Consider the following 113648-nt stretch of genomic DNA (forward strand, 5'->3'; position numbering starts at 1 on the left):
CGCCAGACCAGCCGCCTGGGCCTGCACGGCCTGGGCGCGGCCAATCTCGCCACCGTCAGCGGTCACGGCGCTATTGAGCGCCATGTTTTGCGGTTTGAACGGCACCACGCTAACGCCCTGGCGCTTGAGCCAGCGGCATAGCGCGGTCACCAGGGTGCTTTTGCCGGCATCGGAGGTGGTGCCCTGCACCATCAAAGTACTCATGCTCGCTCTCCGGCAAAGGCGACAAGCGCCTGCTGCAAACGCTGCCAACCCGCTTCATCAGGTGGCAGGCCAAAACGCAGACTCTGTGGTGTTTCGAACAACCGAGTCAGAATGCCCCGAGCGGCAAGAAACTCATGCAACTCGGCCGCCCGCTCCATGCAGCAGAACTGAAACAGCGCACAGCCGCCAGTCGGCGTCAGCCCCTGAGTACTGAGTAATATGGCCAGGCGTTCGCCATCGGCCAACAGACGCTCACACTGCTGACGCTGGCCGGCTTGATCCTGCAACAACGCGCTGGCCACTACCCGGCTCGGCCCACTGATCGCCCAAGGGCCAAGCAGCTCGGCCATCTGCTCCAGCAAAGCAGGCTGCGCCAGGACAAAGCCCAGACGAATCCCGGCCATGCCAAAGAACTTGCCGAACGAGCGCAAGACGATCAGCCCAGGCCTGTCGCTAAAGGCCGCCAGGCTGTGCTCAGGGGTGCAATCAATAAAGGCTTCATCCACCACCAGCCAGCCACCGCGCTCGGCCAAGCGCGTGTGCCAAGCCAACAGCCGTTGGGGTTCAATGCGCCGCCCAGTCGGGTTGTTTGGATTGACCAACAACAGCACATCCAGGCGCTCCAGCGCTCGCTCAATAGCGCCTTCGCTGATCGCTAACAGACGATGGCCCTCACGCTGCCAGGCAGCAGCATGCTCGGCGTAAGCGGGCGAAACGATGCCGACAGTGGCATTGCGGCGTAAACGCGGCAGCGCCTGAATGGCCGCCTGCGAACCCGCCACCGGCAGCAGGTTGGCCACGCCGTAATAATCACGGGCGGCAATCTCCAGGCCATCCTGTTGCTCGGGCAAACGCGCCCAAGCGCTCGCGGGAATTACCGGTAGTGGCCAACCGTAAGGCGCGATGCCGGTGGACAGGTCCAACCAGTCCGCCACGGCAATGCCATAGCGCAGCGCCGCAGCGCGCAGACGACCACCATGTTCAAGCCCACCTTGCTTAAGCATAGAAAACGCCCCACAACAGCAGCAACACCAGCCATAGCAGCACGCCGCCGTTGACCAGGTTGAGCGCCCGTTCGATATCGCGGGCCTTAGGTTGCGGCCCCGCGCCTAAATCAGGTCGCACATGCAATTCACCGTGATACTCCGCCGCACCGCCCAGGCTGACGCCCAATGCACCTGCCCCGGCCGCCATCACCGGGCCGGCATTGGGGCTGTCCCACAGCGGCGCTTGGGTTCGCCAGCAGCGCAGCGCCAGCGTCGTGCGGCCAAGTAACGCGTAGGTCAGCGCCACTAGCCGGGCCGGTAGGTAATTGAGCACATCGTCGATCTTCGCGGCGGCCCAACCGAAGCGTTCAAAACGCGCGTTACGGTAACCCCACATGGCGTCCAGGGTGTTGCTCAGGCGGTACAGCACCACCCCCGGCGCACCGGCAATAACAAACCAGAACAACGCGGCGAAGACTGCATCACTGCCGTTTTCCAGCACCGACTCCGTCCCCGCACGCGCCACGCCTGCAGCATCCAACTCAGCCGTATTACGGCTGACCATATAACCGACACGCTCACGGGCCAGACGTAGATCGCCCAGACGCAGTGCCTGCGCCACTGGCAGCGCATGCTCACCCAGGCTTTTCAGGCCCAGGGCGGCATACAGCGCGATAATCTCCACCATCCAGCCCAGCCCGCTGATCAGGCTCAGCAGCCAAACCAGTAGAGTCAGCGGCAACACCGCCAGGCACCAGGCCGTTACGCCATGACTGCGCCAGCCAGCGCCCGCCGGGTTGAAGCGTTGCTCGATGCGCTCGGCCATGCGGCCAAAGGCTACAAGCGGATGCCAGCCTTTGGATTCGCCAAAGACTGCGTCCAGGGCAACCCCGGCGCAGGTACTAAGCATCACACTCACGGCGTGCCCCACTGGTTCTCGAACAGCAACTCGCTCAGCGGTCGCGGCGTGGCCCAGCCCTGCTGCATCAGCATTGGCGCATCATAAAACTGAGTTACCGGCCCCAGGCACAACACCGCCAGCGGCTTACTGCCAGCCGGCATGCCAAGCAGATCGGCCAAAGCTTGGGGTTCAAATAACGACACCCAGCCCATGCCTAACCCTTCGGCGCGCGCAGCCAGCCAAAGATTCTGGATGGCGCAGGCCAAGGATGCCTGGTCCATTTCCGGCAAGGTGCGGCGGCCAAACACATGGGCCTCACGTCCCTCCATCAGCGCCACGACCAGTAATTCTGCGCAGTCGCGAATGCCCTCGACTTTTAGCTGCATAAATTCATCACTGCGCTCGCCCAGCGCCTCTGCAGTGCGCTCGCGCTCCTCTGCCACCAGCCCGTGAATCGACTCACGCAAGGCCGGGCGGGTGATGCGAATAAACCGCCAAGGCTGCATCAAACCAACGCTGGGAGCCTGGTGCGCGGCCTCCAGCAAACGCGCCAGCAGCTCGGGGGCCACCTCGCCGCCGCTGAAATGGCGCATATCGCGACGCTCGGCGATGGCGCGGTACACCGCAGCCCGCTCTGCTGGGCTGAAGGCATGCTCACTCATGCCGGCGCTCCGGGGAGAAACAGCGCGGCGGCGGCAGCCGGGTCGGACGGCAGATAGAAGTGGATATAGGAGGCCGTCAGTCGACTCTGGCGATAGACCGCCTCACTGGTGCGCTTGTAGTTCGGGCATTCGCCACGGGTCAGCGGTTGCAACTCGCTGGTCAGCGCCGAGTAATGGAAGCTGTGGCCACGTAGCAGCCCTTCCGGCAGCTCGGCCTGCTGCAAGGCCATGGCAGTCATGCGCGGTTGCAGAGTCGCCTCGCCACTTAACAAGCCAAGCATCTGCCCGCTCGCCCCCTGCTTGTCAGTCAGCTTATCGAGCAGATAGAGCATGCCGCCGCACTCGGCGTGGATCGGCTTACCGGCCGCATGGTGTGCACGAATCGACTCAGCCATGGGCTGATTGGCCTCAAGCGTGGCCAGATGCAGTTCCGGATAACCACCAGGCAAATACAGGCTGTCGATAGCAGGCAGTTGCTTATCGTTGAGCGGCGAAAAAAACGTCAACTCAGCGCCCAGTTCGCACAGCAGATCGAGATTGGCCTGGTAGAGAAAAGCAAAGGCGCTGTCGCGCGCCACACCGATGCGCACGCCCTTGAGCAGCTCAGCGGGTCTGGCCTGTTCGGGCGCCGCAAAGCTGACCGGCGGCGGCAAGCAAGTATCGGCGCTGGCGGCCAAGGCATCGGCGGCGGCGTCCAGGCGTGCATCCAAATCGAGTAATTCGCCCGCCTGCACCAAGCCCAGATGCCGGCTCGGCAAACCGACTTCGGCGCTGCGCGGCAATGCACCGTACCAACGAATCGAGGCCGGCAGCGCATCGCGTAGAATTTCGCCGTGCCGCGTACTGCCGACACGATTGCCGAGCACGCCGGAGAACGGCAGATCCGGCTGGAACGTTGCCAGGCCATGGGCCATGGCGCCAAAGGTCTGCGCCATGGCCGAGCCATCGATCACCGCCAGCACCGGTACGCCGAAGTGCCGCGCCAAGTCGGCCGCCGACGGCGTGCCATCGAACAAGCCCATCACCCCCTCGATCAGAATCAGATCGGCCTCACCCGCCGCTTCCCAGAGCAACCGACGGCTCTCCGCTGCACCGACCATCCACAGGTCGAGCTGATACACCGGCGCGCCACTGGCGCGGGCCAGGATCATCGGGTCGAGAAAATCCGGGCCGCACTTGAACACCCGCACGCGTTTGCCTTGACGTGTATGCAGGCGCGCCAAGGCTGCAGTCACCGTGGTCTTGCCCTGACCGGAGGCCGGCGCGGCAATCAACAGTGCCGGGCACTGACGGGCGCTGGAGTCGCTCATTAAAACTCCACTCCCTTCTGAGCCTTCACGCCAGCCTTGAACGCATGCTTGACCAGGCTCATCTCGGTGACGGTATCCGCCGCCTCAATCATCCCCGGCAATGCGCCACGCCCAGTCACCACCACATGCTGTAGCAGCGGCCGCGCTTCGATATCGGCGAGCACCGCGTCGAGTTCCAGATAGCCGTATTTCAGCGCGATATTCAGTTCATCCAGCACCACCAGGCCAACGGCGGGGTCATTTAGCAGCTGCGCCGCCACCGCCCAGGCCTCGCGAGCCTTGTCGATATCACGCTGGCGATCCTGGGTCTCCCAGGTAAAGCCCTCGCCCATTACGTGATAGCTGACCTCATCGGGGAAACGGCGAAAGAAGGTTTCTTCGCCAGTGCTGGCCGCACCTTTGATAAATTGCACCACGCCAACTTTGAGGCCGTGGCCCAAGGCGCGCGCGACCATGCCAAAGGCGCTGCTGCTCTTACCCTTGCCGTTGCCGCTGTGCACCAGCAGCAGGCCGTATTCGTCCTGAGCCTGGGCGATCTTTTCGTCGATAAGGGTTTTCTTGCGGGCCATGCGCGCCTTGTGTCGGGCGTCACGCTCAATCGATTCAGTCATCGCATGCTCCACCGCCCCAAGGCGATCTGGCTGAAATAAGCAGGCGAAGAAACAGCAAGCGCGGGCTCACGCATAGCGCCAAGCACGCGCCAGCCATCGCCCTCCGCGATGCCGTGGACTGCAACAGGCCGGTCTCCGGGCTTGTGAGCGAGCCTTATAGCTCTCAGAAACTACTTATGATCTAGCGAGCCAGATCATAAAAAGGCTCTAAGCCGCGCCTTCCCATGCGTTCAGCACAGTGGCAATAGCGGCGTTTAACTCACTTACCGTTGCGGGGGCAGCGTCGGAATGACTGACGTAAACACGTTCAGCGCACCGACTTCCCAGTTTCACCCCGCACACGCATAGCGTCGGAGGCACCTGCTACAAGGCGCGAAGGGTAGAGAGTTCGCGATTAAGCGTCAAACGAATGCGCGGCTTACAGTCGAGAACCAGCCATTGATGCGACAGGTCAATGCCTCGGCATAAAGCCTACTGGCTTGCTGGCCAGCCACTCAACAAAGGTGCGCAGGCGCTCATCACTGAGCAGGCTGTCGCGATTGTTGTAAGTCAGCGCCAACTCTTTTTCACTGAACAACCGGTGGATTTGGTTATGGCAAGCACGGCAGACCCAGAGCGTGGCGCTGATGCGTTCGCTTTTGCCAAAGCGCTTCTGCACATAAACCTTGTTGTGCAGCGCCTTGGGGATCAGATGGTGGCGCGTCAGGACTGCTGCACGGCTACAGAGCTCGCAGGCATCGGGTTGTTCGGGCAGACGAATCGGTTCGGGCATACAGGTGGTAAAGACTTAGCGTTTACGACACAGGCTCAGGCCATCGCCTAGCGGCAACAGGGACAGGTCAATGCGCGGGTCGTCACACAGCGCCAGATTGAGCGCCTGAATCGCTCGGGTGTCCGCGCTCTCAGGGTTTTCCTCAAGCACGCGGCCACTCCACAGGGTATTATCGAATAGGATCAGCCCACCTTGACGCACCAGGCGCAGGGCATGTTCCAGATAGGCTGGGTAATTGGCTTTGTCGGCGTCGATAAACAGCAGATCGATACTGCCAGCGAGACCTTCAGCCTCCAGCGCCCCCAGGGTTTGTAGCGCAGGGGCTAGGCGTTGCTCAATACGCGCACTGAGCCCTGCTTCACGCCAGTAACGTTCAGCCGTGGCGTTGTACTCGCCGGGAATGTCACAGCAGATCAAGTGACCATCTTCAGGCATGGCTTGAGCCATGCAAATAGCGCTGTAACCGGTAAAGGTGCCAACTTCAACAATCCGCCGCGCGCCTGTCAGCTGCACTAACAAGGCCATAAATTGACCCTGTTCGGGGGCAATCTGCCAACGCGCAGTACTCAGCTGAGCAGTTTCTTCACGCAGGCGTTTGAGCAGCGGTGTTTCACGCAGGGAGACATCCAGCAGGTATTGGTACAGGGCGGTATCGAGATTGAGCGTTCGGTTGGTCATGCTAACTCCCTCTGCAAAAAACCGCTGCTAGAACCCGTTTATGATCTCGCAAGCTAGAGCAAGGCAAGGCAAGGCAAGGCAAGGCAAGGCAAGGCAAGGCAAGGCAAGGCAAGGCAAGGCAAGGCAAGGCAAGGCAAGGCAAGGCAAAAATAGCCGAGGAGGCGGAGTTTACGAGCTGTAAATGAGCATTACTCGTTTCACTCGCCCTTCGGGTCGCGCAGAAGCGCGTTAGCCCCAAGCGGCTTACCGAGGCTGTTTTTAACGCCGGATGGCCGACGCGCAGCAGATCGTAGACAGGTTCTCAGGGGTTGCGCGCCAGTTCCGGGGTGAATACACGTTTAGCATTCAGGTAGGTGCGTTGCCAGTAACTGTTGCTCAGGCTGTCCAGGCGCACGGTACCGCCGCTCGAGGGGGCGTGAACAAAGCGGCCATTGCCGACATAGATGCCGGCGTGGCTGACCTGACTGCCGCCATTGGTGGCGAAGAACAGCAGATCACCACTTTGCAGGCGGTCACGGCCGACAGTCGGGGCGCGCATACTGATCAGTTCGCGAGTCGAGCGCGGCAGGCGAATACCGGCTGCATCGCGATAAACAAAACCAATCAAACCGCTGCAGTCGAAGCCGCCGTCCGGGGTATTACCGCCGTAGCGATAGGGTGTGCCAACCAGACCCAGGGCGCGAAACAGCACATCATCAGCATTGCCGTTAAAGCTGCTGATCGGTGCATATGCGACCGGTTGTGGGGGTGGTGCAGGCGGATTACTGGAGCAGGCGCTGAGCAGCGCGGCAAGGGCAATCAAGCTGAAACGAGCGATAGCGGTCATGGACGAGCGATCCTGAGCCGGGATGCGCCCTACTCTGCCGGCTTGCACATCGTAGTGCAAGCTTTAGCTTTGCTTGGCAGGTTATTGAAAACTATCGAGATGGACTTGGCGTATCGCTTAATCGTGGCAACCGAAAAGATTCAGCTGCCACTTACAGGGTTCAAGGATGGCGTACAACCGAGTCGCTTGGCGCCAGCGCCAGAGCACGCTTGGCTTCGATAAAGGTACGCGACCAGTAGCGATCATCCAGGTTATCGACCCGTACGCCGCCGCTGCGACTGCTGCTGGAATGGATAAACTGGTTATCACCCATGTAGATACCGGCATGGCTGACACGATTACGGCCATTGGTGCTGAAGAACAGCAAATCGCCCGGTTCCAACTCGTCACGCTCGACCAACGGCGCATCGATATTGATCATGTCGCGGGACGAGCGTGGCAGTTTCATGCCCAGCTCTTCTTTGAACAGGTAACCGATAAAACCACTGCAATCAAAACCCGACTTCACCGAGCTGCCGCCGTAACGGTAACGGGTGCCTACCAACGACAAGCCGTGAGACAGAATGCCGTCTGCTAGTTGTGGGAGCTTGTAGGATTTTTCTTCGGTGAAGTCGCCGAGGGCGGCTTCTTTGGCTTGTTCATCAAACTCGGCTAAATCAGTCGAGGAGAACACCGTAGATTGAGTGGCCAATTCAGGCTGCGAACCGTGGTTGGCGCAAGCGGCCAGAACCAGGGAGAGTGCAATAGGCACGAGGGGTGCGAGGCGTTTTAGCATGGGCACGACCGTGTCGGTGAATTTCACAAGAGCGCGACTATGCCCTCTATGGGATGCATTTGCAAATTCTATGGCTCTAAATGTGACTCACTAGTTCCGGCAAAACATCTAACGCCCGCCCTTGCAGGTGCACATCCACCCGGCCACTGAGATCGGTGCGCTGCGGGTTGATTTCCACGGTAAAGCCGCCGTTCTGGCGCGTACGCAGCAGTGGTTCAACGATGTACGGGAAGCTGGCGCTGGTACCAATACTGATCACCACTTCGAAGCCTTTACGCACTTCGGCATAGAGGGTGTCGATAGCCTGCTCGGGAAGCATCTCCTCGAACAACACCACGGGCGGACGCAGCACTCCAGCGCATTGCGCGCACCTAGGTGGCAACGGTCGGCTCAAGTGTTCTGCCAGTTCAGTGTCGACAGCACCGCAGGACTGGCAATACAACGGCGCCAGCTCACCATGAATCTCGATCACCCGCTCCATCGGGCTGCCTGCCGCACGGTGATAGCCATCAATGTTCTGAGTCAGCAGCCAGCATTGCGGCTTTCTACGCTGCAACTCGGCAATCGCGTAATGCCCTGCATTGGCCTGTGCACTCAGGCAGGCCTTGCCCAGCTCGGCCAGGTATTTCCAGCACAGCGCCGGGTCACGTTGCAACATCGGGCCAGACAAGGCTTCTTCAATTGGCAAACCTTCGACGGTGTGGCCGTTGTACAGCCCGCCAAGGCCTCGATAGGTGGGCAAACCGGAATCGGCGGATAGCCCGGCACCGGTAATCAGCAGGATGCGCTCAGCCGCTACGATTGCCTGGGCAACACGGGCAATGACCTCGTCCATCTCGAATCCTCGTGCGTAGGGTGGACGACGCTCTTATCGTCCTCCGCAACAGCGCCATGGTGGATGGAAAAGCGTCATCCACCCTCCCCTCAACTACCTGCTCAGTGGTTGACGGTATGCGCCAGCATCACTGACAGCTGACACAGTGGCCGACCGCTCTGCTCATGCCACTCATTAAACGCTGCCTGCACGGCGGCGCGTTCTTTAAGGCTGGTAGGCACCTTATCGATAATCTTTTGCGCCTTTAATGCCGCGACCATGTCATCGCTGGGGACGAACGTATCCTTGCCAATCATGCGTAAAAAGCGCGGCGCGGACAGGCCGCCAAGCTGGCTGCCGTGTTTGGCCAGGTACTTCCACAAACCGACAATATCACTCACGGGCCAATCGGCGATCAGCGCGCCGAAGCTGCCCTTTTCCTGGCGTACATCGAGGATGAATTGGGCATTGCGCGGCACGCTTTTGAGCTTACCTAGGTGACGAATGATGCGAGCATCCTGCATCAGATTCTCCAAACGCTCAGCCCCCATTAGCACGACTTTCTCAGGGTCAAAACCGAAGAAAACCTGCTCAAACGCCGGCCATTTTGAGTCAACCAGACTGTGTTTAAGCCCTGCGCGGAAAACCCGCAGGCTGAGGGTCGACAGGTAGCGATCGTCACTGATTGCGCGCAATTGGGCGGGACTGCGTGGCGAAGGCAGACGCGCCTCCAACGCAGCCACCGAACCGAAGCGACTCAGGCAATATTCGTGCAGCCATTTGTAATCACGCATGGGGCAATCCTTGAATGGCCAGGCTGCGGGCTCAGAGGTTCATCACATCAAGGAAGCGCGAAGTGGCGCTGTCATCGATTTTCAGGCCCTTGAAGTCGAATAGATTGCGATCAGCCAACTGCGATGGCACCACATTCTGTAAAGCGCGGAACATGATCTCAGTACGACCGGGAGTTTTGCGCTCCCATTCCTGAAGCATGTCCTTGACCACCTGGCGCTGCAGGTTCTCCTGGGAACCGCACAGGTTGCAGGGAATGATTGGAAATTCCATTAGCTGACTATAGGCCTCGATATCCGCTTCGTTGCAGTAGGCCAGCGGGCGGATTACCACGTTACGCCCGTCATCGGCGCGCAGCTTAGGCGGCATGGCCTTGAGCGTGCCGCCGTAGAACATATTGAGGAAGAAGGTTTCCAGGATGTCGTCGCGGTGATGCCCCAGGGCCATCTTGGTCGCGCCGATCTCGTCAGCGAAGGTGTACAGCGTGCCGCGACGCAGGCGCGAGCACAACGAGCAGGTGGTCTTACCTTCCGGGATCTTCTCTTTAACGATCGAATAGGTGTCTTTTTCAACGATGTGATACGGCACACCGATGGACTCTAGATACGCGGGCAATACGTGCTCAGGAAAACCCGGCTGTTTCTGGTCCATGTTTACCGCGACGATCTCGAACTTAATCGGCGCCACTTTCTGCAGGTGCAGCAACACATCCAGCATGGTGTAACTGTCCTTGCCACCGGACAGACAGACCATCACCTTATCGCCGTCTTCGATCATGTTGAAGTCGGCAACAGCTTCGCCAGCCTGGCGACGCAGGCGTTTTTGCAGTTTGTTTTGATTGACCGAGAAGGTGCCCATGGCGCGCTGGAATCCAGAAGCTTACGAAAGTGCGGCATTTTACGCAGAAAGCGGCGCGCGCCCTACCCCACAGTTACTGAAATGCTAGGCTCGGCCGATGAACGACGATTTAGACCCACAACTCGACCTTTGCGAACATGTGCATCAGCTGCTGCGTGCCGCACCTAGCGGCCTTGCTGAATATGACCTGATCCAGCAGCTTAAAGCCCGACACTGCACGCACATCCCCAACTTGCCACTGACTGACAAGCTGGTGCTATTTCGCACCCATTTTCTGCTGTTCAATGCGCTTTATCGCCTGCGTGAACAACTCTGGGCAGCTCAACGCGGCTATGTGCAGATCAGCGCACTGGACATTCAACTGCTGCCCTATCAGGCTGGTAGCGCTGAGCTGAGCGAGCACGATCCGCTGCGCGACTACTACCTCGACCTAAACCAACTCAGCGACACCGATGAGCAGGACGTGGCCAAGCTGCTGCAGAGCTTCTGGTCACGCATGCAAGGCGGTGAGGAGCAGCAAGCGGCACTTGAGTTGTTTGAACTGACTAACAGCGCAGAAACCCTGACATTTTCGACAATAAAACACCGCTATCGGCAACTGGTCAGTCAGCACCACCCGGACCGAGGCGGCAGCACGGAACGTTTACAGTCGATCAATAAAGCCATGGAGATCCTAGAACGCTATTACGGCTGACGCTTAAAGTCCGATTTGCTCTAAGCCGTGCCCGTTGCCCCCTGAAATGGCTGCCTATACTGCGACATACGGTCGCATAGGTTTGGCTTCGCACCCGCTGCTGCTGTGTATGCACATCGGGCGCTACGCTGGGGGGCGACCGCTATAAAAATAGGAGGTCGGCATGATCCATCACGTTTGGGGGCTATTCACCCACCCTGACCAGGAATGGCAGGAAATCCGTGGCGAAGAAGAATCCATCAGCCACATGTATCTCACCCACGTACTGATTCTCGCAGCTATCCCGGCAATTTCCGCCTACATCGGCACAACCCAGGTGGGTTGGTCCATCGGTAGCCGAGCACCCGTGATGCTGACAGAAGCCAGCGCCCTGCAAATGACCGTGATGACGTACCTGGCAATGCTGGCCGGGATTGCGGTAATGGGCGCCTTTATCCACTGGATGGCGCGCACCTACGATGCCAGCCCTAGCCTCACGCAATGCGTGGTGTTCTCTGCCTACACGGCTACCCCGTTGTTTATCGGCGGGCTGGCTGCACTTTATCCGCACCTGTGGTTGGCCATGGTGGTGGGCACGGCGGCCATCTGTTACACCGTCTACCTGCTTTACGTGGGCATACCGGCCTTTATGGGTATTCCCGAGGACGAAGGCTTTATGTTCTCCAGCTCGGTGCTCGCCGTTGGCTTGGTGGTGTTGGTGGCGATGATTGCCAGCTCGGTGATTCTCTGGGGCATGGGCGTTGGCCCGGTATACACCAGCTAACACAGCCTTACAGGACACACCACGAAACCACCTGCGGGTGGTTTCGTCGTTTCAGGGCTGTGATCAGCCGCGGCCTTGGGCATAATCATCTGCCACGTATTGATAGCCGCATTCATGCCTGAACACCTTCTGAGCCGCGTAGAGCAGTGCTACCAAGCGGCTGAAACCTTCTTTAAACAACCTTTTGCCCGCGCCGAGGTGTGTTTCAAGCTGCGCGGACAAAAGGCCGGCGTGGCACACCTGACGGAAAACAAGCTGCGCTTCAACCCGCAGTTGTATCGGGAAAACCGCGAAGATTTCCTCAAACAGACCGTACCCCACGAAGTGGCGCACCTGATCGCGCACCAACTGTTCGGTCTAAAGATCCAACCCCACGGCGCGGAATGGCAGCTGATCATGCGTGGTGTCTATGAACTGCCACCCAACCGTTGCCACAGCTATACGGTGCAACGGCGCACGGTGAGCCGCTATATCTACCGTTGCAGCTGCCCACAGGGCGAATTCCCATTTTCTGCCCAACGCCACTCCCTGGTCAGCAAAGGCCGGCGTTACTACTGCCGGCGTTGCAAGGTGACCTTGAGTTTCACCGGGGAACAGCGCCTGGAGTAAACCGGTTACCGCCGAACCACCAGCTGGTACTCGGTTTTTTCCTTATCGTGGATCACCACATACCCTTGATTGGAAGGAGTGAGGCCTTGGGCAGCGGCAGCATCAAACAATGCCCTCCAGGTGCCTTCAACATCGTTGCGCTGCTGATCGAAGTAGGTGCTCAGCACCAGGCTCTGCTCAGTACGTATCACCTTATGGTTGTTCACCACCGCCGCCCCGGCTGACACCGGAAAACCCAGGTCGAAGCTCAAACGCTGCGCACTGTTACCCGCCAGATCATAAAAAAACAGGGTCAGGGGGCCGACAATACTGACCTTGCCGCGACGCACCGCAGCCATACCTAGATTGACCGCCATCTGGCGGTTCTCAACCGCCAAAACTTTGGGCTCCAGCTCGAAGCGCCGGGCAAACAAGCTCACTGCCGGTCGCTCCTGAAGCTGAACAGCCCGGTGCATCGCGACTATCGGCGCTGGGCTATAGGCTGTAGCGCATAGCTGCGCTTTGAGCTGTTCGCGCGTGCTACTGGTCAGCTGCGGGTTGCTGTCGAGAGCGCTGCATACCTGCTGCGCATAATCCGGCCACTCCTGGCGCAGGGCGCCAGCGGTGCGCAGGGCGTCAATCACGGCTTCATCCGCCTGCCTGGCCGCAATCAGCAAGGCAGTTTGCCGTGACTGAGTCGCCTCGGCGCGCTCCACACCGCCAACACCGGCGTCGGCAACAGTGCGCGTCTGGCTGTGCACATCGGCACCGCCGCGCAATAACAGACGCACGCTTTGCGCCTGATTAAACTGCGCCGCCGCCATCAAGGCAGTCTTACCCCAAGCATTGCTCTGATTAACATCGAAATCACTGCGCAGCAGCAGCTCTAGATTGTGCGGCGCCAGCACAGCCGCCATCACCGCTGGACTGCCAGCAATGCTGAGCCCACGGCGCTCACCGACGTTCTCGGTTTCGTAGGCAATAAAATCCGCGACCACCTGCTCTGGCGCGTTATTCAGCAACACACTGTGCAAGGTGGCAAAGTTGCGCCCTCTTTCCAGGTCGCCTGGGGTGGGAGCAACGGCATAACGTGGACGATAGTCAACGTGAGGCGCCAGCGGCATCTGCGCAGGCGGCGCCGGTAAAGCCCAATACTCGCTGGCACGAGCCAAGCTTTCATACAGCAATAAATCGGCCGCCATAGCGGCCTGCGCCGAATCGAGCCCCTGCTCACCGAACAGTTGCTGCAATTCATGATGCGCCGGCTGCAGCATCGGCAATACGCGCCGGTAAGACTGTTTGTTCCCCAGGTTGCGCTCAGACCAGTCGAAGAGCCGGTCAAGGTTATCGTCATGCCGTTGGCGGATAGCGCCTTCACGCCCATAGGCTTGCAGATCCAACACCCCCACAAGCGGCATGTTAAGTAACGTCCACTGCCGCTCCTTTAGGCTCTGCGCATTGTCTCGGCGCTCGTGCTGGGCGACCTCGGACGGAGGGTCGCCGGCGAGCGTGGTTAACTCGGCGAGCAGCGCAGCAAACGCCGGCAGACTGGCCACTGTATTGCTGCGCGGCGGTGTCAGGTAGCTCTGATAGAGGCACAAAGGAGTCAAGCCTTGGCTGTCCAGCGCATAGAGCCCGGCATAGGCCGACTCACCGCGAGCCGCTGGCGAGTAAAACCCCCAGGTTTCATTGACCAGTACCAACTCCCTGCCGCCCAAGCGGAAGACATCAATGGAGCCATAGTCGCGGGTTTGCGACGAGGAGAGATGGGCGCGCCCACCATAGTTAGGCAACTCCGCCACCCAGCGCGGCAACGTGCTGTCATCCAAAAGGCGTTGACCATTACGACTGAGCCCACGAGCGCGCAGCTGATAGCTGGCGTACAGCCCAGCATCATAGAGATCCACACTGACTCGCTGCCCGGCAAGCTCCACATGATCGGCAGGACCATGGCTGCCGGCCAACGCTGTAGCGCCTGGCAGACGCGCCGGGGCGGGCCAACCATTGCGCTGCAAATCCTGATTCAAGGCCGCGCGCATCGGCTCGCACAGGCTAGCATCGCGACTGTCCGCCAGCCTGAACTCGACATAGGCCGACACGCCATGGGCACGTTGCCCAGAGACGGGATGCGCTTCGGGCCAATTGGCCATGTCGTCAGCACGTTGCCGGTATAACTCAACCAAACAAGCAGCTGCCTCAGCGCTAGGCCCGCCGCTAAGGGAGCATTGCCCTGCCCGGCTCAACAGCCATTGCCGTTGGTTCGCTTCAAGCAGCAAGGCTCCTGGCAGATCCAGGCCACGCAGGCGATTTCGATACTGCTCGACCAGTTGCTTGTCGAGACGGGCCAAGCTGTCGCTGGCGCATATCTGCTGATGCAATGCGGGCAGCGCCCCCGTGCAATCGAAACTGGCCAGACTCGGGGCTTGAAGCTGCGGCGGTGGAACTAACGGGGTAGAAGCAGGCTCAGGGGTGGTACAGGCCACAAGCCCAGCAGTCAGAACGGCCAGCGTTACCGAGCGTAGATAAACAGAAACCGACATGAGCCACTGACTCCGATTCATTTAATGAAAATAGCTGTGCCGTACACGGTGTAACGCGTGGCACCTAGATTAGGCGGTGGTGGAAATGGTCCCGCCTTGAGTACGGCCTGTTCAGCAGCAGCATCCAGCAGCGGGTCGCCACAACGATCAATCTCATAGGAGAGCATTTTGCCGGCGCTATCCAGGGTGATTTCATAAGAGATAAAGCACTTACGCTTTAGGTCATTGGGGTCGACCTTAGAGCCTGCCGGCATTGTATAAACCGCACCCTCTGGCCGCTTGAGGTTGGCGATTACCCGATTCTTCACTGAGTCTGCATAGCCTGACGGGACAGGACGCGCACGGTTGCTGCTTGGCGCCGATGCAGGGGCAGGCGGCGCGGCCCAATCATTATTGGCGCCAAAGGCATGCACTGGGGGGCCGGCAGCTTTTGCCGGTTTGGTCGGCGCGCGTGGTGGTGGCGCGGTTTTTTTCACCGCCGGTGGCGGCTCAGGCGGCAGCTCGGCAATGGGCTCTGGCTCGGGTAGCTCCGGTTCTGGTTGTGGTTCTGGTTCCGGAACCACAACCGGCTCTTCAACCCACTGCACAGCAATCGGCTGCGGCTGCTCAGGCAAGGGTTGGCTCAGCGTCGCGCTCAACAGCCAGACCAGCAGGGCCCCGTGCAGTGCCAGGGAAACCAGAATGACCAGCAGGCGGATCGGCCAATGAACTTCGATCCTAGGGCGATTCATCAGGGCGTCAGCTCTTGCGCTGCCACAAGGCTGATCTGGTTGTATCCCGCTTTTTGCAGGTTGTTCATTACCCGCATTAGGGTGCCGTAGTCCACTGCTTGATCACCGCGCAGAAACAACCGGGTATCCAGACGGCCACCGGTTGCGCCCTGCACCACCCCAGCCAGTTCAGCGAGCACCACACTTTGCTCCTGAACGAATAACAGCCCGTCTGCTTGCACGCTGATGTACAAAGGATCGGTCGGTGGTGGGGTTGCCGCCGCAGAATTGCTAGGCAGATCCACCGGCACATCGACAGTGGCGAGCGGCGCGGCGACCATAAAAATAATCAACAACACCAGCATCACATCGACGAAAGGCGTGATGTTCATTTCAGCGTTTTGTTGGTAGTTGTGGCGCTTGACCATGGGCCCGGAATTGAACTGGATACTCATGCTCAGCGCACCTCATCCATCTTGCGCGACATGGCCGCGATCATCTCTGCCGAGAAGTTATCCAGCGCGCCAACAAAGCCATTAATGTCACGGGCGAACTTGTTGAAAATCATCACCGCAGGGATCGCCGCAAACAGCCCAAGCGCAGTCGCCAGCAACGCCTCGGCGATACCCGGGGCTACCACGGCCAGACTGGACGATTTCATCGTGGCGATACTGGCGAAACTGTTGAGAATGCCCCAGACGGTACCGAACAAGCCGATAAAAGGTGCCGTTGCGCCAATGGTGGCCAGCACGCCCATCATACTGCCGAGTCGTGCCAGATCGCGTTCCTGGACGATGCTGGAGGTCAGGGACATACGCTGCAACAGCCGATTGATCTGATCGGCGCTGGCTTCTTGCGTGCGATTGCGGCTGAACTGTTTGAGCTCAGCCTGGCTGACCTGCCACATCCGGGCCATGGCGCTGTTGCTCGCTACAGTGTCCAGCTGTTCCAGTTCACCCTTGCGAAAGGCACCCAGGAACCGATTATTGGCCTGCCGAGCCCGCGCAAAGACAATCAGCTTCTCGAACAATACGGCCCACGTCAGCAATGAGCAGAACAACAGAACAATCATCACTGACTTCACCACCCAGTCGGCCTGGGCAAACATCTCGCGCACACCGAAACGCTGCGTGCTTGGCAGCGCAGGGGCTAAATCTGGTGCCACTGTGGTTGCAGCCGAGTTGGCTGACGCTGGGGCGGCGGCCTCGGACAACGGTGCTGGGGATGATGCATCTACCTTGGCCAACACCGCAGAAGCGGTCACGCCGCTCAAACCGATTAATACCAACAAGGCGGCCAAGCGCATCCGCGCTTGCCAGCGAGCCATTGATGGACCAAAAGAACCGAACTGCATAAAACCTCCTTGTTTTTATTTTTGGCGGCCAGTGTGACGTAACCGATGGGTGACTCATAGTGCCCAGATTGGCAAGTCCGCTAAAGGATGCAGTCAATCCGGGCGTTAAGGTTTCACTTCACGCCCGGTTACCTAAAAGGGACAAGATAGCGCAGGAGCATACGGGCACTGGCTACAGAACGTAGAACAGCACTGCAACAAAATGCATCAGGCTGCCGCCCATGACGAACAGGTGCCAGATGCCATGCCAGTGGCGAAAACGGCTGTCATAAGCGAAAAAGATGATACCCACGGTGTACAGCACGCCACCGCCGGCCAACCAGATAAAGCCTTGCATACCCAGTGCAGCAATCAGTGGTTTGACTGCAATCAGCACAATCCAGCCCATCACTGCGTAGATCACAATCGACAACACGCGTGCTTCAGAGCGCGGTTTTATCTCTTGCAACATGCCGATGGCCGCCAGCGTCCAAACGATGCCAAACAAGGTCCAGCCCCACGCACCTTCGAGCGTTACCAAGCAAAACGGCGTATAGCTGCCGGCGATAAGCAGGTAGATCGACAGGTGATCGAGCTTGCGCATCACCACCTTCGCCCGCCCCTGCAGGCTGTGGTAAAGGGTGGAGATGCTGTAGAGCAACACCAGCGTCACACCATAAATCGCCACACTGACGATCTTGCTCACGTCGCCCTGCAGACCCGCCAACACCAGCAGCCAGACCGCGCCAATACAGGCTAAGACAGCACCGAGCAGGTGCGTCCAGGCGTTGAATCTTTCCCCGTGATACATAATTTCGATTCCCCAACCGAGCCAAAGCGCAATGCCACAGGCTTATGCCGGAAAAATCAGCGTTTGACGAGTGCCCCTTTTCCAATACTCTGCCACAACCCACCCCAAATACCGGTCGTTTCGCCAGCTCAGTAATTCGTAGGGTGGGTTAGGCGCATGACGCGTACTACCTGTCGACGCCTACTCTGTTGCGCCGTAACCCACCAACAGAGCCAACCGATTACCGCATGGTGGATTACGTGGCGCACGGGTCACGGCATTACTTCGTCAAACCACTTGCGCGCCACCCACCCTACAAAAGCTGCCTGCAACACGCTCTCGGGACAAAGCCTTTCAATACCGGCACAAGCTGCTTGCCGTGCAGCCTCAGTCACATTTGGGGCTGTAGAGCTACAGCCCCGGCAGGTTCACGCGACAACCTTGTTGGCCTTGAACTGGGCAACCTGCTCAGCCGTGTAGCCCAATTCCGCCAACACCTCCTCGGTGTGCGCACCCAGCGCCGCGCCGATATGCCGAGGCGTGGGCAAGCCGCTGGAAAACTTGATCGGGCAGGCGATCTGCGCTTGTGGTGCATGACCCACACGGGGCACCTCCGTCACCAGCCCACGGGCCTTGAGCTGCGGATGGACCGTAGCTTCGGCGAGGCTGAGCATCGGTTCTACGCAAGCATCCAGCCCACCAAACACCTGGCTCCACTCGACGAAATCACGCTTTTCAAACTCGATTTCAATCTCGCGCTTGAGCGCCTGCTGATCCTCAGGTTTCTGCGATAAGCCGCGCGCCGCCAGTTCCGGCCGGCCGATAGCCGCACAGAACTGCTGCATAAACTGCGGTTCCAGGCTACCTACCGAGAACCAGCGTCCGTCGCGGGTGCGGTAGTAGTCGTAAAAACTGCCGCCGTTGAGCGCTTGATTTTCCATCTCCGGCTCAACCCCTGCGGCCAGGTAACCCGCGCCGGCCATGCCATGCAGGCTGAAGGCGCAGTCGGTCATGCTGATGTCCACGTGTTGGCCCTGCCCCGTTGCCTGGCGCTGAATCACCGCCGCCAACAAGCCAATCACCCCGTGCAAGGAACCACCGGCGATATCCGCCGCCTGAATGCCCAGCGGCAGCGGCCCAGTGTCACGCCGACCGGTGTAGCTGGCGATACCGGCCAAGGCCAGATAGTTGATGTCATGCCCGGCGCGGTCCTTATACGGCCCGGTCTGGCCATAGCCGGTGATCGACACGTAGATCAGCTTGGGATTGATCGCCTTGAGCGCCGCATAACCCACACCGAGCTTGTCCATTACGCCGGGGCGAAATTGCTCCAGCACGATGTCGTACTCAGCCACCAGTTGCTTGACCATTTCCACGGCCTCGGGCTTTTTCAGGTCCAGGGCGATGCAGCGTTTATTGCGATTGAGGTAAGCATGGCTGGCAGAAACACCACCGTCATGGGGCGGCAGTACGCGCACCAGGTCCATGCGGCTGGGCGACTCGACGCGCAATACCTCTGCGCCCATATCGCCCAACAACAGCGAGGCAAATGGTCCCGGTAACAGGGTGGAGAAATCCAGCACTTTCAGGGATGACAGCGGGCCAGACATAACAGCTCCTATAAATAACCTTCAACGCCGATGGGTATCGCTGTGCTCAACCCATCCTACGTTCTTCGTCGTAGTCCGGATGCAATCCGGGAGGGGCCTGTACGGCGAAACCTTTCCCGGATCACATCCGGCTACGCAAGCACAGCTGTTATTGCCAATGCAGGGGCTGCTGGGTATTGAGCACAGCGACTTCATCGGCAAAGCGCGCTTCGAGCACATTGCGGCGGATTTTCATGGTTGGGGTCATGCAACCGTTGTCCACCGTCCAGGCCTCACGCACCAAGACAAAGTGGCTGACCCGCTCATGGTTCTGCAGCGTGGCATTGAGCTGGTCCAAGGTCTGATGCAGATCGGCCGCCACTTTTTCCTGGGCTTGCTCGCGGGCCGCGGGCGAGAGTTCGATCAGCGCCACTGGCTGGTCCAGATTGCTACCCATTAGGCACACCTGTTCAATCCAGTGATTCTTGGCAATTTCACCTTCAATCGGCGCTGGGGCAATGTACTTGCCCTTACTGGTTTTGAAGATGTCCTTCACCCGCCCGGTAATGCGCAAATAGCCATCGCCGTCCAACTCACCCTTGTCGCCAGTGTGCAACCAGCCATCAACCAAGGCCTCGGCGGTTTTTTCTGGGTCCAGGTAGTAACCAAGCATCAGTGTCGGGCTGCGGAACAAAATCTCGCCAGAGTCAGCAATACGCACTTCCAAGCCTTTCATCGGCCGCCCCACGGTGCCAAAACGCACCTGACCGGGCCGATTGAAGCAGCCGTAAGCGACGTTTTCGCTCATGCCATAGCCTTCGCAGAGGGTCAGGCCGATCGCTTGATACCAGTCGAGCAGCCCTCGCGAAATTGCCGCAGCACCGGAGATCATCACGCGCGCCTGATCGAGACCCAGGCCTCGCCGAATCTTGCGTGCCACCAGTGCACCAATCAGCGGAATGCGCAGTAGCCGGGTCAGCTTGGCCTGCGGCAGTTTCTCCAGCACCCCCAGCTGAAAGCGCGTCCACAGGCGTGGCACGGCGAAAAAAACCGTGGGCCGCACATGACACAAATCACGGGAAAAGGTCTCCATCGACTCAACAAACGCCACGGGCGCGCCGCAATACAGGCTGTTGAATTCGACCATAAAGCGCTCGGCCACATGCGACAGCGGCAAAAAGGAAAAGAAACGGTCCTCCGTGCTCATGTCCATTTCCCGGCAGGCATTGGCCGAGGTAAAGGCCATCGCGTGCACCGAGAGCATCACGCCTTTTGGATTACCTGTGGTGCCGGAGGTGTACACCAGCGTCAGCACTTGATCGGGCTGTTGCACTGCAGCGGTTTGCAGCGGCTCATGGGCGGCCAGCAACGTATGCCAGTCATGGGTGCAGGCGAGGGTCGGGTACGGCAGCGCAATGCGCGTCAGCTGCGGGCCAATTCCCGCTTCCAGCTTCTCGGCGTCATCCAATTTGCCGAGCAGGATGACCTTGCACTGCGCATGCTCCAGCACGTAGGCAATGCTCTCGGCCGATTGCAGTGGGTACAGCGGCACGCTGATCAACCCGGCCAGCATGATCGCCAGATCACAGATAAACCACTCGGCGCAGTTCTTCGACAGCAGCGCCACCCGGTCTCCCGGCACGCAGCCCTGAGCCAGCAGTGCGCTGGCCAAACGCCGGGCCTGGTCATCGACCTGACGCCAGGTGAAGTCATGCCACTGACCGTCCACCGGCTGGCGCAGCCAGACTGCATCCGGGCGTTTTTCAACCCAGAGCGCGAAACGCTCCAGGGGCAGTTGCTCATCCATGTACAGACCTCTTGTTGTTATTGTCTGTCGAGCGTCGCTCAACTATTGGCTCTGTATTAAAGCTTCATGCCGCGGCTGATGATCTCTTTCATGATTTCCGAGGTACCGGCAAAAATCCGCTGAATACGCGCGTTCGCGTACATTTTGCAGATCGGGTACTCCCACATATAACCCCATCCGCCATGCAGTTGTACCCCTTCGTCCACAACCTTGCCCAGCAACTCGGTGGTAAACAGCTTGGCCTCGGCGGCCACTTCCGGGGTGAGTTTCTTCTCGTTGTGATCGAGTACGCAGCGATCGACAAACACCTGGGCCACGTCGATTTGCGTGCGCATTTCCGCCAGCTTGAAACGGGTGTTTTGGAAGTGCGAGATCGGCCGATCGAACGCCTTGCGCTCGCGCACATAATCGATGGTCACTTGCAGCGCCGCCTCGGCACCGGCTACCGCGCCGCAGGCATTGGTCAGACGCTCTTGGGCAAGCATATTCATCAAATAGAAGAAGCCGCCTTTAGCATCACCAAGCAGGTTAGCCTTGGGTACTTTGACGTTATTGAAGAACAGCTCAGCGGTGTCCTGGCTCTTCATCCCAAGCTTTTTCAGCGGCGTACCGCGCTCGAAACCCTGCATGCCGCGCTCGACCAAAAACAGGCCCATAGCGTGTTTGTTGGCCGGGTCCGTCTTGGCTGCGACGATCACCACGTCCGCAAGGATGCCGTTGGAGATAAACACCTTGGAGCCGTTCAGTTCGTAGTGATCGCCCTTATCCACTGCCGTGGTGCGCATGCCGGCCAAGTCGGAACCGGCGCTGGGTTCGGTCATCGCCACGGCCAAAATCAGCTCGCCGCTGATGATGCCCGGCATAAGCCGCGCCTTCTGCTCGGCATTGCCGTACTCGGCAATATAGGGCCCACACAACGCCGAGTGCAGCGGCAACATAAAGCCGGCCTCGTTTATCTTGGCCAGCTCCTCGCACATGATCTGCTCATAGCGAAAATCCTTAAGGCCCGAGCCACCGTACTCCTCATCCGCCCATGGCAGCAGAAAACCCATGTCACCGGCCTTCTTCCACACCTCACGGCTGACCATGCCGTCGGCCTCCCACTGATCCTGATGCGGCACTACTTCTTTCTTGAGGAAGGCGGCAAAGGCGTCGCGGAACATTGTGTGTTCAGTGTCGAAAATATTGCGCTGCATGCGAGTGTGCTCCCTGAGTTGAAGTCGTGTTGCAGGTTAGGCCGCCCCGCCCGCCCGCCTCAATGACCCATACGCTCAGCCTGGATTGACCCATTCGCTCGGCACTTGTCCTTAGCGCATTGAGCTGCCTACCATCGACGCACTTTCAAGGAGTTGTCATGCGCGAACGCACCATCGCCAGCCACTTTGTCCGCGCTGCATTGAGCGGAGCCGAGCGCCAGGGCCACGACTGCGCCGCACTGCTGCGCCAAGTGGGCATTCAGGCCGCCTTGCTCGATGAGCCGCGCGCCCGCGTCGCGCCCGAACAGTTCGCCCGTCTGATGCAATTACTCTGGGAAAGCCTTGACGACGAATACCTGGGCTTTGGCCGCCTGCGCAGCAAGCCCGGCACCTTCGCCATGATGTGTTACGCCATCATCCATTGCCGCTCACTGGAAAAAGCCCTGGGCCGAGGTGCTCTGTTCTACAGCCTATTCCCCGAAGCGCCGACCATCAGCATTCAACGCGAAGGCGACTGGGCGCGACTGAGTGTGGACGGCACCAACCTGTGCGACCCGGACCACTTTCTAGTGGAAAGCCTGCTGGTGATCTGGCACCGCCTTGGCAGCTGGTTGATCGGCCAACGTATCCGTCTGGAAGAAGCCACCTTCACCTACGGCCAGCCCGTCCATGCCAGCGAGTACGAGCTGTTATTCCCCTGCAACCGGCGCTTCGCGGCCGGGCAAACCAGCCTACTGTTCCATGCCCGCTACCTGACCATGCCGCTATTGCAGGACGAACGCACCCTCAAGCAATTCCTCCAACACTCCCCCGCCGACCTGCTGGCCCGCCCAGACGGTGGTGACAGCCTGATCAGCCAAATCCGCCGCCTGCTCGGCCGCGACTGCAGCAACTGGCCGGATCTGGATGCCGTCGCGCAACAACTGCACATGAGCCCACAAACCCTGCGCCGGCATTTGCGCGAGGAGGGTTCGAGTTTTCAGGAATTAAAAGACCACCTGCGCCGCGACTTGGCCATCTACCACCTGGGCCGCGCCGATTTGGCGATTCAGGACATCGCCGAACAACTCGGTTTCTCCGAGCCCTCGGCGTTTCATCGGGCGTTTAAGAAATGGACGGGGCTAACGCCGGGGGCGTATAGGGCGCAAGAGGCATAAGAATGCCGCACTGCTTAAACGTTGTTTGAGTTGAAAACCTGCAACCACTGTTTGAGCTCAGCGATCGGCTTGGGCTTGCACAGCCAGTAGCCCTGTAGCATGTCGCAGCCTTCTGACTGCAACCGGCTGGCCGTCTCGGCATCTTCAATGCCCTCACCCACCACCCGATAACCGAGGCTGCGCGCCATCTGAATAGCGGTAGAGACAATCACATCGGCGCTTTCACTGACGCAGACATCATGAATCAGCGAACGGTCCAGCTTCAGCTCTGAGGCTGGCAGTTGCTTGAGATAAGACAGCGAGGAATAGCCGCTGCCAAAGTCATCAATGGAAATAGGGTGACCTAGCTCAGCCAACACATTCAGTGCCTGCAGGCTGCGGGCGGGGTCGAGCATGGCTGCAGTTTCGGTGATTTCCAGGGTGACGGAGCAGGCCTGCAGCCCATTGTGCTGCAGGGCCAACGCCAGCGTGCTGTGCAGCTCGGCGGATTCCAGATCGCGCGCGGAGATATTAATCGCCACACTCAACTGCGGGTAATCCTGCTGCAAGTGCGCCAAATCTGCCGTGGCCTGCCCGATAACCCATCGGGTCAGTTGAATAATGACGCCCGTCTCCTCCGCCAAGGGAATGAAATCTGCCGGGTTTACCCAGCCCCGCTCATGGTGGTGCCAACGAATTAACGCCTCCACACCAATAATATGGCCGGTTTTGAGGTCCTGTTTGGGCTGGTAAAAAAGCAGGGTTTGGTTGTGTTGCAAGGCTTCGCGCAGATCCGCCATTAAGGTCAGACGACTCTCGTTGTAAATGTCGTGCCGTTTGGAATAAAGACCGGTTTCGTTGAGCCCCCGCGGCGTAACCTCCATGCCGACATGAGCATTGCGAATCAACTCAGCAGCAGTTCGACCATGCTCCGGGTAGCTGGCCGCGCCGAAGCGCGGGTTCAACTCAATCGCCAGGTGGTCCAACCATATCGGTTCGGCCAAACGCCTTAACGCGGCGTTGAGGGCAGAGAAATCATTTACCGCTTTGCCCACATCAATCAGCAAGCAGAAGCAGTCGCTGGACAGGTGATAAACCCGCTCTTCTCGGCCTTGGTTATCCCGAATAGCCTTTACCAGCGGCAAGCCGGCCGCCAGCTCGACCATTTGCTCGGCTACGCGCTTCACTATCCATTCACTTCTGGTCAGGCCAAGCGTGCGGTTGATTTCGTCCAGTCGCGTGATCCGGGCCACGCCCACCATATAACGACGCTGGGGCGCCTCCTGCAGTTGCTGATCGACCATCAACTCAAAACGATTGCGGTTGGGCAGCCCGGTTACAGAGTCGTGCGTCAAGGCTTCGGTGAGCCGGTTTTGAGCCTCGTTGCGAGACTGGGCCTCGCGCAAGCTGGCAGCTTGCGCAGCGATCTTGTCTTCACGCTCACGGTATAGCCGATCCGCCAGGGCCACCGTGAGGATAAAGGCTTCCAGTCCTGAGCCGATCTGCATGGCGTACTCAGTAAAGAAGTTCTCAGGAAATACCCCGAGCGCCCTGCCAGACGTTGCCAGCACCCCGATAGTCAACGGCGTCCAGGCAACGGTGAAAAAGGCCCCTGCGCGAACGCCTTCCATCCACACAACAGGACCGGCGACCAACAGCAGCGAAAAAAACACCAGCGCGGAAAACGATGCCAGCTGGATGCCTGTGTGATAGTCCAGAAAAGGGGCAGAGATGAGAAATAGCACCTCGAACACCATCATTGCGATCAACACTTTATCCAACCGCGGGCTATGGATTTTGGTGCTTAGGAACTCGCGACAGAACAGCAGTGAGAACAGCGCCAGAGCAGGTATCGACACGAGCAGCGCCTTGGCATGCAACTCCGGCAGCAGGGGGTAGAGGTGTTGAAAACTGAAACCTTTGATGGAGGCGAAAAACAACAGGTAACCGGACAGTGCAAGGGCATAGTAGAGATACAGATTCTCGCGCAGACTCAGGTACACGGCGAGATTGATCAAGACGATGACAAAGATGCAGCCGTAGTAGAAAAAATGCAGCTTCAGCTCATAGGCGGCGGTTTCAAAAAACGTTTGCTCACGCCAGATCCGTAGCGGCACGATCATGGAACCGGCCGTCGCGACCCGCACATACACCGTCTTGATTTCTTCGGGTGCCAGGGTGATGCGCAACAACATGCTTGGATGGTCGACGTCACGTGGGTAGAAGGGCCGACCATCACCGGTTTTCAGCTGTTTTTCTTGGACGTTTCCCGCATACACATAGAAAGCCACATCATCCAACTGGGAATAACCGAGTTCAGTAATCAGGTTGAGGTTGAGCGGTGTTTGGTTCTTGATTGAAAAGCGCAACCAATAGGCTGATTGCGTAAGGCCGAAGGTGGCGCTGCCATTGGCTATCAGCGCCCAACGCTCGTTGGCTAAGCTCGCCACCTGATCAATTGAGGCCTCGCCTGTAGCGTCCTCCCAGAACTGAAAATGGGTCTGGATGGCTGATTCTGAAGTGATCTCAATCGGTTCTGGTTGCGCCCAAGCACTTAGGCTCAAGCACAGACTTAGAACGGCGACCAGGATGTTTAACGCCCTGTTAAGGTGCACGGAATAATGTCTCCGTTAGCGGCCAGTCGGCGGCATTTTATTTTTTGTTATACCTACGCAGTCTAGTCACTCGATGCGCTCAGGAAAGCGGCACAGAAGGTATCTGCGTAGATATTTGTATTAACTTTTGATTCGGCTCGTTGAACAGCTGAACAGGAAAAATCACCACCTCCTGCAGTGCTCATTGATGTGTCATCAAACAACCAAAACCGAGTGGCCTCGACGTGTAGGCTGATCGAGGCCGTAGGATGGGTTGAGCGAAATGGATGCCACGAGAACCGCGCAACGACGGCATCCAGCACATTCCCCGCATGGGTATCGCTGCACTCAACCCATCCTAACGGCTGAACGTTTCGCCCCTTACAGCTTGCGGGCGCTGACTCCTGCGGCGACAAACAGAGCAGCCAATACCGCGAGCATCGGCAGCCAGCCGGCGTGTTCCCAGATATACCCGGCGCCGTAACCAATCACGCTAGAGCCCAGGTAATACGCACACAGATAAAGCGCCGAAGCCTGCGCCTTGGCGCCACTAGCCCGTTGCCCCACCTGCCCGCTGGCCACCGCATGGGCGGCGAAAAAACCCAGGGTGAATAACGCCAAACCCGCCACAGCCGCGCTCAGCCAGGGCGTGGCACAAAGCGCAACGCCGAACAGCATGATGCCGATGCCACCCTGCATCACCTGCCGCGCACCCAAACGTGGCACCAGGCGCCCCGCCCATCCGGCACTGAAAATCCCCAGCAGATACACCGTAAACAGCAACCCGATCAGGCTGGATGACAGGTTGAACGGTGCGGCCGCCAAGCGAAAGCCGACATAGTTGAACAAGGCAACAAAGCCGCCCATCAATAAAAAAGCCATCAGAAACAGCCGGCGCAATTCTCCGTTGCTCAGATGCGCGGCAAAGTTACGCAGCAAGCCGCGCAGCGACAACGATTGCGCGGTGAAATGCCGCGACGGCGGCAGCAGCCAGATAAACAGCCCCAGCGCCAGCAAGCCCATGCCCGCAATACCGGCCAAGGCCAGCGGCCAGCCACCGAGGTCGCTGAGCAAGCCGGCGAGCAAGCGCCCCAGCAAACCACCCAATGCCGTGCCGCCGATATACAGGCCCATTGCCGCAGGCAATGCTTGCGGGTCAAATTCCTCCCCCACATAGGCCATGGCCAGCGCCGGCAAGCCGCTGAGCGCGAGCCCAAGCAACGCACGCAGCCATAACAGGTGATCCCAGCTATCAACAAAAGCGCAAGCGATCCCCAATAATGACGCCAACCCTAGAGCTATCACCATGACCGGCTTACGCCCCCAACTCTCGGCCAGCGCACCGGACACCAACAAGCACAGCGCCAGGCTCAGAGTGGTCAGTGATAACGCGAGACTGCTACCCGCAGCCGACACGGCGAAATGCGCAGCCAGCAACGGCAACAGCGGCTGTACGCAATAGAGCAAAGCAAAGGTGGCAAACCCGGCGCAGAACAGCGCAACGGTGGCACGCCGGTAGGCAGCAGTGCCGCGCATCAGGTGCGCAGGTGAATTGGCAGCAGGCATCAGCAAGCTCACAAAATGGCTCTAGATCGGCCGTTACGGCAGACTAACACGCAGCTGCCGAGCTGGCTTTGCGTGCGCTGCACAGCCATTTTGCTGAACCTGAACAAAACAACGCCTGGCCCAACGACAGTCAAAAAGTAGCGACCCGCAATGACAGATTAAAAACGTGAGTACGGCACCATAAATGCTGACGCACGCATCAAGCGATTTACTCTGCAAGTAAGAAGGCTTGGGGTTGCCTGAAAAATAATTTCGCCTAGCGACACGTCTTTAAGCGCCACCATAAAAAAACGGGAGCCCAAACGGGCTCCCGTACTCATTCTCAGAGAAATGCCGGTACAGGCCTCACGCCCGTACCTGCTACAACCTCACCTGCGCCCCAAAGAGGCGCATAAACAAGTGTGGCAAATAAACCAGCAAGACTCCGTTTTGCTTTGTTGTCGCTCTGCAACGAATTGTAACCACGGAATGCGACTGGTCGATGCCACAAGCACGCGGCAGAATGTGCTCATGAATAAAGATTTCCTACCCGCCTGCTGCGCCCCACTGAGTGACCACTGGCCATTGCCCCACCCACACTCAACACTGCGCTTGATCAGTACCCGCTTTGACCCCGGGCACTTACACAGCGAAGATTTCAGCCGCTGTGCCATTGCCCCGATAAAAGGCGTTGCCAAACGCCAGGCGGAATACCTGGCAGGCCGCCTGTGCGCGCGGGCGGCATTGGCGCAGCTGACTGGAACAGCGGCAACACCTGCCTGCGGCGCTGATCGGGCACCGCAATGGCCGAATGGCACGGTCGGCTCCATTACCCACGGCAGTGGGTGGGCGGCTGCGGTGGTGGGCCAACACTCAGAATGGCGCGGCCTGGGTCTGGATGTTGAGCAGATCATGCCCGCCAGTCGTGCCGAGCGCCTGGCCGGGGAAATACTCACCCCTGCCGAGTTGCTACGCCTGCAAAATCTGCCTACTGAGCAGCGCGCCCAACGCATCAGCTTGACCTTTTCACTCAAAGAAAGCCTGTTTAAAGCGCTCTACCCGCAAGTGTTACGGCACTTCTATTTTCAGGATGCAGAGCTGATCAGCGTCGATACATCACAGCAAGTGCGCATGCGTTTGTTGATCGACCTGCATGAGCAATGGCCCGCCGGAGCGGAGGTAAGCGGGCAATTTGCTGAATTCGACGGCTACCTGCTTAGCCTGGTCAGCATTGCACGCTAATCTGCCTGGCACTGCCGCCCAAAGCCTGGGGCAAATCCGCTAAACTCGGCCAACTGTTGCCCGGAGTCTCTATGCGCGAAGATTTGAACCAAGGCCTGATCGATTTCCTCAAGGCCTCGCCCACCCCCTTCCATGCCACCGCCAGTTTGGCTCAGCGCCTAGAGGCTGCCGGTTTTCAGCAACTGGATGAACGTATCAGCTGGCACACCGAGCCCGGTGGCCGCTATTACGTGACCCGCAACGACTCCTCGATCATCGCCTTCAAGCTGGGCAAACGCTCACCGCTCGAAGGTGGCATCCGTTTAGTCGGCGCACACACCGACAGCCCTTGCTTGCGGGTTAAGCCCCAGCCGGAATTGCAGCGCCAGGGCTTTTTCCAGCTCGGCGTTGAGGTTTACGGCGGCGCCCTGCTGGCACCCTGGTTTGACCGCGACCTGTCACTCGCCGGACGCGTCACCTACCGTCGCGACGGTAAGGTTGAAAGCCAACTGATCGATTTTCAGAGTCCGATTGCGGTGATCCCCAACCTGGCCATTCACCTCAACCGTGAGGCCAATCAGGGCTGGGCCATCAATCCTCAAAACGAACTACCGCCGATTCTTGCGCAACTGGCCGACCCTGAAGCGGCTGACTTCCGCGCCCTGATTACCGAGCAACTGGCGCGCCAGCATGACTTCAGCGCCGATGCCGTGCTCGATTACGAGCTGAGTTTTTACGACACTCAAAACGCTGCGGTGATTGGTTTGAATGGCGACTTTATTGCCGGTGCGCGGCTCGACAACCTGCTGTCTTGCTACGCCGGCCTGCAAGCGCTCTTGGCCGCCGCCGATGATGAAAGCTGCATGCTGGTGTGCACCGACCACGAAGAAGTCGGCTCCTCGTCGGCCTGCGGCGCCGATGGCCCGATGCTGGAACAAGTGCTGCGCCGTGTATTGCCCGACGGGGATGGCTTTGTCCGTACCATCCAGCGCTCCTTGCTGGTCTCGGCAGACAACGCCCACGCCGTACACCCCAACTACGCCGATCGACATGACGAAAATCACGGCCCCAAGCTCAATGCCGGCCCGGTGATCAAGATCAACAGCAATCAGCGTTACGCCACCACCAGCGAGACGGCCGGCTTCTTCCGCCATCTGTGCCTGGAAAACGAAGTGCCGGTGCAAAGCTTTGTCACCCGTAGCGACATGGGTTGCGGCTCGACTATCGGCCCAATCACCGCCAGCCAGCTGGGCGTACGCACCGTGGATATCGGCCTGCCGACCTTCGCCATGCACTCGATCCGCGAGCTGGCCGGCAGCCAAGACCTGGCCCATCTGGTTAAAGTACTGAGCGCCTTCTATAACAGCGCCGAGTTGCCTTGATCGTTACCCCGGCAGCAAACAATCGCTAAAGTTTGTACTGCTGTCGGTAGGCCGCCGGGGTAAGACCGGTCACATGCTTGAAGGTGCGTCGAAAGCTCGACTCATCGCCGTAACCCAGAGCGACGCTGATCCGGCTGATCGAGTCTGCAGTGAGGAGCAGCCGTTCTCCTGCCTGGTTGAGCTTGATCAGGCGCACCTGATCCGCCACCGCCAACCCTGTCAACGATTTGACCTTACGCGCCAGAGTGCGTGCGGAAACGGCCAGTTCATCGGCAAGCCGCTGCACGCTGAGCTGCTGTGCCGGCAGGCGCTCCACCACCAGGTGCAACCTGCGCAACAGTGGCTCCGTTTGCTGCATCAGGCCAACAGCGCGGAACACTGGCGTCGCCGGTTCCGGGCGGGGCAACACCATCAGCGTGGCGATCTCGCGATAAGCCACCGACCCAAGCTGCTGTTCAAGCAGCATCCGGGCAATCGCCAGGTAACCACTTACACCCGAGGCCGTGGCATTCAGCCGATTGCTCACCTGAGTCTGCTCAAACTGCCAGTGCACCTGAGGAAAGCGCGCTTGCATACTGGACGCCAACCACCAGGTTGCCGTCGCTCGCTCACCCTGCAAACGCCCGCTCTGCGCCAGCAGGCACACGCCGGTGCAGTAGCTCCACAGCTGTGTCGTGCGCGGTAGCTGATTTAACGCCCGAATCAGACCTCGGTTGGCCTCCAGTGCCGCAGTGATCATCGCGTCCGAATCCGCCCAGAGCCCGGGAATCAGCACTGCACTGCATTCGGCCTGAGCCAGACTGCTCTGTGGTTGCAAGCGCATGCCCTGTGCGCAATCGACCGGCTCGCTGCCCAAGCCAATCCAACACAGCTCAAAGTGCTGCTCGCCAACACGTCGATTGGCCGCCGTCAGCAGGTCGGCGAAGGCGAACAGGCCTGCAGGCATGCAACCGGGATACAGCAGCAGACCGATCTTCTGCATAGGCATGAAATGTCCTATTTGTGGTAATTCCTGCCATCTTTATCCGGCAGACGAATTTTTACAATGAGTCCTCCTATCCCGGAGAACTCCATGAAAATCACTCAACTGCGCAATGCCACCCTGATCGTCGAATTCGGCGAAGTATGCCTGCTTGTCGACCCCATGCTCGCCGCACAGGGCCAGCTACCAGCCCTCAAATACTTCGCCCGGCGTCGGCGTAATCCACTGGTTGAGATGCCCAACAATGCCGCTGAACACCTGCAACGGGTGACCCATTGCTTGATCACCCATTGCCAAAAAGGCCACTTCGACCACCTCGACCGTACCGCCATCCGCTGGCTGCGCGAACGCAACACGCCTGTGCTGTGCATGGCAGAGGATGCGGATTACCTACGCAAGCGCCGGCTCAACGTGCAGGAACTGCCCGGCATGAGCGGCGGTACATTCTTTAATGGTTCGATCCAGGCAATTGCCTGCCTACATGGGGAGGGTTTTATCGGCAATTTGATGGCCCATGGCTACGGCTACTTCATCCAGATACCAGGTGAACCCAGCCTCTACCTCGCCGGTGACACTCTGCTGACTGCAGATGTCCGTCACTGCCTGACAGAACTGGCACCGACCGTGAGTGTATTGCCGGCAGGTGGCGCGCGCTTCGACCTAGGCGGCGAGATCATCATGGACCAAGCCGATATTCTCGCGGCGCTTCAACTCAGCAGCGGCATCATCGTAGCCAACCACCTGGAGGCACTCGATCACTGCCCGGTGACACGCGCCGACCTGCTGCAGGAGGCTACTCGCCGGGGGTTCAATAAGCGTCTGCGGGTACCGCTGGATGGCGAGACCCTGGAATTCTCACTGTCACGGCAAAATCAGCTAGCCGTTTAGATAAGCCTCACTCCGGTACTTCGACGCTCACATGCAGGGCGTCGTGGCGCCAGAACTCCAGATCGCAATCAATCAGCCGGCCGTGCTGGTCACGGTTGATCCGCACGATGCGCAGCGCTGGGCTGCCCACCGCCACTTTCAATGCGCCAGCGGCCTCGCTGTGCAAAGCAGTCGGCACCATGTCGAAACGCACCCGCCCGTAATGAATGCCGTACTCACTGGCGTACAACTCGGTTAGCGAGCGGGTTAGGTCGAAATCCAGAATGCCGGCGAAGTAATTCGGATTGAGGTAGTGCTCGACATACAGCACCAAGCGCCCGTCGATACGCCGTGCACGGCGTATTTGATACACGCTGGACAGCGCCGGCAACGCCAACAGCTGACAGATTTCCGCGCTGGCCGGTATCAACCGCGCACTCAACACCTCGGTGGCCGGCACCCGGCCTTGCTCACCAACCATGGCGTGAAAGTGGCTGCGCACCAGCGGGTTGTAGGCCACGCGCGGTGGCGATACAAACCAGCCACGCCGCTCCTCACGATAAATCAGCCCCTGGGCTTCAAGCTGGCCTAGTGCTTCACGCAAGGTGATGCGCGTGGTGTCGAATACTTCACTGAGCTTGCGCTCCGCTGGTAACTGGCTGCCTGAAGGCAACAACCCGTGCTCAATCTGCTCTTCCAATGCCCGGCATATAGCAGTGACTGCCCGTGGCGCTTCATCGCGCATCAAGACCTCCCTATTTGGACTAGTCCAACCCCAATAAGGGGCAGAATCCTGTTAATGCCGCAGTAAAAATCATGTTTCAAGTTTAAGCACTCCAGATGACCGAAGCATGACACTCTGCCGACACACATCGTCAATCCGCGCAAAGTCTAGTCTGCAAGCCACGTAATGGCGGTTTTAATCATGGTCTACGCTAGTGAAGCGCCCGTTTCGGCAACGCGGTTATAACCGCTAAATGAGCAACGTACATAAAACTGTCATTTAACCCGCCTAAATTGGCTTAGGTCTTGCTGATCTAGACCAGAACAGTTCACCGCACATACCCCAATCGCAAAGGAGTTTCCAATGAAACAACTGCTGATGGCTTCACTGATGGGCTCGGCCATTGCCCTGGCAACCTCTGCCATGGCTGCTGACATGGACATGCAAGCACTGGAGAAGGCTGCGCGCGCAGAAGGCGCGGTAAACAGTGTCGGCATGCCGGATAGCTGGGCCAACTGGAAGGACACTTGGGTTGACCTGGAGAAAAAATACGGCTTGAAGCACATGGACACCGACATGAGCTCGGCCCAGGAAATTGCCAAATTTGCCGCTGAAAAAGACAACGCCACTGCCGATATTGGCGACGTCGGTGCGGCCTTCGGCCCCATCGCGGTGCAGCAAGGTGTTACCCAAGCCTACAAACCCAGCACCTGGGAACAAATTCCAGCCTGGGCCAAGGACACAGATGGCCATTGGATGCTCGCCTACACCGGCTCCATCGCCTTTATCGTCAACAAGCAGCTGGTCAAGGACATCCCGCACTCCTGGGCTGATCTGAAAAAAGGCACCTACAAAGTGTCGGCTGGCGATGTCAGCACCGCCGCACAAGCGGTAAACGGTGTACTGGCTGCCGCCATCGCCATGGGCGGTAATGAAAGCAACGTTAAACCCGCACTGGAGTTCTACGGCGAACTGGCCAAGCAAGGCCGTCTGTCGCTGGCCAACCCAACCATCCAGACCCTGGAAAAAGGCGAAGTCGAAGTCGGCGTAGTGTGGGACTTCAACGGCCTGAGCTACCGCGATCAGATCGACCCAGAGCGCTTTGAAGTGATGATTCCGTCTGACGGTTCGGTGATTTCCGGTTACAGCACCATCATCAACAAATGGGCAAAAAACCCTAACGCCGCCAAACTGGCGCGTGAGTACATCTTGAGCGACGCTGGCCAAATCAACCTGGCCAAAGGTAATGCCCGGCCGATCCGCGCCGAACACCTGACCCTGCCAGCCGAGGTTCAAGCCAAGCTGCTGCCGCAAGAGCAGTACGCCAAGGTTCAGCCGATCAAAGATGCTGCTGCCTGGGAAGCCACCTCTAAAGCCCTGCCGCGCCTGTGGCAAGAGCACGTCATCATCAACATGAACTAATGCATCTGGCCCCAGGGATTCCTCTGGGGCCGATTCAATTGCTAAGGCTTTTAACCATGTCGCACAACGTCATCCTCGTGGTTCTGGATGGCCTGAGCTATCAGGTGGCTCAGCATGCGCTGGGGCATCTGCAGGCTTATTGCCAAGCCGGACGCGCCGCGCTGTACAAGCTCGACTGTGAACTCCCGGCCCTCTCACGCCCGCTCTATGAAGCCATTTTGACTGGTGTTGCGCCGATCGACAGCGGCATCGTCAATAACGATGTATCGCGCTTGTCGACTCAGCGCAGCATGTTCCACTACGCCCGCGACGCCGGCCTGATTACCGCTGCGGCGGCTTATCACTGGGTCAGCGAGCTGTATAACCGCTCGCCGTTTCAGGCTGCCCGTGATCGCCATACCAGCGATGTGGCGCTGCCGATTCAGCATGGCCACTTTTACTACGCCGACCATTACCCGGATTCGCACCTGTTCGCCGATGCCGACAGCCTGCGCCAGCGCCATGCGCCCAATCTGCTACTGGTGCACCCGATGAATATCGACGATGCCGGCCACAAACACGGCCTCGACAGCGCGCAATACCGCAACAGCGCGCGCATGGCCGATGTGCACTTGGCCGAATACATTCAGCCCTGGCTGGATGCGGGCTACCAGATTCTGGTGACTGCCGACCACGGCATGAACAACGACCGCTCGCACAACGGCCTGCTGCCAGAAGAACGTGAAGTACCCCTGCTGGTGCTCGGCAGCGCGTTCAGCCTCGACCCCAACGCCGAGCCCAAACAGCTTGAAATCTGTGGCACGGTCTGCGAGCTACTCGGCGTGGCCCACGACAAACCCGTGTGCCGGGAGCTTCTATCGTGATCTCTGCCCTGCGTGGCAAATGGTTGGCCCTACTCTGCCTGCTGCCTTTTGCCTTGTTCTTTATCGCCTTTCAGATCGCCCCACTGCTCTGGGTCGCCAGCAACAGCCTGCACACCAGTGAGGGTTGGAGCCTCGGTAACTTCACCGAGGCCTTTTCCTCACCGTTCTATCGTCAGGCCATGCGCCACAGTTTGGAGGTGGCGTTCTGGTCGAGTTTGATCGGCATCAGCATTGCCATCCTTGGCAGCTACTCGCTGCGTCAAGTGGACAGCAAGCTGCGCGATTTCGTCATGGCCTTCACCAACATGACCAGCAACTTTTCCGGCGTGCCGCTGGCGTTTGCCTTTGTCATTCTGCTGGGCTTCAACGGCGCACTGACCATTGTGCTCAAGCAGGCGGGGATCATTGAGGACTTTAACCTCTACTCCAAGACTGGCCTGATCGTGCTCTACACCTACTTCCAGATCCCACTCGGTGTACTGCTGCTCTACCCGGCCTTCGATGCACTGCGTGAAGACTGGCGCGAGTCTGCGGAGTTACTCGGTGCGAGCAACTGGCAGTTCTGGCGGCACATTGGTTTGCCGGTGTTGACCCCGGCCCTGCTCGGCACCTTTGTAATCCTGCTGGCCAACGCCCTGGGCGCTTACGCCACGGTGTATGCACTGACCACCGGCAACTTCAACATCCTGCCGATTCGTATTGCCGCCATGGTCTCTGGCGACATCTTCCTCGACCCGAATATGGCCAGTGCGCTGGCGATGATTCTGGTGGGCCTGATGACCCTGATTACCCTGGTTCACCAATGGCTGTTGCGTCGGAGCTACCATGTCTCACGCTGAAAACCGCTCACCGTTGTTCCATCAGCTGGTGGTCTACGCCTTGATGCTGATTTTGCTTATGCCACTGCTGGGCACCTTGGTCTACTCGTTGTCTACCAGCTGGTCGGCGACCATTCTGCCGAGTGGACTGACCTTCAAGTGGTACCTGGCGCTGTGGAGCGACACACGCTTCCTGTCCGCCTTCGGCCGCTCGTTGCTGATCTGCTTTGCCGCATTGGCCTTGTCGCTGGTCTTGATTCTGCCGCTGCTGTTTGTGGTCAGTTATCACTTCCCCAAGCTCGACGCGGTGATGAACGTGCTGATCCTGCTGCCATTCGCCATTCCGCCGGTGGTCTCATCCGTGGGCTTGATGCAGTTGTTTGCCGGGGGCCCGCTACCGATCCTGGGTACGCCGTGGATTCTGATTGGCTGCTACTTCACCATCGCCCTGCCTTTTATGTACCGGGCGATCAGCAACAATCTGCAAGCGATCAACCTGCGTGACCTGATGGACGCCGCTCACTTGCTCGGCGCCAGCACCTCACGCGCAGCCTTTATGGTGGTGCTGCCCAACCTGCGTAAAGGTTTGATGGTGTCGGTGTTCCTCTCGTTCAGCTTCCTGTTTGGCGAGTTCGTGTTTGCCAACCTGCTGGTCGGCAGCCGCTATGAAACCCTGCAGGTGTACCTCTACAACATGCGCAACGACAGTGGTCACTTCACCAGCGCCCTGGTGATTTCCTACTTTATGTTCGTGCTGCTGATGACCTGGGCGGCCAACCGCCTGAATAAGGACAAGTCATGAGTTTTCTGAGTATTCAAGGCCTGCATAAAAGCTACGGCAGCACCTCGATTTTTACCGACATCAACTGCGAAATCGCCAAAGGCGAGTTCATCACCCTGCTCGGCCCATCTGGCTGCGGCAAGTCCACCCTACTGCGCTGCATCGCCGGATTAACCGGGGTCAATGGCGGGCAGGTGCTCCTCGACGGCGAAGACCTGGTACCGGTTGCCCCGCAAAAACGCGGCATCGGCATGGTGTTCCAAAGCTACGCGCTGTTCCCCAACATGACCGTGCAGCAGAACGTGGCTTTTGGCCTGCGCATGCAGAAGGTCAAAAGCAGTGAAGCCGAGCAGCGGGTCAAAGAAGTGCTGGCGTTGGTTGAACTGAATGACTTCGCCAATCGCTACCCGCCGCAATTGTCCGGTGGCCAGTGCCAGCGCGTCGCCTTGGCACGTTCGCTGGTTACCCGCCCGCGCCTGCTGCTACTGGATGAGCCGTTGTCGGCGCTGGATGCGCGGATTCGCAAGCACCTGCGCGAGCAGATCCGCAACATCCAGCAGGAGATGGGCCTGACCACTATCTTCGTCACCCACGATCAGGAAGAAGCGCTGGTCATGAGTGACCGCATCTTCTTGATGAACGCCGGCAAGATCGTGCAGAGCGGCGACGCCGAAACCCTCTACACCGCCCCGGCCGATGTGTTTGCCGCCGGCTTTATCGGCAACTACAACCTGCTCGACGCCGATGCCGCCAGCCGTCTGTTGCTGCGGCCAATCCATAGCCGCGTGGCGATTCGCCCGGAGGCGATCCAGATCGGCGCGCAAGGCAGCATCGAAGGGCACATTCGCAGCCACCGCCTGCTCGGCAACGTGATTCGTTACAGCGTCGAAGCCCGTGGCGTCGAACTGCTGGTGGACGTGCTCAATCGCTCCCCGGCGGACCTGCACGCCCGTGGCCAGCGCATCAACCTGAACATTGAAGACAACGCAATCTGTGAGGTGGCCTGATGGCCCTGGCAATTTTCGACCTGGACGAAACCCTGATTGGCGGCGACTGCGCCAGCCTCTGGACCCAGGAAATGGTCAAGTTCGGCTGGGCAGATGGCGAGAGCTTTATCGCCCGCGAACAAGAGCTGATGCGCCAGTACGCCGCCGGCAGCCTGGCCATGGAAGACTATATGGCCTTCACCCTCTCCCCGCTGGTAGGCCGCACGCCAGAAGAAGTCGCCCATGTGGTCGAGCCCTTTGTTGAAGACGTGATCGAGCCGATTTTCTACAGCGACGCCACCCGCTGCCTGGCCACCCATCGCGCCGCCGGTGACCGTATCTTAGTGATTTCCGCCTCGGCGCATTTTCTGGTCAGCGCTATCGCTGCACGCCTGAAAATCGAAGAAGTGTTGGCCATCGACCTGGAAGAGCAACATGGCCACTACAGCGGCCGCACCCAGGGCGTACTGACCTACCGCGACGGCAAAGTCACCCGCCTCCAGAATTGGCTGCAAGAACAGGGCGAAAGCCTCGACGGCGCTTACTTCTACTCCGACTCGCGCAACGACCTGCCGCTGCTGCAAGTGGTCGAAAAACCCCATGTGGTCAACCCTGACCCAACCCTGTTGCAACATGCCCAACAGGCCGGCTGGCCAATCCTTAGCTGGCGTTGATAACGACCTGCTGAAAACAAAAGACCCACGCCTGTGGGTCTTTTGCTGAGCGCTCGGTTAAAGTGCCCGCGCGATGCTGACCCGATTATCTCGCCCACGTGGACGCCCATGAACTTTTACCGTCACCCGCCAACTGCTGCAGCCAAAGCACTACTGGCAGCGGCCGGGTTGCCAACCGCTGACCTTGAGGCTGAGCACTTCAGTCACTTTATCGGCGGCGGTCCTGTGCACGCCCCCGAAGCGCTGATCGGCCTGCAGCCCTACGGCGAGGCAGCACTGCTGCGCTCACTGGTGGTCAGCCCTGCCGCTCGTAGCAGGGGTTATGGCAGCGCACTGGTTACCGAAATCGAAGCCTATGGACAGCAAATCGGCGTACGTGAGCTGTACCTGTTGACCAACAGCGCCGAAGCCTTTTTCAGCAACCGTGGTTACCGCATCCTCGACAGAGCTGACGTGCCTGAGGCAATTCGCCAGACCGCCGAATTTTCCAGCCTCTGCCCTGCCAGTGCGATCTGCATGCACAAGCGGATCGAGACACGCTGATGGATTGCAGCTCACCGCTCGCCGCCTATCAACAGGCCATCGACCTCGATGGTTTTAAATCTGACCCCGCTCAGTGGCTGGCCGCCCAAGCCTTACACGACTGCCATCACGCCTTGCATCACGCTGCGCCTGCGAATCCCACTCGCGGGGTATACCTGTGGGGCCCCGTTGGGCGTGGCAAAACCTGGCTGATGGACAGTTTTTACAAGGGTTTGAAGGTCCCGGCGCGGCGCCAGCACTTTCACCACTTTATGCGCTGGGTGCATAGGCGCCTGTTTCAACTCACCGGCACACCGGACCCGCTGCAGGCGCTAGCCGTGGAGCTGGCCCGCGAGGTGCGCGTGCTGTGCTTTGACGAACTGTTTGTCAGCGATATTGGCGATGCGATTATTCTCGGCCGGCTATTTCAGGTGATGCTCGAACAGGGCGTGGTGCTGGTGGCCACCTCTAACCAGCCGCCCGAACTGCTGTATGCCGAAGGCTTTAACCGCGAACGTTTTCTGCCGGCGGTTGCCGCTCTGCAGCGGCATATGCAGGTGGTAAGCATCGACGGCCAGGAAGATCACCGTCTGCATCCCGGTGTTACCCATAGCCGTTATTGGCTTGCCACAGCGGGTTTACCCGGCGTGTTGAGCCGGCACTTCAGCGAGCTGGCCGCCGGTAAACCCAGCAGTGGACAGCCACTTGTCCTCGGCGCGCGCAGCGTACAAACCGTGCGCCACTGCGAAAACGTGCTCTGGTGCCGTTTTAGCGACCTTTGCGAGCAGCCCCTGGCCACGCAGGACTTTATCGCCTTGTGCGACCGTTTCCGCGCCATCCTCCTTAGCGAAGTGCCGAACCTAAGCAGCCCACAACGCGCAGCGAAAATCGCCCGAGGCACCGAGGATGGCGTTGAGCGGGTACAAGCAGGTGATCGGCAACTGCCTGCCCTGTCGGTCAAGGATGACAGCGTGAGGCGCTTTATCGCTCTGGTGGATGAGTGCTACGACCGCAAGGTGCCGTTGTACCTCGAAGCCCAGGTGCCGCTCGCCGAACTCTATACCGAGGGATACCTGAGCTTCGCCTTTCGCCGCACACTCAGCCGCTTGCAAGAAATGCAGCTAGAGCGCTTCGGCGCCAATGCGTAACTGGCGCGTATAAAAAAGGGCAACCGCTTGGTTGCCCTGTTTGTTAGCGCCGAATAAGGCTTAGGTGGTGCGAATCAGGTGGTCGAACGCACTCAACGACGCCTTGGCTCCCTCGCCTACCGCGATCACAATCTGCTTGTACGGCACGGTGGTTACATCGCCGGCGGCGAAGATGCCCGGCAGCGATGTTTCGCCCCGTGCATCGACAATGATCTCGCCACGATTGGACAGCTCCACGGTGCCTTTCAACCACTCGGTGTTTGGCAGCAGGCCGATCTGCACGAAGATGCCTTCCAGCTCTACCGAGGCAAACTCATCGGAGTTACGGTCCTTGTAAACCAAGCCCGTGACCTTTTGGCCATCGCCTTTCACTTCACTGGTCAACGCGCTGGTGATCACCTTGACGTTGGGCAGGCTGAAGAGCTTTTTCTGCAACACGGCGTCGGCACGCAGTGCGCTGTCGAATTCCAATAGCGTGACATGCGCCACGATGCCGGCCAGATCGATGGCCGCTTCAACGCCGGAGTTACCGCCACCAATCACCGCCACGCGCTTGCCCTTGAACAGCGGGCCATCGCAATGCGGGCAGTAGGCCACGCCCTTGTTGCGGTATTGCTGCTCGCCGGGCACGTTCATTTCTCTCCAGCGGGCGCCGGTGGACAGAATCACCGTCTTGGCTTTGAGGCTGGCACCGCTGTCGAACTTCACTTCATGCAAACCGCCTTCAGCACCGGCCGGCACCAGGGCAGTGGCGCGCTGCAAGTTCATGATGTCGACTTCGTACTGCTTAACGTGCTCTTCCAGGGCACGAGCCAGCTTCGGCCCTTCGGTTTCCTGCACCGAGATAAAGTTCTCGATAGCCATGGTGTCGAGCACCTGACCGCCGAAACGCTCAGCGGCAACACCGGTACGAATGCCCTTACGTGCGGCATAAATTGCAGCCGCAGCGCCAGCCGGGCCGCCACCGATGATCAGAACATCGAAGGCCTCTTTACCGTTTAGCTTCTCGGCGTCACGGGCGCTGGCGCCGGTGTCGATCTTGGCGAGAATCTGCTCGACGTCCATACGGCCTTGACCGAATAACTCGCCGTTCAGGTAGATGCTTGGCACCGACATAACCTGCCGCGCTTCAACTTCATCCTGGAACAACGCACCGTCAATCGCGACGTGGCGGATATTGGGGTTGAGCACCGCCATCAGGTTCAGCGCCTGCACCAAGTCTGGGCAGTTCTGGCAAGACAGGGAGAAATAGGTTTCGAAGTTGAACTCGCCTTCGAGACTCTGAATCTGGCTAATTACATCCTGCGCCAGCTTGGACGGATGGCCGCCCACTTGCAGCAGCGCCAACACCAAGGAAGTGAATTCATGCCCCATGGGTATGCCGGCAAAACGCAGGCTGATATTGCCATTCGGGCGGTTAAGCGCAAACGAGGGCTTACGTGCATCGCTGCCATCGGTATTCAGGCTGATCTTGTCGGTCAAGCTAACGATGTCTTGCAGCAGCGCCAGCATTTCCTGGGATTTGTCGCTGTCATCGAGGGACGCGACGATCTCAAACGGCTGGGTGACTTTTTCCAGATAAGTCTTCAACTGGGTTTTCAGATTGGCGTCCAACATGAGCGTGTCCTCGGTGACAAAATTTGGGCAATAAAACGCCCGGACGGGTTACGCCCGGGCGTCGGGTACCGTCTAAGAGCCAAGTAGGCTCCAGATGGTGAAAAATGGAATGGAGAGCGTCGCAAGCGACGGCAGTGCAAGGCGAAATCAGGCGAGAGCGCGGAGTTTACGAGCTGTAAATGAGCAGCCCGAGCCTGATTTCAACGCGGCAATGCCTAGCGCAGCAGCTCTACAACCATTTTTAGATCTTGCCGACCAGGTCCAGCGATGGAGCCAGGGTCTTCTCGCCTTCTTTCCACTTAGCTGGGCACACTTCGCCTGGATGGGCAGCGGTGTACTGAGCAGCCTTCAGCTTGCGCAGGGTTTCCGATACGTCACGAGCGATTTCGTTAGAGTGGATTTCTACGGTCTTGATCACGCCTTCCGGGTTGATCAGGAAGGTGCCACGCAGAGCCAGACCTTCTTCAGCAATGTGCACACCAAACGCGTTGGTCAGCTGGTGAGTCGGGTCACCGATCAGCGGGAACTGAGCCTTGCCAACGGCTGGCGACGTTTCGTGCCATACCTTGTGCGAGAAGTGGGTATCGGTGGTAACGATGTACACCTCAGTACCCGAATCACGGAACGCAGCGTAGTTGTTGGCCGCATCTTCGATTTCAGTCGGGCAGTTGAAGGTGAATGCAGCCGGCATGAAGATCAGTACCGACCACTTGCCTTTAAGGGACTGCTCGGTGACTTCGATGAACTTGCCGTTGTGAAACGCGTTGACCTTGAACGGTTGAACTTGAGTGTTGATGAGGTTCATCTCTGATTCCTTCTGAGGGTTGAGAAATTGACAGCGCCCATTTTAGCGCCTTAAACGAAAAAAGCTTATTAATTGCCGCCATGGCATCGATTGACTAAGACAATCGAAACAGCCCATCAAATCAAGGCCGGATCTATTACCAGCACCAGTTTGCCGTTGACCTGGTTAGTCGCCAACACCGCAAAAGCCGCCTCGGCATCTTTGAGTGCATAGGCTTGCTGAAGTTGCGGTTTGAGCCGCCCTTCGGCAAACAGCGGCCATACAAACTGTTGCAGATCGCGCAACAAGTCGGCTTTGAACTGCTCATCACGATTACGCAAAGTCGAGCCGATCAAGCTAATGCGCTTACCAAGCAACAGCGCCAGGTCCAGCTCAGCATTGCGCCCACCGAGCAACCCGATGTTCACCCAACGACCATCCAGGGCCAGTAAATCCAGATTGAGTGCGGCGTAATTGCCGCCCACCGGATCAAGAATCACATCAAACGGGGCAAAATCACGCAGCGCTTGCATCTGCCCTTCGCCCCGCAATACGCCGCCCTGAGCGCCCAGGCTCTCGCAATAGGCCAGACGCTCCGGCGAACCGACGCTGACCCAACACGGGCTGCCAAAAGCTTTGCACAATTGAATGGCAGCCGAACCGACACCGCTGGCGCCGGCATGCAGCAGCACCTTTTGCCCAGGCCTCAAGGCAGCTAACTGAAACAGATTGAGCCAAGCCGTGGCATAGACCTCCGGCAACGCCGCCGCCTCATGCAGACTAACTCCCTCAGGAACCGGGAGGGCATGCCGCGCATCGACCACCACTTCCTCGGCCATGCCGCCACCGCTCAACAGCGCGCAGACGCGGTCACCGATTTTCCAGTCGCAACCGGCGCCTACTTCGCTGACCACGCCAGCGCACTCCAACCCCAGCACCTCGCTGGCGCCTGGCGGCGGCGGATATAATCCGGCGCGCTGTAACAAGTCGGCACGATTCAGCCCAGCGGCGGCTACCCGAATGCGAATCTCCCCTACATCACAGACCGGAACGGGGTGCTGCGCCCATTCCACACGACCTTCAACGCCTTGCAATGCCTTCACGCTGCCTCCATAGTGCATTTGAACCGAGCCCGGCGCTGATCGCCGGGCTTTTGCATTGCGCCGATGGAACCTGGCGCCCTTAAAGACGGCCTAATATGCGTTATCAACTGCCCACACGTCGAATCAGCATGAAGCGATCCCTACTCAGCGTCACCCTCGCCTTTTCGTTCGCCCTGAGCGCATTGCCGCTCGCGGCGAAAACCACCAGTGACTCTTGGGAGTACCTGCAACCTGACCGCGAGCAGGTGATTGCCAGCCTCAACGTTGTGGAATTGTTGAAGCGTCATCACTACAACAAGCCGCCGCTGAATGACGAGCGCTCCGAGAAAATCTATCAGGGCTACCTGAAGATGCTCGACCCCTCACGCAGCTACTTTATAGCCTCCGATATTGCCGAGTTCGATCAATGGCGCACGCGCTTTGATGACCTGCTGAAAAACGGCGACCTGCAACCCGGCTTTACCATTTACACGCGCCACCTCGAACGCCTGCAAGGCCGTTTGCAGTTCGCCCTGAGCATGCTCGATAAAGGCGTCGACACGATTGACCTCGACACCGATGAAAGCCTGCTGATCGACCGTGAGAACGCTCCCTGGGTCAAAGATCTGGCTGAGCTGGACGACTTGTGGCGCAAGCGCGTGAAAGATGAAGTGCTGCGTCTGAAAATCGCCGGCAAAGAGCCTAAAGCGATTCAGGAGCTGCTGACTAAGCGTTACAACAATCAGCTCGCACGGCTCAAGCAGACTCGCGGAGAAGACGTATTCCAGGCTTACATCAACGCCTTTGCTATGTCTTATGACCCACACACCACCTACCTATCGCCGGACAACGCAGAAAACTTCGACATCAATATGAGCCTGTCGCTCGAAGGTATTGGTGCCGTGCTGCAAAGCGACAACGAGCACGTCAAAGTGGTACGCCTGGTACCCGCGGGCCCTGCAGAAAAAAGTAAGCAGATCGCCCCTGCTGACAAAATCATCGGCGTAGCCCAAGGCAGCAAGGAAATGGTCGATGTCATCGGCTGGCGTTTGGATGAAGTGGTCAAACTGATTCGCGGCCCAAAAGGCTCGCAAGTGCGCCTGGAAGTGATTCCAGCCAGTAATGCACCGAACGACCAAACCAGCAAAGTGGTGTCCATCACCCGTGAAGCGGTCAAGTTGGAAGAGCAGGCAGCGAAGAAATCCATCCTTAACCTCAAGCATGAGAACCGTGACTATAAGCTTGGGGTCATCGAGATACCTGCGTTCTACTTGGACTTCAAAGCCTTCCGCGCTGGCGACCCAAACTACAAGAGCACCACCCGCGACGTTAAACGCCTGCTCACCGAACTGGAGAAGGAAAAAGTCGACGGCGTGGTCATCGACCTGCGCAACAACGGCGGCGGCTCCCTGCAAGAAGCTACCGAGCTGACCGGGTTGTTTATCGACCAAGGCCCTACGGTGCTGGTGCGTAACAGCGATGGTCGGGTTGATGTACTGGCTGACGATGACGCGGGGATTTTCTACAAAGGCCCAATGGCAGTCTTGGTTAATCGCCTGTCCGCTTCGGCGTCGGAGATTTTTGCCGGTGCCATGCAGGACTACCACCGTGCGCTGATTCTCGGCGGCCAGACCTTCGGCAAAGGCACCGTGCAAACTATTCAGCCGCTCAATCATGGCGAGTTGAAGCTGACCCTGGCTAAGTTCTACCGCGTCTCTGGGCAAAGCACTCAGCATCAGGGCGTGATTCCGGATATTCAGTACCCGGACATCATGGACACCAAGGAAATCGGTGAGAGTGCCCTGCCCGAGGCCCTGCCATGGGACAGCATCAAGCCGGCGATCAAACCTGAGCTGGACCCGATCAAGCCGTTCTTGGCCGAACTGCAGAGCCGTTTTGAGCGCCGCACCGCCCAAAATGCCGACTTCACCTTCGCCCGTGAGCGTCTACAACTGGCACAGAAACTGATGGAAGAAACCACCGTCAGCCTCAATGAGGCCAAGCGCCGCACCCAACAGACGGATATCGAAGGCCAGCAGCTGACCATCGAGAACAGCCGGCGCAAAGCCAAAGGTGAAACCCTGCTGAACAAGCTCAAGGAAGAGGACGAAGACGCATTGCCGGCGGTTGATGAAAAAACCAAACCGGAAGACGATGCCTACCTCGCCGAAAGTGGGCGCATTTTGCTCGATTACCTGGGGTTGAATACTCACCTGGCCAAACAGTAACTATCGGGCGTCATCAAAGGGTCATCAAACTGTCGTGAAATGCGGGGACTGGTAGTCATATCAGTCCCCGTTTTTTTATGCCACAGAGAGCCGCCATGATCGTTACCGAGCAGTTCCACGCACTGGACAACATCCTCGCCAAAGGCGAACTGCACAGCTTATTTCAACCGATCATCTCGCTCTCTGAACGGCGCATTCTAGGTTACGAAGCCCTTAGCCGCGGCCCGTCCAACAGCGCTCTGCACTCGCCCATTAACCTGTTTGCCGTAGCGCGTAGCGCCGGCCGCCTAGGTGAGTTAGAACTGCTCTGCCGCAAGAATGCCTGTCAGCGCTTCAGCCAGCTCAAGCTTCAAGGCAAGCTGTTCCTCAATGTCTCACCGGATTCACTGATGGCGCCCAAACACCAACCTGGGCGCACACTGCAGTTACTGCAATCGCTGGGCATCCCGCCCAGCCAGGTGGTCATCGAGCTGACCGAACAATCACCCACTGATGATTTCGCCCTACTCGATAGAGCCCTGCATCACTACCGCGCCATGGGATTTTCCATCGCCCTGGATGATCTCGGTGCCGGCTACTCAAGCTTGCGCTTGTGGTCTGAATTACGTCCGGACTACGTGAAGATAGACCGCCACTTTATCGACGGTATTCATCTGGACTCGGTGAAGCGCGAATTCGTCGGTTCAATCCTGAAAATGGCCAAAGCCTCACGCGCACAGGTTATCGCCGAAGGTATCGAGCTGCCTGAAGAGCTTGCCGTGCTATCTGAAATGGGCGTCGACCTGCTGCAAGGCTACCTGCTCTGCCGCCCTCAAGAACAACCACCGCGTGACACCACGAACCTGCTGCCCAGTGTCACGACCAGCAGCCCACTCAATGAGGATGTCAGCGACCTGCGCGGCCTGCTCAACCCTCAACAAGCAGTGGCCCTGAGTACGCCCACCAGCGAGGTGCTGGAAATGTTCCGCGCTCAGGCCAACCTGAACTCACTGGCCGTTCTTAATGAAGCTCAGCAACCCACCGGTATCGTGCACCGTCACTCGCTCTCTGAAGCTTTGCTCAAGCCTTTTGCCAACGAATTGTTCGCACGCAAACCGATCACTCGCTTGATGAGTGATGATTACTTGGCGGTGGAATCCAGCCAGTCATTGCAACAGGTCAGCCGCTTACTCACCAGCCGTGCCCGGCAGCGCATCGAAGAAGATTTCATCATCATGGAAGACGGCCGCTATATCGGGCTCGGTCGGGTAATCGATGTGCTCAAACTGATCACCGAGCTGAAGATCCAGCAGGCCCGTTACGCCAACCCGCTAACCCTGCTACCGGGCAATGTACCGATCCAGCAGTGCCTGACCCGCTTGTTGCAGCAGGGCCGCGAAGCCGTGGTGTGTTATGTGGATATCGACAATTTCAAGCCGTTCAACGACATCTACGGCTACGCCAAAGGCGATGAAGTGCTGCTCAGCCTGGCGCAGTGTTTGAGCGACCGGGTGGACCCAACGCAAGACTTTGTTGGCCATATCGGCGGCGATGACTTTCTGCTGGTACTCGGCTCGCAGGACTGGCGCGCGCGGCTCAATCGCCTGCTGGAGGATTTCCAGAGCCAGTGCCGACGTTTCTATCGTGAAGAAGACCTGCAAGCAGGCTGTTTTGTCGCCCATAACCGCAGCGGTAAACGCCAGGAGTACGCATTGCTGTCCTTGTCTCTAGGGGTGGTGCATGTGCACCCCGAGCAATGCGCGCAACTGGATGCCAGCCAACTGGCGGCGATGGCATCAGAAGCCAAGCGCCACGCCAAGGCGGTACCGGGTTACAGCCTGCATATCATTGATACCCAGGCGGATACGGCGGCTTGATGGCGGGAACTGGTGCTGGATCAGAGGCCGCTGAGGCGATTGGACAGCGCGGAAAAATGTTCAGCTTGCGCCTCATCGACGGCAACACCCGCAGCGCCACTGCGGTACAACTCAGCCAAGCGATAAGCAGCTGCTGGGTGTCCTGCCTGTGCGGCCAGCGTCCACCACTCAATGGCCTTCGGCGCATCCGCCGCATGCTGGGTATCACCGGAAAGACTCAGAACACCGAGTTGGTAAGCGGCCTTGCTATCTCCGGCCTTGGCCGCTAAACCGAGCAAACGCCGACCTTCGTTGCGCGCGCCTAATCCCTGACCGCGAAACAGAAGGATGTGGCCATAGAAGCTCTGTGCCTGGGTATTACCCAGGTTGGCCATACGCGAGAACTGCCCTTCCAGCCAGCGCCAGGCAGGCGGTTGCTTGACCAGCCAGGCCCAGTGAAACAGGCGGCGCGCCAGCCAGTAGCCGATACGCGCACGCAGCCCACCGAACATCAGAGGTCTTCCGGGTAGCTGAACTCAAACACACGGGCCACTTCGGCGGCATGCCAGGAGGCTGCCGCGATACCGTCAGAAGCCCCCGTAAAGCGCCCCAAGCGGCTAACGCACTCGAAGAACCCCGTACGCGGCAAACGACTCGCACCTTGGCTGATCACCAGCGCACTACGTAGCGGGCGCTCGGCACGTGCATCCAGTGCGGCCAGGTGTTCCAGCGCAGCGGCCAGGGTTTGCATGGCAGGGCTGGGCAATGACAACCGCTCGATCACGGCGCGGTAGGTCACCAGATGGCGCTGACGCTGCGCATCCTCAAGCTCCCCAAGTAAAGCCTGCCAATGTTGCCGACTGATACTTACACTCAAAGCGGCGCCTCCCAACCATCAACCCCAAGATGCCAAGCAAGGGCGCGCTGAATGGCAGCATCTGGCTGACGCTCACCGCTCTCGATCATGCCTAGATAATGCGGACTGATGCCCACATTACGCGCCAACTGCTCAGCGCTCATGCTTTTGGCTTCACGCAGGGCTGCCAACTGGCTTAATGCGTACTTGCGGGGTTCAACCACCACAGGGGCAACCTCAGGCGCGTGGCCGGCGGCTTGCAACAATGCTTGATAGTGCGCCCAAGGCAGCACCGCATACTCCGGCTGACCATCACGCTCGATCACTTGCACATTCATCTGTAAATCTCCATGCAGAGCACTTCCATCACTCTCAGCAACTCCAGAACAGGCAAGCATCTTAACAGCCCGGCACGATAAAGCGCGTGATCTATACTGCCCCTAGGTATCAAGCACTACCTGGGGAAATGTTTTGCACAAGCTGCTAACAATACTGCTGATTAGCTGGAGTAGCTGGGCCGGGGCGGCGGAGTTGCGGTGGGGGTTTTCCAGCGCTGACGGTATGCCGTATGTCGAAGTGCATGAGCAGCAACTGCGTGGCGGGTTTATTTACAAACTAGGTCAGCTCACCAGCCAGAAATTGGGCTACGACGCTCAGTTTGTTGAAACGCCAAACAAGCGCATTGATGAATCCATGCAGAGCGGCCGCATTCACGTCATCTGCAATAACAACCCTCAGTGGATGAATGACCCCACCCGCTATCAGTGGTCGCCCCCTCTCTACAGCGAAGAGGATGTTCTATTGCTGCACCGCCAGCATGCTCCAATCAATAGCCTACAAGACCTCTATGGCAAGACCCTTGGTACGCAGTTGGGCTACGTCTACAGCAGCGCATTAATGGATGCGTTCACCAGCAAAAAAATCATCCGCAAGAATCTTCGTGACCAAACCGCCGGGCTTAATCTGCTGCAAAAACAACGCCTGGACGCAATCATCGACATGCACCGAACACTTAGCTTCCAACTGAGCAAGCATGCAGACGCACCTTTGCGAATAAACACCTGGGTGATTGACCGCTATGACATGCATTGCACGTACAGCCCGAAGCTTCCTGTCAGCGCCAAACTACTGAACGATGCATTGTTGCAACTGCGTGACCAAGGATTGATTAAGCAATTGCTTAACGACACCTAAAGCATCTAAGCACTGCTACTGCAGCGACCCATCAAGCACCACAACCGCCTCATCAGACTCTGGCAAGCGCTCAACTACCCGAAGCACTTCTGGCGCCTGATCCGCTCGCCACTGCTGAAACGCCGCAAGCTCGACCTGCCAAGTGCGCAGTACCCACGCCAAGACGGCCAGATCATCAACCAGCCCAACACCTAATAACCAGTCGGGTATGGCATCCAGCGGCGTGACGAAGTACAGCAAAGCCGCCACCACTGCCAGTAATGCTCGAGAATCGATTGCCCGATATTCACCACGCCACCAGGCCAGACAAAGTGCCTGCAGCAGCTTCAGGTGATCAGCCAATTCAGCAAAGCCATTACCCAGCTTTTCACGCTTTCGAGCGACTGATAGCAGCAAGGTCGGTAACCGTCCGGCCTTAAGGAAACGCTTAGCTAGAAACTGGTAACGGGTAAAATTTTTCGGTGTTTTCATCGCCCTCTCCCGCCAATCCCGCGTACGCGCTGGGTTGGCTATGGTTATCCACTAAAGCTGTGGATAACCTTGTGAACAGTTTCTCCATAACCCTGGCAAACGCCCAGCCCATGCGGCCTCACCACAGATCGGACATTTTTTGCCCACACAGCAAAAAATCATATAAATCAATAAGTTAAAAATGGCAAAGGGTTTTTACGCGAGCGTTACAGTAACTCGTCATGACCTATATGGAAAATGTGCATAACCGTAACACTGCAGCCATTACTCACGCCCTTTAAGACCCTCTAGTCAAGCGAAAAGTGCCAATTACGCTTGGCAAAAACGACAACGCCCCGTCGAGACGGGGCGCTGTTGAAACCGCTAAGAATTACTCTTGAGTGGCGGTGTCTTTGATCGCAATCAGTTCCAGATCAAACACCAGCACCGAGTTGGCTGGGATTGCTGGAGTCGGGCTTTGCTCGCCATAAGCCAGCTCACTCGGGATATAGAGCTTGTACTTCTCGCCAACATGCATCAGCTGCAAGCCTTCAACCCAACCTGGGATCACACCGTTAACCGGCAGATCGATCGGGCTACCGCGCTCAACCGAGCTGTCGAACACACTGCCATCGGTCAGCTTGCCTTCGTAGTGAACAGTTACCACGTCGGTGGCTTTCGGTTGGGCACCATCAGCCTTCTTCACCACTTCGTACTGCAGGCCGGAAGCGGTAGTGGTTACGCCGTCACGCTTGGCATTGTCTTCAAGGAATTTCTTGCCGGCTTTAGCCGACTCTTCATTGAGGGTCACCATGCGCTCTTCGGCACGTTTCTGCAGGAAGGCAAAAGCTTCAATCAGCTCTTCGTCCTTCAGGCGCTGCTCTTTCTTGCCAATAGCATCTTCGATGCCTTGGGCAACGGCATTGGAGTCCAGATCATCCATGCCTTCTTGAGCCAGGCTCTTGCCCATGTTCAGGCCGATACCATAAGACGCTTTCTGTGCCGGAGTTTCCAGGGTGAGCTCTTTGGTTTGCGAATCGCAACCTGCGAGAACCAAACCTACCAGGGCGACCGCCGCTGCTAAACGATGCTGTTTCATGCTTATTCCTTGTCCGGTGCGCCCTAGGGCTAATGGGGTGAAAGCGCGAGCTTAGCAGGCTGCCGCGATCACTGGCTACCGTGTTAGGAGACAGAAAATGCGTATAAGTTCAGATGTTTAGCGGATTATTCAGGAAGAATTTCTGAGGTATTAGGATATGTCACAGAGGGGATGAAGCGAGGATAAAAATGGCGCAGCGGACGGGACTCGAACCCGCGACCCCCGGCGTGACAGGCCGGTATTCTAACCGACTGAACTACCGCTGCGCGTAACTTCAAAAAGCGAGTTGGTGGGTGATGACGGGATCGAACCGCCGACCCGCTGCTTGTAAGGCAGCTGCTCTCCCAGCTGAGCTAATCACCCTTCACTCTCGAAGTGGGCCGCATTCTAGAGAGGCATCGACACCTTGGCAAGCACTGATTTGAATATTTTTTATTGATGCAGCAAAGGCTTAGCGCAGACTTGGCCTCAGGCACTCTAGAGGGGAATAATGCGCCCCGAATGAAACGAGCAGGTTGTACGACCGGTCATACCGCTTCTGACAACTTGAAGCAGCACCTGCATCAGGTACTGACGACTTGTGATACCTGCCGCTGCTGGCAGCTCAACTAATGGAGATTCACCCTCTTATGTGGTTTCGTAACCTGCTGGTTTATCGCCTCACCCAAGACATTCCTTTTGATGCCGAGGTCCTGGAAGCTGCCCTGTCCGCCAAACCGGCCCGCTCGTGCGCCAGCCAAGAACTCAGCACCTACGGCTTTATCGCGCCCTTCGGTAAAGGTGGCGATGCACCGTTGGTACACGTCAGCGGCGACTTTCTCCTGATCGCCGCCCGCAAAGAAGAGCGCATCCTGCCGGGCAGTGTGGTGCGTGATGCACTGAAGGAAAAAGTCGACGAGATCGAAGCCGAGCAGATGCGCAAGGTCTACAAAAAAGAGCGTGACCAGCTCAAGGATGAAATCGTGCAAACCTTCTTGCCGCGCGCCTTTATCCGCAAGTCCGCCACATTTGCGGCCATCGCGCCCAAACAAGGCTTGATTCTGGTCGATTCGGCGAGCGCCAAGCGGGCCGAGGACTTGCTCTCAACCCTGCGTGAGGCCATTGGCTCGCTACCCATACGCCCTCTCGCGGTGAAAATTGCACCGAGCGCCACGCTTACCGATTGGGTCAAAACTCAAAAAGCCGCTGACGACTTCTTTGTTCTGGATGAATGCGAGCTGCGTGACACCCACGAAGATGGCGGGGTCGTGCGTTGCAAGCGACAAGACCTGACCAGCGACGAAATTCAGCTGCACATGACCGCCGGCAAGCAAGTCACCCAGCTCTCCCTGGCTTGGCAGGAAAAGTTGTCCTTCATGCTGGATGACAAGTTGGTGGTCAAACGCCTGCGTTTCGAAGACCTGCTGCAAGATCAGGCCGAACAAGATGGTGGCGATGACGCCCTTGGCCAACAGGACGCCAGCTTTACCCTGATGATGCTCACGCTGGTGGAGTTCCTCCCAGCCCTGTTCGAAGCCTTGGGCGGCGAAGAAATCCCTCAGGGCATCTGACTGCCCGCCAGGCCGAGCAGCCGCAGAGGAATGAACCACTGATCCTTTGCGGCTTGCCTCAACACGCCTAATGTGCAAAATACTGCACAGCGCGAGGACGACCTCGCCACTTACTGAGTGACCCACCAGGGGACGACCCCTCCCACTATCTGGAAGTCAGCATGTCCTGGATCATTCTGTTTTTTGCCGGCTTATTTGAAGTCGGCTGGGCAGTAGGCCTGAAATACACCGACGGTTTTACCCGCCCACTGCCTACCCTGCTCACCGTTGCGGCGATGATTATCAGCCTCGGCTTGCTGGGCTTAGCCATGAAGGAATTGCCACTGGGCACCGCCTATGCGATCTGGACCGGCGTCGGTGCGGTAGGCACGGTAATCGCCGGCATCATCCTGTTCGGCGAGTCCATGGCGCTGATCCGCCTGGCCAGCGTGGCGCTGATTGTTTGCGGCCTACTTGGGTTGAAACTGAGCCATTGAGCGGCCTGCAGGCTCTTTCAGCCATGCTAAAAAAGCCCGCCAATAGGCGGGCTTTTTGATACCACTGAGTTAACGCCGCGCCCCCCGCAGCGCCTCCACCTGAGCCTGTAACAGCTCGCACTTGACCGCCTCGGCAGCCACTGGCGTGCCGGCCACCAGGGTTATGCGCGACCACAGCCGCTTGAATAGACCCTTGTGCGGATCGCGGCTGAAAAAGCTCCCCCACAGCCCCTGCAAGGCCATGGGAATAACCGGAACCGGGTTGGCTTCTATGATCCGTTCGATGCCGTTTTTAAACTCATTAAGCTCGCCATCAGTGGTCAACTTGCCTTCTGGGAAGATGCATACCACCTCACCGTTGCGCAGGTATTCGGCTATTTTTTTGAACGCCGCATCGTAAATCAGCAAGTCTTCGCTGCGCCCGGCAATCGGCACGGTGCCTGCGGTGCGGAAGATAAAGTTAAGCACTGGCAGGTTGTAGATTTTGTAGTACATGACAAAGCGCACTGGCCGGCGCACCGCACCACCGATCAGCAACGCATCGACAAACGATACGTGGTTGCACACAAGCACCGCGGCGCCTTCGTCAGGAATCGCCTCCAGCCCTTTGTGTTCAACCCGGTACATCGAGTGGCTAAGCAGCCAGATCATAAAGCGCATGCTGAATTCAGGAACGATCTTGAAGATATAGCTGTTGACCGCAATATTCATCAGCGAGATGACCAGAAACAGCTGCGGGATCGACAGCTCAGCAACGCTCAGGAACAGAATCGAGACAATGGCCGAGACCACCATAAACAGGGCGTTAAGGATGTTATTGGCGGCAATCACCCGCGCTCGCTCATGCTCCACGGTGCGCGACTGAATCAATGCATACAGCGGCACGATGTAAAAACCACCGAACAAGCCAATGCCGAGGACCGAGCCGAGAATCCACCAGGCCTGCCCAATACTCAGCACCGCCAGCCAATCATGGGGTACTGCCGCCTGGGGAAACCCGCCAGAAAACCACCACAGCGCAATGCCAAATACCGTCAAGCCGATCGAACCGAACGGTACCAGGCCGATCTCCACCTTATGCCCACTCATGCGCTCGCAAAGCATCGAACCCAAGGCGATACCGACCGAGAACACGGTAAGAATCAGGGTGACCACGCTTTCATCACCGTACAGCCACTCTTTGGCATACGCCGGAATCTGCGTCAGGTACACCGCACCCAGGAACCAGAACCAGGAGTTGCCCACCATTGAGCGCGACACTGCCGGACGCTGCCCCAAACCAAGCTTCATGATCAGCCAGGACTGGCGAAAAATGTTCCAGTCCAGCTTGAGCTGTGGCATGGCAGCAGATGCGGCGGGAATACTGCGACTGGCGAAGTACCCCAATACAGCCACCAGCACCACTGAGGCGGCGACGATATGCGCATAACCACTGCTGGCCATGATCACACCTGCACCGATGGTGCCGGCCAGGATAGCCAGGAAGGTGCCCATTTCCACCAATGCGTTACCACCGACCAGCTCTTGCTCCTCAAGGTGCTGCGGCAGGATCGAATACTTCACGGGGCCAAACAACGCCGACTGGGTGCCCATGGCAAATAGCACCCCGAGCATCACCGGTAGGTTGCCGAGCAACACACCAGCCGCGCCGAGCAGCATGATCACAATCTCGGCGAATTTGATCTTGCGGATCAGCCCGTCCTTGGCGAATTTCTCCCCAAACTGGCCACCGAGGGCCGAGAACAAGAAGAACGGCAGGATAAACAACAAGGCACAAAGATTGATCAGCAAGGCTTTGTCAGCCCCAGAACTGATCTTGAACAAAATGACGAGAATCAGTGACTGCTTAAAGATGTTGTCATTGAAAGCACCCAACAACTGGGTCAGGAAAAACGGCAAAAAGCGCTTTTTACCCAGCAATGCGAATTGTGATTGTTCGGTCATCGTCCGTGTACCTGTCTGCAGTGGCCAAGCGAGTAGTTCGGTATTTGACTGCAATAACCCCCTACAAAGCCACAGCAACGCGTACTTTTTGCGGCATTTCCCGCAAAGGTCGGGCCCTACAACGGCAGTTGCCCCAATACCCCGCGCACGACAAAGAACACCAACAGGCCTCCCGCAATGGTCGCTAACAAGTGTCGCGTCAGGGCCGCGATGGCGATTGTCGCCAGGCCAGCCAGCAAGTATGCGTTGTGCAGCGTGAACGCCCACTGCTGGCCATCGGGAATCAGCATGCCTGGCAGCACAATGGCGCTCAATACGGCAGTCGGCACGTACTGCAGGCCTTGACGCACCGACGGTGGGAAACGTAGATGAGGGAAAGCAAACAGGCTGTAGCGGATCGCGAAGGTGATCAACGCCATGCCGAGAATCAGCGGCCACACATCCATCAAACGACCTCCCCGCTGATAACGGGCCCTTGGCGCCGCTCCAGCCATACACCGACCGCAATACCGCTTAGCGCGGCCGCCATTAAGCCTAATTTGTATGGCCAGGCGTGGCACAGCAGCGCCACAGCCCCAGCCACCAGCGCAGCGGCAATTTGCGGCTGGTTGCGCAACGCCGGCACCACAATGCCAATGAATGTCGCCAACATGGCGAAGTCCAACCCCCAGCCCGCCAAATTCGGCACGCTTTGGCCAAACAGTGCGCCCACCAGTGAGCTGCCCACCCAGGACAGGTACAGCGCCAACGCCACACCCGCGTGGTACCACTGGCCGTGCTCGCTCATGCCGCGTGCCAGATAACGGCGCTGCACCACGGCGAAGGCCTCATCGGTCAAACCGAACGCCAGCGGCACCCGCCAGCGTTGCGACAGCCCACCCACATAAGGCTGTAACGCGGCGCTGTAGAGCACATGACGCAGGTTAACCACCAAGGTGGTCAGTAGAATCACCAGCGTGCCACTGCCCAATGTCAGCAGGCTGATGGCAATAAATTGCGCAGAGCCGGCATACACCAGCAAGGACATGCCCAGCGCCTGAGCGAGGCTCAACCCGGCGAGGCTGGCCAGCGCACCGTAGATCAATCCAAACGGCAGTATCCCGACAATCATCGGAATACTGTCGCGACATCCATAGAGAAAATGCTGCAAACGGCTCATGTGCCCTCCTGATAGCCAACAGCCTGCCGGATCGGCGCCACCTCGTCTTGAACAATCTTGCGCATCGAGGCCACCACACACTGATCTGGCGCAATACAGCCCGAGGCCCACTGGCTAGACTGCCGCCTACATCGCCTAGGATCTGCTCATGCCAGAAGCGCTCACCACCTTGCTGAATTTCGCCAGTGCCTTGGCCGCCGGCCTGCTAATTGGTGCCGAACGTGGCTGGCAGGGCCGTAATAGCGATGACTCACAGCTGGTCGCAGGCATTCGCACCTTTGCCTTGAGCAGCCTGCTCGGCGCCTTTGCCATGCTGCTGGGGGAGCACTTCGGCGTCATCGCCTGGGCGGTGATCTTTGCTGGTTTTGCCCTCCTCGTAATGGCCTCCTACTTTGGCGAACTGAAACGCTTGGGCGATATAGGCCTTACCAGCGAAGTGGCGTTACTGATCACTTTTCTGCTTGGCAGCCTGGCCATGGCCGGTTATGCCGGCCTAGCGGCTTCGGGTGCGGTAGCGGTGGCACTGCTGCTGAGCCTCAAACAGTCCCTGCACGGAGCACTGCAGCGGCTCAGCGAGGCGGAACTGTCCGGGATACTGAAGCTGCTGTTTATTTCCTTGGTGCTATTACCCGCACTGCCCAATCAAGGTTACGGCCCCTGGCAGACGTTCAATCCTTACGCCATCTGGTGGATGGTGGTGCTGATCGCCAGCATCGGTTTTGCCGCTTACGTGGCAATACGCCTGGTGGGCATGCGCCGCGGCTTGCTGATCACCGCACTACTGGGCGGCGTGGTGTCCTCCACAGCAATGACCGTGACCCTGGCGCGTCTGGCCTCTGGTCGCAACTTGCACGCGATGCTGGCCTGCGGCCTGCTCGCCACGTCAGCCCTGATGTTTCCGCGCATTCTCTTGGAAGTCGGCCTGGTAAACGCCCACCTGCTGCCGCAGCTGTTCTGGCCCCTGGGCATCGCCACACTGATATACGCCAGCGGCGCTTTGTTGTACTTCCACCGCGCCGGTAACGAGCCTGAAGAGGCCGCCGAACCGCCACTTAAAAACCCCTTCGAGCTAGGCCCTGCTTTGCGTTTTGCCGCGCTACTGGCGCTGATCCTGCTCATGGTCGAAGGCGCGCAGCACGAGTTTGGTGACGCGGGGGTGTATCTGGTGGCACTGCTTTCGGGCTTGGCCGATGTGGATGCCATCACCCTCTCGCTGTCACGCAGCGCTCAGGGCGAACTGGCTACCCAAGTTGCCGTGCAAGGCATCTTCCTCGCGGCCCTGAGTAACAGTCTGGTCAAAGGCTTTCTGATCGCCTTGATTGGTGGCCGCAGGTTGGCCTTGATGACCCTGCCGATAATGGCTGCGGGTCTATTGGCCGGCGCTGCGGTGTTGCTGCTGCACTAAGCCGGCGCGAGCCCCCTTTCTCTTGCGCGCCTATGACCCACTGCCAATTGCCGACCTAGAACCGGCGATGGTGCCCCTTCGACTACACCGCGTAGTGCTGCCTCGCAACCACCCCAACCAAGGGCTGGACTTACCGAACCCGCTTTATCCACCTATGCCTAAAAAGTCGTAACAACCTCAGCCCAGAGCCTTGCGAGGCCTATGGGTTATACGGTAACTGAGCCTGCACTGAACGCCACTCATGGCTAGGCACAAGCACACGGAACACCCAACAATAGCCTGGAGCGCCCTACACTCGACCACGCCACCCTGGAGACACATCATGCCCACCTGCACCGCTCTATTCGCCAAACAGCTTGGCTCTATACGGCGCACTGCCCGGCCCCAGGTGCCAGCATGAACGCGCCAGCACGGTTGTCAAATGATGGCTTACAGGCCAAACAGTTGAGTGTTCAGGGTGATGGGGTGGCGCTGGCAACCTACCGCTGGGGGCTTAAGAGCGGCCCGGTCCTGCTATTGGTACACGGCTACCCGGACAGCCATGAAATATGGCTACCGCTGGTGCGCGAACTGGCCGCCGACTACCAAATCATTGCCTATGACGTGCGCGGCTTTGGCGCATCGGATATTCCACGCAAGCGTCTGGATTACCATCTGGAGAAGCTCGCCAATGATGTAGAGGCGGTAATCAAAGTCCTTAGTCCAGACCAGCCAGTGCATCTGGTGGCCCATGACTGGGGCTCGATTCAGGCCTGGGAGGCCGTCACTGAACCACGTATTCAGCCGCTGCTGAGCTCTTACACCAGCATCTCCGGGCCGTGCCTGGACCATGTTGGCCACTGGATGCGCGGCAAGCTCAAGCAGAAGACTCCGCGCGCACTGCTGCAAGTGCTCGGGCAACTGCTTAGTTCCTGGTATATCGCGCTGTTTCACATGCCACTGCTGCCCGAACTGACCTGGCGCCTGGGCCTGGACCGCGCCTGGCCACAGCTGCTGCGCAAGGTCGAAGGGCTGCGCAATGTTGCGGCCAGCAGCAGCCAGCGCTCTGACGGTGTGCACGGGGTCAAGCTGTACCGCGCCAACTTTATGCGCAGCCTGTTCAAGCCGCGCCAGCGTCACACCCAAGTGCCGGTGCAATTAATAGTGCCGACCCATGATCGTTTTGTCCGCCCACAACTGTTCGAGCAACTGCAGCACTGGGCGCCAAAGCTACAGCGGCGCGAAGTGAACGCCGGGCACTGGCAACTGCTGGCCGAGCCACAGCAGCTGGCCGCTTGGCTGCGTGAGTTCACTGCGCAGGTGCCACACAACTAAAACAAGCGCATCTTTGCGCACCTATCGCCTCATACAAAACCACCGAGCAACGCCCGGTGGCAGCAGAAAATTCAGACCAACACCCAGTGATACGCCCTACTCGGCCATCTCGTCATCCAGCACACTTACGCCGGCGGCCTGCTCAAGCAAATCGGCAGGTAGGCTTTTACTGGCGCGAGCACCGAGCAGCTTGAGGTTTTCCACCCGGCTGATGATATTGCCGCGCCCCTCGTAAAGCTTATTACGCGCGCCAGCGTAGGCTTTATCCAGTTGCTGCAGGCGCGCGCCCATTTCATCCAGGTCCTGGATAAAGGCGACGAACTTGTCATACAGCGCGCCAGCGCGCTCAGCAATTTCACGGGCATTCTGGCTTTGTCGCTCCTGGCGCCACAGGCTGTCGATCACCCGTAAGGTGGCCAGCAAGGTAGTCGGGCTGACGATAACGATATGCTGATCAAAGGCCTCCTGAAACAAGCCGGGGTCAGCCTGCAACGCCGCCGCAAAGGCCGCCTCTATCGGCACGAAAAGCAGAACAAAATCCAGGCTGTGTAGCCCCTCCAGGCGCTGATAATCCTTCAACGACAGGCCCTTGAGATGGCTGCGCAATGACAACACATGCTGCTTCAAGGCTTGTTGCCGAGCCGGCTCGTCATCAGCGGCAATAAATTGCTGGTAAGCGGTGAGGCTGACTTTGGCATCCACCACCACCTGCTTGTCGCCGGGTAGCTGGATCAGCACATCCGGCTGAAAACGTTCGCCGTCGGCGCTCTTTAGGCTGACCTGGGTTTGGTACTCCCGGCCCTTCTCCAGCCCCGCGTGTTCAAGCACGCGCTCAAGCACCAGCTCGCCCCAATTACCTTGGGTTTTCTGGCCCTTTAAGGCGCGGGTTAAGTTGGTCGCCTCATCACCCAGACGCTGGTTGAGCTGCTGCAAACGTTCCAGTTCTTTGCCTAAGGAAAAGCGCTCGCGAGCCTCCTGCTGGTAGCTTTCTTCCACACGTTTTTCGAAGGATTGGATGCGTTCCTTGAGCGGGTCGAGCAATTGGCCAAGCTGCTGTTGGCTAGTTTCGGCAAAACGCTGCTCGCGCTCATCGAAGATCTTGCCCGCCAGCTCGGCGAACTGCGCACGCAGTTCATCACGTGAGCCTTGTAGGTCGCTCAGGCGTTGTTGATGGCTGTCTTGCTGCTCTTTAAGTTCGGCGCTGAGAGCGGCACGCTGAGCGTCCAGACGGCGGATTTCGCCTTCCTGCTGTGCGCGTTGGCTGGCCCAAGCCTGGGCGGCTTCGCGGGCGATCTGCCGCTCCTGCTGCAGCAAGTCGGTTTCACGGCGCAGTGCGGCCAGTTCGGCCTGCTGATCGGCCTTGATCTCGCTGATCTCGGCGATTTCCTCACGGCAATCATCCAGTTGCACCGCGAGGCCGGTCTGAGCCAACTGCGCGTTACTCAGGCGCTCCTGCAACAGGCCGAATTCCAGCTGCTGGCTGGCCAGGCGGCGTTGCAGCGACCAGGCCATATATAGAAGAGGAAGTGCTGCGGCGGCAAAACCGAGCAGCGCAGGCGCCAAAGCGGTGGACAGATCGATGGGCATAAGCAGCTCCGCATAAAAGTACTGGCAGTATAACCAGTATTCTTGCAGAACGGCCCATTGCGTAAGACCCTGAACGGGTTCTAGAGCTGTTTAAGCAGTTGCTGCGCCTCTGGCGAACCCTGCCCCGCAGCTAGCTCCAGCCAATGGCGGGCCTGCTGCGGTTCACGGTTACGCGGCTGACTATAGAGTTGACCAAGCTCCAGCTGAGCGCCCATATCGCCGGCGCGGGCGGCCTGGCGCAGCAGCTCAAAACCCATGCGCCGATCACGCGGATTGCCGCAATCACGGCAGAGCATTTGCCCCAGCCGACTCTGCGCCTGCACCACACCCTGCAAAGCAGGCTGCTTGAGCAGGCGACCGGCAAAGCGTTTAACGCTAGGCGTAGCGCCGAGACGAGGACTGTCCAGTAGCCACAACGCAACACGCGTTGGCAATCGCGGAGCAGTCGCGGGGTTAACAACAAGTCGAGTGATTACGCGAGGCATAAAAAGCAGCGGTAGCCGGGAAGGCGCGCCACTCTACTCTTTTTTTCACCAAGGTAAAGCCCTGCAGCGAGCGCCAACCTGCGGTCTAGAGCAAGCGCTCGAGTTAATCCACAAAAGCTGTGGATAACTTCGTGGATAACATGGGAGCAAGCGCTCTCAGCGCCTATGCTGTGGGGCTCAAGGTCAAACTGGTGGTTTTTTCACCAGAAGAAAAAAACCATATATTTCATTGACTTATAAAATCAACAAAAAGAATCAAGGGTTTACGTCAATCACTGAATCCTGCTTGACAAGGCGCATCGCAATTGTGCACAAGTCTGCGCGCCACTGGCTCAACCCGCCCTTTTAAAGGGCAAAAAATAGTCACCCGTGCACACCCCTCTAGGCCGGGCGCGGCAGGCGACCATCACGCTGATACGCCGCCAAACGAAAGACTCGAGGAGTATCTGGAACCTGGGCACTTTTGAAGGCGACATACTCGTCGGTGGTTTCGCACAACCAACTCATTAGGTTGCGCGGACGTTTTTCCGCCAACGCATCAGGGACAAACAGCGCCACATTGTTGCCTTTCAACGGGCAACGCGCCGAACGGTATTCGAACGCTTCCACCCCGGCGCTGCGCATAGCAGCACCAATTGCCTGACAGGGTTGATAGGCGCTGGCATGACAAAGCTCAGCCTGAAAATCTGCAAACGGTGGGTGCTGCAATTGAATACCACGCGTTACCTGATAACGCGCCTCGAAGGTGCAGTGCTCGGAAAGAATGCGCCCACTGGGCGGCGCGATACTCATGCCATCCCAGAGTAAAAAACGGTAATAGGCCGCTTCCGCCATTGCCGTGTCGATACGCAGTGCACCATAGAACAAGCTCGGCTCATGTACAGAACCAAAGCGCGAACCCCAACGCAGCGGTGGATAACGGAACGGGGTTTTCAGCAAGTAATGCAGGGGTTCGGCACTGCGCGGCAACGGCGGTTTGCTAGCCTCCAGCAACTCCTCGAGCAGCGCCTGCTCGGCGAGGGTGTCGACCAGTTGCAACGTGGCGACCTGGGCCTGACTCTCAACCAGACGCACCAGGCGCCCGCGCAATGGCTTGATCTGCTGCGGGCCTTGGCAGTGTTGCCAGATATCCATGGTGGCGTTGTCCTTAACTTTTATTATTGTTGGGCGCTGCGCTTGTAGATTGCTATTTAGGCGCTGTTTAGGACCTCGCGAGCTAGAGCCCTGCAAGGCGCTACGTTAGTAACAGCCTTCGGCTGGTCAAAGCACGAGACACGTAGCGCAGCGGAGTAACAGCCAACGGCTGGCCCGCAGGGTGAGCGGGCTCGCATCCGAGCCTGTTCTTAACGCAGCAGGGCCGACGCGCAGCAGGTCATCAGCAGCTTCTAGCCTTTGCCACGAATCGCATCTAAATACTCCACCACCCGCACCAGCCCCTGCACCTGCATCATCAGCGACAGTGGCGGCGCATCCAGATGACGGTTATCGGTGCGCAAAAAATGCTGCATATCCGGCAGATTACCGCCGAACAGGGCAAACAATGAGCGGTATACGCGAATCAGCAACAGGGCCAGCTCACCGGTCTTGCTGTGTACCCGCAAGCCGCCGTCGGCCCAGCGCGAGATGGCCGTACGGTGTACACCAATGATGTCCGCCAGCTCCTGCTGGGTCAGGTCCAGTTGTTCGCGGGTACTCAGCAGCGCTTTGGCCAGCACCGCATCGGCGTCGGCAACCGATCGAATCAATGCGCTCATCACGGCCTCCTACTTCTCAATGTCTATTTACAACAAAACTACCACTAAATGCTGTTATTACACAGCACAGAATAACCTGTGATTGGCAGTCTGCCAGACATGGGTTAACGTCCTGCCACGCAACTTCCCCACTATGGATCAGTGCTTATGCCCAGCCGGCGCACCTGGCTGCGACTTATCAGTTGCCTGGTTTTACTGCTCGTCCTGCTTGGCGCTTACGGCTATGTGAGCCTGACTCGCCTGCTTGAACGCGAGCAGATCAAACAGCTCGAATGGCGCGGCCTGGGCCTATCCACCCAGGCCATCCAGCTTGAGCAACTCAGCCTGCAGCACCCCAGCGGCGCACTGCAGCTGCAGCAGGTGCAATTGCAATGGCGTGGTTTCAGCCTGGCGCCGCCCTTCTGGCAGCGGGTGCAGATCACAAGCCTGCAACTGAGCTTTCCCTCTCGACCCGAGCCCGCATCTGACGACAGCACGGATTTTGAGGTGCCGCTGGAGCAGCTAGCCGCCGTTATCAGCCTCTTGCCGCAACGCGTGCAGATTGATGCACTGCAAATCGAGCTGCCCTGCGCCAGCACGCGCTGCCAGCTGTTGGGCGATCTGCAGCTGCTTAAACAAGCAACGCAGCTTGATGCGCAGCTCAACCTGCAACATCAACAGCACCAACTGCGCTGGCACGCTCAGTTGCAGGGCGGCCCTGCAGCGGCAGATCTGCAATTGAGCCTGGCGATCAATCAGCAGCCGCAACTGCAACTCACCAGCAGCCTGCAACAGAGTGCCTCCGGGCAACTCTGGCAAGGCGACTTCAATGGCGATCTGCAGCAAAGTGAAATATTGCAGAGCTGGCTTAGCCAATGGCTGCCCAATGCCCCTGGTACGCTACCGAAGGCTCCGGTAGCGGCATTACTGAAGGCGAGCTGGCAACTGCAGCTTGCACCTGGCGTCCTTAACCTGGCGCAACTGCAGCAGGCCAGCGGCCAGGTGCAGGCCAGCGCCAACCTGCCAGAGCCCTGGCCAATTCCCGCTATCGGCGAACTGCAAGGCAGCTTCGATCTGTCTGCCAAGGCGCTGGATGGGCACTGGCTGGCAGATAGCCTGAGCGCAGACCTTAGCCTCAAGCAGATTGCCAAGGGCCTTATCAGCGGCGTACCGGCAGCGCTGCATCCCGATGCGTTACAGCTAAATATCCAGGCCACGGAAAAGCCTGACAACCTGTCGCCACAACTGGCTGATCGCGCCCTGCCCCTGCAACTCCAGCTCAGTGGCCAAGGACGCAGCCAATTCAAACTGCAGGGCACGTTGGCTCTGGCCAATGGCCTGCCCTGGGGACTGCAACTGCAGGGCGGCAGCTTTAGCGCATCCAGCCCTGAATTTCAGCTGAAGGGCTGGGAGATCGGTGCACTGCAGACGCAGTTGCCACTCGACGCTTATCTGGATGCACAGCAGCTGGATCTCACCCTCAGAAAAGGCTCACAGCTCAGCCTGCAGCACCTAAGCAGTGCGAACGTGCAGGCGCAGCAACTCAAGGCCAGCAGTAACGGGCTGCAACTGCATGCACAACTGGCGGCAGGCGCGCTGCAAGACTGGCAGCTGCAAGGCCCCCTCGACCTCAGTGCACAACTGCAGCATGAGCAATTGCAGCCACAGCGCTGGTACTGGCAAGGCCCCATAAATGCCAATCAGCAGCAGGCAGAACTGAACGGCACGCTGCGTAACGATGCCGGGCTGCAATTCAAGCTGCAGGCACAACACAACAACACCAAGGGCCTGAGCCTGCAAGCACAGCTAACGGAACTGTTTCTGCGTAGCGGCAACCCACTGCAAGACAGCTTCAGCGCCTGGCCAGCCTTGCTGGAGCTGAACAATGGCCGCCTGAACGGCAACGCCAGCCTGAGCCTGGCCAGCGATCAGCAGTTGCCCACCGTCAAACTTGAACTGACTGGCAAAGGCCTGGGTGGGATTTATGACCGCACCGCGCTGGAGGGCCTGGACGGCAAGATAAGTGCGCAAATCGACCCCAAGCAACTGCAGCTTGAGTTGAACGAACTGCGCCTGGCCCAGGCCAACCCCGGCATACCGCTGGGCCCGGTGCAATTGCGCGGCCGCTACAGCGCCGCGCTGCAAACACCCACCCACGGCCAGCTACAGCTGCGCCAGGCCGAAGCTGCTCTGATGGGCGGCAAGCTGCAACTGACGCCAGGACAATGGAACCTGGCCACCAAACCGCTGCTGTTCCCTGTGCAGGTGCAGGGCCTGGAACTTGAGCAGCTGTTTATCCTCTACCCAACAGAGGGTTTGGCAGGCACCGGCACCCTCGACGGCTATTTGCCGCTACAGATAAGCCGCCAAGGCGTAACCATCGAACAGGGCCAACTGGCAGCGCGCCAACCTGGGGGGCGTTTGCAATTTCACTCCGAACGTATCCGCGCCCTGGGCCGCAGCAACCCGGCGATGCAGCTGGTAACCCAATCGCTGGAGGATTTTCGCTTCACCACCCTGAGCAGCCAGGTCGACTACAACCAAGAAGGCAAACTAGCCCTGGTCATGCGCTTAGAGGGTCAGAATCCGGCCATCGAACAGGGTCGACCGATCCACTTCAATATCAATCTGGAAGAAGATATCCCGACCCTACTGGCCAGCCTGCAACTGACCGACAAAGTCAGCGACATCATCCAGCAACGTGTGCAACAGCGTATGCTGGAGCGCAATGCCAAAACGGCCCCGACAGAGCCATGATCAAGGAGAAGCGCCATGCGCTTGCGTAGTTGTTTCGTCGTCCTGCTACTAGGGCTGCTCAGCACCGCCTGCACCCCGACCGTGCAGCTGGCGATGCCCAATGAGCCGATCAATATCAACCTAAATGTGAAGATTGAGCATGAAATCTACATCAAGGTGGATAAAGCCCTGGACAGCATGTTCAGCGAATCCAGCGGATTGTTCTAAGGAGCCCAAATATGAACATCTATAAGCGCCTTGCCGGCCTATTGCTGCTGCTCAGCCTGAGCCTTCCGGCCGTAGCCCTGAACCTCAACGAAGCCATGTCCGCCCTGGGCGATGCCAAAGCCAGCGGTCAGCTGGGTGAAATGCCCAATGGCTATCTGGGGGTCGTCCGGGGCGATACCCAGGTCGCCGAAGTTGCCAAATTAATCAACCAGGCACGCCGCGCCGAGTACGAGAAGCTGGCGAGCCAGAACGGCATCAAATTGAGCGATGTGGAAGCCATTGCCGGCAAGAAAGCCATCGAAAAAACGCCACCAGGCCAATTGATTCAACTAGAGGGTAAATGGGTACTCAAGTAACCGCCTGAATTCATAGATTCACCGCCGTAAACCAACAAGGAGCGCACTGCGCTCCTTGTTGGTTTTACCCAGCGCTAAACTCAGCGCTGCTGAATCACCGGTTGCCCCGCTTTCGGCTTGAAGTACAGGGTTTCACCACGGGCCAGGTTGGCCAGACTGAGGTGATCCTTGGCCACTTCGGCTTCAATCGGTTCGCTCTGCCCGGCGACCTTGAGGGTCACCCGGGTGATTGCGCCGAGTGGACGAATATCACGTACTTCGCCGGCCTGATGGCCCGTTTCGGCCTGACGCGAAAGATGAATTTCGTGCGGGCGGAACAGCACATGGTGGTCATCGCCGACATACAGGCGGTTGGCATCACCCAAGAAGTGGTAGACGAAATCACTGGCCGGCTTCTCGTACACCTCAGCCGGCGTGCCGATCTGCTCAACCACACCCTTGTTCATCACCACGATGCGATCCGCCACTTCCATGGCTTCTTCCTGGTCGTGGGTGACGAATACCGAGGTTAGGTGCACTTCTTCATGCAGACGTGCCAACCAGCGGCGCAGTTCTTTACGCACCTTGGCATCCAACGCACCGAAGGGTTCGTCGAGCAGCAGCACTTTGGGCTCCACCGCCAGGGCGCGAGCCAGGGCGATGCGTTGGCGCTGGCCACCGGAAAGCTGCTCCGGGTAGCGATCCGCCAGCCAGTCGAGCTGCACCAGTTCGAGCAGGTCGTGAACCTTCTTCTTGATCACATTCTCATTCGGGCGCTGCTTCTTGGGCTTCATGCGCAGACCAAACGCGACGTTGTCGAAGACGGTCATGTGGCGGAACAACGCGTAATGCTGAAACACGAAGCCGACGTTACGGTCACGCACATCGTGCTTAGACACGTCTTCGCCGTGGAACTCAATGCTGCCGCTGTCTGGCGTTTCCAAGCCGGCGATGATGCGCAGCAAGGTGGTTTTGCCGCAGCCGGACGGGCCGAGCAAGGCCACCAATTCACCACTCTGAATATGGACACTGATGTCGTTCAGCGCTTTAAACGCATTGAAGTTCTTGCTGACGTTGGAGACTACGATGGACATGGCTTATTCCTCACCAGCACTGGCTTTCAGGCGGTTAATACGCGACTCGCTCCACTGCTTGAGCAGCAGGATAAACACCGCCAGCAACAGCAGCAGGCTGGCGACGCTAAAGGCGGCGACGTGGTTGTATTCGTTGTAGAGAATCTCGACGTGCAGCGGCAACGTATTGGTGTAACCACGGATATGCCCGGAGACCACCGACACCGCGCCGAACTCACCCATGGCCCGCGCGGTACACAACACCACACCGTAGATCAGGCCCCATTTGATATTTGGCAGGGTCACATGCCAGAACATTTGCCAGCCGTTGGCGCCGAGCAGGCGGGCGGCCTCCTCCTCCTGGGTGCCTTGCTGCTGCATCAGCGGAATCAGCTCACGGGCGACAAAGGGCACGGTGACAAACACCGTGGCCAGGACGATGCCCGGCAAAGCGAAGATGATCTGGATGTCGTGCTCACGCAGCCAGGGGCCAATAAAGCCCTGCGCGCCGAATAGCAGCACGTAGATCAGACCGGCGATCACCGGCGATACCGAGAACGGCAGGTCAATCAGGGTCACCAGCAAGCTCTTGCCGCGAAACGCGTACTTGCTCACACACCAGGCAGCGGCCACGCCGAACACCAGGTTGAGTGGCACCGAAATGCCCACGGCAAGCAGGGTCAGCTTCAGCGCACTGATAGCGTCAGGTTCGAAAATTGCGCCGAAGAAGGTGCCAAAGCCGTGCTTCAACGCTTCGCTCAGCACGATAAACAGCGGCAACACGAGGAACAGCACAAACACCAGCCAGGCGCTGATGATCAGCAGCCTGCGACCGAGCTGATTACCGCGCCGTGCGGCGTTGGCCGAGGCTGACGCGCTTAGGGTTACAGAAGACATGGCGACCTCCTCAGGATTTAGCGATCTGGCGCTGCAGCAGGTTAATCAGCAGCAGCAGAATGAAGGAGACCACCAGCATCAACACGCCAATAGCCGTAGCGCCGGTGTAATCGTACTGGTCGAGCTTGACCATGATCAGCAGCGGCAATATTTCGGTTTTCATCGGCATATTTCCGGCGATAAAAATCACCGATCCGTACTCACCGACGCCGCGCGCAAAGGCTAGGGAAAAACCGGTGAGCCAGGCAGGCAGTAACGCCGGCAGCAGCACATGGCGAAACACCTGCAGCGGTTTGGCACCGAGGCAGGCCGCTGCCTCTTCGACCTCACGGGGAATATCGGCCAGCACCGGTTGCAGGGTGCGCACCACAAACGGCAGGGTGACAAAGGTCAGTGCCAGGGTAATGCCGATGGGGGTGTAGGCAATTTTGAAACCCAGCTCGGTGGCGAACTGACCGACCAGGCCGCTGGGGGCATACAAGGCAGTCAGGGCGATACCGGCAACGGCGGTGGGCAAGGCAAAGGGCAAATCGATCATCGCCTCGATAACCTTGCGGCCTGGAAAGCTGTAACGCACCAGCGCCCAAGCCAGCACGGTGCCGATAATGCCGTTGATGATTGCCGCGACAAAGGCCGTGGCGAAACTCAACTTGAGCGCAGCCACTACTCGCGGAGCGGAAATGATGGCGCAGAACTCAGCCCAGGTGAGTTGCGCGGCGTGCACGAACATGGCCCCCAGCGGAATCAGCACCAGCAGGCTGAGGTACACCAGGGTGTAGCCCAGCGTCAGCCCGAAGCCGGGAATGACCGGAGAAGTACGACGAGACATGGTTTGGCCTTGGCGGGTTATGTGGCGAAGGATTGGTGCGTTGCAAACGAGAGTCGGCCGTAGGGTGGAAGTCGCTTTTCACTTCCACCAGCGGTGCCTTCGCGGAGATCGATGGTGGATCGGTGAGGCGTGATCCACCCTACGAACTACGGCTTACTGCACCTGATAGATCTGATCGAAGACCCCACCATCATTGAAGAACTTCGGCTGTGCGGTTTTCCAACCGTTGAAGTTTTTGTCGATGGTCACCAGTTTCAGCGCCGGGAATTGCGTGGAAAACTCAGCCGCAATCGCCTCGTTACGTGGACGATAGAAATGCTTGGCTGCCAGACGCTGACCTTCGTCGCTGTACAGGTAGTTGAGGTAGGCCTCGGCCACTGTGCGCGTGCCCTTCTTGTCGACGTTTTCATCGACTACAGCCACTGGCGGCTCGGCCAGGATCGACAGCGACGGCGCGACGATTTCAAAGTTGTCGCCGCCCTCTTCCTTTAGCGCCAGGAAGGCTTCGTTTTCCCAGGCCAGCAACACGTCACCGATCTGATTATTAACAAAGGTGATGGTCGAGCCACGGGCACCGGTGTCGAGTACCGGCACGTTTTTATAGAGCTGCCCAACGAACGTTTGGGCTTTCTCTTCACTGCCGTATTTCTGCTGTGCATAGGCCCAGGCGGCGAGAAAGTTCCAGCGTGCGCCGCCAGAGGTTTTCGGGTTCGGGGTGATCACTGCAACGCCCGGCTTGACCAGGTCATCCCAGTCCTTGATGCCTTGCGGGTTGCCCTTGCGCACCAAGAACACAATGGTCGAGGTGTAGGGCGTGCTCGATTGCGGCAGGCGCTCCTGCCAGTTTTCCGGGATCAACTTGCCAAGCTTGTACAGCTCGTCGATGTCACCGGATAAAGCCAGAGTCACCACGTCAGCACGCAGACCATCGATTACCGCACGAGCCTGCTTGCCCGAACCACCGTGGGATTGCTGGATGGTCACAGCCTCATTGCCCTGGGCTTGCCAGTGCTTGTTGAAGGCGGCGTTGAATTCACTGTACAGCTCACGGGTCGGATCGTAGGACACGTTGAGCAGGGTTTCTGCGGCGGCTACCGGGCCTGCGGCCCCGGCAATAGTCAGTGCACTGGCGAGGGCGGCAAAAGCAAAACGGCGAATGGACATGGTGCAGCTCCTACTGGGACAAATATGGGATTGGCGTTCAATGGGTCGACTGCTCGCGCTACCTACCGTGGTTACATGGCAGATAGCGCATGGGCTCGACGCTTTTCATTGCACGCCCTCCGGTGGTCCGGTCGGGCTTTGTTACGGGTGGGCTGTATCGATTGGTGGCTTCAACTGCTCTTGTTGCTCTGAGCATGGGGGCGAAACTTTTCCTTGCGTTCGATCTGTACGAGCTGGCCGTTGTGCACGGTGATTTCCACCGAGCCAAACTTCAGGCCATGCAGCGCAGCCTGGATCTCGCGCAGGATGCTGGCGTCGTCCTGAGCGTCAAGGCTATGGGGGCTTGCAGTCATGTAAATGCTCCTGAAGCGCCTCTATACGCGGCAAAAAATGGCCGTACTCAGTGGGCGTGGAGCGGATAATAGAGAGGCATCTATATTCTTAGAAATATTATTTAATAACATTTATATACTTTTTTAGAATATACAAATCCATAACCTTCTCCCGCAGAAAATGCAATTTCAGGCATAAGCAAATAATTACTTATTCTTTTTGATATTTATCAGTCCTCCCTACACTGCAGCCATTCACATCTGCAGGAGGGCGCACGATGCGCAACCAAACCATCCGTTACCTGATAGTGCCGGGCTGGCAAGGATCGGCCGACGAGCATTGGCAAAGCCACTGGCAGCGTAGCCTGCCGAACAGCGAGCGGGTTGAGCAGACCGACTGGTTAACGCCACAGCGTGAGGAGTGGGTGGCCGAGTTGCAGCGCAGCATCGCCAGCGATCCGCGCCCGACCATCCTGATTGCCCACAGCCTGGGCTGCATTACGGTGGCGCATTGGGCCACGCAGGCACCGCTCGAATCACTACACCGGGTAAAAGCCGCACTACTGGTAGCTCCGGCTGACGTAGAACGGGCCAACTGCCCGCCAGCGCTGCAGAACTTTGCGCCGATCCCGCAGCACCTGCTGCCCTTCCCCAGCCAATTGGTCGGCTCGGATAACGACACCGCTGCCAGTGCAGCGAGGGCAATCGAGCTGGCCCGCAACTGGGGCAGCGATGTAACGATTCTCGGCGGTGCCGGGCATATCAACGTGACGTCGGGGCACCAGCGCTGGGAGCAGGGTTTTGCCTACCTCTATCGCCTGCAGAGCCGCATCGAACAAACCGAGCGCCGCCGCGCCTAACGGCCAATACGCGGTTTAAACGCCTGGCCCCTTAGCCAGTTCGACCTGCAGCCAATCGACAAATACCTGAGTCAGACGTTGGCGCCGTTTGCGCTCAGGCAGCACCAGGTAATACCCCATGTCCGAGTGCGCGACTTCATCGCCCACGCGGCACAGCAGGTTCTGCGTAAGCAGCTCATCGACCAGATGCCGCCAGCCGATAGCCACGCCCTGCCCGGCAATAGCGGCCTGAATCAGCAGCGTGTAGTTATCGAAACGCAGGCTGCCTGGGCTCGGCGTTTGCTGCAGACCCAAGGCGCGAAACAGCCCCGCCCAATCGAACCAACGCGAACGGTTTTCCGGGCGCAGATGCAGCAGCGGCAGGCTGGCCAGCGCAGCCGGTGGCAACGGTAGTGTTTGCCCTTTGAGCAGCTGCGGGCTACACACCGCAAACACCTCTTCGCGGAACATCAGCTGCGCCTCGGCATGTTTGAAACGTCCATCGCCGAAGTTGATCGCCACATCGATCTCCGCCGGCAACGCGCCCTGGTCGCGCTCGCTGGTGATCAGGCTGACATCCACTTCCGGGTGCAACTGGTGGAAGCGTTGCAAACGCGGCATCAGCCAGTAAGCGGCAAAGGCAAAATCGGTGGCCACCTGCAGCACCTCATGCTGCTGTTGCGCGGTGACCGCCAGCAGCCCGGCATCCAGGCTCTGCAAGCCATCCTGTACATAACTCTGCAAAAGCTCACCGGCATCGGTCAGGGCAATCCCACGGTAAACCCGATCGAACAGACGAATGGCCAGCTGCTGCTCCAGGCGTTTGATCTGCTGGCTGATGGCCGGCTGGCTGGTGCCCAGCTCATTGGCTGCGGCGGTAAAGCTCAGCTGGCGAGCAGCGGACTCGAACACCCGCAGCACATCCAGCGACACCCCATCAATGCGTTCAAACATAAGCTCAGGTTATCCAATGCATCCACTGACAGCAGGTTTACCCAGCTTTTTCTAAGCTGGATGATCAAGCCAGCACTTTCGCATAAATCTTTTATATGGAATACCGGCTGCCATGAAACGCCCAAACATCCTCTTTATCATGGCCGATCAGATGGCCGCGCCGATTCTGCCGCTGCACGATGCCGCCTCGCCAATCCAGATGCCTAACCTGATGCGCCTCGCCGCCGATGCCGTAGTGTTCGATGCCGCCTATTGCAACAGCCCACTCTGCGCGCCATCGCGCTTTACTCTGGTCAGCGGCCAGTTACCCTCGAAAATCGGTGCCTACGACAACGCCGCCGACTTTCCCGCCGATGTGCCGACCTACGCCCATTACCTGCGCCGCCTGGGCTACCGCACCGCGCTGTCGGGCAAGATGCATTTCTGCGGTCCGGACCAGCTACATGGTTATGAAGAGCGCCTGACCAGCGACATCTACCCCGCCGATTATGGCTGGGCGGTGAACTGGGACGAGCCGGACGTGCGCGCCAGCTGGTACCACAACATGTCCTCGGTGTTGCAGGCTGGGCCGTGCGTGCGCACCAATCAGCTGGATTTCGATGAGGAGGTGGTGTTCAAGGCCCAGCAGTATTTGTATGACCATGTGCGCAGCGCCGGCGAACAGCCCTTTTGCCTGACCGTATCGATGACCCACCCGCATGACCCCTACACCATTCCGGCCGAATTCTGGGACCTCTACCGCGATGAGGACATCCCATTGCCTAGCCAGCACATCGATCAGGCCGAGCAGGACCCGCACTCGCAGCGGCTGATGAAAGTCATCGACCTATGGGACAAGCCGCTGCCCGCGCAGAAGATCAAAGACGCACGACGCGCCTACTTCGGCGCCTGCAGTTATATCGACAGCAACATTGGCAAGCTGCTGAAAACCCTGGAAGCCTGCAACCTGAGCGATAACACCATCATCGTGTTCTCTGGTGATCACGGTGACATGCTTGGCGAGCGCGGCCTCTGGTACAAGATGCACTGGTTTGAAATGGCCGCCCGCGTGCCGCTGCTGGTGCATGCGCCCAAGCAGTTCGCCGCTCGCCGGGTGAGCCAAAACGTCTCGACCATGGACCTGCTGCCGACCCTGGTGGAGTTGGCAGGTGGCACGCTGCAAGACGATCTGCCGCTGGATGGCCGCTCCCTGCTGGCGCACCTCGAAGGCCGTCAGGGCCACGATGAAGTGATTGGCGAATATATGGCCGAAGGCAGCATCAGCCCGTTGATGATGATTCGCCAGGGCGACTGGAAATTTATCTACTCGCAGCAGGATCCCCTGCTGCTGTTCAACCTGCGTCACGACCCGCAGGAGCGCGAAAACCTCGCCGAATCCGCCGAGCATCAGGGTTTGCTGGCCGATTTTATCAACCAGGCGCAGGCACGCTGGGACATGCCGGCCATTCACCAAGCCACCCTGGCCAGCCAGCGCCGCCGACGTTTCGTCGCCAGCGCCCTGACCCACGGGGCGCTAAACAGCTGGGACCATCAACCGATGGTCGACGCCAGCCAACAGTACATGCGCAACCACATTGATCTCGACGACCTCGAACGTCGCGCCCGTTTTCCGCAACTCTGATTGCAAGCCACTGCCGTTGAACCATCACTAATAATTAATAATTAAAGGAGACATTGCCATGCACACACTTCGCAGAGCACTTCTCGGCGGCCTGTTATTGGCCGCTAGCAGCTACACCTTCGCCGAAGACGCCAGTTGCGCCACGGTCAAACTCGGCGATCCGGGTTGGAGTGATATTGCCGTGACCAACGGTATCGCCAGCTTCCTGCTCGATGGCCTGGGTTATAAGGCGCAAATCCAGACCCTGGCCGTGCCGATTATCTTTGCCGGGCTGCAGAAAGGTCAGGTAGATGTATTTCTCGGCAACTGGATGCCGGCGCAACAGAGCAACTACGACAAGTTCGTGACCAGCGGTGAAGTCGAACAACTGGTGGAAAACCTCAGTGGCACCGAGTACACCCTGGCAGTGCCCACTTACGTCTATGAGGCCGGGGTGAAGACCTTCGCCGACCTGAATAAGCAGGCCGACAAATTCAACCGCAAGATTTACGGCATTGGCTCCGGGGCGCCCGCCAATGTGTCGATTCAGCAAATGATGGATGCCGACGAATTTGGCCTTAAAAGCTGGAGCTTGGTCGAGTCCAGCGAGCAAGCCATGCTGGTGCAGGTTGGTCGCGCGGTGAAACGCGAGCAATTTGTGGTGTTCCTCGGCTGGACGCCGCACCCGATGAACGTGCAGTACGACATGCGCTACCTCAAGGGCGGCGAGAAGTATTTCGGTGCCAGCGGCAGCGTCAACACCCTGGCCCGCAAAGGCTACGCGGCGCAATGCCCGAACGTCGGCAAGCTATTGAGCAACCTGACATTCACCCAAGAGATGGAGAACGCCATCATGAATCAGGTGCTCAGCAAGCAGGCCAGCAACGACGAGGCAATCAAGGCCTGGTTGCAAGCCAATCCGGCAATGATCGCCGAGTGGCTCAAGGGCGTTTCCAGCCTCACCGGCGGTGACGGTCTCGCGGCGGTAAACGCCAAGCTTTAAACCTGCCGGTTTGATTCCCTGAAGTAGACGGGCCGCTGCCCTGCAGCGGTTTTGTCCATCGCCTGCACAAGAAATCGCCTCATGCCGCTACCTCGCCTCCAGAGCTTGCTGCCCTTTCTGCGCTGGCTGCCCGCTTGCAACAAACGCAGCCTCGGCATAGACCTACTGGTGGGGCTAAACGGCGCCATCCTCGCGCTGCCGCAGTCCATCGCCTACGCCCTGATCGCCGGGCTGCCGCCGCAATACGGCTTGTATGCGGCCATCGTGCCGGTGCTGATTGCCTGCCTGTGGGGCTCATCCAGCTACCTGATTTGTGGGCCGACTGCTGCGATGTCGATTGTGCTATTGAGCAGTGTCAGCCCGATGGCAACGCCCGGTAGTGACGATTTTATTGCCCTGATTCTGCTGCTGACCCTGCTGGTGGGGGTTTGCCAATGGTTGCTCGGTCTGCTGCGCTTCGGTGCGCTGGTGAATTTCGTTTCACATTCGGTGGTGCTCGGTTTCACCCTTGGCGCAGCGCTGGTGATCGGCATCGGCCAATTGCCCAACCTGCTCGGTCTGCCTGCCACCAGTCAGGCCACTGGGCTGATGAACCTGCTCAGCCTCGGCGAACACCTGGCCGAGAGTGACTGGCGCACCCTGGCCGTGGCGCTATTCACCCTGGCCATCAGCTTGCTGAGCAAACGCCTATCGCCGCGCGTGCCAGCGCTGCTGATCGGGATTGTCGCCGCTAGCCTGCTGGTCATGGCCTGGCCTGAACAGCTCGGTGCAATCGCTTTGGTCAGCCGTTTCGAAGGCAGCCTGCCGCCCTTCGCCCTGCTGGAGTTCAACCTGAGCGACATCTTGCAACTGCTGCCCGCCGCGGTGGCCTGCGGCTTGCTCGGCCTGGTCACCAGCCTGTCGATAGCCCGCGCCCTGGCGGACAAATCCCAGCAGCCATTCGATGCCAATCAGGAAGTTCGCGCCCAAGGCCTGTCTAACATCATCGGGCCCTGGTTTAACGGTTCGCTGTCGGCCGGCTCCTTCACCCGCTCGGCGCTCAACCAGCAAGCCGGCGCCTGTTCGCCCATGGCTGGGGTATTCGCCGCCTTGCTGGTGGCGCTGTTTGCCCTGCATGGCAGCCGCCTGTTCGCCTACGTGCCGATCCCTGCAATGGCCGCAAGCATTCTGCTGATCTGCTGGGGGCTGTTCGATACGCGCGCGATAAAAACACTGCAACGGGTGAACCGCAGCGAGTTTTTAGTGATGCTGCTGACCGTGCTGGCGACCCTGGTACTGGAGCTGCAAAGCGCCATCTACGCCGGCGTGCTGGCCTCGCTGGTCGTCTACCTCAAGCGCACCTCGCAACCACGCGTGCGCCAGTGGCAAGACGGCGAGCAGGAATGGCTGTGCATTGAAGGCTCGATTTTCTTCGGCGCCTGTCACTACTTGCAGCAACGCCTACAACGCAGCGGCGCACCCTGGGTGATGATCGATGCACGGCATATCAACTTTATCGACTACGCCGGTATCGCCATGCTGCACCAAGAAGCCCGCCGCCTGCACAGCCAGCAGCGCCATTTGGTGTTGCACCATGCACGGTCGCAGGTCATCGATGAAATTCGTAAATTGGAAGGCCCGGAGCATTGCCCGGTGCAATTCACCACCTAGCAGGCGGTAAGGGTCAGCAGAATATCGGCATACCAGGTGCAGTTGAGCCCCAGAGCCTCGTCCACCTCGATGTCCCGACTGCCCAAATCAAGCCGCGCCGAGTGCACGCCCAACAGCATCCACGGCAAACCATCCTTGCCGCAACCAGGTATACGCATGACCACCGGCGCACCACTGGTGCCACGGTGCGTGCGGGCATCGGTGAGAAAGTAGCCCTGACCCTGAAAACGCAAGCCGAAAGACGACGCGACGACGGCATGCCGTACCACCGCGATATGGTGCAAGGTGTCGTGAAAACCCAGCGGGAACCCTACCACCAGCAATGAAGTGCCGACTTCAACCAAGGTTTGCGGTTGCTGCAGGTGCTCAGGGGTAAATGCGTGGTAAACCATGCCAGACGGCAGCGCGGCCCGCTCGATCTCCAGCACGGCAACATCGACCTCACCGGCGCCATCACAACCTTGCCGCCAAAGGCTTTTACCATCGCGGTATAACGGCATAGAGAAGCCGGTGGTCTGCGCCACGTTATGCAAGTCGGTGTGCACCTCGATCTCGATACGATCCGGAAAATGCTGACTCGTTTCATCGATCATCACATGCCGACTCGTCACCAGAAACAGACGCTCGTCACGGGCGAAGTAAAAGCCGCTGGCATTGGTCAACAGCTGTTGCCCAGCAAAGGTACAAACACGTGCCGCGGTGAGTAGCACAGGTTCAATCATCGACATTCGGACGTCCTTGAGTTGATGGCAGGCAAACCAGAGCAGCCACTGCTGTCGTGTACCTGAGCAATTGCCACGCCACTTCCACGACAAAGCAGTAAGCAGTAAGCAGGCTGCCCAATCGACACACCGCTAGCGTTGGCAGACTGACTTGAGCACCACAATGCGCTGACCGTGCAAACGGGCTAGCTCAATAACCTCAAGCGTACCGTCCGAGCCGGCGACTTGCTGACCTCAACCTATTTGCCTGAAGCCGGTTAGCCCTGAATACGCTGATCAAACCCCCCAGAACGTCGCACAGAAACAGGCCAACTTGGTGCAACAGGACGATGGCATGCTCTGCGAGGACGCCAACCAACAGTTCCTCTGCCGAGTTGAAAGGCACCGCCTCAACCGACGGCACGCGAATGCTATCCAAAGCGGCCTCAGTTGAGCCGATAGCGCGCCAGCTCGGTCGGCGTCAGCACACGCAGGCGCCGCGGATCGGTACTGTTGATCGCCTCAAGCAGTTCAAGCGGAATCTGCATTTCCTTGAAATAGGCCGCCTGGTTGGACTTGGCCGCGCCGGCGCTTGATGCCGAATGCACAGAATCACTGCCCGAATAATACGGTCGATGAATAGCCACAGGCCCACGCACGGTTTTAGCATGGCCAGCGGCCAGCAAATACACGCAACTGCCCTGACATAAACCAGTGGAGGGGACCAAAGCATCGAACCCCGTCTCACGCAGCAAGCGCCCCATGCGAATGGCCTCACTGACACTGCCACCGATGCTATCGAGCATGACGATTTTCTTCGCATACTTGCCGGGGTTGCCTTTGATACCCTTGAGCAGCGCCTCGTAATCACCCGGCACAATATCCTCAGAGACCTTGGCGACGAGAATCGGCCCGAGACGCTTATGCTGCCCGGCCTGCACCTCGACCTTGGCCAACGCGGCGCTCGAACACAGCGCCGCAGCGCAGATAATCACAACCTGAAACAGAGTACGCCTCATAAACCCGGTAAATCCTTAAGCGATGCGGTCAACGGATGGGGAAGATACCTGTTGCCGGCCAATCGCGCATAATTTGCAGCGATTAGCACATGCCTCGGCAAACCCGGCCTGCCGCCCCCCTGAGCAACGCCGCTACCACCTGATCAAGCGAGAAACCTGTGGCCCCGATGTTCGAAATCCAGCAGCTCAATCCTGAAACCTACCGCCAGCAAACCCGGCGCAGCACCTTGACCATCGCAGCGGTATTTATCGCCCTGGCCATGCTGCTGTCGAGCAGCGCCGTATTGCTATTCGGCACGCCAGGTGGCGACAACTTTCGCTGGAACCTCGGTGGGGTTATCGCCGCATTAGTACTGACCGTAGCCCTAGTGCGCGGGCTGCTCTGGCCACAGCCCTTTATGGCCGCCGCCGTGTACGGCTGGCGCCTCAAGCGCAGCCTGATGCGCGTGACCAACCTGATGCACCACGTCAAAGTCGGCGTCGCGGCTCGCGACCCCGCCGCCATGCAGCTGTTGCGCTTTTACCACCTAGGCCTGACCCAAATGCACCAACTGGACGGTAACTCCAGCGCCCTCAGTGAGGTGGTCGCAGAGATCAATCGACACAGGGAGCGCATGGAAGAGCTGGGCATGGAAACCAATCAACCGGGACTAACCCCAGCATGGCTTGAAGCCGTCAGAAAGTTCCAACCACTGCCGCATTAATGCGGCTAAAGGCCGCAATGCAGCGAACCGAAGCTCTAGTCAGGCCGCTGGAGCTTAACGCGGATGAAGTTTCGATCCCGATTGCTGGCCGCCTTGAATTTGCTGTCGTCGATGGCAATCAGTGCTTCCGAGAACAATCCCACCAGCTGACACAGCATCACAAATTGAAGACAAACAGCGCGAATTACCTTGCCGTTGTCTTTGCGAAAATTGGCGATGGTTTTGAAGTCGGGCATCGAGCGCCCAGTCAGCCACATTAACTCGACGTTACGCTGAGCCTCTCATTCAGGGTGGCCACTGGACTGGAAGCGGTTGAGATAACCCTAGATATAAATCTTCAGTCAGTCAGTCAGCTGGATGGTAAGTATGGCTCAACGTGCCCAGTCTACGCGCCGGGCCACCCGCTCAAACCCCATATCCACTACCACGGCCAACATGCCAACAACCACTGCGCCTTGCAGCACATAGGCTGTATTGAAGCCGCTCAAACCCACGATGATGGGCGAGCCCAGTGTTTTGGCCCCCACGGTCGAGGCAATGGCTGCAGTACCAATATTAATGATCACCGAGGTGCGCACACCCGACAGCCAAACCGGCAAGGCCAGCGGCCCCTCCACCTGATAAAGACGCTGCCAGGGCGACAGCCCCATGCCGCTGGCCGCCTGCATCGCGGAGCCAGGTACGGCTTGTATGCCCGTTATTGTGCCCTGCACAACCGGCAGCAGCCCATACAGTGACAGCGCGATCAAAGCGGGCAATTCACCAAAGCCAACCGCAGGTACAGCCAACGCCAACACCGCCACCGGCGGCAGTGTTTGCCCCATGGACACCAACGTTTCCAGCGTTGGACGAAAGGCTCGGCCGCTGGGGCGAGTTACCCAGATCCCGGCCAGTGTGCCCAGCAGAACAGAAACCGCAGCCGACACCGCCACCAGCAACAGGTGCTGCCATAGCAACTGGGTAAAAGGTTCCTGGAGGTATACCGGGCGCTCCAACTGAGGGAACAGGCTGGCGAAGAGCGGTTCGCTGTGCGGCAAGCTCACCACTAAGGCTGCTAACAGCAACGTGGCCCATAACAGCTTGTCGCCTAGCCATGCATGACTCAACTTAAGCATGGTGCATGCTGCCTTCGATCCCCTCTTGCGTGCCAATGTGCGAATGCTTAAAGAGGTCGGCCGCGTGCAGCACCCCAGCGTGGGTGCCCGTAACGTCTAGCAGATTAAGACGGTTACAACCGTGCAGTGCCAGGGCCGATACGGCCTCGCGCAGGGTGGCACTGATGGGCAGGCTGGGGGCGTTTTCTGGCGCCCCAACTCGCGCCAGACTGCCTACGCCTTGCAATGACAATAGTTTGATACCTAGATCGCTGCGCCCGACAAAATCGGCCACCCGCTCGCTGGCCGGCTGGCTAAGAAGTGCCAGCGGTGAGCCAACCTGGAGGATACGGCCCTGCTCTAGCAACACAATTTGTGTGCCCAGCCGAAGCGCCTCATCAATATCATGCGTCACCATGACAATGGTCTTGCCGGACGCTTGATGAATCCGCTTCACCTCATCTTGCAGCGCTGCGCGAATCAGCGGGTCCAGCGCACCGAAGGGTTCATCCATAAGCAGCACATCGGGGTCACCCGCCAAGGCGCGGGCCACACCTACACGCTGCTGCTGCCCACCCGACAACTGGTGTGGGTAACGCGGCCCATAGGCGGCAGGGTCCAAGTCAAACAGGCTCAGTAACTCGGCTACTCGCGCAGTAATACGTTCGCGCGACCAGCCGAGCATCGTCGGCACCACGCCAATATTGCGCGCCACCGTCCAGTGCGGGAACAGCCCCACCGACTGAATCACATAACCCATGCGTAAGCGCAGCTCACGTACCGGCATGCGCGCCATATCTTGCCCATCCAACAGCAGGGTGCCGGTATCAGGCTGTTCCATGCGGTTAATCATTTTCAGCAAAGTCGATTTACCCGACCCTGAGGCACCAATCAGCACCACCAGCTCACCGCGACCAATAGACAGACTTACATCGTCCAGCGCTTTAGGCGCGTCAGGTGTATGGCCATAGGTCTTTGAAACGTTTTTAAATTCGATCACTGCGCCAACTCCAGAGAGGGTGTGGCCGAACGGGCAAGCCTGATCAGCAGCTTGAATACACCATCGACCAGCGCACCCAACACAACAATAGGCACCACCCCCAGCAACACCAGATCTTGAGCGCTGCTGAATAAACCTTCAAACATCAGGCTGCCCAAGCCACCCGCACCAATAAGAGCCGTCACTGCGGCCAAGCCTACCGCCTGGATGCTCGCTGTGCGTACGCCGCCCAACACCACAGGCAGGGCTAAAGGTACCTGTGCCTGCCAAAATAACTGCCCTGGCGAAAAGCCCAAGCCTTGCGCCGCCTGCGTCACTGCCGACGGCACCTGCGCCAGCCCAGCCAACGTGCCACGCACTACCGGCAGCAGGCAGTACAGCGTGAGCGCCAACACACCCGGCGCGAGGCCTACCCCACTGATTCCGGCGCGACCCAGCGTCGGCCAACTCGCGGCTAGCCACGCCAGCGGCGCCATCAGCAGGCCAAACAGTGCAATAGAGGGAATGGTTTGAATGATATTCAGCAGCGGAAACATCGCGCGTCCGGCCCGCAGATAACGATGAGCGACCCAGCCGAGTGGCAGGCCAATGACCAGCGTGAAGAACAGCGCCAGCGCCACGATCTGACAATGGCGTACAACAGCACGCCAGTACTCTTCGCTGCGGTTGGCATATTCCTTCATGATCGATAACTCATCGGCGCCACCGCTGGCGAGCAATAGTGCCAATGGTATTAACACTGCAGCGGCCACACCCAAGCGAGCCAGCGTGCGAGCGCGCAATGCTTGCAAGGCATCGGCCAGCACCAACCCCATCAACAGCCAGGCCAGCCACAAGCCGCTGCCCAGTGCTGTGCGAGCAAACGGCGTGTCCACTTGCACCACCTGAATAGCGTGGCGAGCAGCTAGCACACCGAGGCCCACACTAAGAACAGCAGCTGCAACCACACTGGCGCACAAGAAAGCACGTCGAGACGGTGCTAGTGAGAGCAGAAATAGCCCGATCAGCAAGACAGCCAACACCCATACAGGGCCTTGGAGCAACGTAAAGAAAGAAACCGCTTCACCCGATACCAGCCGATTGGGCGCCACACGTACCAGTGGCAAGCACAACAACGCGCCCACAGCCATCAACGAGAGCGCCGCTTGTGCTGCCCGCCAGCGAGGCTGACCCACTGAGTTCAGGAGCTCAACCACCTTAGTTGGCCACCCAACGCACCCTCACCACCGGGCTACTTCAGCAGCCCATTAGACTTGAGGAAGTCAGACGCCACTTTCTTCGCGTCTTGGCCTTCGAGTTGAATCTTGGCGTTCAGGCCTTGCAAGGTAGGGCCATCGAGCAATTTGAATACAGGCGCCAGCGTCTCTGCGATCGCAGGGTGTTGCTTGAGAACCGCTTCTCGAACAATCGGCGTGGGTGCATAAATAGGCTGCACACCTTTGGGGTCATCCAGAATCACCAACCCCAATGCAGCAAGAGCGCCATCTGTGCCATAAGCCATAGCAGCATTGACCCCAGAGGTCTTTTCGCCGGCAGCACGAATCGTCACCGCGGTGTCGCCACCAGCCAACGTAAGCAATTGCTCAGGTTTGAGGGTGAAGTTATAAGCCGTTTGGAACGCGGGTAGCGCATCCGAACGCTCCACAAACTCTGCCGATGCAGCCAGCTTGAACTGCCCGCCTTTGCCCAGCCACTGGCTTAGGTCATCCAACGTTTTTAGTTGATTAGGCGTCGCCACATCTTTACGAATGGCAATCGCCCAAGTGTTGTTTGCAGGTGACGGTGTTAACCAAACAATTCTGTTCTGCTCGAAGTCCAACGCCTTCACGCGCTCGTAGCCAGCCTCAGCGTCTTTCCAAGCGGGGTTGGACTCTTCAGCAAAAATGAAGGCGCCGTTGCCCGTGTATTCGGGGTACAGGTCAATCTCACCGGCAGTCAGGGCGCCGCGCATCACCTTGGTGTTGCCTAGCCCCGACTTATTTTCGGTTTTGATGCCGTTGGCCTCCAGCACTAGCACAATCATGTTGCCGAGCAATTTACCCTCGGTGTCGATTTTGGAGCCCACGCGCACAGCAGGCGATGACTGAGCGAACACGCTGCCCACGGTGAGTAAGCCAGCCAAAAGTAGCGCGACCCTACGCTGCATGAGTGTCATGGTGAGACTCCTGTAAGCAAAAAAATGACAATAACTGCCTTTCAAACGAAAACCCACCTGCAACCAACCGCTGCGTAGACGCACACCCAGTAGTGGACTGTTTACAGAGCACCGCACTTCGCCTCTACAGACGCTCGCTTCACCTCTGCTGACAGCCTCTGAGTACATGCCATAACCAAATCACAATTGCCTAAATAGTGCCGCTGCCAGTATGCCGGCAGCGATCGCTGGCAACGGTTTTTTCACTATCAACATGGTTGCACCAGTGGTGAATAACGCCAGTCGAGCACCGTTATCGCCCTCAAGTGCCATCGGGGCTAAAAGGGCAACCAGCACGGAACCGGACATAGCGCCGATGAACTGTTTTACACGGTAGCCAATGGGCACAAAGGACATCACATAAACGCCACCCCAACGAGTGGCCAGCGTCACCACAGCCATGACCAAGACAACAATCAGCGCACCATAGCCTGTGGTTTCAATGTTCAAGTTTGCTCTCCGTGCAAAATACACCTGCCACGCCGCCGGCCAATGCACCTACAACCACATGCGTGTTATCCGGCAAGTACCAATAGGCCAGTAAGGATGCACAGGCTGCCACGACCCAAATCATCAATAGACGCAGGCTCTTTTCCCCTCCCGCCACCATGGCTAACAGGAAACACCCCATCACCATATCCAGCCCTAGACTCTTAGGGTCACTGATAAACCCGCCAAAACAGATGCCCAGCCAGGTTCCTGCTATCCAGAATGACCAAAGGGCCAAGCCGCCGCCAAACAAAATACCGATACCCGGTTGCTCGCGACTAAAGGCTTGTAAAGACATCGCCCAATTGGCGTCTGAAGCTACGAGCATCACACCATAGCGAGTTGCCGGCGGTAAATTACGTAGCCACGGGTAGAGCGTTGCCCCCATCAATAAATGCCGGGCATTAATGGCAAACACCGTAATCACAAGCGTGAGGATTGGGACCTCCCTCCCCCACAACTCCAATGCTGCGAACTGTGAGGCACCCGCAAAAACCAGCGTGCTCATCGCCATAATCACGCTGTTATCCAAGCCGGTCTGCACAGCTGCCAGTCCGAAAGCCGCCCCGAATACGATGACAAATACCGAGATAGGCACGAGCTGCTTGAAACCCGCCCATACCGCCTGGCGATTGAATTCATGCAAGCTCGTATTAACATCTGACATGCCGCACCTCTCTACTCCTTGGAAATACTGAAATGGAGAGGTCGCCGTGGCTGGTTAGCGGTTACTGAGGCAGGCTCTCTGAGTGGAGTTTACATATAGATGAAACGCCACTGATTAAAACAGCCGTGAGTTTATAAACACACATTCTCCGTTTCCTCAGCGAACGAGGCGCTCTAATGTGTTTACTGTGTCAGGCATAACTCCATTTTCAACTTGGCATCAGACCCAACACGCCGATACACACAAGTACGGCGATAACCGGAATAAGCACCGTCACGACGAAGATGTCTTTGTAGGCCTGCTTATGGTTAAGGCCCATGATCATCAACATGGCAATCACTGCGCCGCAATGCGGCAGTGAGTCCAGGCCGCCGGCGGCAATGTTAGCGATACGGTGGAGGACTTCAGGCTCCACCCCCATATCCAGGTACTTAGGTGCCAGAGTTTGCATAAAGATCTGCAGACCGCCGGAGGATGAACCCACAATCCCGGAAACCACACTGACCGAAGCGACAATCGACAGTAGTGGCGGTAAGTCCACCGACAGTACCCAGTTAACGAACTGACTGAAACCTGTCGTTTGCGTAACTACGCTGCCAAAACCGATAACGGCAGCGGTATTGAGCAGCGGCATAATCGAGTCGTCAGCACCCTGCCCAAGCAGCGTGAAGGTGTTACGCCGTAATGCCGGGAACAACAGAATGGCCACTAGCGTCGCGATAACCAAAGCCAAGCTCGGCCAGATGATCGGCTGGCTCTGGCTGAAGCTCAGCATCTGACTGAACATGCCTTCGCTCGCGACCAAGCCACTGCTCAGCAGCAAGCGCGGCAGCATGATGACCCCTAACACGACAACAATCGGTAGCAGCGCCATGCCCCAATGCGGGCCAGCACCGGGCTCGCCAGCCATTTGCTCCATACGCAAGTCCTGAGCATTAACCTCAAACCCTTCGCCGCGGGCCTGAGCAATGCGCCACTCGCGCTGCATATACAACATGCCGAGGCTGATCATCACCACGCTGGCCAGCAGTCCAATCCCGGCACCGGCAAAAAGATCAGTACCGAGGGCATTGGAGGCGATTACGTTGTGAATCGACGGCGAGCCAGGTAATGCGGTCATGGTGAACGTACCTGAACCGAGTGCAGCCGCGGCGCAGAACAGCCGTTTAGGTAAATTAGCCTCACGCATGAGGGTAATGCCCAGTGGATACATGGTGAAAATCACCACAAACACGACTACGCCGCCATAGGTCAGCAAGGCACAGACCGCAACCGTCACCCACAACGTGCGCCGAATACCCAAGGTACGGGTAATTGCCTGAGCAATGCTGCTGGCGGCCTGACTCGCGGCCATCACCTTGCCGAAGATCGCACCACAGAGAAACAATACGAAAAATTTACCCGCGAAAGAGAACGCCCCCAGCGGCCCAAAGGGAAAATACTCAAGTAGCGTTTTGGGTATCTCAAGGTCGTTGGTTAGCGCAATCACCAGCGAACAAGCCAGCGCGGCAATTAAAATATTGATTCCGCGCAGAGCCATCCAGATTAGTAATGCTAGCCCTACAAACAACCCTAAATTACCCAACATAATTGCCTACCCTTATTGTTCTATGGCCATAGCCTCACCCTAGTAGCGAGGTAATACAGTGCGTTTATAGAGCAGGGATAGCGCAAAAGGTAGGACTATAGGGTTTCTTTCTGGCTCTACCGCGCTTCAGTGTATGAGTCGTATAGGCAGCAGAAAAACAATAGCTGGCAAGGCGCCAAACCTATTAACCCACGGACACAAGCAGGCATTGATTGAAGACGCGCATGCACACCTGATTGCTCTTCTGAACAGACGCTAAGCATTGAAGCCTGAGCTGAAACGTGGACGCTCAGCTCATTTTGTCCGCTGGACATTTACTCAATGGCTTCGTCTTTTTCATTGCGACTAATGATCGCAGCCCCCACCAAGTCACCGGTCACATTCAAGGCTGTCGCGCCCATGCCAACCAGCGAATCGATCGCGGCGAGCAAGGCAACTGTCTCGATCGGCAAGCCCACCTGTGCGAATACAGTGGCAATCATGATGATTCCGGCACCTGGCACACCAGCAGTACCTATGGTGGCCAAAGTCCCCACAATTACGATTTGTACCATCTGCATCAGGTCGAGCGGCACACCCATCACGTTGGCCGCAAAGACGGCCGAGATCGCGATCCTGATTGCCGCCCCATCCATGTTGATCGTGGCACCGAGAGGCAAAATGAAGCTATACGCTCGGTGAGAAAGCCCCATGTTACTGGCAGCGTTCATGGTAATCGGCAATGTGCCCGAACTACTCTGAGTGGCGAAGGCTGTAACGATGGGGGTCCTTGCATACCGAATAAAGTTGCCGACTTTGACGCCCGAAACAAGCATGGCCAAGCAATAGAGACCTGCATGCACGAACAAGGCGATATACAGCACCATTACCATGCCGGCCAAGGATGTAATCGTAGCGGTTCCTTGCTTTGCCACAGTACCGGCTACGATAGCGAATATGCCTATAGGCAAGTAATGCAGTACGCCGCGCATGATCATCATGGTTGCGGCGTTGAGCCCCTCGACAACCTTCAACACCTGCCTGGCGGCATCGCCATGAACCGGGGACTCACGCAGCTTTAGCAAAGCAAGGCCAAAGGTCACGGCAGTAAAGATAATGCCCAGCATGTTCATCTGAACAAAGGCGGCAAAAAGATTGTCCGGAACGATGCTCAGCAGGACCTGAACGATGCTTGCCTGACTATTCACATCAACCGTAGCCTCGTTCGCAACCTGCATACCGGTGCCCGGAGACAGTACTGATGCTACGGCGATGCCTACAATCATGGCTATGGCGGTTGTCAGCAGATACCAGACAATGGTTTTCCTGCCCAGACGCCCTACTCCTCCTGCATCGCCCTGGTTTACACCTACGATCAGGGTAAACAGAACAATGGGGACGATCAGAAACTTCAGCAACCTCAAGAGAAGCTCGCCAAAGGGAGCAAACCAGTCAACGACTTCTTGCCCAGCAAACAGCCCCACGGCGACACCCAATATCAGCGCGAGGGTGATACGGAGTATCAGAGACGACTCGGTATACGTTTTAAACAATGCGTGCATGACTTCTATTCTGAATTGGATGTGAGCAGTAAACAGGCTCACCTCGTGATGGTTCATCACAACTGTGTGCAGAGAAAGCGTGAAGTAGGTGGGCGAGCGCCCTTCTTCGCACTGACTGGCTCAGCACAAGTCGATGGTTGCAGGGGCTGAGTGCAACACGATTATCGAGTTGATGCAAAAACCTCGACCAGGCATTAAAAATCGAATCGTTCGGGCCGCTCCGATAGACGCCATGCTAGAAACTCGAATTCAAGACCACTTTAAGCGGAACGGCTTGTTCAGCAACTGCCTCAACAGCTTCGATAAGACCCTAGGCGCATCAAAAATACCTGTTCCTGCTGGCCAGTCATTCCACGTGCTACTGCATACGCTCTCCAGTCGTTTCGTGATGAACGGAGGAAACATACTGACCTTGCAGAAAATCCTAGGCCACACATCGCTGGCTATGACGATGCGCTATGCACACTTGACGCCGGATCATTTGCAGGATGCTTTGCGCTTTGGACCTATTGCTGACTTTGAACAATTCTTCAGGCAGTGGCCGAGCGCTTAGGGTTTTTGCGCGCGCTTAGACGCCTCTTTAAACGCTTCTGCCATTAGGCCTGAACAGACCAAAATACCGGCACCTTTAGAAAGGCACTCATAATTTTTCTGATCTTCGCCTGAGCTTGTAATGCAGTCTTGCATGGTTATCTGCTTGTTGACGGTATCTAAACTTTTTATGCCTTTGTCATACTCAGCTGCTGATGCCTTTCCGGATTGCTTCTTCTCTCTTGCAATGTCCTTCAGGTTATCGATATCGATAGCAGTCCAACGCATTGCGCTGCCGCACATTTCTTTTTTAGAGACCTTAGCTGAGGCGGTAGGTTTGCTTTCTGAAGGCTCAGCCTCCGTCTCCGCTATTGGGAGATCGTCACCAACATAGCCTTGGTTGATCTTTACCGGCTCGACATTCGGCTGGGCAACTGGGGGCTGGGTGCTGAAGTGTTTTTGACCGCTCTCATCAACCCATTTGTAGATCTGAGCTTGCGCTGTCGTTGCAGTGCACAGAAGCAAGAGAGGAAGCAGCTTGCGACAGAACATTCGTAAGTCCTTTTATGATAAGTCGGCACAATCTAGAGGCTCGATACCCAGCGGCAAAGCATCCTATAGGTCGTTTGCGTATTCAATATCAGGCAGAGAGTTTGCCTTGTCCCACTATCGACAGTGCCCAAATACCAGAAACCAAAAACCCCTGACTTCACTAGGAAATCAGGGGCTTAAATACAGCTATATGGCGGAAAGATAGGGATTTCAATCCTACGCTGAACTGCACACAAAAGCACACTACCAGCAATATCAATAGCTTAGCTCGCCCCATCCGCACAATATCTCACTAAGTAACACAATATTTGCGACTTTTTTTCGACAGTCTATGCTGACAGCTGTAGTGGCACAGCCATGGCACAAAAATCATCACAAACCCTATATACAAGGAAGTTAGACATGCTGAGAAGTTCACTTTTACTTATTGCCGCATTCCTATCTGGATGCGGAATGTTCACAAAAAAAGATCTTTATTCAGGTTATTCAAACAAAGAAATAACTTCAGAAACCTTAAAGCCTTACTCGGACATAAAAAAAGCCTTAATTAACGAAAACATAATAACCGCCGCTTGCATGAAAAACCCAGTAGCCACAGGAAGCGAAGCCACTTGCACTGCAGAAAGAAACAACGCTATATCCTCTCTCGCATTGGCTTCTGAAAATCTTTGCACAGAGCACCGCCGCTCAATATATGGAAACGATGCAAGCTTCAACGTAACAACCGGAACATTCACTAACATATTTGCAGGTGCAGCCACAGTTGCTACGGCCCAAACAGGGAAAAGTATTCTATCCGCCTTAGCGCTATTTTCAAACGCGGAGCGCTCACTTGGCAATGAGACCATATATAAGCAAGCACTAGTTAGCTCAATCGATAAAAAAATCGTTGAACTCAGAGAAACCAAAGCAGAAGAAATCAATACAAAGTTAGACAGTCAAAACGTGAAACAATATCCAACAAGCCGCGCGCTGAATGATTTTTATAAATTCCATTACTCATGTTCATTTATGGATGGTTTAAGGCTAGCGCTTGACGAAGGCAGCCAAGAAAGCGACTCACGAAAACTTAGCAGGCTTAAAAGTAATCTCACATCACTATCCGCGGAAATAGAGGTTCAGTGCGATGAGGATAGAAACGCTCTCGCATGCACCGAAGCGGAAGAACGATTCAAGTCACTATCCGGCACAGTCAAAGCCCTTGAGAGTCAATGATTATGGAAAAGGGATTTTATATCATTGTGTTAGTGGCAATCGCTACCAGCGCAAACGCTTTTGAAATAAAACCTAGAGACTTACCATTAAATCAGGAATTCAAAAATGCAAACACGTGGTATTTAGACTATGACTCAGCAGGAAATAAATCCTGTCAAGAGTATTACGGTTATTATCGGAGAGGAGATAACCAGCCTGTCCATGAAGTTATAACTCGCGATGCCTTTCAAATTAACGGCACAGTGTTGCGTGGAAAATCAGAATACTACCCCTTACTCTCTGGAGCACAGTGGAATGATGATCCTGAACATCTGCTACGAGGGGGAGGATTAGAAATCACATACTTTGTCACAATACTGAAAGGCATGTCGAGAAAAACCAATTTAACTCATCGCAGCCACTATGGAGATCTTTCCTTCCTGCATGCAATGCGCTCTAACTCCAATGGAAAACTAAGCAGCAACGAAGAAACGTATAACGAATTAATGCTATGGATAGAAAACACTTATAAAGTAGCTATCGGAGATATACCGATAAATACAACAAGAAAAGAAACCTATTTTGACAAATACTTCGGCAATGTAGGATGCGGTATAAACAGCAAAGAATCCGGAACAAAGGAATGCCAAGTAGTAGACGTATTTGACATGAAAAGGAAATACAGGAGCCTGCCTGACGGAGAAACAGCCATCCAATATATCGCCGCAGGGTCCATTGCACATATAATTCAAGATAGCTTCTCTGCAAGTCATGTAAAAAGAGTGGGCGGGATTGGTGATATAGTTGAGTTCTATCAATACTTAGGAGAAGACGAGCACTGCCGAAGTGATGCAGCTTTATCTAAAAACAAGAAATCTATAGATGCCGCAAAGGTGGCCACCGCAAAATTCTTATCTCTAATAAAACACAAAAAAGAATGGGCAAGAGCCAAACCTGAACTCGAGAGTATTTTTAAGATGGATTCTAACGCTAAAGTAGCGTCATCCCCTTAAACCATAACGCACATAGCGCTCTTCTAGCTTTTTCGCCAAGTGCTTCTTGAGCCAGGTCTGTGGTCTGCCTTTCTCGCGGTAGTACTCTTCTACGAGGTGGAACACTGGCAACGACTTGGGGGCTGCCCAGCAGGACGCAAAGTCCATGCGATTACGGGCAAAGAGCGTGATGGCGCTGCCTAGCTCCAGCTCGATGTTCTTTCCCGAGAAACCCCTGGCCGTTTTGTAGTAGCGGCGATAAACGAAGCGATCAACAGGGGCTAGAAAACGAGTTTCGCTGCGTAGGATGGTCCACAGCGGATCTGTGTAGGCAACACGATGCAGAAGCTTGAAGGTATCTAGACCGTAGGCATAAAGGCCCTGCAGGGGGGTTGCTAACTCTGCGTAGTTGCATGAGTTGAGGATCTCACCACTGCTGTTATGGGAACCCTGGGCGAACTGCTCGACAACGGAGTGATGGAAGCGAAACTCAACCCGGTATACATCAAGTTTCGGGTCATAGTTGCCGATTTCATCCTCGAAGGGGTTGTCACCATCACGCCAGCGGTTTTCCCAATAGTCGAGCTTATCAACGGCTTTGGCTTGCTTAGTTTTGTTGTAAATCGCGCACTGTAAGGCTGCTGCAGAGCCAAACAGGAAGGACTGCCGACGACTGTAGCTTGCGGCCATTTCATCAAAGATGATGCTGCCTATGCCGTCGAACTCGCGGACGTTACGGGACTTGCAGCGCATACGAGGCACGAGGTCTGCAGGTGGCGTCCAGCCTTGGAAATCGACTGCCAAGTGAACAACACACTGGGTTATTTCAAGTGCAGCCAGTACCTGGCCTGCCAACTCATCGAGGATCTGTTGTAGCTGTTTCGGTGAGTGCTGCTCGATCAGGTGGGGGCTGACTTCGATCTTGAGGTGTGGGCCTGGTGAGTCGGCTTTGACGTTGTAGTTTTTGATAAGCAAGATCAAGCCTAGATCCGCATTCTGAAGTTTGTACTGATAACCCGCGTCTCGCCCTACCCTACCTGGTGCCCATTGCTTACCAGCAAAGTTAACCCGATCCGTACCTTCGAACAGCGCGAAGATCTCCGGACGGATACGCCTCGATAAAGCTGACGAACCGCATCGACATGACAACCGAGGATGTTAATTCGGGTCATGTCGATAAAAGCACCGTTACCTTGGTCCAGGAAATAGCGACCAGTAGGTGATTCATTGAAGTTGCCGGTTTCGTCGAAGTGAATCCGGATCAGATCGCGTGCTGGTTTCATTCTTCTATGTCCGTCTGTGCTGTTGTGTGCTGTCAAAGGGATTGTTTAAAGACGTGCTACAGGGTCGTCTGGCCAGGCGCTTGTGGCGCTGCGCTCGTACCTCGCGCATGCGCCCAAAAGCGCCTGGCTGGTTGGGTGGACGTTCACCACAGGATCCTGCCTTTCTCGTGTGCAGGTACGTTGGGGCAGTCGTGCTTATGCGGTAAGCTCCGGCAAAGCCAAGGACAGCAAGCACCAAGGAAGCCCCATGCCATACAGACTGAGACGCCGCGAACTTTTCATCACCGTTAACCCATGGATGCTGGTAGGCAGCATTGCTGTCGGGTTATGGCTGGGCTTTATGGCAATCCTCATCACCTGCGCCCTGATCTACAAGGTCTACGAAGAGCAACAGATCCGCCAGGTTAACTCTGCACTCCGGCAGATGGGCGAAGTCTTCCAAACCACTCCCGCACGCCCCCAGGTTGACGCAAGCGCGCAGATGTTTGAGCAGTTCAACCAGAACCAAGCCAAACGCCAACGCGATCAAGCCGAAGCCCAGGCTCAAACCGCAAAAGAACAACGCATAACCAGCCCACAATGCCGATTCTGGATGCAGCAACACACCACTGCGCCTACGGAAAAATCACAAGAAAGCATTCAAAAATACTGCGAATAAATTTCAAGGAAGAAAACTTGAGCAACAATACAAAGATTGAAGAAGACGCGATTGATAAAGCAATATCCAAATTCGAGTCTTTTGCCCTAAAGCATCTTAAAGAGATTTTAACAATAGCTCCGCCCGTTATAGGGCTTTCTATATTTCTTTCGTATTTTGTAAAGCAAGGATTCTATCCAAGCTTTGACATCTTGCAGTTTAGCTCTCTATTGATATTTGCCTTTGTAATAGGTGTGCTCTTAATTCTTTCAATCGCCTTAGCTTTGGCAGTGCCAGGATATATATACAAAAGCATCTTGCTCTCTCATGAAAAAACCCAAAAAAAGCTTAAGCTACATTTTATAAAACCAGACGAAAGCGAAGACAAAGCTCAGATGTTTTTCGTCTACAGAATATTTATATTCTACCCAGTATTACTTTGCGGGCTTTTAAATTGGCTGGCAGCCTATCGGTTCCATGATCACTACACACCAATATTTCTCACCACGCCTTTGTTTATAAGCTTAATATTTTGTGCCATCTCTAGCTATAAGCTAGAGTTTCAAGCTAGTAGTGTATTTGCTTTATTCTTTACATTAGCCGTCGCAACATTCATGTCAAATTTCTCGATAATAACTATTTTCCTGGCCACTAAAGAATCAATACTCAACATTGACGGAGAGTTCGCCCAGTTAGCAACAGTTATAATCGGAACTTTATTCGTTTCTCTAGTTATTTCAGTATCATGCATTGCTGTCCTTGGAGGCATTCGCTACTTGCTTTACGCATGTGTAGCTTTCTCTTTCGTGATACTTTTCTACGGTGGAGTTTTAACAAGTTTCCCAAGTAAGTTTGTTAACATGCTTAGCCTAGGGAACTATACAGCCACTAGCCTTATGCTTACTAAAGACTTTTGCGAAATCAAAAATTTTCCAATTGAAATAAATGACAAATGCGAATTGACTGACGCATATATTATATGGAGCATGGGTGATTACACTCTTGCTAGGGTTGAGTCTAAAGCCGGTGGAACGTACCGTTTTCAGATTCAGAATAAGTATATTCGAGCGATAGTACGGAAGAATTCAAAGAGCGACGAAGCTAAAAACAAGTAGATAATTTCTACGAGTGTGCAGGCGTGTGCAATGGGTGTTCTAAGCCGCTTTTCTGATTAAGCGTTGTCGACTAAAAGCCTTCTATCTAACTAGAGGGCTTTTTTATGAGCATCGTAAAACAAGAAGACGGGCGCTGGTTCGCTGACGTGGAGCCAGTGAAGGGCAAGCGCTTTCGGCGGCGGTTTAAGACCAAAGCGGAAGCTGTGCGGTTTGAGGCGATGGTGCGGGAGCGCTTGGCGCAGAACCCGGACTGGAATCTAAAGCCGAAGGATAAACGCCGGCTTAGCAAGCTGGTGGCGCGTTGGGCATTGCTGCATGGGCATGCGCTGGCGGACGGTGAGAACCGTAGAAAGCTGTTAGTGCAGCTGGTGGCGGATCTCGGAGATCCGGTGGCGATCATTTTCAGTGCCCATCACTACACCGAGTACCGGGCGCAGCAGTTGGCCGGCGGTGCCAATGGCAAGACGCTGAATAACCGCCCGGGTTATCTGCGTGCTGTATTCAACGAGCTGCTGCAGCAAGGCGAGATCGACTACCCAAATCCGCTCATACGCGTTAAGCCACTCAAGCTGCAGGAGCGTGAACTGACGTATCTGAATGATGAGCAGATCACCACGCTGTTTGAAACCATCAGGACGCGCTGTAAAACGCCGCATGTGCATATGGTGGCGCTGATATGCCTGGCAACCGGTTCACGCTGGAGCGAGGCTCAGGGCTTGGTGCCGCAGCGGGTACGCAATGGCGCAGTGACCTTTGTGAACACCAAATCAAAGCGTGCTCGGTCCATCCCGATAAGCGCAGAGCTGGAACAGCAACTAAACGCGCACTTTACCGCTCACGGGCTGTTTTCCAACTGCCTTAACAGCTTCGATAAGACGTTGAAGGCATCAGGCCTGGTACTGCCTGCCGGGCAGTCATCACACGTGCTGCGCCATACCTTTGCATCGCACTTCATCATGAACGGCGGAAACATCCTTACGCTGCAGAAGATCCTCGGCCACACGTCGCTGGCCATGACGATGCGCTACGCACACTTATCGCCGGATCACCTGCAGGATGCGGTCAGGCTTGGGCCTGTAACGGGAGTCGAGATAGCAATGGCTGCAAGCGCTTAGTAGCAGCAAGACCTATATGGATTCGGGCTTCTCTCGCAAGCGAATCACTGCGCCAGTGCACGCTATGCATGCGAGCAGGTAGCAGAAAACAAGCAATGTGGTCGTGATCAGCCCGGAGATAAACGAGGCTTTAAACTCAAGCGTGTCCGCTAGATCTTGCTCTCTCATTTCGTCCATAAGCTGCACACGAGCCTGCGCAACCTGTTCGTTAGCTTCACAGCGCACCTCTTTATAGATGCGCTCAATATCTTCCTTAAAGCGTTGGCCTAAAACAGTTGCTGCCAGCTCCTCACGGGCAACCTTGCGGGCAACCTTATCTAAATCACTGCTAAGACCAACCATCCCGTAAAGGCAGACGGTAACCAGCACTTTTCGCCAGCTGGGTTTGAATAGCTTCAGGATCATCCCTTTCCCCTAACAATGTTGAGTGGCTTCGACACTTTTTCGACAGTGACCGAATGCCAGAAACGAAAAACCCCTGACTTCACTAGGAAAATCAGGGGTTTAGGTACTGCAATATGGCGGGAAGATAGGGATTTGAACCCTAGGTGCTATCGCTAACACAACGGATTTCGAATCCGTCCCGTTCGGCCACTCCGGCATCTTCCCGTGGCGGCGCGCATGATAGCAGTTGTGGTGCGTTTGGCAAAACCCAGTTTCGATTTTTTTCGCATGCTTTCAGGTGCTTGCGATCAAAATCCATGTGCAGGAGCCAAGCCAAGGTGACAACAGGCTGAATCATCACCCATAAAAAGGACATCGCAGTGCCCCTTTTTGTGTAATGGAAACGCTTAACAAGCCATGCTTAGACAGTCAGTCGAGTCAAAGCTTCACGGTATTTATCGGCTGTTTTCTGCGCCACATCAGCTGGCACCGCTGGGGCTGGCGGCTCTTTATTCCAGCCGGTGGACTCCAGCCAGTCTCGTACGAACTGCTTGTCGAAGCTCGGCGGATTCTTACCTTCTTCATAACTGTCCGCCGGCCAGAAGCGGCTTGAATCTGGGGTCAGGGCTTCGTCCATCAGGGTCAGGGTGCCATCGTCGTCCAGGCCGAATTCGAACTTGGTGTCGGCGATGATGATGCCGCGTGTGGCTGCGTATTCAACCGCTGCGCTGTATAGGGCAATGGCGGTGTCGCGCACTTTGGCCGCCAGCTCTGCGCCGATGATCGCTTCGCATTGCTCGAAACTGATGTTCTCGTCGTGGTCGCCCACGGCGGCTTTGGTCGAAGGGGTGAAGATCGGCTGCGGCAATTTGGCCGCCTCTTTTAGGCCCGCTGGCAACTGGATACCGCAGACGGTGCCGCTCTTTTGATATTCCTTCCAGCCGGAGCCGACAATATAGCCACGTACGATGGCTTCCACCGCGACCGGCTTAAGACGCTTGGCCACCACTGCGCGGCCTTCCACCAGCGGCAGCTCGGCGGCCGGGACGATGTCTTCGACTTTGTCGCCAGTAAAGTGGTTGGGTACCAGATGCGCCAGTTTGTCGAACCAAAAGTTGGAGATAGAGGTGAGGATCTTGCCCTTCTCCGGAATAGGCTCGGCAAGGATCACGTCGAACGCAGACAGGCGGTCGGTGGCGACCATCAACATGCGTTTGTCGTCGATCTCGTAAAGATCACGGACTTTGCCCGAATAGATTTTCTTCAGGCTCAGGGTGGTGGCTGTGCTCATGTCGGAATTTCCGCCTTTGGTAAACAAAACAGGCGAAACCCACCGGGTTTCGCCTATTGGTAATGCCGTTGCAGCAGCTGCCTGCTATCAGCCAAGGTTTTCCTGGATCAGGTCCAGCACCTTGCGCGCCAAATCGGCTGGGGCATTGGTGTTGAGGTCTTTTTCCACGGTGACCTGCACACTTTCGCCAACGGTCGTCAAACGCACCTGATAACGCTCGGCGCGGGCGTCAATTTCTTCTTTGCTCGCTTGGCTACCAAACACCTTGCCGAAGAAGCCTGGCTGGTCATCCGGCTTTTGCGCCCGCTCGGCCAAGTTAATGTAATACACACCCAGGCTGCGGTTGATGTCATCAATGCGCACATCAGCCATTTCCAAGGAGCGACCAACGCCAGACCAGGCACGGTCGAAGTCAGCCCCCAGACTCAGCACTGGGTTACCGTTACCGTCTTCAGACAAGCTGACGCGGTTAGGTGCATCGTAATCACGCGCGGCCAAGAGTGATACAGAGCCACCCTGCTCGGCGCTGCGCGCCAGGGTCACGAGCATTTCATCCAGCAATGCAGCGTCCAAGCTAGGGTTGCTGCTGCGGTTGGTGAACGCTACATCGGCCGTGCTACCGGCGGGACGCTCGGCGCTAACCACAAAGATTTCACTGGTATTACGCTGCACGCCTGGCTCAATGCGCACCCGCACACGGGTTTCAGCATCCGGAGAGACACCAGATACGCGGCTGCTCAGACGACGTGCCATGGAATCAGACAGGGCATCAAAACGCTGCCAAGTAGTGCTGAATTCACCCGTTTGCGGACGCTCTTCGGCAATTTGAAAGCCGTTATCAGCAAAGAATTGACGCGCCACAGGCCAAACTTCAGCCGGCACACGCTGTGCCACAACCCAACGCGACTCGCCACTCTTCTGCAAGCTGAACTCGCTGGCATCACCCGCTAGTGCTAGCGCCTGCGGGCGTGGCACGATGTATTCGTCTTTATCTGTAGTGGTCGCCACTTGCTGAGGTACGGGCAGCAGCGGGTCGATGCGCTTGGCGTCGACATTAGGCGGCAGCTGCATCGTAGCCGTCTGACGGGCTTCGAGGTAGTCACTGCCACGGTCACGGAAATAACCGTTTTCGCCATAAATCCAGCCACAGCCACTGGTACCGGCAATGATCAGGGCCAGTGCAGAGAGTCCGGTGATTCGCTTCATGCGTCGTAATTCCTCAATTAAACCAATACGCCGGACTGGCGCAGGGCCTGACGCAGCGGGTCATGACAACGTGGGCTGAGCCAGGTCAGTGGCAGACGAATACCGTCCGGCATCAAACCCATTTCATGCAGAGCCCATTTCACCGGAATCGGGTTAGATTCGATAAACAGCGCTTTGTGCAGCGGCATCAAACGATCGTTGATGGCACGAGCGATGGCTGTTTCACCACGCATAGCGGCGGCGCACAGATCGCTCATCGCGCGCGGTGCGACGTTAGCGGTGACTGAAATATTGCCTTTGCCACCCATCAGCATCAGCTCGACAGCAGTGGCATCATCACCTGAATAGACGAGGAAGTCCTTGCTCACACGGTCCAGTACTTCCTGGCCGCGTTGCAGGTCACCCGTGGCTTCTTTGATACCAATGATGTTGTCGATCTTGGCCAGACGTTCGACGGTTTCCGGCAGCATGTCGCAGACCGTACGGCCCGGCACGTTGTAGAGAATCTGCGGAATGGCCACCGATTCGGCGATGTGGCGGAAGTGTAGGTACAGGCCTTCTTGGGTCGGCTTGTTGTAATACGGCGTGACCAGCAGACAGGCGTCGGCACCAACGTCCTTGGCCGCGCGGGTCAACTCGACCGATTCACGAGTGGAGTTACCGCCGGTACCGGCAATCACCGGGATGCGGCCAGCCACTTGAGCGACAATTCGACGAATGACTTCGATGTGTTCAGGCACCTCAAGGGTCGCCGACTCGCCGGTTGTGCCGACCGCGACGATGGCGTTGGTGCCCTCTTGCAGGTGGAAATCCACCAGTTTGCTCAGGCTGTCCCAATCAAGACCACCTTGTGCATCCATGGGCGTAACCAGTGCCACCATACTGCCCGCAATCATGCAACCGCTCCTGCCGGAAAAAGAGAGCGGTAATGGTACTGGGGCCACCTGCCTTGCACAAGCAAAGTACCTCGGCAACGCGTATACAATCTTTATTGGCTAAACACAGCAGATTCCTCACCGACCAGCCTTCCGGCATTCCCCTGAGCGGTGCTTTTCGCTACCCTTCGGGCTTTGATCAGCCCTGCGTACTCGGGCTGATCGTTTACTGTTTTAGGAAGGCTGCATGTCCACCCCCCCAGTTCGCGAACAATTTCTGCTTATCAGCGCCCTCGGCCCTAACGCCATGGAGCTGACCAACGTGCTCTGCCGTACCAGCCATGAAAACCGTTGCGCCGTGGTCAGCACTCGTCTGAGCCGGCATGGTGAGTACAGTGCGTTGGTATTGCAGATATCCGGCAGCTGGGATGCCCTGGCGCGCCTGGAAGCGACCCTGCCTGCCTTGGCGAAGAAGCACAGCTTCTCGGTCAATCTGATTCGTAGCGCCGCGTCAGACATCCGCCCACAAGCGCTGCCTTATGTGGCCTATGTCAGCTCGGTCTATCGCCCGGATATTCTCAATGAGCTGTGTCAGTTTTTTATTGACCATCACGTCGAACTGGAAAACCTTACCTGCGACACCTACCTGGCTCCGCAGACCGGCGGCACCATGCTCAATGCCACGCTGACCGTCACCCTGCCGGCCGGCACGCAGATCAGTTGGTTGCGCGATCAGTTTCTCGACTTTGCCGATGCGCTGAACTTGGATGCCCTGATTGAACCTTGGCGCCCACAGACCCCGTAAGGAGCACGTTATGGCCGTAGCAATTGATACACCGGTTGCCGACTTCCAGGCGCAAGCCACCAGCGGCCAGACCATCCAGTTGTCCGCACTCCAAGGCCAACAAGTGGTGATCTACTTCTACCCGAAAGACAGCACCCCGGGTTGCACCACCGAAGGCCAGGGCTTTCGCGATCAATACCCGGCGTTTCAGGCGGCCAATACACTGGTCTTCGGTGTTTCACGCGACAGCCTGAAATCCCACGAGAACTTCAAGTGCAAGCAAGCGTTCCCCTTCGAGCTGATTAGCGACAAGGAAGAGGTTGTGTGCCAGCTGTTCGATGTAATCAAGCTTAAGAAGCTCTACGGCAAGGAATACCTGGGCGTTGATCGCAGCACCTTCTTGATCGACAAAGAAGGTGTGCTACGCCAAGAGTGGCGTGGCGTTAAAGTACCAGGCCATGTTGATGCCGTACTGGCCGCCGCTCAGGCACTGCATAAGACCTGAGCATTGGCGCAATAAAAAAGCCGGTCAACTGACCGGCTTTTTTATGCCTGCGCGCTACGGCATAACCACTGGCTCGCTGCGCGGCCAGGCATCGATCACCGCCTTGAACAAGGTCGCCAGCGGGATGGCGAAAAACACCCCCCAGAAGCCCCACATGCCACCAAATAACAGTACGGCGCAGATAATTGCCACCGGATGCAGGTTGACTGCCTCAGAAAACAACAGCGGCACCAGCACATTGCCATCAAGCGCCTGAATGATGCCGTAGACCACCATCAGGTAGATAAACTGGTCAGCGAAGCCCCATTGAAACAGGCCAATCAGCGCCACCGGCACCGTCACTACCACCGCGCCGATATAAGGCACCACCACCGACAAACCGACCAACAAAGCCAGCAGCGCCGCGTAGTTAAGCCCCATGTAAACGAACGCGATGTAGGTGACCACGCCGCAGATGATGATTTCGATCACCTTGCCGCGGATATAGTTGGCGATTTGCGTGTTCATCTCCTCCGCCACCCGGGTAATCAGCGCACGTTCACGCGGCAGGTAGCCGCGAAACCATTGACTAATAACCTCGCGATCCTTGAGAAAGAAGAACACCAGAATCGGCACCAGCACTAGGTAGATCATGATGCTGACCAGCATCGGTAAACTGGACAGAGAGAATGACAGCGCCCATTGGCCGAACTTGCCCGCCTCCCCTCGCAAACTGCCGATCAGCTGTACGATCTGCGCATCACTGATCAGATTCGGGTAGCGCTGCGGTAACAACATAAACACCGACTGCCACTCTGTGGCCATACGCGGCAGCTCGTTGAACAAGGTACTCAGCTGCTGCCAGAGCAATGGCATCAGGACCAGCATAAACAAGGCCAGCATGCTCATAAACAAAGTGAACACCAGCCAGACCGCCGCCACATGTGGCAAGCGCATGCGCTCAAAAGCGTTAACCAAACCCTGCATCAAAAACGCGAGCACTAAACCGGTCAACACAGGGGCCAACATACCGCCCAAAGTCAGAATGGCAGCGAAACCGACGATCAACAGCAACGCCAGCACCACCGCCTGCTCGTCGGAGAAATAACGATGCAACCAATCCTGCAACACCTTGAACATTGTCACTCCTGTTTCCTAGGGCAGCAGCGGAGTTATGCCACCTCAAATTCTGTACTTACTGTAAAAATCTAAGCCTTACGTAACCAGTAACGGTAAACACCTGCCTCAACCTCTTCGCGCAACAGGCTATGCCCCGCCAGATTGGCGAAGGCACGAAAATCGCGCTGCGAACCCGCATCAGTGGCCTCGACCATAAGCACAGCGCCACTGGCAAGGCGATTAAGCTCCAGCTTGGCCTTGAGTAAGGGAAGCGGACAGTTAAGACCACAGACGTCCAGTTGCGCATCGAAGTCCTCGGCACGCCATTGCATATCAGTCATTGAGTTACTCCAAGAGGGCCGCAAGGATACCCAAGGCCGCACAACCCTGGCCAGCACCGCTTCCGGCCAGCTACAGTAGCGCCTTTGTTCAACATGAGCTTTGTGCATGAGCCTTCTGCGCCCTACCCTGTTGACGCTGGCCTGCCTGCTGGCAACCCCCGCCATGGCCAGTGACCTGCCCTCCCTTGGCGATGCCAGTTCGTCCATTGTTTCACCGCAACAAGAACACCAGCTCGGGCGCGCCTGGCTGAGCTTGGTGCGCGGCCAAGTCAGCCAGCTCGACGACCCGCAACTCAAGGACTTCGTCGAAACCAGCGTGTACCGCCTGAGCGAAACCAGCCAACTGCAGGACCGGCGCTTAGAGTTCGTTATGCTCAACAGTCCGCAGATCAACGCGTTTGCCGCACCCGGCGGTATTGTCGGGGTAAACGGCGGGCTGTTTTTGTATGCTCAGACCGAGGCTGAATACGCCTCGGTCATGGCGCACGAATTGGCGCACTTGTCGCAGCGCCACTTCGCGCGCGGACTGGAAGCTCAGCAACGCATGCAAATACCGGTAATGGCCGGCATGCTTGCGGGGATTATTGCCGCTGCGGCGGGTGCAGGCGACCTGGGCATTGCGGCTATTGCCTCCACGCAGGCCGCCGCCATGCAAGAACAGCGACGCTTCTCCCGGCAGAACGAGCAAGAGGCTGATCGCATCGGCCTGGTTAACCTGGAGAAGGCCGGTTTTGATCCGCGCGCCATGCCCAGCATGTTCGAACGCCTGATGCGCCAGTATCGCTACGACCGTAAGCCGCCCGAATTTCTTCTGACGCACCCGGTATCAGAGTCGCGTATCGCCGACACTCGCAACCGTGCCGAGCAATACGCCGCAGAAGGCATCACTGATAGCGTGCGCTACCAGCTAATGCGTGCTCGCGTGCAGCTGACCTACGAAGAAACCCCTGGGTTAGCCGCTAAACGCTTTCGCAATATGCTCGACGAAAACCCGAAGATGGAAGCCGCACGCTATGGGCTGGCCATCGCACAGATCAAAAGCGGCCAACACAAACAGGCCCGCGAGACGCTGCAACCGTTATTGGATACCTCACCCAACGATGTGAGCTATAACCTGGCCCAGGTAGAACTGGACATGGCCGCCAATCGCTTGAGTGATGCTCAGAGTCGCGTCGACCGCTTACTGAGCCTGTACCCAAACAACTACCCGGTGAACCAAGCACACATCGACCTGCTGATGAAGCAGGCGCGCACCCAAGAAGCAGAGCGCGCGCTTGATGACATGCTGAAAAGCCGTGGCAAAGACCCGGACGTTTGGTACCAGGTGGCAGAAGTACGCGGCCTGAGCGGTAACACCATTGGTCTGCACCAGGCCCGCGGCGAATATTTTGCCCTAGTCGGCGACTACAACCAGGCGCTGGAGCAGCTCGACTTCGCCAAGCGCCGAGCCAGCAACAACTTCCAACTGGCCTCACGCATCGACGCCAGGCAACGTGAGTTAATCGAAGAGCAGCGCATCATCGAGCAGATGCTGCGCTAGCGCTGGACTCCACTAAAAAACAAAGCCAGGCAAATGCCTGGCTTTTACTTATCGCTTATCGCTTAAGCGTTGCCACTCAGCTTGAGCCGCGCGGCCTGAGTGAAGTCGAGCATACGTTTGAGCGGCTTGATGGCTTTAGGGATCAATGCCGGGTCGACAAAGACCTCGTTACTGCCCTCGCGCAGGCACTCTAATGTGCGCTGTAGGGTATTCATCGCCATCCACGGGCAATGTGCACAACTGCGGCAAGCGGCACCGTTACCCGCCGTTGGCGCGGCAACAAACTCCTTGTCTGGGCACAGCTGCTGCATCTTGTAAAAAATGCCGGCGTCAGTGGCAACGATAAAGGTCTTGTTCGGCAAGCTCTGTGCGGCAGCAATCAGCTGACTGGTGGAACCCACAGCATCGGCCAGATCGATCACCGCTGTCGGCGACTCCGGGTGCACCAATACTGCAGCCTCCGGATACAGCGCCATCATGTCTTCCAGCTGCTTGGCCTTGAACTCCTCGTGAACGATGCAGGCACCGTCCCACAGCAACATGTCAGCACCGGTTTTGTTCTGGATGTAACGACCCAGATGCTGATCCGGTGCCCAGATGATGCTTTCGCCGTTATCCATCAGGTGCTCGACGATTTCCACCGCGCAGCTGGAGGTTACCACCCAATCAGCCCGCGCCTTTACCGCCGCCGAGGTATTGGCATACACCACCACCGTGCGCTGCGGATGCTGGTCACAGAACGCCGAGAACTCTTCCACCGGACAACCCAGGTCGAGCGAACACGTCGCCTCCAGCGTAGGCATCAATACGCGTTTTTCTGGATTGAGAATCTTCGCCGTTTCACCCATAAACTTGACACCGGCCACCAGCACCGTTTGCGCAGGGTGGGCATTACCAAAACGGGCCATCTCTAGGGAGTCGGAAACACAACCACCGGTTTCCTCAGCGAGCGCTTGCAACACGGGGTCGCAGTAGTAGTGCGCCACCAACACCGCATTCTGTTTTTTTAGTTCAGCGGCGATCTCGGCGCGATAAAAAGCCTCCTGCTCAGGCGTCAGCGGCTTGGGCTGCTTGGCATCGAGGTGGGCTTGTACCAGCAGGCGTTCGGAAATCTGCGTCATGTCATCAGGCCCTGTGAAGGTCTATCAGCGCGGAACTCGAGTATACCCGTCAGCATGGCGCGAGGGCTGACGAACACTGACCACAAAAGGTGGCCAAGATAAAAACGACAGATGAAAAAAAGCCCGAAAATTCCTTTAATAGAACTTTCAGGCTTCTTGTCCTTCCGTAGAAGGAAATATGGTGGGTCGTGTGGGATTCGAACCTACGACCAATTGGTTAAAAGCCAACTGCTCTACCAACTGAGCTAACGACCCGACGCGAGGCGCATGATACTGATTTAATTCAGAAATTCAACACTTCACGAAAACTTTTTAAAAATAACGAGTGGGATCAACCACACCAGCCGACGCAAAACCCGCCGCACGCAGACGGCAGCTGTCGCATTTGCCACAGGCCCTTCCCTGCTCATCCGCCTGATAGCACGACACAGTCAAGGCGTAATCCACACCATGCTGCATACCCGCCCGAACGACCTCAGCCTTGCTCATATTTTGCAGCGGCGCCTGAATTCGGAAGCCTTGACCCTCTACCCCAGCCTTGGTGGCCAAATTGGCCATACGCTCAAACGCCTCAACAAACTCCGGACGACAGTCCGGGTAGCCGGAGTAATCCACAGCATTGACCCCGATAAAAATATCCCGGGCGCCCAGCACTTCAGCCCAACCCAATGCCAGCGAAAGAAACACGGTGTTGCGTGCCGGCACATAGGTCACCGGGATGCCTTCAGTCGGGCTTTCTGGCACCTCGATGCGGCTATCGGTCAGCGCTGAGCCGCCCATGCCGTTGAGGTTCAAACCAATCACCTTGTGCTCAACCACACCCAAGTGCCGAGCCACCCGCTCAGCCGCATCCAATTCGGAGCGGTGGCGCTGACCATAATCAAAACTCATGGTGTAACAGCTGTAGCCTTCAGCTTTGGCCAGGGCAACAACAGTGGCGGAATCAAGACCGCCTGACAGCAGAATTACCGCTTTTTTATCGCTCATCTCAATGTCCCGGCTCATCATTCCAGAGAATCTTGTGCAGCTGCATTTGCAAACGCACAGGCAGATTGTCAGCAATGATCCACTCAGCCAGCGAGCGTGCGTCCAGCTCGTGATGACTGGGCGACATCAGCACCTCGCTGACGCGCGCATCCAGTCGGTACTGGATCAGCTTACTCACCGCCCAGTCGTAGTCCTCTCGCGAGCAGATCACGAACTTGACCTGATCGTTAGGCGTCAGCAGCTCGATATTCTCGTAGCGGTTACGCGCCACTTCGGCCGATCCGGGTGTTTTCAGGTCGAGCACCTTACTCACCCGCGGATCAACAGCCGACACATCCAACGCACCACTGGTTTCCAGCGACACCTCATAGCCGGCATCACACAGACGCTTGAGCAAAGGAATGCAATTGGGTTGCGCCAACGGCTCGCCACCGGTCACACAGATATAGCGAGGCTTATAGCTCGCCACCTGCAGGACAATGGCATCCAGCGACATGATTTCACCGCCGCTAAAGGCATAGGCGGTGTCGCAGTATTGGCAACGCAAAGGACAGCCGGTCAGGCGAACGAACACAGTCGGCAAGCCGGCGGTGCGCGTCTCGCCCTGCAGCGAGTAGAAAATCTCGGTAATTCGCAGGGTTTCTTGCATATCAGCCACGGGCGTGACAGCTAAACAGGCTGTCCGCCTCCGTTGCGGGAAAAGGGCCGCGGATTGTATACGAAAAAACTGCCAGGAGCAGTTTTTAACGTTGCGTAGCGACGGCCCGCAGGGTGGCCGCCAGGGATGGCTGGCCATAAAAGACTTGTCGCACAGCAGCCACAGAATGGAGCCAGAAAAGCAGCAACAAAAAACCCGTGCAAGGCACGGGTTTCTCTATTGCACGCTCAGCCTCTACGGCAAACGCTGCAAATCACGTTGCGCCAACTGAGCCGCCGAGCTGCCTGGATACTGAGCAATCACCTGCCGCAGAATACCCTTGGCCTTGTCGCTGTTACCCAGACGCTGTTCGACATCGGCAAGCTTGAACAGCGAATCGGGCACCTTGGTGTGGCTTGGGTAGGTTTGACTGACCCGAGCAAACGCCTGGCCCGCACCTTGTAAATCGCCTTGCGCCAAATTCACTTCTCCCAGCCAGTACTGAGCATTACCTGCGTACTGGCTATCAGGGTACTTGCGCAAAAATGCGGCGAACGCCTGATTGGCCTTATCAAAGTCTTTGACCTTGATCAGATCAAAGGCCGCTTCATAAAACAGCTTTTCCTTTGCCGGATCGGCCGGCTCGTTACTGGCCGGCGTTTGTGCTTGACCCGCTGCTGGCGGGGTTGGCGGGGTTGGCGTACCGCTGGCATTGATTGCCCCAGCGGTTGAAGAATTCTGGTTGACCGCAGCACCTGCCGCGCCACCACTCAGTCGCTTATCAAGATCCTGATAACGATCCAGGCTTTCCTGTTTAAGACGCTGAATCTCATTTTGTTGCTCTTCCAGCGTACCGCGCAGCTGTGCGATCTCTTGCTGCATCTGCTGTAACTGGTTGAACAGCATGCCCTGCGCCGTAACAGGGGCCGCAGCCCCTGTTGCGACGGAGGTGCCGGACGTACCGTAACCAGCAGGCGGATAACTGCTGCCGTAACCGGCATTATTATCCACCACGGGAACCTCAGCCCACGCCATAAGCGGCAGGCTGAGCGCCAAAACGGTTAAAGCACGCTGGCACGTTCGCATATCGAATTACTTACGCAGTTCGACGCGACGGTTTTGAGCCCACGAGGACTCGTCGTTACCAGTGGCGATAGCGCGTTCTTCACCGTAGGAAACCAGTTCCAGTTGAGCTGGGGAAACGCCCTGCAGTACCAGGTAACGCTGCACAGCCTTGGCGCGACGCTCGCCCAGAGCCATGTTGTATTCACGAGTACCGCGCTCGTCAGCGTGGCCTTCCAGAACTACGCGAGCGCCATTGCCTTGCAGGTCTTTGGCGTGCACGTCCAGAGCGCGCATGGCCTCTGGCTTCAGGTCGGAGCTGTCGTATTCGAAGTAGAAAGTGGTGATAGCGCGCAGAGCAGCTTCTTCGCTCAGGCTGCTGTCGATACCGCTGTTGGCGTCATAGCCAGCGTTAGGATCGGTAGCGCCTTCGCCAGCAGCGTCGCCGCCTTTCGAGGAGCAACCAACAACAACGGCCAGAGCCAGGCTCAGCGCGGCGAACTTACCAAATTTAAGCATTTCCATCATGTAACTCCTAATGAACCCCAGTGTGTTAAGCAGTGTTGCAGACAGCAATAAAGGTGTAGCGCCGCATCAGTTCAGGTAAGGGGACCAAGAAGGCTCTCGAACTTCGCCTTGAGCGGTAGGAAGAGGGAGCCTCACACGTCCATTGGTGGACGCTAATACCAAGACTCCCCGGCCCTGCTGGCGGGTGGCGTAGATTACCATGGTGCCGTTAGGCGCAACAGTAGGCGACTCATCCAGACTGGTGTCTGAAAGAATGCGCAAATTGCCGCGCTGCAGGTCTTGTGCCGCCACCTTGAACACGGTGTAACCATCCTGGCGGTGAATCATAACCAGGGTTTTTTCATCAGCAGAAAGCTTCGGGTTAGCGTTGTAGTTACCGATAAAGGTCACACGCTCTGCCGAACCGCCATTGATATTGGTTTTGTAGATCTGTGGTTTGCCGGAACGATCCGAGGTGAAGTACAGCGTCTGGCCGTCTTTACCCCAGAACGGCTCGGTATCGATCGATTGCTGGTTAGTCACTCGGCGAACCTGGCGACTGCCCATGTCCATCACATAAATTTCCGGATTACCGTCCTTGGACAAAACAAATGCCAAGCGATTGCCATCGGGCGACCACGCTGGCGCACCATTCAAACCTTCAAAATTGGTGATCTGCTCACGACGCCCAGTGTCGATATGTTGAACGAAAATACGCGGACGCTTCTGCTCAAACGACACATAAGCAATACGACGACCGTCCGGAGCAAACGATGGCGAGAGAATCGGTTCGCGTGACTGCAACAGGGTTACCGCACGGGCGCCGTCATAGTCCGAGCGCTGCAGGGTGTAACGGGTGTTGTTCACCGAAAAGCGCTCGGCAGTTACATAAAGCATCCGGGTAGAAAATGCGCCTTTGACGCCCGTCAGCTTCTCAAACGACTGATCAGCAATGTGGTGAGCCATGTCACGTAGCTGATCAACACCGCCGCCAACACTGCCCGTCATGACTTGCTGCTGAGTGGTGACGTTGAACAGGGCGAACTGGATTTGCAGACGAGCGGCGTTCGGTACAATGCTGCCGACCAGCACATACTGCGCGCCAAGTGCTTGCCAGTCGCGGTAGATCACTTCACTGGCTTGAGTCGGTAGGCTGATCATATTTTGCCGCGGGATCGGCTCGAAAACACCGGAGTTGCGCAGATCTTTGCCGATGATTTCAGCCATGTCCTCGGGCAATACGCTGCCACCCTGCCAGCCAAAAGGCACCACGGCGATGGGTGTGGCGCGGTCAGTACCACTGCTGATCACCAGCGGATCAGCGGCCTGCACCGTGCCGACCACTAAGGTCAGACCGAGCAGAACAATACGCATCAGGGTATTCACAGACCTAAATCCTCCGGTTTGAAGACAGCACGACGCTGCCGGTATAGGCGATCAAAAGTGGCGCGGTCCAACTGTTGCATTTCGGCAATTCGGCCGACGTTACGCACTGCTTGCACGGCAGAATTATCAAATGGCGAATCGCCACTGGAGCGGGTCACGCTGGCATTGGTAATGGTGCCATCCGGCAGCATTTCGATCAGTACTTCTACGCTCATGCCATTACGCGCTGATGGCGGACGTCGCCATTGCTGGCTGACCAGCATCACAATCAAATCATCCAAGCTACCAGCTACTTCATCACCAACGGTATCGGCAATTGCTTGCTGGCGACCGACATCGTCTGAAAGCAATTCGGCCAAGGCAGCAGCCTTCTTATCCTCTACAGATTTACGCTGCGAGGCTTCAGCAGCTTTTTTCTTGGCATCTTCAGCGGCTTTTTTCTTCTTGGCGGCATCGGCCGCCTTTTTCTTCGCCTCTTCTGCAGCTTTTTTCTTGGCGCCCTCAGCGGCCTTCTTTTTTGCGGCTTCGTCAGCCGCCTTCTTCTTGGCTACATCTGCCAGTTTTTTCTGCTCAGCAGTCTTTTTCTCTGCATCAGCCTTTTTTGCCGCTTCCGCCTTCTGAGCCTCTTGGGCTTTCTTTTGTTCCGCAGCCTTGGCGGCTACTTTCTCCTGCTCAGCTTTTTTTTGCTCAAGCTGTTCGGTTTCGTACACCGGCGCTGTGGTTTTTTTAGTTTCGCCGGCAATTTTCTGGTTGGTCTGGGTGGTGGCCTGGCTCTGTGATTGCAACTTGTACAAGGTCGCCTGCACCACCGGCTTAGCCGGCGGCAGGTCAGGGGCAAAAGCGAAGCTGACGAACAACATGGCAAACATGATGACGTGCAGCCCTACAGCCCAGACCAGAGGCCAAAACAGACTTTCCGAGGGCGAACGCTCGCGCTGGTACTGCATCAGGGGGCCTCGGTAATCAGCCCGACGTTACCCACGTCAGCCTGCTGCAAGCCACCCATGGCCGCCATGATGGTGCCGTAATCGACGCTTTTATCACCGCGCACGAATACCTGAACCTGCTTACCGGTCGCACGACTCTGGCTGATGATCGCCGTAACCGCACGGGTCATTTCTTCGAGCGTCAGCGCTTTATCTTGCACGGTATCGACATCGACCTCAGTGCCCATATTCCAGAAGTAGGTCTTATCGGCCTTGATCGAGATGGTCAACACCTGAGCATTATTGTCCTGCGGCAGGACTTCACTGCTGACTTGCGGCAGATCCACCTTAACGCCTTGGTTAAGCATGGGCGCCGTCACCATAAAGATCACCAGCAGCACCAACATCACATCGATGTAGGGCACCACGTTCATCTCGGCGACGGGCTTACGTCTGTTGCGAATTCTGGCCATGGCTTGAAAAACCTGTATTGAGAATGCCTAAGGCTTAGTCGTCGCTGGTGTGCACTTTACGGTGCAGGATCGCCTGGAACTCATCGGCGAAGGTGTAGTAACGGCCAATCAGCATTTCGCCACGGGAAGCAAAGCGGTTGTAAGCGATGACCGCAGGAATGGCTGCGAACAGACCAATCGCCGTAGCAATAAGGGCTTCAGCAATACCCGGCGCAACCGTAGCCAAGGTGGCTTGCTGCACCTGAGCCAGACCACGGAAGGAGTTCATGATGCCCCACACGGTACCGAACAGACCGATATACGGGCTGGTTGAACCGACGGTGGCGAGGAATGGCAGACTCTGCTCCAGTTTTTCTTCTTCGCGTGAAATGGCTACACGCATGGCGCGGGCCACGGCATCCATCACCGCATCCGGATCAACGCCGGCCTGCTGCCGTAAACGCGAGAACTCTTTGAAGCCAGCGCGGAAGATCTGCTCCAGACCGGAGTCTGGATCGGGATTACTGCCCGCCTGGCGATACAGCTTGGACAGGTCGATGCCCGACCAGAAACGCTCTTCGAAATTATCCAAGGCACGCTTGGCCGCACGCAACAATGCCGTACGCTGGAAAATCATGACCCACGAAGTGACCGAGGCGGCCACTAACGTCAGCATTACCAGTTGCACCACCAGGCTGGCGTTGCTGATCAGACTCCACATCGACATGTGGTCAACGGCGTTGGCTTCCACGCTTACTCTCCTGCTCTAGATGTACCCGCGCCGCCCTGCCCGGCAAAGGCCGCATGCAGAGCTTGGGGAATAGCCCGGGGTTTCAAATTGTCGGCGCGCACACAGGCCACCATAAACTGCCCTTCACAGAGCAGCGCTTCATCCGTTGCCCGCCTCACCTGTTGACGAAAACGCAGGCTGGCACGGTTTAATTCGATTACTTCAGCGCTTACCAGTAACTCGTCGTCGAGCTTGGCCGGTGCGTGATAACGCGCTTCAGCTGAGTGCACGACGAATAACAGGCCCTCCTCGGCCAACGTCGACTGGAGAAAACCCAGATCACGTAGGCACTCGGTGCGAGCCCGTTCCATAAATTTGAGGTAATTGACGTAGTAGACGATGCCGCCGGCATCGGTGTCTTCGAAATAAACCCGACAACGATGGGTGAACGGCGGAACTCCGTTTTGCGCGCGCATACTCTAGTCCTAGCTTATGGTCTTGCCAATCGGGTACAGCAAGTATTTTTTCTTACTCGGCCATGCTGCCAGATAGGTCGGATACAGGAAGATCACCCATACGTTTCGGCACATTCAGGCCAAAATGGAGGTAGGTATGCCGGGTCACCACGCGTCCACGTGGGGTGCGCATGATGTAGCCCTGCTGGATTAGATAAGGTTCCAACACATCCTCAATGGTGTGCCGCTCCTCACTGATCGCCGCAGCAAGGTTGTCGACCCCCACCGGGCCACCATCGAACTTCTCAATCATGGTCAGCAGCAGACGTCGGTCCTGGTGGTCTAAGCCACGCTCATCGACATCCAGCAGGTTCAGGGCCAAGTCGGCAATTTCACGGGTTATGTCGCCTTGCCCGCGCACCTCGGCAAAATCACGCACACGTCGCAGTAGACGGTTGGCGATACGCGGCGTACCGCGAGCCCGTCGCGCGATCTCGAATGCGCCTAGCGGGTCAGTCGACAAGCCGAGAATCCCCGCCGAACGCATAACGATAGTGGTCAGGTCTTCAGTGTTGTAGAACTCCAGGCGCTGGACAATACCAAAGCGATCGCGCAGCGGATTGGTCAGCATCCCGGCCCGCGTGGTCGCGCCGACGAGGGTAAACGGCGGTAAGTCGAGCTTGATCGAACGCGCGGCCGGACCTTCACCGATCATGATGTCGAGCTGAAAATCCTCCATCGCCGGGTACAGAACTTCTTCGACAATCGGCGATAACCGATGAATTTCATCGATAAACAGCACATCGCCCGGCTCAAGATTAGTCAGTAGCGCAGCCAAATCACCCGGCCGCTCCAACACAGGACCCGAGGTGCTTTTGATCGAAACGTTCATTTCCTGAGCGATGATATTGGCCAGAGTGGTCTTACCCAAGCCGGGCGGGCCAAAAATCAAGGTGTGATCGAGCGCCTCAGCACGCCCACGGGCCGCCTGAATAAACAACTCCATCTGCTCGCGCACACTCGACTGGCCGATGTAGTCGGCCAGTTTCAGCGGGCGAATAGCGCGGTCGACCTGCTCGTCACGGTCGCGGGTGGTGGCGGTAATCAGGCGATCAGCTTCTAGCACTAAACCATTCCCTTCAAAGCTCGACGAATCATATCTTCACTGCTTAAACCGTCTTCCTTAATAGCTGAGACGGCGCGACTGGCTTCCTGAGGTTTGTAGCCGAGCGAAATAAGGGCGCTGACTGCATCATTCTCCGCGCTTGAGACTGCACTACCACCGCGAGGTTCCGCCACAAGAGGTGACATACCCGGCACGATCTCCCAGGCCTTGAAGCGATCTTTCAACTCAACCAGCAAGCGCTCGGCGGTCTTTTTACCGACGCCGGGGATCTTCACCAGCACGGACGTATCTTGCGCTTGCACGCAACGCACCAGCTCATCAACTTCCAGCCCGGACATCAGCGCCAGCGCCAACTTCGGCCCCACGCCGTTGAGACGGATCAGTTCACGAAACAACTCGCGCTCACGTTTCTCGAAAAAACCGTAGAGCAAATGCGCATCTTCACGCACCACCAGATGGGTATGCAGGGTCAGAGGCTCACCCACCGAGGGCAAACGGTACAGGGTGGTCATGGGCACTTCCAGCTCATAACCCAAACCATTTATGTCAACAATCACATGAGGCGGCTGCTTTTCCGCCAAGGTACCGCGCAAACGTCCGATCACCGTTGGTATCCTGACTCAAGTTTATAAACGAAGGCGGCCCGCACGCCGCTTGGCGCCAACTAGCCCATGGGGAATCAGGCTTTGCCGGTGATGGGCATGGCACAGGGCAATCGCCAAGGCATCGGAGGCGTCAATTTGTGGCTTCTGCACCAGCTTGAGCAGATGCATGACCATCATCTGCACCTGCTCTTTGTCCGCGCCACCCGTGCCAGCAATTGCTTGCTTAACCTGGGTGGCGGTGTACTCCGAGATATCCAGCCCCGCCTCGATCCCGGCGACTATGGCCACGCCACGCGCCTGACCGAGCTTGAGGGCGGAATCCGGGTTACGCGCCATAAACACCTGCTCGATGCCCATGGTCACCGGCCCGTAGGTTTCGATAACCTCACGCACACCGCGAAACACCACCTGTAAACGCTCGGGCATGCTGCCATTGCCGGTACGGATGCAGCCGGAAGCAACGTATTCGCAGCTGCGCCCGGTATCACGCACCACACCGTAACCGGTGATGCGCGAACCAGGGTCGATGCCGAGGATCAAGGTCATGCCCTACCGCCCACTCAAGATGCCAGCCAAATTCGGCCAGCATACTGTCTATTTATCCAGTTGCCGAGTATAGGGCCAGCCCACGCTCACGTCATCCAGGCAATGCTTATAAAAAAGCCGGAAGCTCCCAGGCTAATAGCCCGAACACCTCCGGCTTCATATATAGCGACAGGTTCAGCCAAGCTGCTCCATCAACTCATCCGCAATCTCGGCGTTGTGATAGACGTTCTGCACATCGTCGAGGTCTTCGAGCATGTCAATCAGCTTGATCACCTTCTGCGCGGTTTCCAGATCGGTAATCGGCGCACTGATTGACGGGATCATGGCGATTTCAGCTTCATCCGCCTGAAATCCAGCAGCATGCAG

The 113648-nt window shown here is 57.3% G+C and carries 116 protein-coding genes, 4 tRNA genes, 2 pseudogenes and 1 riboswitch (2 of these 123 only partly in view); of the genes and pseudogenes, 39 read left to right on the forward strand and 83 right to left on the reverse strand.

What is annotated here, in order from left to right:
* From D8779_RS12940 to ttcA, 13 genes are all read right to left on the reverse strand, one after another.
* Positions 1 to 204: the 5' end (the start) of a cobyric acid synthase gene (locus tag D8779_RS12940; protein WP_136664893.1), read on the reverse strand. The gene continues 1248 nt to the left of window position 1, outside the view; only the first 204 of its 1452 coding nucleotides appear in the window; it begins with the start codon at positions 202 to 204; its stop codon lies beyond the left edge, outside the window.
* Positions 201 to 1208, reverse strand: a complete 1008-nt coding sequence (gene cobD, locus D8779_RS12945; protein WP_136664894.1) for a threonine-phosphate decarboxylase CobD — start codon at positions 1206 to 1208, stop codon at positions 201 to 203. Before cobD ends, D8779_RS12940 begins: the two co-directional genes overlap by 4 nt.
* The gene (gene cbiB, locus D8779_RS12950) at positions 1201 to 2100 is read right to left on the reverse strand and encodes an adenosylcobinamide-phosphate synthase CbiB (RefSeq protein ID WP_136665160.1); all 900 of its coding nucleotides are present in this window, start codon (positions 2098 to 2100) and stop codon (positions 1201 to 1203) included. Before cbiB ends, cobD begins: the two co-directional genes overlap by 8 nt.
* 5 nt (positions 2101 to 2105) lie before the next feature.
* Positions 2106 to 2753 (reverse strand): 5,6-dimethylbenzimidazole synthase, encoded by a 648-nt coding sequence (gene bluB / locus D8779_RS12955; RefSeq protein WP_136664895.1) that lies wholly within the window; start codon positions 2751 to 2753, stop codon positions 2106 to 2108.
* Positions 2750 to 4063 carry a cobyrinic acid a,c-diamide synthase CobB gene (locus D8779_RS12960; RefSeq protein ID WP_136664896.1) on the reverse strand — a complete coding sequence of 438 codons (1314 nt, stop codon included), beginning with the start codon at positions 4061 to 4063 and terminating at the stop codon, positions 2750 to 2752. Before D8779_RS12960 ends, bluB begins: the two co-directional genes overlap by 4 nt.
* Positions 4063 to 4674, reverse strand: a complete 612-nt coding sequence (gene cobO / locus D8779_RS12965) for a cob(I)yrinic acid a,c-diamide adenosyltransferase (RefSeq protein WP_136664897.1) — start codon at positions 4672 to 4674, stop codon at positions 4063 to 4065. Before cobO ends, D8779_RS12960 begins: the two co-directional genes overlap by 1 nt.
* A 109-nt stretch (positions 4675 to 4783) precedes the next feature.
* Positions 4784 to 5053: riboswitch (cobalamin riboswitch) on the reverse strand.
* 72 nt (positions 5054 to 5125) lie between these two features.
* A complete protein-coding gene (locus D8779_RS12970; RefSeq protein ID WP_136664898.1) occupies positions 5126 to 5446 on the reverse strand; it encodes a hypothetical protein in 321 nt (106 codons plus the stop codon).
* Positions 5447 to 5461: 15 nt separating this feature from the next.
* Complete coding sequence (locus tag D8779_RS12975; protein ID WP_136664899.1) at positions 5462 to 6124, reverse strand: O-methyltransferase; 663 nt, start codon at positions 6122 to 6124, stop codon at positions 5462 to 5464.
* Between the two features lie 301 nt (positions 6125 to 6425).
* Positions 6426 to 6950 (reverse strand): C40 family peptidase, encoded by a 525-nt coding sequence (locus D8779_RS12980; RefSeq protein ID WP_136664900.1) that lies wholly within the window; start codon positions 6948 to 6950, stop codon positions 6426 to 6428.
* A 160-nt stretch (positions 6951 to 7110) separates the two neighbouring features.
* Complete coding sequence (locus D8779_RS12985) at positions 7111 to 7725, reverse strand: C40 family peptidase (RefSeq protein WP_136664901.1); 615 nt, start codon at positions 7723 to 7725, stop codon at positions 7111 to 7113.
* 76 nt (positions 7726 to 7801) lie between these two features.
* Positions 7802 to 8560, reverse strand: a complete 759-nt coding sequence (locus tag D8779_RS12990; RefSeq protein ID WP_136664902.1) for an NAD-dependent deacylase — start codon at positions 8558 to 8560, stop codon at positions 7802 to 7804.
* A gap of 101 nt (positions 8561 to 8661) precedes the next feature.
* Positions 8662 to 9333: a DNA-3-methyladenine glycosylase I gene (locus tag D8779_RS12995; protein ID WP_136664903.1), complete on the reverse strand. Its 672-nt coding sequence runs from the start codon at positions 9331 to 9333 to the stop codon at positions 8662 to 8664.
* A 31-nt stretch (positions 9334 to 9364) separates the two neighbouring features.
* The gene (ttcA, locus tag D8779_RS13000) at positions 9365 to 10189 is read right to left on the reverse strand and encodes a tRNA 2-thiocytidine(32) synthetase TtcA (RefSeq protein ID WP_136664904.1); all 825 of its coding nucleotides are present in this window, start codon (positions 10187 to 10189) and stop codon (positions 9365 to 9367) included.
* A 97-nt stretch (positions 10190 to 10286) separates the two neighbouring features.
* Here ttcA and D8779_RS13005 point away from each other — a divergent pair, with 97 nt between their 5' ends.
* The 3 genes from D8779_RS13005 (at position 10287) to D8779_RS13015 (ending at position 12255) form a co-directional block, all read left to right on the forward strand.
* Complete coding sequence (locus D8779_RS13005; RefSeq protein WP_136664905.1) at positions 10287 to 10883, forward strand: DNA-J related domain-containing protein; 597 nt, start codon at positions 10287 to 10289, stop codon at positions 10881 to 10883.
* A gap of 163 nt (positions 10884 to 11046) precedes the next feature.
* Positions 11047 to 11646: a Yip1 family protein gene (locus D8779_RS13010; protein WP_136664906.1), complete on the forward strand. Its 600-nt coding sequence runs from the start codon at positions 11047 to 11049 to the stop codon at positions 11644 to 11646.
* Positions 11647 to 11760: 114 nt separating this feature from the next.
* The gene (locus D8779_RS13015; RefSeq protein WP_136664907.1) at positions 11761 to 12255 is read left to right on the forward strand and encodes a SprT family zinc-dependent metalloprotease; all 495 of its coding nucleotides are present in this window, start codon (positions 11761 to 11763) and stop codon (positions 12253 to 12255) included.
* A 5-nt stretch (positions 12256 to 12260) separates the two neighbouring features.
* Here D8779_RS13015 and D8779_RS13020 read toward each other — a convergent pair whose 3' ends face one another.
* From D8779_RS13020 to D8779_RS13055, 8 genes are all read right to left on the reverse strand, one after another.
* A complete protein-coding gene (locus D8779_RS13020; protein ID WP_167492574.1) occupies positions 12261 to 14774 on the reverse strand; it encodes an ankyrin repeat domain-containing protein in 2514 nt (837 codons plus the stop codon).
* A 17-nt stretch (positions 14775 to 14791) separates the two neighbouring features.
* A complete protein-coding gene (locus D8779_RS13025; RefSeq protein ID WP_136664909.1) occupies positions 14792 to 15505 on the reverse strand; it encodes a TonB C-terminal domain-containing protein in 714 nt (237 codons plus the stop codon).
* Positions 15505 to 15939 carry a biopolymer transporter ExbD gene (locus D8779_RS13030; RefSeq protein ID WP_136664910.1) on the reverse strand — a complete coding sequence of 145 codons (435 nt, stop codon included), beginning with the start codon at positions 15937 to 15939 and terminating at the stop codon, positions 15505 to 15507. The genes D8779_RS13025 and D8779_RS13030 overlap by 1 nt, the downstream gene beginning before the upstream one ends.
* Positions 15940 to 15941: 2 nt before the next feature.
* Positions 15942 to 16838 carry a MotA/TolQ/ExbB proton channel family protein gene (locus tag D8779_RS20935; RefSeq protein WP_136664911.1) on the reverse strand — a complete coding sequence of 299 codons (897 nt, stop codon included), beginning with the start codon at positions 16836 to 16838 and terminating at the stop codon, positions 15942 to 15944.
* 172 nt (positions 16839 to 17010) lie between these two features.
* Positions 17011 to 17628, reverse strand: coding sequence for a PAQR family membrane homeostasis protein TrhA (gene trhA / locus D8779_RS13040; RefSeq protein WP_136664912.1), 618 nt, complete (start codon positions 17626 to 17628; stop codon positions 17011 to 17013).
* A gap of 407 nt (positions 17629 to 18035) precedes the next feature.
* Entirely contained in the window at positions 18036 to 19217 is a 1182-nt protein-coding gene (locus D8779_RS13045) for a CaiB/BaiF CoA transferase family protein (protein ID WP_136664913.1), read from the reverse strand.
* A gap of 148 nt (positions 19218 to 19365) precedes the next feature.
* Complete coding sequence (locus tag D8779_RS13050) at positions 19366 to 21003, reverse strand: AMP-binding protein (protein ID WP_136664914.1); 1638 nt, start codon at positions 21001 to 21003, stop codon at positions 19366 to 19368.
* A gap of 56 nt (positions 21004 to 21059) precedes the next feature.
* Entirely contained in the window at positions 21060 to 22199 is a 1140-nt protein-coding gene (locus tag D8779_RS13055) for an acyl-CoA dehydrogenase family protein (RefSeq protein WP_136664915.1), read from the reverse strand.
* Between the two features lie 158 nt (positions 22200 to 22357).
* Here D8779_RS13055 and D8779_RS13060 point away from each other — a divergent pair, with 158 nt between their 5' ends.
* The gene (locus D8779_RS13060; RefSeq protein ID WP_136664916.1) at positions 22358 to 23356 is read left to right on the forward strand and encodes an AraC family transcriptional regulator; all 999 of its coding nucleotides are present in this window, start codon (positions 22358 to 22360) and stop codon (positions 23354 to 23356) included.
* Positions 23357 to 23370: 14 nt separating this feature from the next.
* Here the strand turns inward: D8779_RS13060 and D8779_RS13065 are convergent, their stop codons facing one another.
* Both D8779_RS13065 and D8779_RS13070 read right to left on the reverse strand, forming a co-directional pair.
* Positions 23371 to 25950, reverse strand: coding sequence for an EAL domain-containing protein (locus tag D8779_RS13065; RefSeq protein WP_136664917.1), 2580 nt, complete (start codon positions 25948 to 25950; stop codon positions 23371 to 23373).
* A 360-nt stretch (positions 25951 to 26310) separates the two neighbouring features.
* Positions 26311 to 27495 carry an MFS transporter gene (locus tag D8779_RS13070; RefSeq protein WP_136664918.1) on the reverse strand — a complete coding sequence of 395 codons (1185 nt, stop codon included), beginning with the start codon at positions 27493 to 27495 and terminating at the stop codon, positions 26311 to 26313.
* Between the two features lie 510 nt (positions 27496 to 28005).
* On the opposite strand from D8779_RS13070, the gene D8779_RS13075 reads away from it, so the two are divergent.
* Complete coding sequence (locus D8779_RS13075) at positions 28006 to 28716, forward strand: 4'-phosphopantetheinyl transferase family protein (RefSeq protein ID WP_136664919.1); 711 nt, start codon at positions 28006 to 28008, stop codon at positions 28714 to 28716.
* Between the two features lie 71 nt (positions 28717 to 28787).
* The gene (locus D8779_RS13080) at positions 28788 to 30077 is read left to right on the forward strand and encodes a M18 family aminopeptidase (RefSeq protein WP_136664920.1); all 1290 of its coding nucleotides are present in this window, start codon (positions 28788 to 28790) and stop codon (positions 30075 to 30077) included.
* A gap of 25 nt (positions 30078 to 30102) precedes the next feature.
* On the opposite strand, the gene D8779_RS13085 is transcribed toward D8779_RS13080, so the two are convergent.
* The gene (locus tag D8779_RS13085) at positions 30103 to 31065 is read right to left on the reverse strand and encodes a GlxA family transcriptional regulator (protein WP_240789730.1); all 963 of its coding nucleotides are present in this window, start codon (positions 31063 to 31065) and stop codon (positions 30103 to 30105) included.
* An 84-nt stretch (positions 31066 to 31149) separates the two neighbouring features.
* Between D8779_RS13085 and D8779_RS13090 the strand changes: the two genes are divergently transcribed.
* Positions 31150 to 31947 (forward strand): MBL fold metallo-hydrolase, encoded by a 798-nt coding sequence (locus D8779_RS13090; protein ID WP_136664921.1) that lies wholly within the window; start codon positions 31150 to 31152, stop codon positions 31945 to 31947.
* Between the two features lie 7 nt (positions 31948 to 31954).
* Here the strand turns inward: D8779_RS13090 and D8779_RS13095 are convergent, their stop codons facing one another.
* Positions 31955 to 32671 (reverse strand): UTRA domain-containing protein, encoded by a 717-nt coding sequence (locus D8779_RS13095; RefSeq protein WP_136664922.1) that lies wholly within the window; start codon positions 32669 to 32671, stop codon positions 31955 to 31957.
* Between the two features lie 342 nt (positions 32672 to 33013).
* Between D8779_RS13095 and D8779_RS13100 the strand changes: the two genes are divergently transcribed.
* The 8 genes from D8779_RS13100 to zapE all read left to right on the forward strand — a co-directional run bounded on the left by D8779_RS13100 (position 33014) and on the right by zapE (position 39864).
* Complete coding sequence (locus D8779_RS13100; RefSeq protein ID WP_136664923.1) at positions 33014 to 34072, forward strand: ABC transporter substrate-binding protein; 1059 nt, start codon at positions 33014 to 33016, stop codon at positions 34070 to 34072.
* 56 nt (positions 34073 to 34128) lie between these two features.
* Positions 34129 to 34935, forward strand: a complete 807-nt coding sequence (locus D8779_RS13105) for an alkaline phosphatase family protein (RefSeq protein WP_136664924.1) — start codon at positions 34129 to 34131, stop codon at positions 34933 to 34935.
* Entirely contained in the window at positions 34935 to 35774 is an 840-nt protein-coding gene (locus tag D8779_RS13110) for an ABC transporter permease (protein ID WP_167492580.1), read from the forward strand. The genes D8779_RS13105 and D8779_RS13110 overlap by 1 nt, the downstream gene beginning before the upstream one ends.
* Positions 35761 to 36555, forward strand: a complete 795-nt coding sequence (locus D8779_RS13115) for an ABC transporter permease (RefSeq protein ID WP_136664926.1) — start codon at positions 35761 to 35763, stop codon at positions 36553 to 36555. Before D8779_RS13110 ends, D8779_RS13115 begins: the two co-directional genes overlap by 14 nt.
* On the forward strand, positions 36552 to 37541 hold the full coding sequence (locus D8779_RS13120; protein WP_136664927.1) for an ABC transporter ATP-binding protein: 990 nt from the start codon (positions 36552 to 36554) through the stop codon (positions 37539 to 37541). The genes D8779_RS13115 and D8779_RS13120 overlap by 4 nt, the downstream gene beginning before the upstream one ends.
* Positions 37541 to 38194 (forward strand): HAD family hydrolase, encoded by a 654-nt coding sequence (locus D8779_RS13125; RefSeq protein WP_136664928.1) that lies wholly within the window; start codon positions 37541 to 37543, stop codon positions 38192 to 38194. Before D8779_RS13120 ends, D8779_RS13125 begins: the two co-directional genes overlap by 1 nt.
* Before the next feature lie 108 nt (positions 38195 to 38302).
* Entirely contained in the window at positions 38303 to 38737 is a 435-nt protein-coding gene (arsN2, locus tag D8779_RS13130) for an arsenic resistance N-acetyltransferase ArsN2 (protein WP_136664929.1), read from the forward strand.
* The gene (gene zapE, locus D8779_RS13135; protein ID WP_136664930.1) at positions 38737 to 39864 is read left to right on the forward strand and encodes a cell division protein ZapE; all 1128 of its coding nucleotides are present in this window, start codon (positions 38737 to 38739) and stop codon (positions 39862 to 39864) included. The genes arsN2 and zapE overlap by 1 nt, the downstream gene beginning before the upstream one ends.
* Positions 39865 to 39924: 60 nt before the next feature.
* On the opposite strand, the gene ahpF is transcribed toward zapE, so the two are convergent.
* The 3 genes from ahpF to D8779_RS13150 all read right to left on the reverse strand — a co-directional run bounded on the left by ahpF (position 39925) and on the right by D8779_RS13150 (position 43368).
* The gene (gene ahpF, locus D8779_RS13140; protein ID WP_136664931.1) at positions 39925 to 41481 is read right to left on the reverse strand and encodes an alkyl hydroperoxide reductase subunit F; all 1557 of its coding nucleotides are present in this window, start codon (positions 41479 to 41481) and stop codon (positions 39925 to 39927) included.
* A 241-nt stretch (positions 41482 to 41722) separates the two neighbouring features.
* Complete coding sequence (ahpC, locus tag D8779_RS13145) at positions 41723 to 42286, reverse strand: alkyl hydroperoxide reductase subunit C (RefSeq protein WP_136664932.1); 564 nt, start codon at positions 42284 to 42286, stop codon at positions 41723 to 41725.
* Positions 42287 to 42402: 116 nt separating this feature from the next.
* Positions 42403 to 43368 carry an NAD(P)H-quinone oxidoreductase gene (locus tag D8779_RS13150; RefSeq protein WP_136664933.1) on the reverse strand — a complete coding sequence of 322 codons (966 nt, stop codon included), beginning with the start codon at positions 43366 to 43368 and terminating at the stop codon, positions 42403 to 42405.
* Positions 43369 to 43496: 128 nt separating this feature from the next.
* Between D8779_RS13150 and D8779_RS13155 the strand changes: the two genes are divergently transcribed.
* Together D8779_RS13155 and D8779_RS13160 are read left to right on the forward strand one after the other, a co-directional pair.
* Positions 43497 to 45575 (forward strand): carboxy terminal-processing peptidase, encoded by a 2079-nt coding sequence (locus D8779_RS13155; RefSeq protein ID WP_420875603.1) that lies wholly within the window; start codon positions 43497 to 43499, stop codon positions 45573 to 45575.
* A gap of 95 nt (positions 45576 to 45670) precedes the next feature.
* Positions 45671 to 47431 carry a bifunctional diguanylate cyclase/phosphodiesterase gene (locus D8779_RS13160; RefSeq protein WP_136664935.1) on the forward strand — a complete coding sequence of 587 codons (1761 nt, stop codon included), beginning with the start codon at positions 45671 to 45673 and terminating at the stop codon, positions 47429 to 47431.
* 20 nt (positions 47432 to 47451) lie between these two features.
* Here D8779_RS13160 and D8779_RS13165 read toward each other — a convergent pair whose 3' ends face one another.
* The 3 genes from D8779_RS13165 to D8779_RS13175 are packed head-to-tail and all read right to left on the reverse strand — an operon-like array spanning position 47452 to position 48604.
* Entirely contained in the window at positions 47452 to 47922 is a 471-nt protein-coding gene (locus D8779_RS13165) for an SEL1-like repeat protein (protein ID WP_136664936.1), read from the reverse strand.
* Positions 47922 to 48287 carry a hypothetical protein gene (locus tag D8779_RS13170; RefSeq protein ID WP_136664937.1) on the reverse strand — a complete coding sequence of 122 codons (366 nt, stop codon included), beginning with the start codon at positions 48285 to 48287 and terminating at the stop codon, positions 47922 to 47924. The genes D8779_RS13165 and D8779_RS13170 overlap by 1 nt, the downstream gene beginning before the upstream one ends.
* Positions 48284 to 48604 (reverse strand): helix-turn-helix domain-containing protein, encoded by a 321-nt coding sequence (locus D8779_RS13175; RefSeq protein WP_136664938.1) that lies wholly within the window; start codon positions 48602 to 48604, stop codon positions 48284 to 48286. The genes D8779_RS13170 and D8779_RS13175 overlap by 4 nt, the downstream gene beginning before the upstream one ends.
* A gap of 133 nt (positions 48605 to 48737) precedes the next feature.
* On the opposite strand from D8779_RS13175, the gene D8779_RS13180 reads away from it, so the two are divergent.
* On the forward strand, positions 48738 to 49460 hold the full coding sequence (locus tag D8779_RS13180) for a substrate-binding periplasmic protein (RefSeq protein WP_240789731.1): 723 nt from the start codon (positions 48738 to 48740) through the stop codon (positions 49458 to 49460).
* A gap of 15 nt (positions 49461 to 49475) precedes the next feature.
* Here the strand turns inward: D8779_RS13180 and D8779_RS13185 are convergent, their stop codons facing one another.
* The 4 genes from D8779_RS13185 to D8779_RS13200 all read right to left on the reverse strand — a co-directional run bounded on the left by D8779_RS13185 (position 49476) and on the right by D8779_RS13200 (position 51372).
* Positions 49476 to 49931 carry a YkvA family protein gene (locus D8779_RS13185; protein ID WP_136664939.1) on the reverse strand — a complete coding sequence of 152 codons (456 nt, stop codon included), beginning with the start codon at positions 49929 to 49931 and terminating at the stop codon, positions 49476 to 49478.
* 370 nt (positions 49932 to 50301) lie between these two features.
* Positions 50302 to 51009 carry a BamJ family beta-barrel-assembly machinery protein gene (locus D8779_RS13190; RefSeq protein ID WP_136664940.1) on the reverse strand — a complete coding sequence of 236 codons (708 nt, stop codon included), beginning with the start codon at positions 51007 to 51009 and terminating at the stop codon, positions 50302 to 50304.
* Between the two features lie 189 nt (positions 51010 to 51198).
* Positions 51199 to 51275, reverse strand: a tRNA-Asp gene (locus D8779_RS13195).
* A gap of 21 nt (positions 51276 to 51296) precedes the next feature.
* Positions 51297 to 51372: transfer RNA gene (locus tag D8779_RS13200), tRNA-Val, on the reverse strand.
* 266 nt (positions 51373 to 51638) lie between these two features.
* On the opposite strand from D8779_RS13200, the gene rdgC reads away from it, so the two are divergent.
* Positions 51639 to 52559, forward strand: coding sequence for a recombination-associated protein RdgC (gene rdgC / locus D8779_RS13205; RefSeq protein WP_136664941.1), 921 nt, complete (start codon positions 51639 to 51641; stop codon positions 52557 to 52559).
* 161 nt (positions 52560 to 52720) lie between these two features.
* Entirely contained in the window at positions 52721 to 53035 is a 315-nt protein-coding gene (gene sugE / locus D8779_RS13210; RefSeq protein WP_136664942.1) for a quaternary ammonium compound efflux SMR transporter SugE, read from the forward strand.
* Between the two features lie 69 nt (positions 53036 to 53104).
* Here sugE and D8779_RS13215 read toward each other — a convergent pair whose 3' ends face one another.
* The 3 genes from D8779_RS13215 to D8779_RS13225 form a co-directional block, all read right to left on the reverse strand.
* Positions 53105 to 54979, reverse strand: a complete 1875-nt coding sequence (locus D8779_RS13215; protein WP_136664943.1) for an MFS transporter — start codon at positions 54977 to 54979, stop codon at positions 53105 to 53107.
* Between the two features lie 116 nt (positions 54980 to 55095).
* Positions 55096 to 55425, reverse strand: coding sequence for an AzlD domain-containing protein (locus D8779_RS13220; RefSeq protein ID WP_136664944.1), 330 nt, complete (start codon positions 55423 to 55425; stop codon positions 55096 to 55098).
* Positions 55425 to 56138 carry an AzlC family ABC transporter permease gene (locus D8779_RS13225; RefSeq protein WP_136664945.1) on the reverse strand — a complete coding sequence of 238 codons (714 nt, stop codon included), beginning with the start codon at positions 56136 to 56138 and terminating at the stop codon, positions 55425 to 55427. The genes D8779_RS13220 and D8779_RS13225 overlap by 1 nt, the downstream gene beginning before the upstream one ends.
* 148 nt (positions 56139 to 56286) lie before the next feature.
* On the opposite strand from D8779_RS13225, the gene D8779_RS13230 reads away from it, so the two are divergent.
* Positions 56287 to 57543: an MgtC/SapB family protein gene (locus tag D8779_RS13230; protein ID WP_136664946.1), complete on the forward strand. Its 1257-nt coding sequence runs from the start codon at positions 56287 to 56289 to the stop codon at positions 57541 to 57543.
* Between the two features lie 396 nt (positions 57544 to 57939).
* Positions 57940 to 58857, forward strand: a complete 918-nt coding sequence (locus D8779_RS13235; RefSeq protein WP_136664947.1) for an alpha/beta fold hydrolase — start codon at positions 57940 to 57942, stop codon at positions 58855 to 58857.
* A 96-nt stretch (positions 58858 to 58953) separates the two neighbouring features.
* Here the strand turns inward: D8779_RS13235 and D8779_RS13240 are convergent, their stop codons facing one another.
* From D8779_RS13240 to D8779_RS13255, 4 genes are all read right to left on the reverse strand, one after another.
* A complete protein-coding gene (locus tag D8779_RS13240) occupies positions 58954 to 60318 on the reverse strand; it encodes a DNA recombination protein RmuC (RefSeq protein ID WP_167492581.1) in 1365 nt (454 codons plus the stop codon).
* A 206-nt stretch (positions 60319 to 60524) separates the two neighbouring features.
* On the reverse strand, positions 60525 to 60929 hold the full coding sequence (locus D8779_RS13245; RefSeq protein ID WP_136664949.1) for a tetratricopeptide repeat protein: 405 nt from the start codon (positions 60927 to 60929) through the stop codon (positions 60525 to 60527).
* 381 nt (positions 60930 to 61310) lie between these two features.
* A complete protein-coding gene (locus D8779_RS13250; protein ID WP_136664950.1) occupies positions 61311 to 62063 on the reverse strand; it encodes an RES family NAD+ phosphorylase in 753 nt (250 codons plus the stop codon).
* Between the two features lie 251 nt (positions 62064 to 62314).
* Entirely contained in the window at positions 62315 to 62683 is a 369-nt protein-coding gene (locus D8779_RS13255; RefSeq protein WP_136664951.1) for an antitoxin Xre/MbcA/ParS toxin-binding domain-containing protein, read from the reverse strand.
* A 147-nt stretch (positions 62684 to 62830) separates the two neighbouring features.
* Here D8779_RS13255 and D8779_RS13260 point away from each other — a divergent pair, with 147 nt between their 5' ends.
* The 3 genes from D8779_RS13260 to D8779_RS13270 are packed head-to-tail and all read left to right on the forward strand — an operon-like array spanning position 62831 to position 65982.
* Complete coding sequence (locus tag D8779_RS13260; protein ID WP_136664952.1) at positions 62831 to 65419, forward strand: intermembrane phospholipid transport YdbH family protein; 2589 nt, start codon at positions 62831 to 62833, stop codon at positions 65417 to 65419.
* 15 nt (positions 65420 to 65434) lie between these two features.
* A complete protein-coding gene (locus tag D8779_RS13265) occupies positions 65435 to 65626 on the forward strand; it encodes a YnbE family lipoprotein (protein WP_136664953.1) in 192 nt (63 codons plus the stop codon).
* Between the two features lie 11 nt (positions 65627 to 65637).
* Positions 65638 to 65982 (forward strand): YdbL family probable chaperone protein, encoded by a 345-nt coding sequence (locus D8779_RS13270; protein WP_136664954.1) that lies wholly within the window; start codon positions 65638 to 65640, stop codon positions 65980 to 65982.
* 80 nt (positions 65983 to 66062) lie between these two features.
* On the opposite strand, the gene D8779_RS13275 is transcribed toward D8779_RS13270, so the two are convergent.
* The 5 genes from D8779_RS13275 to oscA all read right to left on the reverse strand — a co-directional run bounded on the left by D8779_RS13275 (position 66063) and on the right by oscA (position 70277).
* On the reverse strand, positions 66063 to 67055 hold the full coding sequence (locus tag D8779_RS13275) for a sulfate/molybdate ABC transporter ATP-binding protein (protein ID WP_136664955.1): 993 nt from the start codon (positions 67053 to 67055) through the stop codon (positions 66063 to 66065).
* 3 nt (positions 67056 to 67058) lie between these two features.
* A complete protein-coding gene (gene cysW, locus D8779_RS13280) occupies positions 67059 to 67931 on the reverse strand; it encodes a sulfate ABC transporter permease subunit CysW (protein ID WP_136664956.1) in 873 nt (290 codons plus the stop codon).
* 10 nt (positions 67932 to 67941) lie between these two features.
* On the reverse strand, positions 67942 to 68760 hold the full coding sequence (cysT, locus tag D8779_RS13285; RefSeq protein WP_136664957.1) for a sulfate ABC transporter permease subunit CysT: 819 nt from the start codon (positions 68758 to 68760) through the stop codon (positions 67942 to 67944).
* A gap of 153 nt (positions 68761 to 68913) precedes the next feature.
* Entirely contained in the window at positions 68914 to 69924 is a 1011-nt protein-coding gene (locus D8779_RS13290; protein WP_136664958.1) for a sulfate ABC transporter substrate-binding protein, read from the reverse strand.
* A 170-nt stretch (positions 69925 to 70094) separates the two neighbouring features.
* The gene (oscA, locus tag D8779_RS13295; RefSeq protein ID WP_136664959.1) at positions 70095 to 70277 is read right to left on the reverse strand and encodes a sulfur starvation response protein OscA; all 183 of its coding nucleotides are present in this window, start codon (positions 70275 to 70277) and stop codon (positions 70095 to 70097) included.
* Positions 70278 to 70534: 257 nt separating this feature from the next.
* Here oscA and D8779_RS13300 point away from each other — a divergent pair, with 257 nt between their 5' ends.
* Entirely contained in the window at positions 70535 to 71116 is a 582-nt protein-coding gene (locus D8779_RS13300) for an alpha/beta hydrolase (protein ID WP_136664960.1), read from the forward strand.
* A 15-nt stretch (positions 71117 to 71131) separates the two neighbouring features.
* Here D8779_RS13300 and D8779_RS13305 read toward each other — a convergent pair whose 3' ends face one another.
* On the reverse strand, positions 71132 to 72049 hold the full coding sequence (locus D8779_RS13305) for a choline sulfate utilization transcriptional regulator (protein ID WP_136664961.1): 918 nt from the start codon (positions 72047 to 72049) through the stop codon (positions 71132 to 71134).
* 112 nt (positions 72050 to 72161) lie between these two features.
* Between D8779_RS13305 and betC the strand changes: the two genes are divergently transcribed.
* From betC to D8779_RS13320, 3 genes are all read left to right on the forward strand, one after another.
* Positions 72162 to 73670, forward strand: coding sequence for a choline-sulfatase (gene betC / locus D8779_RS13310; protein WP_136664962.1), 1509 nt, complete (start codon positions 72162 to 72164; stop codon positions 73668 to 73670).
* A 58-nt stretch (positions 73671 to 73728) separates the two neighbouring features.
* On the forward strand, positions 73729 to 74652 hold the full coding sequence (gene choX / locus D8779_RS13315; protein ID WP_136664963.1) for a choline ABC transporter substrate-binding protein: 924 nt from the start codon (positions 73729 to 73731) through the stop codon (positions 74650 to 74652).
* 81 nt (positions 74653 to 74733) lie between these two features.
* Positions 74734 to 76302 carry a SulP family inorganic anion transporter gene (locus tag D8779_RS13320; protein ID WP_136664964.1) on the forward strand — a complete coding sequence of 523 codons (1569 nt, stop codon included), beginning with the start codon at positions 74734 to 74736 and terminating at the stop codon, positions 76300 to 76302.
* Here D8779_RS13320 and D8779_RS13325 read toward each other — a convergent pair.
* The gene (locus D8779_RS13325; RefSeq protein WP_240789732.1) at positions 76299 to 77030 is read right to left on the reverse strand and encodes a S1 family peptidase; all 732 of its coding nucleotides are present in this window, start codon (positions 77028 to 77030) and stop codon (positions 76299 to 76301) included. The two genes, D8779_RS13320 and D8779_RS13325, sit on opposite strands and share 4 nt — an antisense overlap.
* A 419-nt stretch (positions 77031 to 77449) precedes the next feature.
* The gene (locus D8779_RS13330) at positions 77450 to 78022 is read right to left on the reverse strand and encodes a COG3904 family protein (RefSeq protein WP_136664965.1); all 573 of its coding nucleotides are present in this window, start codon (positions 78020 to 78022) and stop codon (positions 77450 to 77452) included.
* A 167-nt stretch (positions 78023 to 78189) separates the two neighbouring features.
* On the opposite strand from D8779_RS13330, the gene D8779_RS13335 reads away from it, so the two are divergent.
* Positions 78190 to 78726 (forward strand): DUF3087 domain-containing protein, encoded by a 537-nt coding sequence (locus tag D8779_RS13335; RefSeq protein ID WP_136665164.1) that lies wholly within the window; start codon positions 78190 to 78192, stop codon positions 78724 to 78726.
* 44 nt (positions 78727 to 78770) lie between these two features.
* On the opposite strand, the pseudogene D8779_RS13340 reads toward D8779_RS13335, so the two are convergent.
* From D8779_RS13340 to D8779_RS13380, 9 genes and pseudogenes are all read right to left on the reverse strand, one after another.
* Positions 78771 to 79067: pseudogene (locus D8779_RS13340) on the reverse strand (transposase); the annotation flags it as partial.
* A gap of 30 nt (positions 79068 to 79097) precedes the next feature.
* Positions 79098 to 79841, reverse strand: coding sequence for an ABC transporter permease (locus tag D8779_RS13345; RefSeq protein ID WP_136664966.1), 744 nt, complete (start codon positions 79839 to 79841; stop codon positions 79098 to 79100).
* The gene (locus tag D8779_RS13350) at positions 79834 to 80820 is read right to left on the reverse strand and encodes an ABC transporter ATP-binding protein (protein WP_136664967.1); all 987 of its coding nucleotides are present in this window, start codon (positions 80818 to 80820) and stop codon (positions 79834 to 79836) included. The genes D8779_RS13345 and D8779_RS13350 overlap by 8 nt, the downstream gene beginning before the upstream one ends.
* Positions 80817 to 81695, reverse strand: coding sequence for an ABC transporter permease (locus D8779_RS13355; protein WP_205895819.1), 879 nt, complete (start codon positions 81693 to 81695; stop codon positions 80817 to 80819). The genes D8779_RS13350 and D8779_RS13355 overlap by 4 nt, the downstream gene beginning before the upstream one ends.
* Before the next feature lie 356 nt (positions 81696 to 82051).
* Positions 82052 to 83020, reverse strand: a complete 969-nt coding sequence (gene osmF, locus D8779_RS13360) for a glycine betaine ABC transporter substrate-binding protein OsmF (RefSeq protein WP_276605885.1) — start codon at positions 83018 to 83020, stop codon at positions 82052 to 82054.
* Positions 83021 to 83155: 135 nt separating this feature from the next.
* Positions 83156 to 83464 carry an AzlD family protein gene (locus D8779_RS13365; RefSeq protein WP_136664969.1) on the reverse strand — a complete coding sequence of 103 codons (309 nt, stop codon included), beginning with the start codon at positions 83462 to 83464 and terminating at the stop codon, positions 83156 to 83158.
* Complete coding sequence (locus tag D8779_RS13370) at positions 83454 to 84170, reverse strand: AzlC family ABC transporter permease (RefSeq protein ID WP_136664970.1); 717 nt, start codon at positions 84168 to 84170, stop codon at positions 83454 to 83456. Before D8779_RS13370 ends, D8779_RS13365 begins: the two co-directional genes overlap by 11 nt.
* A gap of 208 nt (positions 84171 to 84378) precedes the next feature.
* Positions 84379 to 85758 (reverse strand): GntP family permease, encoded by a 1380-nt coding sequence (locus D8779_RS13375; RefSeq protein WP_136664971.1) that lies wholly within the window; start codon positions 85756 to 85758, stop codon positions 84379 to 84381.
* Between the two features lie 314 nt (positions 85759 to 86072).
* Positions 86073 to 87299 carry a dicarboxylate/amino acid:cation symporter gene (locus D8779_RS13380; protein ID WP_136664972.1) on the reverse strand — a complete coding sequence of 409 codons (1227 nt, stop codon included), beginning with the start codon at positions 87297 to 87299 and terminating at the stop codon, positions 86073 to 86075.
* Between the two features lie 196 nt (positions 87300 to 87495).
* On the opposite strand from D8779_RS13380, the pseudogene D8779_RS20940 reads away from it, so the two are divergent.
* Positions 87496 to 87852 (forward strand): annotated as a pseudogene (locus D8779_RS20940) (tyrosine-type recombinase/integrase); the annotation flags it as partial.
* Here the strand turns inward: D8779_RS20940 and D8779_RS13390 are convergent.
* Entirely contained in the window at positions 87849 to 88382 is a 534-nt protein-coding gene (locus D8779_RS13390; RefSeq protein ID WP_136664974.1) for a DUF4124 domain-containing protein, read from the reverse strand. The pseudogene D8779_RS20940 and the gene D8779_RS13390 overlap by 4 nt on opposite strands.
* Positions 88383 to 88784: 402 nt before the next feature.
* Here D8779_RS13390 and D8779_RS13395 point away from each other — a divergent pair, with 402 nt between their 5' ends.
* On the forward strand, positions 88785 to 89597 hold the full coding sequence (locus D8779_RS13395; RefSeq protein ID WP_136664975.1) for a hypothetical protein: 813 nt from the start codon (positions 88785 to 88787) through the stop codon (positions 89595 to 89597).
* The gene (locus D8779_RS13400; RefSeq protein WP_136664976.1) at positions 89594 to 90589 is read left to right on the forward strand and encodes a hypothetical protein; all 996 of its coding nucleotides are present in this window, start codon (positions 89594 to 89596) and stop codon (positions 90587 to 90589) included. Before D8779_RS13395 ends, D8779_RS13400 begins: the two co-directional genes overlap by 4 nt.
* On the opposite strand, the gene D8779_RS13405 is transcribed toward D8779_RS13400, so the two are convergent.
* The gene (locus D8779_RS13405) at positions 90578 to 91549 is read right to left on the reverse strand and encodes a hypothetical protein (RefSeq protein ID WP_338109869.1); all 972 of its coding nucleotides are present in this window, start codon (positions 91547 to 91549) and stop codon (positions 90578 to 90580) included. The genes D8779_RS13400 and D8779_RS13405 overlap by 12 nt on opposite strands.
* 471 nt (positions 91550 to 92020) lie before the next feature.
* Here D8779_RS13405 and D8779_RS13410 point away from each other — a divergent pair, with 471 nt between their 5' ends.
* The 3 genes from D8779_RS13410 to D8779_RS13420 all read left to right on the forward strand — a co-directional run bounded on the left by D8779_RS13410 (position 92021) and on the right by D8779_RS13420 (position 94718).
* Entirely contained in the window at positions 92021 to 92509 is a 489-nt protein-coding gene (locus tag D8779_RS13410) for a hypothetical protein (RefSeq protein WP_136664977.1), read from the forward strand.
* Positions 92510 to 92526: 17 nt separating this feature from the next.
* Positions 92527 to 93603, forward strand: coding sequence for a hypothetical protein (locus D8779_RS13415; protein WP_136664978.1), 1077 nt, complete (start codon positions 92527 to 92529; stop codon positions 93601 to 93603).
* Between the two features lie 104 nt (positions 93604 to 93707).
* Positions 93708 to 94718, forward strand: a complete 1011-nt coding sequence (locus D8779_RS13420; RefSeq protein ID WP_136664979.1) for a phage integrase — start codon at positions 93708 to 93710, stop codon at positions 94716 to 94718.
* Positions 94719 to 94730: 12 nt separating this feature from the next.
* Here D8779_RS13420 and D8779_RS13425 read toward each other — a convergent pair whose 3' ends face one another.
* The 5 genes from D8779_RS13425 to dapA form a co-directional block, all read right to left on the reverse strand.
* On the reverse strand, positions 94731 to 95123 hold the full coding sequence (locus tag D8779_RS13425; protein WP_136664980.1) for a hypothetical protein: 393 nt from the start codon (positions 95121 to 95123) through the stop codon (positions 94731 to 94733).
* 114 nt (positions 95124 to 95237) lie between these two features.
* A tRNA-Ser gene (locus tag D8779_RS13430) sits at positions 95238 to 95327 on the reverse strand.
* Between the two features lie 196 nt (positions 95328 to 95523).
* Positions 95524 to 96393 (reverse strand): phosphoribosylaminoimidazolesuccinocarboxamide synthase, encoded by an 870-nt coding sequence (locus tag D8779_RS13435; RefSeq protein WP_136664981.1) that lies wholly within the window; start codon positions 96391 to 96393, stop codon positions 95524 to 95526.
* Between the two features lie 87 nt (positions 96394 to 96480).
* Complete coding sequence (bamC, locus tag D8779_RS13440; protein WP_136664982.1) at positions 96481 to 97599, reverse strand: outer membrane protein assembly factor BamC; 1119 nt, start codon at positions 97597 to 97599, stop codon at positions 96481 to 96483.
* Between the two features lie 17 nt (positions 97600 to 97616).
* A complete protein-coding gene (gene dapA / locus D8779_RS13445; RefSeq protein ID WP_136664983.1) occupies positions 97617 to 98495 on the reverse strand; it encodes a 4-hydroxy-tetrahydrodipicolinate synthase in 879 nt (292 codons plus the stop codon).
* 226 nt (positions 98496 to 98721) lie between these two features.
* On the opposite strand from dapA, the gene D8779_RS13450 reads away from it, so the two are divergent.
* Both D8779_RS13450 and D8779_RS13455 read left to right on the forward strand, forming a co-directional pair.
* Positions 98722 to 99279: a glycine cleavage system transcriptional repressor gene (locus D8779_RS13450; protein WP_136664984.1), complete on the forward strand. Its 558-nt coding sequence runs from the start codon at positions 98722 to 98724 to the stop codon at positions 99277 to 99279.
* A gap of 10 nt (positions 99280 to 99289) precedes the next feature.
* Positions 99290 to 99763, forward strand: coding sequence for a peroxiredoxin (locus tag D8779_RS13455; protein ID WP_136664985.1), 474 nt, complete (start codon positions 99290 to 99292; stop codon positions 99761 to 99763).
* Positions 99764 to 99817: 54 nt separating this feature from the next.
* On the opposite strand, the gene D8779_RS13460 is transcribed toward D8779_RS13455, so the two are convergent.
* Positions 99818 to 100882: an AI-2E family transporter gene (locus D8779_RS13460; RefSeq protein ID WP_136664986.1), complete on the reverse strand. Its 1065-nt coding sequence runs from the start codon at positions 100880 to 100882 to the stop codon at positions 99818 to 99820.
* A 68-nt stretch (positions 100883 to 100950) separates the two neighbouring features.
* Complete coding sequence (locus D8779_RS13465; protein WP_136664987.1) at positions 100951 to 101202, reverse strand: sulfurtransferase TusA family protein; 252 nt, start codon at positions 101200 to 101202, stop codon at positions 100951 to 100953.
* Between the two features lie 106 nt (positions 101203 to 101308).
* Here D8779_RS13465 and D8779_RS13470 point away from each other — a divergent pair, with 106 nt between their 5' ends.
* The gene (locus D8779_RS13470; protein WP_136664988.1) at positions 101309 to 102742 is read left to right on the forward strand and encodes a M48 family metalloprotease; all 1434 of its coding nucleotides are present in this window, start codon (positions 101309 to 101311) and stop codon (positions 102740 to 102742) included.
* A gap of 62 nt (positions 102743 to 102804) precedes the next feature.
* Here D8779_RS13470 and nadA read toward each other — a convergent pair whose 3' ends face one another.
* The 15 genes from nadA to D8779_RS13545 form a co-directional block, all read right to left on the reverse strand.
* Positions 102805 to 103863, reverse strand: coding sequence for a quinolinate synthase NadA (gene nadA, locus D8779_RS13475; RefSeq protein WP_136664989.1), 1059 nt, complete (start codon positions 103861 to 103863; stop codon positions 102805 to 102807).
* Positions 103864 to 104042: 179 nt separating this feature from the next.
* A tRNA-Lys gene (locus D8779_RS13480) sits at positions 104043 to 104118 on the reverse strand.
* Positions 104119 to 104175: 57 nt separating this feature from the next.
* On the reverse strand, positions 104176 to 104850 hold the full coding sequence (queC, locus tag D8779_RS13485; RefSeq protein ID WP_136664990.1) for a 7-cyano-7-deazaguanine synthase QueC: 675 nt from the start codon (positions 104848 to 104850) through the stop codon (positions 104176 to 104178).
* Between the two features lies 1 nt (position 104851).
* Positions 104852 to 105499, reverse strand: coding sequence for a 7-carboxy-7-deazaguanine synthase QueE (gene queE, locus D8779_RS13490; RefSeq protein WP_136664991.1), 648 nt, complete (start codon positions 105497 to 105499; stop codon positions 104852 to 104854).
* Positions 105500 to 105742: 243 nt separating this feature from the next.
* Positions 105743 to 106573, reverse strand: a complete 831-nt coding sequence (gene ybgF / locus D8779_RS13495; protein WP_136664992.1) for a tol-pal system protein YbgF — start codon at positions 106571 to 106573, stop codon at positions 105743 to 105745.
* Positions 106574 to 106579: 6 nt separating this feature from the next.
* Entirely contained in the window at positions 106580 to 107074 is a 495-nt protein-coding gene (pal, locus tag D8779_RS13500) for a peptidoglycan-associated lipoprotein Pal (RefSeq protein WP_136664993.1), read from the reverse strand.
* Positions 107075 to 107143: 69 nt separating this feature from the next.
* Positions 107144 to 108442 (reverse strand): Tol-Pal system beta propeller repeat protein TolB, encoded by a 1299-nt coding sequence (tolB, locus tag D8779_RS13505; protein WP_136664994.1) that lies wholly within the window; start codon positions 108440 to 108442, stop codon positions 107144 to 107146.
* Positions 108439 to 109389, reverse strand: a complete 951-nt coding sequence (gene tolA / locus D8779_RS13510) for a cell envelope integrity protein TolA (RefSeq protein ID WP_136664995.1) — start codon at positions 109387 to 109389, stop codon at positions 108439 to 108441. Before tolA ends, tolB begins: the two co-directional genes overlap by 4 nt.
* Positions 109389 to 109841: a protein TolR gene (gene tolR, locus D8779_RS13515; protein ID WP_090385281.1), complete on the reverse strand. Its 453-nt coding sequence runs from the start codon at positions 109839 to 109841 to the stop codon at positions 109389 to 109391. Before tolR ends, tolA begins: the two co-directional genes overlap by 1 nt.
* Before the next feature lie 34 nt (positions 109842 to 109875).
* A complete protein-coding gene (tolQ, locus tag D8779_RS13520; protein WP_136664996.1) occupies positions 109876 to 110571 on the reverse strand; it encodes a protein TolQ in 696 nt (231 codons plus the stop codon).
* 2 nt (positions 110572 to 110573) lie between these two features.
* A complete protein-coding gene (ybgC, locus tag D8779_RS13525) occupies positions 110574 to 111026 on the reverse strand; it encodes a tol-pal system-associated acyl-CoA thioesterase (RefSeq protein ID WP_136664997.1) in 453 nt (150 codons plus the stop codon).
* Positions 111027 to 111078: 52 nt separating this feature from the next.
* A complete protein-coding gene (gene ruvB, locus D8779_RS13530) occupies positions 111079 to 112131 on the reverse strand; it encodes a Holliday junction branch migration DNA helicase RuvB (protein ID WP_136664998.1) in 1053 nt (350 codons plus the stop codon).
* A complete protein-coding gene (gene ruvA, locus D8779_RS13535; protein WP_136664999.1) occupies positions 112131 to 112736 on the reverse strand; it encodes a Holliday junction branch migration protein RuvA in 606 nt (201 codons plus the stop codon). Before ruvA ends, ruvB begins: the two co-directional genes overlap by 1 nt.
* A 21-nt stretch (positions 112737 to 112757) precedes the next feature.
* Complete coding sequence (gene ruvC, locus D8779_RS13540; RefSeq protein ID WP_136665000.1) at positions 112758 to 113282, reverse strand: crossover junction endodeoxyribonuclease RuvC; 525 nt, start codon at positions 113280 to 113282, stop codon at positions 112758 to 112760.
* 174 nt (positions 113283 to 113456) lie between these two features.
* Positions 113457 to 113648 carry the 3' portion of a YebC/PmpR family DNA-binding transcriptional regulator gene (locus tag D8779_RS13545; protein ID WP_136665001.1) on the reverse strand. It continues 555 nt past the right edge of the window, so only the last 192 of its 747 coding nucleotides appear in the window; its start codon lies off the right edge, out of view; the stop codon is at positions 113457 to 113459.

The sequence above is a fragment of the Pseudomonas leptonychotis genome (assembly GCF_004920405.1).
GTDB lineage: Bacteria > Pseudomonadota > Gammaproteobacteria > Pseudomonadales > Pseudomonadaceae > Aquipseudomonas > Aquipseudomonas leptonychotis.

Bases quoted from the DNA above. Each gene is read 5' to 3' on its own strand.
- cobD (WP_136664894.1), bottom strand. From the start codon at position 1,208: ATGCTTAAGCAAGGTGGGCTTGAACATGGTGGTCGTCTGCGCGCTGCG.
- cbiB (WP_136665160.1), bottom strand. From the start codon at position 2,100: ATGCTTAGTACCTGCGCCGGGGTTGCCCTGGACGCAGTCTTTGGCGAA.
- bluB (WP_136664895.1), bottom strand. From the start codon at position 2,753: ATGAGTGAGCATGCCTTCAGCCCAGCAGAGCGGGCTGCGGTGTACCGC.
- D8779_RS12960 (WP_136664896.1), bottom strand. From the start codon at position 4,063: ATGAGCGACTCCAGCGCCCGTCAGTGCCCGGCACTGTTGATTGCCGCG.
- cobO (WP_136664897.1), bottom strand. From the start codon at position 4,674: ATGACTGAATCGATTGAGCGTGACGCCCGACACAAGGCGCGCATGGCC.
- D8779_RS12970 (WP_136664898.1), bottom strand. From the start codon at position 5,446: ATGCCCGAACCGATTCGTCTGCCCGAACAACCCGATGCCTGCGAGCTC.
- D8779_RS12975 (WP_136664899.1), bottom strand. From the start codon at position 6,124: ATGACCAACCGAACGCTCAATCTCGATACCGCCCTGTACCAATACCTG.
- D8779_RS12980 (WP_136664900.1), bottom strand. From the start codon at position 6,950: ATGACCGCTATCGCTCGTTTCAGCTTGATTGCCCTTGCCGCGCTGCTC.
- D8779_RS12985 (WP_136664901.1), bottom strand. From the start codon at position 7,725: ATGCTAAAACGCCTCGCACCCCTCGTGCCTATTGCACTCTCCCTGGTT.
- D8779_RS12990 (WP_136664902.1), bottom strand. From the start codon at position 8,560: ATGGACGAGGTCATTGCCCGTGTTGCCCAGGCAATCGTAGCGGCTGAG.
- D8779_RS12995 (WP_136664903.1), bottom strand. From the start codon at position 9,333: ATGCGTGATTACAAATGGCTGCACGAATATTGCCTGAGTCGCTTCGGT.
- ttcA (WP_136664904.1), bottom strand. From the start codon at position 10,189: ATGGGCACCTTCTCGGTCAATCAAAACAAACTGCAAAAACGCCTGCGT.
- D8779_RS13005 (WP_136664905.1), top strand. From the start codon at position 10,287: ATGAACGACGATTTAGACCCACAACTCGACCTTTGCGAACATGTGCAT.
- D8779_RS13010 (WP_136664906.1), top strand. From the start codon at position 11,047: ATGATCCATCACGTTTGGGGGCTATTCACCCACCCTGACCAGGAATGG.
- D8779_RS13015 (WP_136664907.1), top strand. From the start codon at position 11,761: ATGCCTGAACACCTTCTGAGCCGCGTAGAGCAGTGCTACCAAGCGGCT.
- D8779_RS13020 (WP_167492574.1), bottom strand. From the start codon at position 14,774: ATGTCGGTTTCTGTTTATCTACGCTCGGTAACGCTGGCCGTTCTGACT.
- D8779_RS13025 (WP_136664909.1), bottom strand. From the start codon at position 15,505: ATGAATCGCCCTAGGATCGAAGTTCATTGGCCGATCCGCCTGCTGGTC.
- D8779_RS13030 (WP_136664910.1), bottom strand. From the start codon at position 15,939: ATGAGTATCCAGTTCAATTCCGGGCCCATGGTCAAGCGCCACAACTAC.
- D8779_RS20935 (WP_136664911.1), bottom strand. From the start codon at position 16,838: ATGCAGTTCGGTTCTTTTGGTCCATCAATGGCTCGCTGGCAAGCGCGG.
- trhA (WP_136664912.1), bottom strand. From the start codon at position 17,628: ATGTATCACGGGGAAAGATTCAACGCCTGGACGCACCTGCTCGGTGCT.
- D8779_RS13045 (WP_136664913.1), bottom strand. From the start codon at position 19,217: ATGTCTGGCCCGCTGTCATCCCTGAAAGTGCTGGATTTCTCCACCCTG.
- D8779_RS13050 (WP_136664914.1), bottom strand. From the start codon at position 21,003: ATGGATGAGCAACTGCCCCTGGAGCGTTTCGCGCTCTGGGTTGAAAAA.
- D8779_RS13055 (WP_136664915.1), bottom strand. From the start codon at position 22,199: ATGCAGCGCAATATTTTCGACACTGAACACACAATGTTCCGCGACGCC.
- D8779_RS13060 (WP_136664916.1), top strand. From the start codon at position 22,358: ATGCGCGAACGCACCATCGCCAGCCACTTTGTCCGCGCTGCATTGAGC.
- D8779_RS13070 (WP_136664918.1), bottom strand. From the start codon at position 27,495: ATGCCTGCTGCCAATTCACCTGCGCACCTGATGCGCGGCACTGCTGCC.
- D8779_RS13075 (WP_136664919.1), top strand. From the start codon at position 28,006: ATGAATAAAGATTTCCTACCCGCCTGCTGCGCCCCACTGAGTGACCAC.
- D8779_RS13080 (WP_136664920.1), top strand. From the start codon at position 28,788: ATGCGCGAAGATTTGAACCAAGGCCTGATCGATTTCCTCAAGGCCTCG.
- D8779_RS13085 (WP_240789730.1), bottom strand. From the start codon at position 31,065: ATGCCTATGCAGAAGATCGGTCTGCTGCTGTATCCCGGTTGCATGCCT.
- D8779_RS13090 (WP_136664921.1), top strand. From the start codon at position 31,150: ATGAAAATCACTCAACTGCGCAATGCCACCCTGATCGTCGAATTCGGC.
- D8779_RS13095 (WP_136664922.1), bottom strand. From the start codon at position 32,671: ATGCGCGATGAAGCGCCACGGGCAGTCACTGCTATATGCCGGGCATTG.
- D8779_RS13100 (WP_136664923.1), top strand. From the start codon at position 33,014: ATGAAACAACTGCTGATGGCTTCACTGATGGGCTCGGCCATTGCCCTG.
- D8779_RS13105 (WP_136664924.1), top strand. From the start codon at position 34,129: ATGTCGCACAACGTCATCCTCGTGGTTCTGGATGGCCTGAGCTATCAG.
- D8779_RS13115 (WP_136664926.1), top strand. From the start codon at position 35,761: ATGTCTCACGCTGAAAACCGCTCACCGTTGTTCCATCAGCTGGTGGTC.
- D8779_RS13120 (WP_136664927.1), top strand. From the start codon at position 36,552: ATGAGTTTTCTGAGTATTCAAGGCCTGCATAAAAGCTACGGCAGCACC.
- D8779_RS13125 (WP_136664928.1), top strand. From the start codon at position 37,541: ATGGCCCTGGCAATTTTCGACCTGGACGAAACCCTGATTGGCGGCGAC.
- arsN2 (WP_136664929.1), top strand. From the start codon at position 38,303: ATGAACTTTTACCGTCACCCGCCAACTGCTGCAGCCAAAGCACTACTG.
- zapE (WP_136664930.1), top strand. From the start codon at position 38,737: ATGGATTGCAGCTCACCGCTCGCCGCCTATCAACAGGCCATCGACCTC.
- ahpF (WP_136664931.1), bottom strand. From the start codon at position 41,481: ATGTTGGACGCCAATCTGAAAACCCAGTTGAAGACTTATCTGGAAAAA.
- ahpC (WP_136664932.1), bottom strand. From the start codon at position 42,286: ATGAACCTCATCAACACTCAAGTTCAACCGTTCAAGGTCAACGCGTTT.
- D8779_RS13155 (WP_420875603.1), top strand. From the start codon at position 43,497: ATGAAGCGATCCCTACTCAGCGTCACCCTCGCCTTTTCGTTCGCCCTG.
- D8779_RS13160 (WP_136664935.1), top strand. From the start codon at position 45,671: ATGATCGTTACCGAGCAGTTCCACGCACTGGACAACATCCTCGCCAAA.
- D8779_RS13165 (WP_136664936.1), bottom strand. From the start codon at position 47,922: ATGTTCGGTGGGCTGCGTGCGCGTATCGGCTACTGGCTGGCGCGCCGC.
- D8779_RS13175 (WP_136664938.1), bottom strand. From the start codon at position 48,604: ATGAATGTGCAAGTGATCGAGCGTGATGGTCAGCCGGAGTATGCGGTG.
- D8779_RS13185 (WP_136664939.1), bottom strand. From the start codon at position 49,931: ATGAAAACACCGAAAAATTTTACCCGTTACCAGTTTCTAGCTAAGCGT.
- D8779_RS13190 (WP_136664940.1), bottom strand. From the start codon at position 51,009: ATGAAACAGCATCGTTTAGCAGCGGCGGTCGCCCTGGTAGGTTTGGTT.
- rdgC (WP_136664941.1), top strand. From the start codon at position 51,639: ATGTGGTTTCGTAACCTGCTGGTTTATCGCCTCACCCAAGACATTCCT.
- sugE (WP_136664942.1), top strand. From the start codon at position 52,721: ATGTCCTGGATCATTCTGTTTTTTGCCGGCTTATTTGAAGTCGGCTGG.
- D8779_RS13215 (WP_136664943.1), bottom strand. From the start codon at position 54,979: ATGACCGAACAATCACAATTCGCATTGCTGGGTAAAAAGCGCTTTTTG.
- D8779_RS13220 (WP_136664944.1), bottom strand. From the start codon at position 55,425: ATGGATGTGTGGCCGCTGATTCTCGGCATGGCGTTGATCACCTTCGCG.
- D8779_RS13225 (WP_136664945.1), bottom strand. From the start codon at position 56,138: ATGAGCCGTTTGCAGCATTTTCTCTATGGATGTCGCGACAGTATTCCG.
- D8779_RS13230 (WP_136664946.1), top strand. From the start codon at position 56,287: ATGCCAGAAGCGCTCACCACCTTGCTGAATTTCGCCAGTGCCTTGGCC.
- D8779_RS13235 (WP_136664947.1), top strand. From the start codon at position 57,940: ATGAACGCGCCAGCACGGTTGTCAAATGATGGCTTACAGGCCAAACAG.
- D8779_RS13245 (WP_136664949.1), bottom strand. From the start codon at position 60,929: ATGCCTCGCGTAATCACTCGACTTGTTGTTAACCCCGCGACTGCTCCG.
- D8779_RS13250 (WP_136664950.1), bottom strand. From the start codon at position 62,063: ATGGATATCTGGCAACACTGCCAAGGCCCGCAGCAGATCAAGCCATTG.
- D8779_RS13255 (WP_136664951.1), bottom strand. From the start codon at position 62,683: ATGAGCGCATTGATTCGATCGGTTGCCGACGCCGATGCGGTGCTGGCC.
- D8779_RS13260 (WP_136664952.1), top strand. From the start codon at position 62,831: ATGCCCAGCCGGCGCACCTGGCTGCGACTTATCAGTTGCCTGGTTTTA.
- D8779_RS13265 (WP_136664953.1), top strand. From the start codon at position 65,435: ATGCGCTTGCGTAGTTGTTTCGTCGTCCTGCTACTAGGGCTGCTCAGC.
- D8779_RS13270 (WP_136664954.1), top strand. From the start codon at position 65,638: ATGAACATCTATAAGCGCCTTGCCGGCCTATTGCTGCTGCTCAGCCTG.
- D8779_RS13275 (WP_136664955.1), bottom strand. From the start codon at position 67,055: ATGTCCATCGTAGTCTCCAACGTCAGCAAGAACTTCAATGCGTTTAAA.
- cysW (WP_136664956.1), bottom strand. From the start codon at position 67,931: ATGTCTTCTGTAACCCTAAGCGCGTCAGCCTCGGCCAACGCCGCACGG.
- cysT (WP_136664957.1), bottom strand. From the start codon at position 68,760: ATGTCTCGTCGTACTTCTCCGGTCATTCCCGGCTTCGGGCTGACGCTG.
- D8779_RS13290 (WP_136664958.1), bottom strand. From the start codon at position 69,924: ATGTCCATTCGCCGTTTTGCTTTTGCCGCCCTCGCCAGTGCACTGACT.
- oscA (WP_136664959.1), bottom strand. From the start codon at position 70,277: ATGACTGCAAGCCCCCATAGCCTTGACGCTCAGGACGACGCCAGCATC.
- D8779_RS13300 (WP_136664960.1), top strand. From the start codon at position 70,535: ATGCGCAACCAAACCATCCGTTACCTGATAGTGCCGGGCTGGCAAGGA.
- D8779_RS13305 (WP_136664961.1), bottom strand. From the start codon at position 72,049: ATGTTTGAACGCATTGATGGGGTGTCGCTGGATGTGCTGCGGGTGTTC.
- betC (WP_136664962.1), top strand. From the start codon at position 72,162: ATGAAACGCCCAAACATCCTCTTTATCATGGCCGATCAGATGGCCGCG.
- choX (WP_136664963.1), top strand. From the start codon at position 73,729: ATGCACACACTTCGCAGAGCACTTCTCGGCGGCCTGTTATTGGCCGCT.
- D8779_RS13320 (WP_136664964.1), top strand. From the start codon at position 74,734: ATGCCGCTACCTCGCCTCCAGAGCTTGCTGCCCTTTCTGCGCTGGCTG.
- D8779_RS13325 (WP_240789732.1), bottom strand. From the start codon at position 77,030: ATGTCGATGATTGAACCTGTGCTACTCACCGCGGCACGTGTTTGTACC.
- D8779_RS13330 (WP_136664965.1), bottom strand. From the start codon at position 78,022: ATGAGGCGTACTCTGTTTCAGGTTGTGATTATCTGCGCTGCGGCGCTG.
- D8779_RS13335 (WP_136665164.1), top strand. From the start codon at position 78,190: ATGTTCGAAATCCAGCAGCTCAATCCTGAAACCTACCGCCAGCAAACC.
- D8779_RS13345 (WP_136664966.1), bottom strand. From the start codon at position 79,841: ATGCTTAAGTTGAGTCATGCATGGCTAGGCGACAAGCTGTTATGGGCC.
- D8779_RS13370 (WP_136664970.1), bottom strand. From the start codon at position 84,170: ATGTCAGATGTTAATACGAGCTTGCATGAATTCAATCGCCAGGCGGTA.
- D8779_RS13375 (WP_136664971.1), bottom strand. From the start codon at position 85,758: ATGTTGGGTAATTTAGGGTTGTTTGTAGGGCTAGCATTACTAATCTGG.
- D8779_RS13380 (WP_136664972.1), bottom strand. From the start codon at position 87,299: ATGCACGCATTGTTTAAAACGTATACCGAGTCGTCTCTGATACTCCGT.
- D8779_RS13390 (WP_136664974.1), bottom strand. From the start codon at position 88,382: ATGTTCTGTCGCAAGCTGCTTCCTCTCTTGCTTCTGTGCACTGCAACG.
- D8779_RS13395 (WP_136664975.1), top strand. From the start codon at position 88,785: ATGCTGAGAAGTTCACTTTTACTTATTGCCGCATTCCTATCTGGATGC.
- D8779_RS13400 (WP_136664976.1), top strand. From the start codon at position 89,594: ATGATTATGGAAAAGGGATTTTATATCATTGTGTTAGTGGCAATCGCT.
- D8779_RS13420 (WP_136664979.1), top strand. From the start codon at position 93,708: ATGAGCATCGTAAAACAAGAAGACGGGCGCTGGTTCGCTGACGTGGAG.
- D8779_RS13425 (WP_136664980.1), bottom strand. From the start codon at position 95,123: ATGATCCTGAAGCTATTCAAACCCAGCTGGCGAAAAGTGCTGGTTACC.
- D8779_RS13435 (WP_136664981.1), bottom strand. From the start codon at position 96,393: ATGAGCACAGCCACCACCCTGAGCCTGAAGAAAATCTATTCGGGCAAA.
- bamC (WP_136664982.1), bottom strand. From the start codon at position 97,599: ATGAAGCGAATCACCGGACTCTCTGCACTGGCCCTGATCATTGCCGGT.
- dapA (WP_136664983.1), bottom strand. From the start codon at position 98,495: ATGATTGCGGGCAGTATGGTGGCACTGGTTACGCCCATGGATGCACAA.
- D8779_RS13450 (WP_136664984.1), top strand. From the start codon at position 98,722: ATGTCCACCCCCCCAGTTCGCGAACAATTTCTGCTTATCAGCGCCCTC.
- D8779_RS13455 (WP_136664985.1), top strand. From the start codon at position 99,290: ATGGCCGTAGCAATTGATACACCGGTTGCCGACTTCCAGGCGCAAGCC.
- D8779_RS13460 (WP_136664986.1), bottom strand. From the start codon at position 100,882: ATGTTCAAGGTGTTGCAGGATTGGTTGCATCGTTATTTCTCCGACGAG.
- D8779_RS13465 (WP_136664987.1), bottom strand. From the start codon at position 101,202: ATGACTGATATGCAATGGCGTGCCGAGGACTTCGATGCGCAACTGGAC.
- D8779_RS13470 (WP_136664988.1), top strand. From the start codon at position 101,309: ATGAGCCTTCTGCGCCCTACCCTGTTGACGCTGGCCTGCCTGCTGGCA.
- nadA (WP_136664989.1), bottom strand. From the start codon at position 103,863: ATGACGCAGATTTCCGAACGCCTGCTGGTACAAGCCCACCTCGATGCC.
- queC (WP_136664990.1), bottom strand. From the start codon at position 104,850: ATGAGCGATAAAAAAGCGGTAATTCTGCTGTCAGGCGGTCTTGATTCC.
- queE (WP_136664991.1), bottom strand. From the start codon at position 105,499: ATGCAAGAAACCCTGCGAATTACCGAGATTTTCTACTCGCTGCAGGGC.
- ybgF (WP_136664992.1), bottom strand. From the start codon at position 106,573: ATGCGAACGTGCCAGCGTGCTTTAACCGTTTTGGCGCTCAGCCTGCCG.
- pal (WP_136664993.1), bottom strand. From the start codon at position 107,074: ATGGAAATGCTTAAATTTGGTAAGTTCGCCGCGCTGAGCCTGGCTCTG.
- tolA (WP_136664995.1), bottom strand. From the start codon at position 109,389: ATGCAGTACCAGCGCGAGCGTTCGCCCTCGGAAAGTCTGTTTTGGCCT.
- tolR (WP_090385281.1), bottom strand. From the start codon at position 109,841: ATGGCCAGAATTCGCAACAGACGTAAGCCCGTCGCCGAGATGAACGTG.
- ybgC (WP_136664997.1), bottom strand. From the start codon at position 111,026: ATGCGCGCGCAAAACGGAGTTCCGCCGTTCACCCATCGTTGTCGGGTT.
- ruvC (WP_136665000.1), bottom strand. From the start codon at position 113,282: ATGACCTTGATCCTCGGCATCGACCCTGGTTCGCGCATCACCGGTTAC.